108 protein-coding genes, 5 tRNA genes, 2 pseudogenes and 1 CRISPR repeat array are annotated in these 99,805 nt (G+C 44.4%); of the genes and pseudogenes, 71 read left to right on the forward strand and 44 right to left on the reverse strand.

What is annotated here, in order from left to right; all coding sequences use genetic code 11:
- Window positions 1–27 precede the first annotated feature (27 nt).
- The 10 genes from THEPK_RS10295 (at window position 28) to rpsG (ending at window position 10,385) form a co-directional block, all read left to right on the forward strand.
- Window positions 28–450, forward strand: a complete 423-nt coding sequence (locus THEPK_RS10295; RefSeq protein ID WP_042697770.1) for a hypothetical protein — start codon at window positions 28–30, stop codon at window positions 448–450.
- A 50-nt stretch (window positions 451–500) separates the two neighbouring features.
- Complete coding sequence (locus THEPK_RS10300) at window positions 501–878, forward strand: hypothetical protein (RefSeq protein ID WP_042697605.1); 378 nt, start codon at window positions 501–503, stop codon at window positions 876–878.
- A 104-nt stretch (window positions 879–982) separates the two neighbouring features.
- Window positions 983–1,231: a DNA-directed RNA polymerase subunit H gene (locus THEPK_RS10305; protein ID WP_042701589.1), complete on the forward strand. Its 249-nt coding sequence runs from the start codon at window positions 983–985 to the stop codon at window positions 1,229–1,231.
- 18 nt (window positions 1,232–1,249) lie between these two features.
- On the forward strand, window positions 1,250–4,606 hold the full coding sequence (locus THEPK_RS10310; protein WP_042701592.1) for a DNA-directed RNA polymerase subunit B: 3,357 nt from the start codon (window positions 1,250–1,252) through the stop codon (window positions 4,604–4,606).
- A gap of 4 nt (window positions 4,607–4,610) precedes the next feature.
- Entirely contained in the window at window positions 4,611–7,328 is a 2,718-nt protein-coding gene (locus THEPK_RS10315; protein WP_042701594.1) for a DNA-directed RNA polymerase subunit A', read from the forward strand.
- A gap of 6 nt (window positions 7,329–7,334) precedes the next feature.
- The gene (gene rpoA2 / locus THEPK_RS10320) at window positions 7,335–8,522 is read left to right on the forward strand and encodes a DNA-directed RNA polymerase subunit A'' (RefSeq protein ID WP_042701597.1); all 1,188 of its coding nucleotides are present in this window, start codon (window positions 7,335–7,337) and stop codon (window positions 8,520–8,522) included.
- Window positions 8,523–8,535: 13 nt separating this feature from the next.
- On the forward strand, window positions 8,536–8,838 hold the full coding sequence (locus tag THEPK_RS10325) for a 50S ribosomal protein L30e (RefSeq protein ID WP_042701600.1): 303 nt from the start codon (window positions 8,536–8,538) through the stop codon (window positions 8,836–8,838).
- A 2-nt stretch (window positions 8,839–8,840) separates the two neighbouring features.
- The gene (locus THEPK_RS10330; protein WP_042701603.1) at window positions 8,841–9,278 is read left to right on the forward strand and encodes a NusA-like transcription termination signal-binding factor; all 438 of its coding nucleotides are present in this window, start codon (window positions 8,841–8,843) and stop codon (window positions 9,276–9,278) included.
- Window positions 9,279–9,288: 10 nt separating this feature from the next.
- Window positions 9,289–9,732: a 30S ribosomal protein S12 gene (locus THEPK_RS10335; RefSeq protein WP_042701606.1), complete on the forward strand. Its 444-nt coding sequence runs from the start codon at window positions 9,289–9,291 to the stop codon at window positions 9,730–9,732.
- Between the two features lie 5 nt (window positions 9,733–9,737).
- Complete coding sequence (rpsG, locus tag THEPK_RS10340; RefSeq protein ID WP_052315951.1) at window positions 9,738–10,385, forward strand: 30S ribosomal protein S7; 648 nt, start codon at window positions 9,738–9,740, stop codon at window positions 10,383–10,385.
- Between the two features lie 51 nt (window positions 10,386–10,436).
- Here the strand turns inward: rpsG and THEPK_RS10345 are convergent, their stop codons facing one another.
- Together THEPK_RS10345 and THEPK_RS10350 are read right to left on the reverse strand one after the other, a co-directional pair.
- Entirely contained in the window at window positions 10,437–11,558 is a 1,122-nt protein-coding gene (locus tag THEPK_RS10345) for an alkaline phosphatase family protein (protein ID WP_042701609.1), read from the reverse strand.
- 53 nt (window positions 11,559–11,611) lie between these two features.
- A complete protein-coding gene (locus THEPK_RS10350) occupies window positions 11,612–12,850 on the reverse strand; it encodes an Nre family DNA repair protein (RefSeq protein ID WP_042702284.1) in 1,239 nt (412 codons plus the stop codon).
- 104 nt (window positions 12,851–12,954) lie between these two features.
- Here THEPK_RS10350 and THEPK_RS10355 point away from each other — a divergent pair.
- A tRNA-Ser gene (locus THEPK_RS10355) sits at window positions 12,955–13,041 on the forward strand.
- Window positions 13,042–13,064: 23 nt separating this feature from the next.
- A tRNA-Cys gene (locus tag THEPK_RS10360) sits at window positions 13,065–13,139 on the forward strand.
- On the opposite strand, the gene THEPK_RS10365 is transcribed toward THEPK_RS10360, so the two are convergent.
- Window positions 13,140–14,186 (reverse strand): pyridoxal-phosphate dependent enzyme, encoded by a 1,047-nt coding sequence (locus tag THEPK_RS10365; RefSeq protein ID WP_042701611.1) that lies wholly within the window; start codon window positions 14,184–14,186, stop codon window positions 13,140–13,142.
- Between the two features lie 69 nt (window positions 14,187–14,255).
- On the opposite strand from THEPK_RS10365, the gene udp reads away from it, so the two are divergent.
- Complete coding sequence (gene udp, locus THEPK_RS10370) at window positions 14,256–15,089, forward strand: uridine phosphorylase (RefSeq protein WP_042701613.1); 834 nt, start codon at window positions 14,256–14,258, stop codon at window positions 15,087–15,089.
- Window positions 15,090–15,165: 76 nt separating this feature from the next.
- Here udp and THEPK_RS10375 read toward each other — a convergent pair.
- Window positions 15,166–15,253, reverse strand: a tRNA-Leu gene (locus tag THEPK_RS10375).
- Between the two features lie 111 nt (window positions 15,254–15,364).
- Here THEPK_RS10375 and THEPK_RS10380 point away from each other — a divergent pair.
- The gene (locus THEPK_RS10380; RefSeq protein WP_042701616.1) at window positions 15,365–15,523 is read left to right on the forward strand and encodes a 50S ribosomal protein L40e; all 159 of its coding nucleotides are present in this window, start codon (window positions 15,365–15,367) and stop codon (window positions 15,521–15,523) included.
- Window positions 15,524–15,525: 2 nt separating this feature from the next.
- Here the strand turns inward: THEPK_RS10380 and THEPK_RS10385 are convergent, their stop codons facing one another.
- Window positions 15,526–15,849, reverse strand: a complete 324-nt coding sequence (locus THEPK_RS10385) for a PadR family transcriptional regulator (RefSeq protein ID WP_042701619.1) — start codon at window positions 15,847–15,849, stop codon at window positions 15,526–15,528.
- A gap of 152 nt (window positions 15,850–16,001) precedes the next feature.
- Between THEPK_RS10385 and THEPK_RS10390 the strand changes: the two genes are divergently transcribed.
- Window positions 16,002–16,301 carry an FUN14 domain-containing protein gene (locus THEPK_RS10390; RefSeq protein ID WP_004068054.1) on the forward strand — a complete coding sequence of 100 codons (300 nt, stop codon included), beginning with the start codon at window positions 16,002–16,004 and terminating at the stop codon, window positions 16,299–16,301.
- A gap of 24 nt (window positions 16,302–16,325) precedes the next feature.
- Window positions 16,326–17,648 (forward strand): lipopolysaccharide biosynthesis protein, encoded by a 1,323-nt coding sequence (locus THEPK_RS10395; RefSeq protein WP_042701623.1) that lies wholly within the window; start codon window positions 16,326–16,328, stop codon window positions 17,646–17,648.
- On the opposite strand, the gene THEPK_RS10400 is transcribed toward THEPK_RS10395, so the two are convergent.
- Both THEPK_RS10400 and THEPK_RS10405 read right to left on the reverse strand, forming a co-directional pair.
- Window positions 17,620–18,375: a metallophosphoesterase gene (locus THEPK_RS10400; protein ID WP_042701626.1), complete on the reverse strand. Its 756-nt coding sequence runs from the start codon at window positions 18,373–18,375 to the stop codon at window positions 17,620–17,622. The two genes, THEPK_RS10395 and THEPK_RS10400, sit on opposite strands and share 29 nt — an antisense overlap.
- A 301-nt stretch (window positions 18,376–18,676) precedes the next feature.
- Window positions 18,677–18,754 (reverse strand) — tRNA-Arg (locus THEPK_RS10405).
- A 74-nt stretch (window positions 18,755–18,828) separates the two neighbouring features.
- Between THEPK_RS10405 and THEPK_RS10410 the strand changes: the two are divergent.
- Window positions 18,829–19,890 (forward strand): annotated as a pseudogene (locus tag THEPK_RS10410) (M24 family metallopeptidase).
- Here THEPK_RS10410 and THEPK_RS10415 read toward each other — a convergent pair.
- Window positions 19,876–21,402 carry an amidohydrolase gene (locus tag THEPK_RS10415; protein ID WP_042701628.1) on the reverse strand — a complete coding sequence of 509 codons (1,527 nt, stop codon included), beginning with the start codon at window positions 21,400–21,402 and terminating at the stop codon, window positions 19,876–19,878. The pseudogene THEPK_RS10410 and the gene THEPK_RS10415 overlap by 15 nt on opposite strands.
- Window positions 21,403–21,589: 187 nt before the next feature.
- On the opposite strand from THEPK_RS10415, the gene ftsY reads away from it, so the two are divergent.
- Genes ftsY through rnhB form a run of 5 tightly spaced genes read left to right on the forward strand, consistent with a single transcriptional unit; the run spans window position 21,590 to window position 25,456 of the window.
- Entirely contained in the window at window positions 21,590–22,492 is a 903-nt protein-coding gene (ftsY, locus tag THEPK_RS10420; RefSeq protein ID WP_042701632.1) for a signal recognition particle-docking protein FtsY, read from the forward strand.
- Window positions 22,493–22,494: 2 nt separating this feature from the next.
- Window positions 22,495–23,127, forward strand: a complete 633-nt coding sequence (gene snatA, locus THEPK_RS10425; protein ID WP_042701635.1) for a neutral amino acid NAAT transporter SnatA — start codon at window positions 22,495–22,497, stop codon at window positions 23,125–23,127.
- A gap of 48 nt (window positions 23,128–23,175) precedes the next feature.
- Window positions 23,176–23,958 (forward strand): metal ABC transporter ATP-binding protein, encoded by a 783-nt coding sequence (locus tag THEPK_RS10430; RefSeq protein ID WP_042701638.1) that lies wholly within the window; start codon window positions 23,176–23,178, stop codon window positions 23,956–23,958.
- Window positions 23,955–24,776: a metal ABC transporter permease gene (locus THEPK_RS10435; protein WP_042701642.1), complete on the forward strand. Its 822-nt coding sequence runs from the start codon at window positions 23,955–23,957 to the stop codon at window positions 24,774–24,776. Before THEPK_RS10430 ends, THEPK_RS10435 begins: the two co-directional genes overlap by 4 nt.
- A gap of 5 nt (window positions 24,777–24,781) precedes the next feature.
- A complete protein-coding gene (gene rnhB, locus THEPK_RS10440) occupies window positions 24,782–25,456 on the forward strand; it encodes a ribonuclease HII (RefSeq protein WP_042701645.1) in 675 nt (224 codons plus the stop codon).
- Here the strand turns inward: rnhB and THEPK_RS13750 are convergent.
- Both THEPK_RS13750 and THEPK_RS13755 read right to left on the reverse strand, forming a co-directional pair.
- Window positions 25,428–26,168, reverse strand: a complete 741-nt coding sequence (locus THEPK_RS13750; protein ID WP_342764012.1) for a hypothetical protein — start codon at window positions 26,166–26,168, stop codon at window positions 25,428–25,430. The genes rnhB and THEPK_RS13750 overlap by 29 nt on opposite strands.
- On the reverse strand, window positions 26,117–26,974 hold the full coding sequence (locus THEPK_RS13755; protein WP_342764013.1) for a hypothetical protein: 858 nt from the start codon (window positions 26,972–26,974) through the stop codon (window positions 26,117–26,119). The genes THEPK_RS13750 and THEPK_RS13755 overlap by 52 nt, the downstream gene beginning before the upstream one ends.
- 98 nt (window positions 26,975–27,072) lie before the next feature.
- Here THEPK_RS13755 and THEPK_RS10450 point away from each other — a divergent pair, with 98 nt between their 5' ends.
- Window positions 27,073–28,209, forward strand: a complete 1,137-nt coding sequence (locus THEPK_RS10450; protein ID WP_042702287.1) for a methyltransferase domain-containing protein — start codon at window positions 27,073–27,075, stop codon at window positions 28,207–28,209.
- Here the strand turns inward: THEPK_RS10450 and THEPK_RS10455 are convergent.
- On the reverse strand, window positions 28,206–28,409 hold the full coding sequence (locus THEPK_RS10455) for a PCNA-inhibitor (protein WP_042701648.1): 204 nt from the start codon (window positions 28,407–28,409) through the stop codon (window positions 28,206–28,208). The genes THEPK_RS10450 and THEPK_RS10455 overlap by 4 nt on opposite strands.
- A gap of 255 nt (window positions 28,410–28,664) precedes the next feature.
- Between THEPK_RS10455 and glmS the strand changes: the two genes are divergently transcribed.
- Window positions 28,665–30,470 carry a glutamine--fructose-6-phosphate transaminase (isomerizing) gene (gene glmS / locus THEPK_RS10460; protein ID WP_042701651.1) on the forward strand — a complete coding sequence of 602 codons (1,806 nt, stop codon included), beginning with the start codon at window positions 28,665–28,667 and terminating at the stop codon, window positions 30,468–30,470.
- A gap of 10 nt (window positions 30,471–30,480) precedes the next feature.
- On the forward strand, window positions 30,481–33,333 hold the full coding sequence (locus THEPK_RS10465; RefSeq protein ID WP_042701653.1) for a glycosyltransferase family 39 protein: 2,853 nt from the start codon (window positions 30,481–30,483) through the stop codon (window positions 33,331–33,333).
- A gap of 51 nt (window positions 33,334–33,384) precedes the next feature.
- Here the strand turns inward: THEPK_RS10465 and THEPK_RS13220 are convergent, their stop codons facing one another.
- From THEPK_RS13220 to THEPK_RS10475, 3 genes are read right to left on the reverse strand one after another with little or no spacing between them, the layout of a single operon-like run.
- On the reverse strand, window positions 33,385–33,540 hold the full coding sequence (locus THEPK_RS13220) for a hypothetical protein (RefSeq protein WP_156882188.1): 156 nt from the start codon (window positions 33,538–33,540) through the stop codon (window positions 33,385–33,387).
- Entirely contained in the window at window positions 33,497–33,760 is a 264-nt protein-coding gene (locus THEPK_RS10470; protein WP_042701655.1) for a hypothetical protein, read from the reverse strand. Before THEPK_RS10470 ends, THEPK_RS13220 begins: the two co-directional genes overlap by 44 nt.
- Window positions 33,761–33,811: 51 nt before the next feature.
- The gene (locus THEPK_RS10475) at window positions 33,812–34,234 is read right to left on the reverse strand and encodes a hypothetical protein (RefSeq protein WP_042697966.1); all 423 of its coding nucleotides are present in this window, start codon (window positions 34,232–34,234) and stop codon (window positions 33,812–33,814) included.
- Window positions 34,235–34,572: 338 nt separating this feature from the next.
- On the opposite strand from THEPK_RS10475, the gene gdhA reads away from it, so the two are divergent.
- A complete protein-coding gene (gene gdhA, locus THEPK_RS10480; protein ID WP_042701657.1) occupies window positions 34,573–35,838 on the forward strand; it encodes a glutamate dehydrogenase in 1,266 nt (421 codons plus the stop codon).
- Window positions 35,839–35,925: 87 nt separating this feature from the next.
- Here gdhA and THEPK_RS10485 read toward each other — a convergent pair whose 3' ends face one another.
- A complete protein-coding gene (locus THEPK_RS10485) occupies window positions 35,926–37,092 on the reverse strand; it encodes a hypothetical protein (RefSeq protein ID WP_042701661.1) in 1,167 nt (388 codons plus the stop codon).
- Between the two features lie 171 nt (window positions 37,093–37,263).
- Between THEPK_RS10485 and eif1A the strand changes: the two genes are divergently transcribed.
- The 9 genes from eif1A to THEPK_RS10530 are packed head-to-tail and all read left to right on the forward strand — an operon-like array spanning window position 37,264 to window position 45,133.
- Entirely contained in the window at window positions 37,264–37,611 is a 348-nt protein-coding gene (eif1A, locus tag THEPK_RS10490; protein ID WP_042702289.1) for a translation initiation factor eIF-1A, read from the forward strand.
- Between the two features lie 6 nt (window positions 37,612–37,617).
- A complete protein-coding gene (locus THEPK_RS10495; protein WP_198011320.1) occupies window positions 37,618–38,394 on the forward strand; it encodes a serine protein kinase RIO in 777 nt (258 codons plus the stop codon).
- A gap of 1 nt (window position 38,395) precedes the next feature.
- Window positions 38,396–39,058, forward strand: a complete 663-nt coding sequence (locus THEPK_RS10500; protein ID WP_042701664.1) for a KH domain-containing protein — start codon at window positions 38,396–38,398, stop codon at window positions 39,056–39,058.
- Window positions 39,045–40,748, forward strand: coding sequence for a DNA topoisomerase VI subunit B (gene top6B / locus THEPK_RS10505; RefSeq protein WP_042701666.1), 1,704 nt, complete (start codon window positions 39,045–39,047; stop codon window positions 40,746–40,748). The genes THEPK_RS10500 and top6B overlap by 14 nt, the downstream gene beginning before the upstream one ends.
- The gene (locus THEPK_RS10510; protein ID WP_042702294.1) at window positions 40,741–41,886 is read left to right on the forward strand and encodes a DNA topoisomerase IV subunit A; all 1,146 of its coding nucleotides are present in this window, start codon (window positions 40,741–40,743) and stop codon (window positions 41,884–41,886) included. The genes top6B and THEPK_RS10510 overlap by 8 nt, the downstream gene beginning before the upstream one ends.
- Entirely contained in the window at window positions 41,883–43,130 is a 1,248-nt protein-coding gene (locus THEPK_RS10515) for a DUF530 family protein (protein ID WP_042701668.1), read from the forward strand. The genes THEPK_RS10510 and THEPK_RS10515 overlap by 4 nt, the downstream gene beginning before the upstream one ends.
- Before the next feature lie 6 nt (window positions 43,131–43,136).
- Window positions 43,137–43,526, forward strand: coding sequence for a DUF1699 family protein (locus THEPK_RS10520; protein ID WP_042701669.1), 390 nt, complete (start codon window positions 43,137–43,139; stop codon window positions 43,524–43,526).
- 2 nt (window positions 43,527–43,528) lie between these two features.
- Entirely contained in the window at window positions 43,529–44,293 is a 765-nt protein-coding gene (locus THEPK_RS10525; protein ID WP_042701672.1) for a DUF4129 domain-containing protein, read from the forward strand.
- A 42-nt stretch (window positions 44,294–44,335) separates the two neighbouring features.
- Window positions 44,336–45,133, forward strand: coding sequence for a GTP cyclohydrolase IV (locus tag THEPK_RS10530; protein ID WP_042701675.1), 798 nt, complete (start codon window positions 44,336–44,338; stop codon window positions 45,131–45,133).
- Window positions 45,134–45,173: 40 nt separating this feature from the next.
- On the opposite strand, the gene THEPK_RS10535 is transcribed toward THEPK_RS10530, so the two are convergent.
- Window positions 45,174–45,872, reverse strand: coding sequence for an acetate--CoA ligase family protein (locus THEPK_RS10535; protein ID WP_042701678.1), 699 nt, complete (start codon window positions 45,870–45,872; stop codon window positions 45,174–45,176).
- 133 nt (window positions 45,873–46,005) lie between these two features.
- Between THEPK_RS10535 and THEPK_RS10540 the strand changes: the two genes are divergently transcribed.
- Window positions 46,006–47,325, forward strand: a complete 1,320-nt coding sequence (locus tag THEPK_RS10540; protein WP_042701680.1) for a DUF4139 domain-containing protein — start codon at window positions 46,006–46,008, stop codon at window positions 47,323–47,325.
- Here the strand turns inward: THEPK_RS10540 and THEPK_RS10545 are convergent.
- From THEPK_RS10545 to THEPK_RS13230, 4 genes are all read right to left on the reverse strand, one after another.
- On the reverse strand, window positions 47,322–47,555 hold the full coding sequence (locus tag THEPK_RS10545) for a hypothetical protein (RefSeq protein WP_004070161.1): 234 nt from the start codon (window positions 47,553–47,555) through the stop codon (window positions 47,322–47,324). The two genes, THEPK_RS10540 and THEPK_RS10545, sit on opposite strands and share 4 nt — an antisense overlap.
- Window positions 47,556–47,628: 73 nt before the next feature.
- Window positions 47,629–47,706, reverse strand: a tRNA-Lys gene (locus THEPK_RS10550).
- Window positions 47,707–48,072: 366 nt separating this feature from the next.
- Window positions 48,073–48,468: a transposase gene (locus tag THEPK_RS13225; protein ID WP_042701683.1), complete on the reverse strand. Its 396-nt coding sequence runs from the start codon at window positions 48,466–48,468 to the stop codon at window positions 48,073–48,075.
- A gap of 20 nt (window positions 48,469–48,488) precedes the next feature.
- Window positions 48,489–48,935: a hypothetical protein gene (locus tag THEPK_RS13230; protein WP_042701181.1), complete on the reverse strand. Its 447-nt coding sequence runs from the start codon at window positions 48,933–48,935 to the stop codon at window positions 48,489–48,491.
- 65 nt (window positions 48,936–49,000) lie between these two features.
- Here THEPK_RS13230 and THEPK_RS10565 point away from each other — a divergent pair.
- A pseudogene (locus tag THEPK_RS10565) lies at window positions 49,001–50,299 on the forward strand (RNA-guided endonuclease InsQ/TnpB family protein); the annotation flags it as partial.
- Here the strand turns inward: THEPK_RS10565 and THEPK_RS10570 are convergent.
- Window positions 50,282–52,000 (reverse strand): endonuclease/exonuclease/phosphatase family protein, encoded by a 1,719-nt coding sequence (locus THEPK_RS10570; protein ID WP_052315952.1) that lies wholly within the window; start codon window positions 51,998–52,000, stop codon window positions 50,282–50,284. The pseudogene THEPK_RS10565 and the gene THEPK_RS10570 sit on opposite strands and share 18 nt — an antisense overlap.
- A gap of 139 nt (window positions 52,001–52,139) precedes the next feature.
- Here THEPK_RS10570 and THEPK_RS10575 point away from each other — a divergent pair, with 139 nt between their 5' ends.
- Genes THEPK_RS10575 through THEPK_RS10595 form a run of 5 tightly spaced genes read left to right on the forward strand, consistent with a single transcriptional unit; the run spans window position 52,140 to window position 56,900 of the window.
- Window positions 52,140–54,020: a phosphoadenosine phosphosulfate reductase domain-containing protein gene (locus THEPK_RS10575; RefSeq protein ID WP_042701689.1), complete on the forward strand. Its 1,881-nt coding sequence runs from the start codon at window positions 52,140–52,142 to the stop codon at window positions 54,018–54,020.
- Window positions 53,972–54,901 (forward strand): helix-turn-helix transcriptional regulator, encoded by a 930-nt coding sequence (locus tag THEPK_RS10580; RefSeq protein WP_042701692.1) that lies wholly within the window; start codon window positions 53,972–53,974, stop codon window positions 54,899–54,901. The genes THEPK_RS10575 and THEPK_RS10580 overlap by 49 nt, the downstream gene beginning before the upstream one ends.
- A 47-nt stretch (window positions 54,902–54,948) precedes the next feature.
- Window positions 54,949–55,563 (forward strand): HVO_0476 family zinc finger protein, encoded by a 615-nt coding sequence (locus THEPK_RS10585; protein WP_042701695.1) that lies wholly within the window; start codon window positions 54,949–54,951, stop codon window positions 55,561–55,563.
- A 40-nt stretch (window positions 55,564–55,603) separates the two neighbouring features.
- Entirely contained in the window at window positions 55,604–56,269 is a 666-nt protein-coding gene (locus THEPK_RS10590) for a protein-L-isoaspartate(D-aspartate) O-methyltransferase (protein WP_042701697.1), read from the forward strand.
- Between the two features lies 1 nt (window position 56,270).
- Entirely contained in the window at window positions 56,271–56,900 is a 630-nt protein-coding gene (locus THEPK_RS10595; RefSeq protein ID WP_042701699.1) for an HAD-IB family phosphatase, read from the forward strand.
- Window positions 56,901–56,989: 89 nt separating this feature from the next.
- Here THEPK_RS10595 and THEPK_RS10600 read toward each other — a convergent pair whose 3' ends face one another.
- Both THEPK_RS10600 and THEPK_RS12750 read right to left on the reverse strand, forming a co-directional pair.
- On the reverse strand, window positions 56,990–58,105 hold the full coding sequence (locus THEPK_RS10600) for an A24 family peptidase C-terminal domain-containing protein (RefSeq protein WP_042701701.1): 1,116 nt from the start codon (window positions 58,103–58,105) through the stop codon (window positions 56,990–56,992).
- Between the two features lie 9 nt (window positions 58,106–58,114).
- Window positions 58,115–58,279, reverse strand: coding sequence for a class III signal peptide-containing protein (locus THEPK_RS12750; RefSeq protein WP_083965081.1), 165 nt, complete (start codon window positions 58,277–58,279; stop codon window positions 58,115–58,117).
- A gap of 95 nt (window positions 58,280–58,374) precedes the next feature.
- Here THEPK_RS12750 and THEPK_RS10605 point away from each other — a divergent pair, with 95 nt between their 5' ends.
- The 3 genes from THEPK_RS10605 (at window position 58,375) to THEPK_RS10615 (ending at window position 60,079) form a co-directional block, all read left to right on the forward strand.
- Window positions 58,375–58,716: an ASCH domain-containing protein gene (locus THEPK_RS10605; RefSeq protein WP_042701702.1), complete on the forward strand. Its 342-nt coding sequence runs from the start codon at window positions 58,375–58,377 to the stop codon at window positions 58,714–58,716.
- A gap of 1 nt (window position 58,717) precedes the next feature.
- Complete coding sequence (locus tag THEPK_RS10610) at window positions 58,718–59,287, forward strand: ASCH domain-containing protein (protein ID WP_042701704.1); 570 nt, start codon at window positions 58,718–58,720, stop codon at window positions 59,285–59,287.
- A gap of 81 nt (window positions 59,288–59,368) precedes the next feature.
- Window positions 59,369–60,079 (forward strand): TIGR02253 family HAD-type hydrolase, encoded by a 711-nt coding sequence (locus tag THEPK_RS10615; RefSeq protein WP_042701706.1) that lies wholly within the window; start codon window positions 59,369–59,371, stop codon window positions 60,077–60,079.
- Window positions 60,080–60,140: 61 nt separating this feature from the next.
- Here the strand turns inward: THEPK_RS10615 and pgsA are convergent, their stop codons facing one another.
- The 3 genes from pgsA to THEPK_RS10630 are packed head-to-tail and all read right to left on the reverse strand — an operon-like array spanning window position 60,141 to window position 62,840.
- Window positions 60,141–60,701, reverse strand: a complete 561-nt coding sequence (gene pgsA, locus THEPK_RS10620) for an archaetidylinositol phosphate synthase (RefSeq protein WP_042701708.1) — start codon at window positions 60,699–60,701, stop codon at window positions 60,141–60,143.
- On the reverse strand, window positions 60,691–61,233 hold the full coding sequence (locus THEPK_RS10625; RefSeq protein ID WP_042701710.1) for a tRNA (cytidine(56)-2'-O)-methyltransferase: 543 nt from the start codon (window positions 61,231–61,233) through the stop codon (window positions 60,691–60,693). Before THEPK_RS10625 ends, pgsA begins: the two co-directional genes overlap by 11 nt.
- Entirely contained in the window at window positions 61,230–62,840 is a 1,611-nt protein-coding gene (locus THEPK_RS10630; protein ID WP_042701712.1) for a transglutaminase-like domain-containing protein, read from the reverse strand. Before THEPK_RS10630 ends, THEPK_RS10625 begins: the two co-directional genes overlap by 4 nt.
- A 56-nt stretch (window positions 62,841–62,896) precedes the next feature.
- Here THEPK_RS10630 and THEPK_RS10635 point away from each other — a divergent pair, with 56 nt between their 5' ends.
- Window positions 62,897–63,673, forward strand: a complete 777-nt coding sequence (locus tag THEPK_RS10635) for an SAM hydrolase/SAM-dependent halogenase family protein (protein ID WP_042701718.1) — start codon at window positions 62,897–62,899, stop codon at window positions 63,671–63,673.
- 3 nt (window positions 63,674–63,676) lie between these two features.
- A complete protein-coding gene (locus tag THEPK_RS10640) occupies window positions 63,677–64,237 on the forward strand; it encodes a nicotinamide-nucleotide adenylyltransferase (protein ID WP_042701721.1) in 561 nt (186 codons plus the stop codon).
- A 122-nt stretch (window positions 64,238–64,359) separates the two neighbouring features.
- Here THEPK_RS10640 and THEPK_RS10645 read toward each other — a convergent pair whose 3' ends face one another.
- From THEPK_RS10645 to THEPK_RS10665, 5 genes are all read right to left on the reverse strand, one after another.
- Complete coding sequence (locus tag THEPK_RS10645) at window positions 64,360–64,821, reverse strand: GNAT family N-acetyltransferase (protein ID WP_042702299.1); 462 nt, start codon at window positions 64,819–64,821, stop codon at window positions 64,360–64,362.
- A gap of 253 nt (window positions 64,822–65,074) precedes the next feature.
- Complete coding sequence (locus THEPK_RS10650) at window positions 65,075–65,452, reverse strand: hypothetical protein (RefSeq protein ID WP_042696758.1); 378 nt, start codon at window positions 65,450–65,452, stop codon at window positions 65,075–65,077.
- Window positions 65,433–65,924 (reverse strand): hypothetical protein, encoded by a 492-nt coding sequence (locus THEPK_RS10655; RefSeq protein ID WP_042701724.1) that lies wholly within the window; start codon window positions 65,922–65,924, stop codon window positions 65,433–65,435. Before THEPK_RS10655 ends, THEPK_RS10650 begins: the two co-directional genes overlap by 20 nt.
- A 35-nt stretch (window positions 65,925–65,959) precedes the next feature.
- Window positions 65,960–66,454: a hypothetical protein gene (locus THEPK_RS10660; protein ID WP_042701727.1), complete on the reverse strand. Its 495-nt coding sequence runs from the start codon at window positions 66,452–66,454 to the stop codon at window positions 65,960–65,962.
- Window positions 66,455–66,709: 255 nt separating this feature from the next.
- Window positions 66,710–67,519, reverse strand: coding sequence for a GNAT family N-acetyltransferase (locus THEPK_RS10665; protein ID WP_042701730.1), 810 nt, complete (start codon window positions 67,517–67,519; stop codon window positions 66,710–66,712).
- Between the two features lie 105 nt (window positions 67,520–67,624).
- Between THEPK_RS10665 and THEPK_RS10670 the strand changes: the two genes are divergently transcribed.
- Both THEPK_RS10670 and THEPK_RS10675 read left to right on the forward strand, forming a co-directional pair.
- Entirely contained in the window at window positions 67,625–69,364 is a 1,740-nt protein-coding gene (locus THEPK_RS10670) for an ABC transporter ATP-binding protein (RefSeq protein ID WP_042701735.1), read from the forward strand.
- Window positions 69,354–71,099, forward strand: coding sequence for an ABC transporter ATP-binding protein (locus tag THEPK_RS10675; protein WP_042701737.1), 1,746 nt, complete (start codon window positions 69,354–69,356; stop codon window positions 71,097–71,099). Before THEPK_RS10670 ends, THEPK_RS10675 begins: the two co-directional genes overlap by 11 nt.
- A gap of 21 nt (window positions 71,100–71,120) precedes the next feature.
- On the opposite strand, the gene THEPK_RS10680 is transcribed toward THEPK_RS10675, so the two are convergent.
- On the reverse strand, window positions 71,121–71,303 hold the full coding sequence (locus THEPK_RS10680; RefSeq protein WP_042701740.1) for a hypothetical protein: 183 nt from the start codon (window positions 71,301–71,303) through the stop codon (window positions 71,121–71,123).
- A gap of 171 nt (window positions 71,304–71,474) precedes the next feature.
- The gene (locus tag THEPK_RS10685; RefSeq protein ID WP_042701743.1) at window positions 71,475–72,293 is read right to left on the reverse strand and encodes a GNAT family N-acetyltransferase; all 819 of its coding nucleotides are present in this window, start codon (window positions 72,291–72,293) and stop codon (window positions 71,475–71,477) included.
- Between the two features lie 153 nt (window positions 72,294–72,446).
- Here THEPK_RS10685 and THEPK_RS10690 point away from each other — a divergent pair, with 153 nt between their 5' ends.
- Together THEPK_RS10690 and THEPK_RS10695 are read left to right on the forward strand one after the other, a co-directional pair.
- Window positions 72,447–72,929 carry a nucleotidyltransferase domain-containing protein gene (locus THEPK_RS10690; RefSeq protein ID WP_042701746.1) on the forward strand — a complete coding sequence of 161 codons (483 nt, stop codon included), beginning with the start codon at window positions 72,447–72,449 and terminating at the stop codon, window positions 72,927–72,929.
- Between the two features lie 35 nt (window positions 72,930–72,964).
- Window positions 72,965–73,633: a carbon-nitrogen hydrolase family protein gene (locus THEPK_RS10695; protein ID WP_042701750.1), complete on the forward strand. Its 669-nt coding sequence runs from the start codon at window positions 72,965–72,967 to the stop codon at window positions 73,631–73,633.
- A 178-nt stretch (window positions 73,634–73,811) separates the two neighbouring features.
- Here THEPK_RS10695 and THEPK_RS10700 read toward each other — a convergent pair whose 3' ends face one another.
- On the reverse strand, window positions 73,812–74,189 hold the full coding sequence (locus tag THEPK_RS10700) for a hypothetical protein (protein ID WP_042701753.1): 378 nt from the start codon (window positions 74,187–74,189) through the stop codon (window positions 73,812–73,814).
- Between the two features lie 123 nt (window positions 74,190–74,312).
- On the opposite strand from THEPK_RS10700, the gene THEPK_RS10705 reads away from it, so the two are divergent.
- From THEPK_RS10705 to THEPK_RS10725, 5 genes are all read left to right on the forward strand, one after another.
- Complete coding sequence (locus THEPK_RS10705; RefSeq protein ID WP_042701756.1) at window positions 74,313–75,500, forward strand: TIGR00529 family membrane protein; 1,188 nt, start codon at window positions 74,313–74,315, stop codon at window positions 75,498–75,500.
- Window positions 75,501–75,732: 232 nt separating this feature from the next.
- Window positions 75,733–76,011, forward strand: coding sequence for a hypothetical protein (locus THEPK_RS10710; RefSeq protein WP_042701758.1), 279 nt, complete (start codon window positions 75,733–75,735; stop codon window positions 76,009–76,011).
- Between the two features lie 54 nt (window positions 76,012–76,065).
- Window positions 76,066–76,767, forward strand: a complete 702-nt coding sequence (locus THEPK_RS10715) for an IS6-like element ISPfu5 family transposase (protein ID WP_011011653.1) — start codon at window positions 76,066–76,068, stop codon at window positions 76,765–76,767.
- Complete coding sequence (locus THEPK_RS10720) at window positions 76,734–77,579, forward strand: DUF835 domain-containing protein (RefSeq protein WP_052315953.1); 846 nt, start codon at window positions 76,734–76,736, stop codon at window positions 77,577–77,579. The genes THEPK_RS10715 and THEPK_RS10720 overlap by 34 nt, the downstream gene beginning before the upstream one ends.
- A gap of 48 nt (window positions 77,580–77,627) precedes the next feature.
- Window positions 77,628–78,242 (forward strand): DUF116 domain-containing protein, encoded by a 615-nt coding sequence (locus THEPK_RS10725; RefSeq protein ID WP_042701760.1) that lies wholly within the window; start codon window positions 77,628–77,630, stop codon window positions 78,240–78,242.
- Here THEPK_RS10725 and THEPK_RS10730 read toward each other — a convergent pair.
- Window positions 78,239–79,072, reverse strand: a complete 834-nt coding sequence (locus THEPK_RS10730; protein WP_042701763.1) for a DMT family transporter — start codon at window positions 79,070–79,072, stop codon at window positions 78,239–78,241. The two genes, THEPK_RS10725 and THEPK_RS10730, sit on opposite strands and share 4 nt — an antisense overlap.
- 116 nt (window positions 79,073–79,188) lie before the next feature.
- Here THEPK_RS10730 and THEPK_RS10735 point away from each other — a divergent pair, with 116 nt between their 5' ends.
- From THEPK_RS10735 to THEPK_RS10755, 5 genes are all read left to right on the forward strand, one after another.
- On the forward strand, window positions 79,189–79,740 hold the full coding sequence (locus tag THEPK_RS10735; protein ID WP_042701766.1) for a 4Fe-4S dicluster domain-containing protein: 552 nt from the start codon (window positions 79,189–79,191) through the stop codon (window positions 79,738–79,740).
- A 6-nt stretch (window positions 79,741–79,746) separates the two neighbouring features.
- Complete coding sequence (locus THEPK_RS10740; RefSeq protein ID WP_042701768.1) at window positions 79,747–81,621, forward strand: aldehyde ferredoxin oxidoreductase family protein; 1,875 nt, start codon at window positions 79,747–79,749, stop codon at window positions 81,619–81,621.
- 70 nt (window positions 81,622–81,691) lie between these two features.
- Window positions 81,692–82,123, forward strand: a complete 432-nt coding sequence (locus THEPK_RS10745; protein WP_042701771.1) for an OsmC family protein — start codon at window positions 81,692–81,694, stop codon at window positions 82,121–82,123.
- A 44-nt stretch (window positions 82,124–82,167) separates the two neighbouring features.
- On the forward strand, window positions 82,168–82,494 hold the full coding sequence (locus THEPK_RS10750) for a hypothetical protein (protein ID WP_042701774.1): 327 nt from the start codon (window positions 82,168–82,170) through the stop codon (window positions 82,492–82,494).
- Window positions 82,478–82,699, forward strand: coding sequence for a MoaD/ThiS family protein (locus tag THEPK_RS10755; RefSeq protein ID WP_042701777.1), 222 nt, complete (start codon window positions 82,478–82,480; stop codon window positions 82,697–82,699). Before THEPK_RS10750 ends, THEPK_RS10755 begins: the two co-directional genes overlap by 17 nt.
- Here the strand turns inward: THEPK_RS10755 and THEPK_RS10760 are convergent.
- Window positions 82,696–82,980, reverse strand: a complete 285-nt coding sequence (locus THEPK_RS10760; protein WP_042701779.1) for a hypothetical protein — start codon at window positions 82,978–82,980, stop codon at window positions 82,696–82,698. The genes THEPK_RS10755 and THEPK_RS10760 overlap by 4 nt on opposite strands.
- Window positions 82,981–83,035: 55 nt before the next feature.
- Here THEPK_RS10760 and THEPK_RS10765 point away from each other — a divergent pair, with 55 nt between their 5' ends.
- Complete coding sequence (locus tag THEPK_RS10765) at window positions 83,036–84,835, forward strand: polysaccharide deacetylase family protein (protein WP_042701781.1); 1,800 nt, start codon at window positions 83,036–83,038, stop codon at window positions 84,833–84,835.
- Here the strand turns inward: THEPK_RS10765 and cca are convergent.
- From cca to THEPK_RS10785, 4 genes are all read right to left on the reverse strand, one after another.
- Complete coding sequence (gene cca, locus THEPK_RS10770) at window positions 84,832–86,181, reverse strand: CCA tRNA nucleotidyltransferase (RefSeq protein ID WP_042701784.1); 1,350 nt, start codon at window positions 86,179–86,181, stop codon at window positions 84,832–84,834. The two genes, THEPK_RS10765 and cca, sit on opposite strands and share 4 nt — an antisense overlap.
- A gap of 11 nt (window positions 86,182–86,192) precedes the next feature.
- Window positions 86,193–86,750: an RNA 2',3'-cyclic phosphodiesterase gene (gene thpR / locus THEPK_RS10775; protein WP_042701788.1), complete on the reverse strand. Its 558-nt coding sequence runs from the start codon at window positions 86,748–86,750 to the stop codon at window positions 86,193–86,195.
- Window positions 86,747–87,208, reverse strand: coding sequence for a phosphoribosyltransferase (locus tag THEPK_RS10780; RefSeq protein WP_042701790.1), 462 nt, complete (start codon window positions 87,206–87,208; stop codon window positions 86,747–86,749). The genes thpR and THEPK_RS10780 overlap by 4 nt, the downstream gene beginning before the upstream one ends.
- Before the next feature lie 200 nt (window positions 87,209–87,408).
- Window positions 87,409–87,991: a CRISPR direct-repeat array (repeat unit 32 nt; unit sequence CTTTCAATTCTTCTAAAGTCTTATTGGAACTT).
- Between the two features lie 481 nt (window positions 87,992–88,472).
- Window positions 88,473–90,248: a ribosome biogenesis/translation initiation ATPase RLI gene (locus THEPK_RS10785; protein ID WP_042701793.1), complete on the reverse strand. Its 1,776-nt coding sequence runs from the start codon at window positions 90,246–90,248 to the stop codon at window positions 88,473–88,475.
- Between the two features lie 86 nt (window positions 90,249–90,334).
- Here THEPK_RS10785 and THEPK_RS10790 point away from each other — a divergent pair, with 86 nt between their 5' ends.
- A complete protein-coding gene (locus THEPK_RS10790; protein WP_042702304.1) occupies window positions 90,335–93,022 on the forward strand; it encodes a DEAD/DEAH box helicase in 2,688 nt (895 codons plus the stop codon).
- Here the strand turns inward: THEPK_RS10790 and THEPK_RS10795 are convergent.
- The 4 genes from THEPK_RS10795 to THEPK_RS10810 are packed head-to-tail and all read right to left on the reverse strand — an operon-like array spanning window position 93,000 to window position 94,794.
- Window positions 93,000–93,395, reverse strand: coding sequence for a hypothetical protein (locus tag THEPK_RS10795; RefSeq protein WP_042701796.1), 396 nt, complete (start codon window positions 93,393–93,395; stop codon window positions 93,000–93,002). The genes THEPK_RS10790 and THEPK_RS10795 overlap by 23 nt on opposite strands.
- Window positions 93,373–93,696 carry a hypothetical protein gene (locus tag THEPK_RS10800; protein ID WP_042701799.1) on the reverse strand — a complete coding sequence of 108 codons (324 nt, stop codon included), beginning with the start codon at window positions 93,694–93,696 and terminating at the stop codon, window positions 93,373–93,375. Before THEPK_RS10800 ends, THEPK_RS10795 begins: the two co-directional genes overlap by 23 nt.
- Window positions 93,659–94,519 (reverse strand): DNA-3-methyladenine glycosylase family protein, encoded by an 861-nt coding sequence (locus THEPK_RS10805; protein ID WP_152880380.1) that lies wholly within the window; start codon window positions 94,517–94,519, stop codon window positions 93,659–93,661. The genes THEPK_RS10800 and THEPK_RS10805 overlap by 38 nt, the downstream gene beginning before the upstream one ends.
- Window positions 94,507–94,794 (reverse strand): hypothetical protein, encoded by a 288-nt coding sequence (locus tag THEPK_RS10810; protein ID WP_042701801.1) that lies wholly within the window; start codon window positions 94,792–94,794, stop codon window positions 94,507–94,509. The genes THEPK_RS10805 and THEPK_RS10810 overlap by 13 nt, the downstream gene beginning before the upstream one ends.
- A 94-nt stretch (window positions 94,795–94,888) precedes the next feature.
- On the opposite strand from THEPK_RS10810, the gene THEPK_RS10815 reads away from it, so the two are divergent.
- From THEPK_RS10815 to THEPK_RS10850, 8 genes are all read left to right on the forward strand, one after another.
- On the forward strand, window positions 94,889–96,244 hold the full coding sequence (locus THEPK_RS10815) for an NfeD family protein (protein WP_042701803.1): 1,356 nt from the start codon (window positions 94,889–94,891) through the stop codon (window positions 96,242–96,244).
- A 1-nt stretch (window position 96,245) separates the two neighbouring features.
- The gene (locus THEPK_RS10820) at window positions 96,246–97,043 is read left to right on the forward strand and encodes a slipin family protein (protein ID WP_042701806.1); all 798 of its coding nucleotides are present in this window, start codon (window positions 96,246–96,248) and stop codon (window positions 97,041–97,043) included.
- 143 nt (window positions 97,044–97,186) lie between these two features.
- Window positions 97,187–97,969, forward strand: coding sequence for a cell division ATPase MinD (gene minD / locus THEPK_RS10825; RefSeq protein ID WP_042701810.1), 783 nt, complete (start codon window positions 97,187–97,189; stop codon window positions 97,967–97,969).
- Window positions 97,966–98,208 (forward strand): hypothetical protein, encoded by a 243-nt coding sequence (locus THEPK_RS10830; protein WP_042701813.1) that lies wholly within the window; start codon window positions 97,966–97,968, stop codon window positions 98,206–98,208. The genes minD and THEPK_RS10830 overlap by 4 nt, the downstream gene beginning before the upstream one ends.
- Window positions 98,209–98,303: 95 nt before the next feature.
- Window positions 98,304–98,555 (forward strand): hypothetical protein, encoded by a 252-nt coding sequence (locus THEPK_RS10835; protein ID WP_042701815.1) that lies wholly within the window; start codon window positions 98,304–98,306, stop codon window positions 98,553–98,555.
- A complete protein-coding gene (locus THEPK_RS10840; RefSeq protein ID WP_042701818.1) occupies window positions 98,533–99,024 on the forward strand; it encodes a hypothetical protein in 492 nt (163 codons plus the stop codon). The genes THEPK_RS10835 and THEPK_RS10840 overlap by 23 nt, the downstream gene beginning before the upstream one ends.
- A complete protein-coding gene (locus THEPK_RS10845; protein ID WP_042701822.1) occupies window positions 99,005–99,289 on the forward strand; it encodes a hypothetical protein in 285 nt (94 codons plus the stop codon). The genes THEPK_RS10840 and THEPK_RS10845 overlap by 20 nt, the downstream gene beginning before the upstream one ends.
- Window positions 99,290–99,617: 328 nt before the next feature.
- On the forward strand, window positions 99,618–99,805 hold a 188-nt coding region (locus THEPK_RS10850), incomplete at its 3' end, for a pyridoxal-phosphate dependent enzyme (protein ID WP_042701826.1).

Below are 99,805 nucleotides of genomic sequence, written 5' to 3' on the forward strand. Positions count from 1 at the left end.
TTTATAACTTTTTTGTTAAAATCGGGCGTGTTTATAGTAACCTTTATTAGGGTTTTTGCTGAATTCTTTCAGGTGGTTGTCGTGATCCCCAGATGGGATCACAGACTCAAAGACCCTGAAAGCGTGGCATTCGCAATTCTTGACGTTTTAGCAGACTTCGAATCAGAAGGAAAGCTGAAGAACCTGCCAAAATCCAAAAAATTTCCAGTAAAAACAATACTGGCAATACTCCTCTTTAAACAATACTACAACCTACCCCTCAGAGACGCCCAGCACTACGGCAGAAAATTCTTCGGAGCAAACATTCACTACTCAACCCTCCACAACTGGGAGAAAAAGCTGAACCTCGAAGAACTGACAAACCACCTCCTGAAAAAACTCCAGAAATTACCCTACGCCAGCACTCAAGCAGACTCAACCATTATTACAAATAAAAAAAGGGCAGGATAGAAGTTCAGGCAATAACGAGAATCCTGCCGGGTTTACTGTATCCGGTTGCTGTGAAGATCACAACTTCTGAGAACGAGCTGATTGAACTCCTGCCGGGGGGTTCTGGGAATTTTTATGCTGATGGGGCTTATGATTCAAAGAAAGTTCTGAACACTGTGGTGGAAAAGGGTTATCGGCCGATTGTTAAGAAAACTAAGAACGCTCCAGGTGGTTTTGGTAGTAAGAAGAGAGACAGAGTGTTTTCTGAAGAAGAGTACAGGCGTAGGAATCCTCATGAGGGGTTCTGGGGTGCGTTTACAACGTGGTTTGGCAGTAGGATCCCCTGTTTTCTGAAAAAGACTACTGTAACCCGAATCCTGCTTGGGGTAATGTGTTATGGTCTGAAAATCCTCCTCAGAGTCAAATACTGTTTAAATAACAGGGGGTGAAACTAAACACGCCCTAAACTCACGAAAAGCTTATATACTCCAATCGAAAGCTGGAGGTAGTGAGAGGGTGTACCTTCTAAAAATTTTAAAGGGGGCAATTCTCTGTGACGGCGAAAAAAACCTTTACAATATTTGATCATGTGTTAGTTCCCGAGCATAGAATACTCAGCGAAGAGGAAAAGGAAGAGCTACTTAAGAAGTACAAGATTAAGCTTTCTCAGCTACCCCAAATCAAAGCAAGCGATCCAGCGGTTCAGGCTCTTGGAGCTAAGCCTGGGGATGTTATAGAAATAAAGAGGAAAAGCCCTACTGCGGGGGTTTACTACTATTATAGGATTGTTGTGGAAGACTGAAGTTTTTGGGGTGAGAAAATGAGAGGTCCTACTGTTGTTGAGGTTACTTCAGATGATCTTTGGGAAGTTATGAAAAGCTACTGGGACGAAAAAGGACTTGTAAGGCAGCATCTCGATTCTTACAACGCTTTCATTGATTACGGAATGCAGGAAGTAGTTAACGAATTCGGTGGAGTCAAGCCAGACATTCCAGACTTCGAAATAAAATTCGGAAGGATAAGGCTAGGTGAGCCAGAGTTTCAAGAAGCCCACGGGCAGAGGAAGCCACTCTACCCGATGGACGCAAGAATTAGAAATCTCACTTACTCAGCACCAATATTCTTGGAGATGATACCTGTTGTCAAGGGCATTGAGCAGGAGCCTGTTGAGGTCAGAATTGGAGAACTGCCGGTAATGCTTAAGTCAAAAATATGCAGACTTTATGGATTAAGTGATGAAGAGTTAATTGCCCATGGAGAAGATCCCAAAGATCCGGGAGGATATTTCATTATCAATGGTTCTGAAAGAGTTATCGTATCTATCGAGGATTTGGCACCCAACAGAACACTTGTAGAGTCTGACGAGAGGCAGAACAGATATGTGGCAAAGTGCTTCTCCTACAGGCACGGTTATAGAGCTTTGATAACAGTTGAGAGAAGAAAAGATGGCATACTTTATGTATCTATTCCAAACGTGCCAGGTGTTATAAAGTTCGTTTACGTCATGAGGGCCCTTGGACTTGAGAGTGATAAGGACATTGTGGATGCCGTGAGCAACAACCCTGAGATTCAACAAGTTCTCTTTGACAACTTGGAAGATGCGAGTGACATACAGACCCAAGAAGAAGCCTTGGACTACATAGGAAAGAAAGCCCTGCCAGGACAGCCGAAGGAGTACAGGTTAAAGAGGGCTCAGTCCATAATTGACAACAACCTTCTCCCACACATGGGTGTTTCTCCAGAAGACAGAATAAGAAAAGCCTATTACCTTGGAATGATGGCCCTTAAGGTTATCGAACTCTCACTTGGGCTTAGAAGGGAAGATGACAAAGACCATTATGCAAACAAGAGGCTCAAACTTGCTGGTGATCTACTGAAGGATCTCTTTAGGGTTGCCTTTGGTCAGCTTGTGAAGGACATGCAGTATCAGCTTACCAAGACCTACCAGAGAAAGGGTGAGAAATACACCTTCCAGGACATCCAGAGGTTCGTGAGGAACTCTGTGAGACCCGACGTGCTAACAGAGAGAATTGAACACGCTTTGGCAACTGGAGCATGGCCGGGAGGAAGAACCGGTGTTAGCCAGCTTCTGGACAGAACTAACTACATGTCAACACTCTCCCACTTGAGAAGAGTTACATCTCCTCTGGACAGAGAGCAACCTCACTTTGAGGCGAGAGACCTTCACGGTACTCACTGGGGAAGAATCTGTCCAACAGAAACTCCCGAAGGTCCCAACTGTGGTCTGGTTAAGAACCTTGCACTTATGTCTCAGATAACAACCGCCATCCCAGAGGAGGAAGTTTTGGAGTATCTGGAAAACCTTGGTATAGTGCATATTGAAGAGAAAAGACCAGACCCAGATGACTGGAGAATCTACTTGAATGGTGTTCTTATCGGAACATACAAAGATGGCATTGCCTTGGTAAACAAGATCAGAGGGGACAGAAGGGCAGGAAGAATTAGCGATGTGATAAACGTTGCTTACTATGAAGACGTTAAGGAAGTTTACATTAACAGTGATGATGGTAGAGTTAGAAGACCCCTCATCATTGTTGAAAACGGTGTTCCTAAGCTTACAAGGGAGCATGTCGAGGCTATAAAGAAGGGAGCTCTCAAATGGAGCGACCTCGTAAGGATGGGAATAATTGAATATCTTGACGCTGAAGAAGAAGAGAACGCTTATGTTGCAATGTGGCCTTGGGAAGTTACAGAAGAACACACTCACCTTGAGATACTGCCTGCCGCTATACTTGGATTGCCAGCATCACTCGTTCCCTACCCAGAGCACAACGCTGCTCCAAGAAACACCTATGGGGCAGGTATGGCCAAGCAGAGCCTTGGTTTGGGCTGGGCGAACTTTAGAATAAGAGTAGACACGAGAGGTCACTTCATGCACTACCCGCAAGTTCCACTCGTTAATTCAAGGATTATGGAGGCAGTAGGTTTCGAGCAGAGACCAGCAGGTCAAAACTTTGTAGTTGCGGTTCTCAGTTACGGTGGATACAACATGGAAGATGCGGTTATTATGAACAAAGCCTCTATCGAGAGAGGACTTGCGAGGTCAACGTTCTTTAGAACTTACGAGGCTGAAGAGAAGAAATACATGGGTGGACAGACAGATAAGTTCGAAATTCCAGATCCAACCGTTAGAGGATTCCTTGGTGAAAAGTACTACAGACACCTTGATGAAGACGGTATAATTTTCCCAGAATCAAAAGTAGGAGGAAAGGATGTCTTGGTTGCGAGAACTTCACCACCGAGGTTCCTTGAAGAGCAAGCTGGCTTAGGTGCTGGCATACTTCAGGGAAGGAGAGAAACGAGCATAACTATGAGACCTGGAGAAGAGGGAGTAGTTGACAAGGTTATACTGACTGAAACAGGAGATGGAACAAAGCTCGTTAAGGTAACGGTTAGAGACCTCAGAATTCCAGAGCTTGGTGACAAATTTGCTTCAAGACACGGACAGAAGGGTGTTATCGGTCTTATAGTGCCTCAAGAGGACATGCCATGGACAGAGAGCGGAATAGTTCCAGATTTAATAGTCAACCCCCACGGTATCCCAAGCCGTATGACCATCGGACAGCTTATCGAAGCAATAGGCGGGAAAGTTGCTTCACTAAAAGGAAGAAGAATAGACGGAACAGCTTTCATCGGAGAGCCGGAAGAAAAGCTTAGAAAAGAACTTGAGGAGCTTGGCTTCAGACACAATGGAAGAGAAGTCATGTACGATGGAATAACCGGAAGAAGGCTTGAGGCGGATATATTTGTCGGTGTTATCTACTACCAGAGACTCCACCACATGGTAGCAGATAAGCTGCACGCACGTTCAAGAGGTCCGGTGCAGGTTCTCACCAAGCAGCCAACAGAGGGTAGAGCAAGAGAAGGTGGTCTCAGATTCGGTGAGATGGAGCGTGACGTTCTCATTGGACACGGTGCATCGATGCTCCTAGTGGAGAGATTACTGGAGGAGAGCGATAAAACAGAGGTCTGGGTATGTGAGAGCTGTGGACATTTGGCAGTCGAGGACAAGCGTAGGGATAAGGTTTACTGTCCAGTCTGTGGAGAAGAGGAGAAGATAAGCAAGGTAGAGATAAGCTATGCATTCAAGTTGTTGTTGGATGAGATAAAGGCCATGGTTATTAGACCATCATTAAAACTCAAGGAGAGGGTGTAGAGCTATGCACTCAATGAAAAAGGTTATCGGAAGCATTGAATTTGGTATATTGTCTCCTCAAGAGATTAGGAAGATGAGCGCTGCTGAGATAACTGTGCCAGATACATACTCAGAGGACGGTTATCCAATTGACGGTGGATTAATGGATAGAAGGCTTGGTGTTATAGATCCAAACCTTAGATGTGAGACCTGTGGAGCAAATTACAAAGAATGTCCTGGACATTTTGGACATATAGAACTCGCGAGGCCCGTCATTCACGTAGGGTTTGCAAAGACAATACACAGAATCCTTGAAAGCACCTGTAGAGAATGTGGAAGAATTAAGCTGACCGATGAAGAAATAGAGGAGTATATGGCAAAACTCAACATAAATGAAGCCAGAAAAAGCGAGATAGATGCTCTAATATCAGAGATACACAAGAAGGCAAAGGAAAGAATGGTCTGCCCGCACTGTGGTGCTCCCCAATATCCAATAAAGTTCGAAAGGCCTACGATATACTGGGAAATAAGAAAAGACGAGGAAGGAAATGAGTATAGGCATAGAATGATGCCAAGTGAAATTAGAGACAGACTGGAAAAGATTCCGGATAAGGATTTACCTCTTCTTGGTCTTGATCCCGAGAAATCAAGACCGGAATGGATGGTCTTGACAGTTTTGCCAGTTCCTCCAGTTAATGTGAGGCCGTCAATTACCCTTGAAAGCGGTATAAGAGCTGAAGATGACCTAACGCACAAGCTTGTTGACATAATAAGAATCAACGCTCGTTTGAAGCAAAACATCGAAGCTGGAGCTCCGCAGCTCATTATCGAAGACCTGTGGGATCTCCTTCAATATCACGTGACCACATACTTTGACAATGAAACTTCCGGAATTCCACCTGCAAAGCACAAGAGCGGAAGACCACTCAAGACGCTCGCTCAAAGACTTAAGGGTAAAGAGGGAAGATTCAGGAAGAACCTTAGCGGTAAGCGTGTTAACTTCTCTGCAAGAACTGTTATCAGCCCAGACCCAATGATAAGTATAAACGAAGTTGGCGTGCCAATGGTCGTTGCGATGGAGCTCACCGTCCCAGAAAAGGTAACCGAGTTCAACATTGAAAAGCTTAGAAAGATGATCCTCAATGGTCCGGAGAAGTATCCGGGAGCCAACTATGTAATAGACCCACAGGGAAGAAGAATCCGTCTCATGGAAAGCAACAGAGAAACAATAGCCAACATGCTTGACATTGGATGGACAGTTGAGAGGCACCTTCTCGATGGAGACATAGTTCTCTTCAACAGACAGCCATCCCTTCACAGAATGAGCATTATGGCCCACAGGGTTAGGGTTATGCCCTACAAGACATTTAGGCTTAACCTTGCAGTCTGTCCTCCCTATAACGCTGATTTCGATGGAGACGAGATGAACCTCCACGTCCCACAGACGGAAGAAGCACAGGCTGAGGCTAAGATCCTTATGGAAGTACAAAATCATATTCTCTCCCCAAGATACGGAGGACCAATAATAGGTGGAATTCAGGATCACATATCCGGTGGCTATCTGCTGACAAGAGAAGGGGCATACTTCACAAGATACGAAGTTGAGCAGATGCTGATGTTTGCGGGTGTTGATATCAAGGAGCTTCCAGAGCCAGATAAAGTTGAAAACGGCGTCGAATACTGGAGCGGGAAGACAGTATTCTCTCTTGTGCTGCCGAAGGACTTGACGATCTGGTACCGCAACAAGCTTTGTGACGATCCATCTCAATGTGAGCCGATTGAGAAACTCATTGAAGAAAAGCTTGTGCCGAGTGAAGAAGAAATCAGAAAAGTCGCTACAGATGGCTTTGTTTACATCCGCAATGGAAAACTGTTGAGTGGTGCAATAGACAAGAAAGCTTATGGTAGAGAGGACGGAAGAATCCTTGACATTATAGTCAGAGAGTACGGTGTCGAGAGGGCCAGACAGTTCTTGGACCAGGTTACAAAGCTTGCGATATGGGTCATTACTCACAAAGGATTCACAACCGGAATAGATGACGAAGACCTTCCCGATGAGGCGAAGGCAAGAATTAGAGAGATAATAATGGAGGCAGAGGACAAGGTTCAAAGGCTAATAGAGGCATACAAGAACGGTGAACTTGAACCATTGCCCGGTAAAACCCTCGAAGAGACCCTTGAGAGCAAGATAATGGCTGTGCTCTCTGAAGCGAGAGATAACGCAGGTAAGGTTGCCGAGAAATATCTGGGTATGACCAATCACACGGTTATAATGGCCAAGACAGGAGCAAGAGGTAAGATTCTCAACATCACTCAGATGGCCGCTATGCTTGGACAGCAGTCGATTAGAGGTAAGAGACTTTATAGAGGTTATAGAAACAGGGTGTTGAGTCACTTTAAACCTGGAGATCTTGGAGCGAGGGCAAAGGGCTTCATCGTGAACTCCTACAAGAGCGGATTGACTCCACAAGAGTACTTCTTCCACGCAATGGGTGGTAGGGAAGGTCTCGTTGATACAGCTGTTAGAACAGCCCAGAGCGGTTACATGCAACGTAGATTGATCAACGCACTCCAAGACCTCAAGGTAGACTACGATGGAACGGTAAGGGATCCAACTGGAATTATAGTGCAGTTCCGCTACGGTGAAGATGGAGTAGATCCAATGAAGAGCTGGGGCGGAAAAACAGTAGACGTTGATAGAGTGATAATGAGGACTTTAATAAAGCTCAGGGAGAAGGGGTGAGATGTTATGGTCTCAAGCTCAACTATTAAAAAGCTTGTAGAGAGCAAAGCCTCCCAGTTGCCAGAGAGAGTTAGAGAGGAGCTTTTGGAGAAGCTCCTCGCTTACAACGAAAAGTACAAGTTGCAGAAGGCAGAAGTGGAGGCAATAATTGATGAGGTCGTTAAGGAATACGAAAAAGCCCTAATAGAACCTGGAGAGGCCGTTGGAACAGTTACCGCACAGTCAATTGGAGAGCCATCTACACAGATGACCCTTAACACCTTCCACTATGCGGGTGTTGCTGAAATTAACGTTACCCTCGGTCTTCCAAGAATCATTGAGATTGTCGATGCAAGAAAGAACCCCTCAACTCCAATTATGACCGTTTACCTTGATGAAGAACACAGATATGACCCAGAGAAAGCTCGTGAAGTTGCGAGAAGAATTGAAGGAACCACCCTTGAGAATCTTGCCAGAAGTATGACGCTTGATGTACTTAATATGGAATTTGTAGTTGATATTGACCCAGAACGCCTTGAGAAAAGCGGTTTAACAATGGAGAAGATCCAAGCAAAGCTTGAACGCTCATTCAAGGCCGCAGAAATCGAAATTGATGGGTATACAGTGATAATCAGATTGAAAAAAGCTAAAAATGTTTCAACATTAAGAAGGCTCGCCGATAAAGTTAAAAAGCATCGCTTGAAAGGACTCTCAGGCGTAGGAAAAACAATTATCAGAAAAGAGGGCGATGAATACGTCATCTATACAGAGGGCTCAAACTTCAAACAGGTACTCAAAGTTCCTGGCGTTGACCCGACGAGGACAAGGACAAACAACATCCACGAAATAGCAGAAATACTTGGCATTGAAGCGGCAAGAAATGCCATTATCGAAGAAATAACAAGAACGATGCAAGAGCAGGGTCTTGAGGTTGATGTTAGACACATCATGCTCGTCGCCGATATGATGACCCTCGATGGTATTGTGAGACCCATTGGAAGACATGGTGTGGTTGGTACAAAGGCAAGTGTGCTCGCTAGAGCTGCATTCGAGATTACCGTTCAACACTTACTTCAAGCTGCCGAAAGGGGAGAAGTTGACCCCCTCAACGGTGTGGTTGAAAACGTGTTAATTGGCCAACCCGTTCCGGTTGGAACGGGAATCGTTAAACTGGCAATGAAGTTACCGATTAAAAAACCCATAGAAGAAGAGTAAGGAGGTGTAGGTAATGGATTTGGCATTTGAGCTTAGAAAAGCCTTTGAGACAGGAAAAGTTGTCATCGGTTCAAATGAAACAGTTAGGCTTGCCAAGACTGGTGGTGCAAAGCTCATCATTGTTGCTAAAAACGCACCAAAGGAAATCAAGGATGATATTAACTACTACGCAAAGCTCAGCAACATTCCAGTTTATGAGTTCGAGGGGACAAGCGTTGAGCTTGGTACAATGCTCGGTAAGCCCTTCGTGATTGCATCCTTGGCAATAGTAGAGCCTGGAGAGAGCAAAATACTTGCACTTGCTGGAGGTAAGTGAGCATGCCACTCAAGCTAAACACAGACCAGATAAAGTACATTGCACTCTTTGAGAGCTTTACAGGAGCAACAGTGCTCGACTGCTTAATTGACTCAGCAAGGAATCGCTTAATATTTGTCATCAAGAAGGGAGAAATGGGTTTGGCATTAGGCAAGAGGGGCAGCAACGTTAAGAGAATACAGGGAATGTTGGGGAAGGACATTGAGCTCATAGAACATTCAGAGGATCCGGAAGAATTCCTCAAGAACATTTATAAAACAATGGGCGTAAGGATTAAAAAAGTTCACATAACTGAAAAGAAAGATGGGAAAAAAGTTGCCCTCCTTGATGTGACTCAAAGAGATAAGCCCAAGGCGATAGGTAGAGGGGGGCAAAACATAAATCTCGTCAAAGAATTAATGGAGAGGCACCACGGGATTGAGGAAGTCATGGTAATTTGAGGTGATGATCATGGCTGGAAAGAAAGCTCCTTACGGAGAATTTGCTGGAAGAAAGCTCAAGCTTAAGAGAAAGAAGTTTAGGTGGAGCGACATAACTTACAAAAGAAGAGTACTCAGGCTCAAGGAAAAGAGCGACCCGCTTGAAGGTGCACCACAGGCGAGAGGAATTGTCCTTGAAAAGATTGCAGTTGAGGCTAAGCAGCCAAACTCAGGTATGAGAAAAGCTGTTAGAGTTCAGCTCATCAAGAACGGTAAGGTAGTTACAGCGTTCACACCAGGTGACGGTGCTATCAAGCACATTGACGAGCACGATGAAGTTATCATAGAGGGAATTGGTGGTCCAAAGGGTGGAGCTGTAGGTGACATTCCAGGAATTAGATACAAGGTTGTCATGGTTAACAGAACATCCCTCAAAGAAATAGTTAAGGGTAGAAAAGAAAAGCCAAGAAGGTGATGCTCATGGCTAAACCATTGGAAGAGAGATTTTTTGTCCCAAAAGACCTTAAGGTTTTCGGAAGATGGAGCGTTGAGGATGTAGTAGTTGAGGACCCATCACTCAGACCTTATATTAACCTTGAACCAAGAATTCTCCCACACAACCACGGAAGGCACGCTAAGAAGCAGTTCGGTAAGGCCAATGTCCATGTGGTTGAGAGACTTATAAACAAAGTCATGAGAAGCGGTGCTTCAAGCTACAAAGTAGGCGGCCACTTCATGAGGAGAGAACACCGCTCATTAATGAGCAAGAAAGTTAAAGCTTATGAGGTTGTAAAAGAGGCCTTTAAGATCATTGAGCAGAGGACAAAGCAGAACCCAATCCAGGTTCTTGTTAAGGCAATTGAGAACTCTGCCCCAAGGGAAGACACCACAAACATCATGTTCGGTGGAGTTAGGTACCACATCGCAGTTGATATCTCCCCACTGAGAAGACTTGACGTTGCTTTGAGAAACATTGCCCTTGGTGCATCAGCAAAGTGCTACCGCAACAAGACAAGCTATGCCGAAGCTTTGGCTGAAGAAATTATCGCAGCAGCAAACAAGGATACAAAGAGCTTCGCATACAGCAAGAAGGAAGAAATCGAGAGGATTGCACAGTCCTCAAGGTGAGCTCTTTTATTTCTTTTCCACTTTCGGTTTATCATTAATTCTAACAGCTGGTTATCGAATTAGGCTTTTTCCCACCATGTCTTCGGGTTTTTCTATCCCAAAGAACTTCAATATGGTGGGGGCTATATCGTAAAGGCTGGCGTTTTCAGTATTTACATTTTCAAACCCCCACAAAATCAGCGGAACTTTCATTACTGGCTCGTTCATCGAGCCGTGCATACCCCTTGTCCAGTAGCTCGTTCCCTTAATTCCATTGCAAAGCCTGTGAGAGCAGAACCAGTACCCTTCCTTGGCGGAGACTATGAGCTCCCCGCTGTTTGGAGTGTTCAGATGGGGCAGATCATCCCTGGAAAAGACGTATTTAACTCCCGGGGCTCGTTTTAACAGCGGATACGCCTCCTCTGCTTCTTTTGGGTCTTTTAGATAAACGTGCACTCCCCCTCCGGATGAGACCCTCAGCGTTTCAATGCCGTGTTTTTTAAGGTAATTCCTCAGGTTTACCCACGTGTGGACTTTTTCCTGTCCATGGTCTGCAAAGATTATAAATGCGTATTCATCCCTGAGCCTCTCCCACAAAACGTTTAATGCTGTATCCACGGTTTCAACAGCTTTCATGGCTTCATCGCTTAGGGGCCCGTAATCGTGTTGCATACCATCAATCGAGCAGAAGTGAACCAAGAGCAAATCCGGTTTGCACTCTTCATAGAGGTAAAGGGCAGAATTTAAAACCCATTTATCTTTTCTCCAGTCTCTTCCGTGTTCCCTATAGAGGTTATCGTCGCTGAAAAACGGGGGAAATATTCTAACGTGGGTACCGCTGAAGGGAGGCATTGTATAGCCGCTAACAGAGGCACTCCTTATTCCCTTCTCCCGAAGGATGTCGACTATCGTTTTTGCCTTTATGACTTTATGGGGGTTAAAAGCGACTTCATACTCGTAAAAATTCACCTTTCTGTCGGCTATTCTATCATAGTAGCCGTTTTCTACAACACCGTGAACCCTTGGCGGAACCCCCGTCATAACGCTTGTGTGGACTAAATCCGTGAGTGTGGGAAATATTGAGTCGACCGTTATGGAGAACCCTCCTTCCGCTAGCTCACTTAAGAAGGGCATGTGCTCTAAATTGTAAACTCCGCTACCGTCGAGGCTTATGAGGGCGAGTTTTTTTCTCATAAATTATCCTAAGAAAAGCTGGTTAAAAAGTTTAAGCTTCGGAAGTTTTGATATTAAAATGTCCTTTGATAGTTGAGGTAATAGTCGAGTGTTCTCTGCTTTCTCATCCTCAGAATCCAGCTTTTTTCTAGATATTTCTCAAGCTTTAGCTCAAGGAGTTTTCTGAGTTCATTGAAGGCTTCTTGGAGTGTGTTAAATTTTCCTACCTGATTCTCCATGGCTTTCTTTACCCCCACCCTTATCTGCCACACACCTACGGGAGCGTAGTACTTTGGAGTTACTTCTCTGAACACTATTATTCTTGCCTGCCTCCTTCTTCTCCTGAGGCTTTCAAGAACGCTCAAACGGGCGGCATAATACGCCCCCGTGGTCTCTTCAGCGTACCCCTTAATCCCGTGAAAGTCCTCATAGTCGTGGATTACTTCAGGCTCGTCACTTCCAAACAAAGAGCCTTTGAGCCAGACCTCCAAAAGTTCAAATGCGTAAGTTTCGGGCATCAAAAGCACGGCATATCTGTTGCCGAGGAATTCGTAAAAGTAGAGCTCAAATTCGTTTATAGGCTCATAATGCAGGATTTCTTTTCTCAGCTTTTTCCCTATTGTATCCTGCACAGCTGTGATGCTCCATCTTGTTGGAACGAGCTTTCTGTTAATGCCCAAAAGTCCTGCAGAGAGGAGTCTTATTATGTAGTACTCATCAAAGCCCCAGTTGTAGAGTCTCATTATTGCTTGCTCGGCTTTCAGCTCATCCCCCACAACGTAATCGGTTTTCCTCGGTATTTTTGGATTCTCTGTGAGCTCGAAGTCGAGAAGTTCTGCCTTTGGCCCTATGGGCGGGGCAAATTCACTTGGAAGGACTTTTAAAATCGGCTTTCTCTTGAGAAGGATTTCGCTGTCCACAGGCTTTATCGACATTGCCAGCTCCTGAACTTCTTCAAGAATTCTTCCGCTCTTTCTCACGTTAATATCAGCCTGCATTTCCCCCATAACCAGAAGGGAGCGGTAGTAAAGGATATCCCTTATTGTTTTGTTCTCCCACTTTAGGGGACTGTCGAGATGGGAGGTGTTCCCCTCTATCGGGGGAACGAGGGGCCCGATGCGGACTTTTGGATAGCCGTATTCACCAACGAATATGCTTGGAGGGGAGGAACCAAAAATCTCTCTGCGGTTTATCTTTTGCTCAACAGTCCTCACTACCCTAAAGCGTTCGAGAATCGGGCAAGTAGGCCTTCCACAGAGGAGTTTCCTTCCTTTGCACAGAGCACACAGCTTTGAGTTAAAGAGCTCCATCAGCTTTAAATGTACCGAGGGGGTATTTATACCTATCTTCAATGTTGCCGTTTGCGAAAACTTTAAATACCCTCCCAAACTCCTTAATGTTGGTTAATGTAGGACGTGCCGCGGTAGCCTAGCCTGGTATGGCGCCGGCCTGCTAAGCCGGTGGGCGCAGTCCCTCCGGGGTTCAAATCCCCGCCGCGGCGCCAAAATATATTCTTCGGGAAAAAATGCCGGGATAGCCTAGAGGTGAGGCGGCGGACTGCAGATCCGCTTTACGGGGGTTCAAATCCCCCTCCCGGCTCCATTAAATGTTTTTCAGTCCAGAACCGGTGAGGAGGATAAGCACTTTTGCGCCTTTTTCAAAATAGCCTTCTTCTAAGAGCAGCTTAAATGCAGCATATGCTGTTGCTGCTGTTGGCTCAACTAAGAAACCCATGGAGATGAGGTCTTCTATGGCATCTGTGATTTCTTTATCTCCTACGGAAATACAGATTCCATTGCTTTCTTCTAGGGCTTTACGCATCTGCTCTCTTCTGGGAGGTTCGGGAATTGCTATCCCCTCTGCAAGCCTGCTTTTTTCTTCACTCATCTTGCACAGGCTTTCATACCCTTTTCCCTGGACAGCGATCATTCTGGGAGTTTTTGTCCCTTCAAGTGTCTCCAATTCTTTAAACCCCTTGTAGAGGCCTAAAAACAGGGTTCCACTTCCGGTGGGCGCTAATGCATAATCTACACTCCCTATCTGCTCATAAACCTCGTAAGCTACCGTTTTTGTTCCCTCAAGGAAATACGGGTTGTACCAGTGAGATATGTAAATTCCCTCCAGAAAGCTTCTTGCCTTTTCATGCACTTCCATTCGTGACCCTTCAACTTCATGAACCTCTACTCCCAGCAGCCTGAGAAGTCTCTTTTTTCCTTCGCTTGTATGTTTTGGAATGAAGATGTGGGCTTTTATCCCCTCGCTTTTTGCAAAGAGGGCTAAACTTAACGCTGCGTTTCCTGAAGAGTCGAGCGTTACCTCGCTTATGCCTTCTTCCTTCAGCTTTGCGATGGTTACATAGGTGCCCCTGTCTTTGAAGGACCCGCTTGGCATTAAGTACTCGAGCTTGAAGAAAACGTTAACCCCTTCAATTTTTCTCTCCACTATCGGGGTTATTGGAGTCGTAAGCCTCGGCAAAAACTCCTCTTTTAGGGGCAAGAAACTGAGGTATCTCCTTATGTCTAAGAATTCTTTTCTCAACAAGCTTTCAAAATTCCCCCTCTTTTCTCCAATGTATTCAAGGGCTCCACCGCATTTGCACATAATTTTAAAGTCCTCGTAAGTTCTTCCGCATTTCAGACATCTCAGCATTGTCTCACCATTTGGGGTAGGGATTTCATTTATATATCCCTTTCCAAAATTCATGTGGAGGTGAGAGAAATGAAAAAATTCATGCCTGCGGATAGGCCTCAAACGGAAGAAGGATACCAGTACCATATAGCCTGCAAGCCCGGTGATGTTGCTAGATATGTTCTGCTCCCCGGCGATCCTGAGAGGGTTCCCAAGATAAGCTCTCTCTGGGATGAAGCGAGGGAAATAGCGTTCCATAGGGAGTACAGAACACACACTGGAAGGTACAAGGGTGCTCCTATAAGCGTTACCTCAACGGGAATAGGAGGACCTTCAACGGCAATAGCGATAGAAGAATTAGCGGCAATAGGTGCTGACACTTTCATTAGGGTCGGCTCAACAGGGGCAATTCAGCCCGGAATAGAGATTGGGGATTTGATAATAGCAAAAGCTGCCGTTAGACTTGAGGGAACATCAAAGCAGTATGTGAGAGTAGAATATCCGGCAAGTGCCGATGTTGAGGTCACTTTAGCTCTGATCGAAGCTGCGGAAACATTGGGGGTTAGGTACCACGTTGGAATTACCGCTTCTACTGACAGCTTTTATGTAGGTCAGGCAAGGCCTGGATTGAACGGCTACTTCCCGAGCTTTGCAAAGCACCTCATAGATGACCTGAGACAAGCCAAAGTCACGAACTTTGAGATGGAAGCGGCTACACTCTACACCCTTGCAAACATTTATGGTCTTAGGGCAGGCTGTGTTTGTGCGGTTTTTGCGAACAGAATAACCAATGAGTTTGGAAAAGCCGGTGAAAAAGAAGCAGCATTGGTTGCTAGTGAAGCTGTCAAAATCTTACACGAATGGGACGAAGAAAAAGAGAAGAAGGGTAAAAAATACTGGTTTCCAAGTTTGAGGAAGCTTTGATTTCTTATTTAATTTTTGTTGGAAGAATCTATTTTTCAAGACAAGTTTCTCAGAAAGGAGTATGATTTTACAAAAGTGGTGCGGGGGACGGGATTCGAACCCGCGCAGCCCTACGGCAACGGATCTTAAGTCCGTCCCCTTTGGCCAGGCTCGGGCACCCCCGCTCATAAGTGAGAGAGCAAAGTCTGAATAAAAATCTTTCGGTATTTCAAAAAGGTAAAGCTTAAAAAGAAATGCTTGTAAGTGAACACAGTCAAGATCATGGAGGGATTAAAATGGCGAGGTTTCCTGAAGCTGAGGCAAGGCTATTTAGGAAGTACATATGCATGAGGTGTGGTGCTACTAACCCCTGGAAAGCAGAGAAGTGCAGGAAGTGCGGATACAAGGGACTAAGAGCAAAGGCTAGAGAACCAAGAGGAGGAGCAGGACGTTAGAGTCATTTGAGCTTGTTCAGCATTTCTTCTATAAATTTTATTCCTTCTTCGAGAAGTTTCTCTCCCTTTTCCGTAAGCTTGTAGTATTTTCTGGAGGGCTTTCCAGTCTCGCTCTCCTGCCATTCTGAAGTGACGTAGCCTTCGTGTTCGAGCTTGTAAAGCACTACATAACTGCTCACGGTGGCAGGTTCAAATCCAAATCTCTCCCTTATCTCATTTTTGAGCTCATATGCGTACATAGGCCTTTCTTTTAGCAGTCTCAGTATGTAGATCCACATAACTTCTTTTGTCATCTTCTCTTTGAGTCTTTCCATAGGTGTTGCCATATGTATCACCCTCAATGACACATATTATTTGCTCTTAAAACATTTATGCTTATATAAGATAGTTTTTATACAATTTAAACATTTTGCCACTGTAAAATCCAAAAGCAAAAGGGTTTTAATTGCAGAAACCTAAAGACAAATGGTGAGTCACTATGAACTTCGACTTTGGCGGAATAATGGGTGATATGGGTATAGGGGCTGCTGTTGGGTTTATCACAGGTTATGCGCTTAAAAAGTTCATAAAAATAGTACTCACTTTGATAGGTGCATACATTTTAAGCCTTTTCTGGCTCCAGCAAAAAGGAGTTATAACAATAAACACCGATGCCCTCTTTAACTTTGCGGAAAGTGCAACTACATCAACCTTAAGCTTGGCTGATAAAGTAGTGGGGATTTTACCCGGAACAGGGGCATTTGTTGCGGGCTTTTATTTGGGCTTCCGCAAAGGTTAAATTCTGCTTTATTTATTTTCTCTTATGAGTTATGAGAGAAAAGTTATGCTTCGGCATTCAATAGCGAGTATAGTTGCCCTCGCTCTCTTTGGCCTCAGCAGGCTTATTTACAGCATAGTTATCTCAAGAAGATTCGGTGTCGAAGTTTTGGGAAAGGTAAATTCACTTATATCGCAGGCATTTTTACTGGCAGTTCCCCTAAGCTTTTTTGCAGTTGCTCTGGGGAAGTATGCCTCCGAGTTTCTAGGGAGGGGAGAAATGGAAAAAATAAAGTCCATATCAACTTTGGGATTTTCTTTCCCTTTAGCTGGCTTGGTTTTAGTTCCTTTTAACTTTTATCTGGCCATTCTGGCAGTCTTGAGGGCTCTCCAGCTGACGTTTCGCAGCTTTATCTATGGCCTTCACAAAGGTGAGGTTTACGCTTATACAATGATTGGAGCGTTTGTGCTATTTATTGGAGGATTTTTATCGGAAAATTACTACCTCCCCTACATTGGCCTTCTTTCTGGCGTGGCCATTTTTGGATTTTTGTACCTTTTTAGGGAGAGGCTGTTTGGAAAACCCTCCTTGGAGACCCTTAAACCTCTTTTGAGGTATTCCAGCTTTGCATTTCTTGGGACAGTTTCGGGGGTTTTTCTTATTCAAGCCCCATACTTCCTAACCGAGAAGCTTGCTTCTCCCGAAGCTGCAGGCATTGTTTCGGCTTCTCTTTCGGCGGCATTTTTGTTGACTTACCTGCCTCAGGTGCTTCAATCTGCGATAATGCCCTTATACTCTTACAAATATGGGAAAAATGAGATGGAATACGTGAAGAGACTTGCTGAAGACTCCACGAAGCTGCTGTCCTTTATAGTGGCTTTGGCGGTTTTTATCCTTATGCTTGTCGGAAGAGAAATTTTATCGCTACTCTTTGGGTTTAATCTGGGTAGAGAGTTCTACCTAACTCTCATGGCGGTAGAAACGTATATAGCGTACAACCCCAGCATAGTGGCGCTGAACTCGACAAAATATGTGAAAGAAGGGACCATAATTTCACTCCTGGGCGCTGTGGTTTCTCTCGCTGCTTGGATATTCTCGATAAGCTCTTTTGGAGAATATGGGGCTGTTTTCGGACTCTTTCTGGGATATCTAACGATACTAACTGGCACATTAGTTGTGGCAAACAAGAAGCTGGGAGTTTCGCTTACTTCTTATACTCAATTTGCTGTGGCTCTTCTACTGCAGTTCACTGTATTTCTCTCAAAAACTCTCCTGTTATTGGCTTTTGTAGTATACGTTGGAATATTCAGAAAAGAAGTAAAAAGGGTGTTCAAGCTGTTTAAACCTTTCCGTGATAGAGGATTTTAATGAGCTCCTCTGGCAATCCTTCTGCTTTGATTTTGTCCTCTATGATTTTCTTGTCATATTCAACTTCTACGAATTTTGTGTGCAGATTGTCAACATTTATGAGGGCAAAAGTTGCTTTGTGCTCTTTTCCCGGCGGGAATCCAATGCTGCCGGGGCATACCACCCTTCCGTACCTCGTCATGGCATTAACGGGGAGTTTTGGTGATGCTACTAATAGAAGTTCGTAGTCTTTTACCGGCCTCATGACGGCTTCATAGTATGAGGTAGGCTGTTCTGGAAGAACCTTGCCCTCGAAGGGGTTTAATGGGCTTCCGTAGACCCCGAAAATGTCGTTCTTGCCTATTTTATCAACTAGGTATATAGGCAAATCTCTTATGAACTCCCTTCCTTCATGGCCAAGCTTTTCCCAGGTGTATTTTAATGCCTTCTTTACATACGGCTCGATGGCAAGTTCATCGATATAATCCGGCCCTTCGGCATGGGGATCACTCATGGCTATTATCTGGTCAAATTCTCCCCTGATTATCTTTACATTGTTGGTCTTTATCAGGTCATCAAGAGCATCAAGAACTTCCTTTGGATAGGGGAACAATCCAATTATGTTTCCGAGGATGTAATATTTTTCAATCTCGTAGCCTTCTTCTTTGAGTTCCTCAATTTTTCCGAGGGCTTTCATGAGGGCTGGGAAGTTTCCGTTGATGTTCGCCAGTACTGCCACGTATGCCATTCCTACCACCCCCCAATTTTTCTAACTTTATTTTACTAAAAAGGAGTATTTAAGCTTTTCGAAATTCGGAAGGATCAAAGAACCAGGAGCTTTCTTTTCTTTTTCTTCTTTTGGTTGGTTCCTGCATTGCTGAGCAGATAGAGCATCAACGCGTCCTCTATCATCTCTACCACCTCCAGAATACTACTTTGTTTCGGAGTGGGGAAATGCGGCGTATGAGAAACGCTCTGTATTTTAATTACTAGGCGTTATTTAAAAATTTTTGGTCGTTTTTATTATTGTGGAATATGAGAATAAGATGTGGCGCCCCGGCGGGGATTTGAACCCCGGACCTCGAGGTCCGCAGCCTCGCGCCCTATCCAGACTAGGCCACCGGGGCAACCCAAGAAAACTTTGGGAGAGGCCTTATAAATTTTGCCCGCGAGTTTCTTCATGGTGGTATATGTGGACAGGATGAAGAAATTCTTGGAGTTTCTTCGGGAAGGTAATTATGATGGTGCGCTGATAACCCCCGGCAGCAACCTATATTACCTAACCGGTATGGCCCCTCAGGCGACCGAGGAGAGACTTTTTCTCCTTTTGGTCAACAGAGAGGGAGAAAGCGTTCTAATAGCGCCCAAGCTCTACGAAAACGAGGTTGAATGGGAAAATTCAGTATTCTGGAGCGATGAAGAGAACCCCTATGAAATCCTTGAAAGGGTGTTAGCTTCTCTGAATTTGAAGGGCGGTAAGATCCTGGTGGAAGATACAATGAGGGCGAGCTTTCTAATCCACATTGAGCGACTTTTGGAGGACTGCACTCTCTATCCGCTGAGCGTCATTACAAGAGAGATGAGAATGCGCAAAGATGAAAAGGAGCTAAGCCTGATGAAAAAGGCCGCTGAAATTGCAGACAAGGTTTTCTATGAAATAATAAGCAGGGATTTGGTGGGAAAGAGTGAAAAGCAAATTGCGCTGGAAATTGAGTTTCTCATCAGGGAGCTTGCGGACGGAGTGTCTTTCTCGCCTATAGTGGCTTCTGGGAAAAATGCTGCAAATCCTCACCATACACCGAGTGAAAGAAAAATAAGGCCCGGAGACTTCGTGATACTTGACTTTGGGGCAAAGTAAGGTTACTGCTCCGATATCACGAGAACCATAGCCATAGGGCACCCGAATGAAAAGCTCAAAGAAATCTATGAGGTTGTCAAAGAAGCCCAAGAGAGTGCTTTTCAGAGTGTCCGCGAAGGAATAAAGGCTAAGGATGTTGACAGGGCAGCAAGGGATTATATATCCGAGAGAGGTTATGGTAACTACTTCATCCACAGAACGGGGCATGGACTTGGGCTTGAAGTGCATGAAGAGCCCTATATAAGTCAAACGAATGAAAGGATTCTTGAAAGAGGTATGACGTTTACCATTGAGCCGGGCATTTACATTCCCAATCTTGGAGGAGTGAGAATAGAAGACGACGTAGCTGTGGAAAAAAAGGGAAAGAGGCTCACAAACGCCGAAAGGGAGCTAGTAATACTTTGAACCTCCTACGTAGACATCTAGAACTTTTATGTTTTTCAGTTCTTTCTCTTCAACTTCAAACGGATCCTTGTCCACCACAACGAAGTCTCCGAATTTACCCTCTTCGAGGGTTCCGAGGTCATCTTCGGCGTGCATTATATATGCAGAGCCGTATGTGTAACTGTAAAGGCTTTCTTCTAGGGATAGACATTCGTCTTTTGTGTGCAGGTAGGTCTCAACATTCTCAAATTTTCCTCTGGTAACTGCTGCGTAGATTGTTTCCCACGGATTTACGGGTTCTATGGGAGAGTCAGTTCCGAAGCCTATCACGATTTGCTTCAGCATGCTCTTGAAGGGGTAAATCCACTTTGCCCTCTCTTCCCCAACTCTCCGTACCGCCCACCAGTCGCTTATTACAAACCTCGGCTGAACCGAGGCAACAACTCCAAGCTCTTTCATCCTTTTTATTTGGTCTTCCCTCAAAATTGATGCGTGTTCTATACGGTTTCTCTCTCCCCTGAACTTTTCGTAGACGTCTAGGATCATATCGGTTGTTTTATCACCTATTGCATGGACAGCCATCTGGAGGTCCAGCTGGCGGGCTTCTCTCACTATCTCTTCGAGTTCCTCCTTGCTTATGTTGGGATGTCCGGTTGTTGGGGCGTCTGCATAGGGCTTAGAAAGCCACGCTGTTCTGGCTCCAAGGCTTCCATCCGCAAGGACTTTTATCCCCATGATCTTTACTCTACTACTTCCAACCTCTTTGGTGAGCCCCAGGCCTTTTAGTTCTTTAAGAAGGGAAGGGTTCAGATACACAAAAACTCTAATGGGGAGCCTTTCTTTGTTATCTAACTCCAAGAGGGCCCTAAGGCTTTTCTCATTTACACTCACAAAGCCAACCGCTGTGACGCCCTGAGAAAGAACGAACTTTGCCCCCTCTTCGATGAAGTGTTTGTAGTCTTCGAGCGTTAAAGTTTCATTGATAACATCTCTCACCTTTTCTAGGGCGTTTTCTTTTATTATTCCGGTTTCAGGGTCTGCGTCTTCATCTTCGTCCAAACCTACGATTTCTATAGCTTTCGTGTTCAGTACAGCCGCGTGGAAGCAGGTTCTATACAGAAGCACGGGCTTGTTATCGACGACCTCGTCCAAATCTTTTCTCGTGGGATACCTTCCAAGTTCCTCTTGGTCCCATCCAAAGCCAAGAATCCAGCTCGTGCTTGTTTTTTCTGCGTATTCTTCGAGCTTCCTCTTTAGTTCCTCTATGCTTTTTGTCCCCTTTAAATTGAGCATTTTCAAAGACTGTCCGAGGGAGTTTAGATGCATATGTGAATCAATAAAGCCCGGCAGAACAGTTTTTCCGCCCAGATCTACTACTTCTCCTCCGAGCTCTTCGGCAATTTTTTGGGCCTTTTCACTTTTTCCCTCGTAAATAACCTTTTCATTGGCTATTACAATAGCTTCTGCAGTTCTCAGTGGTTTAAAAGAGACGTATATTTTTCCGTTTACAAAAGCCCGTATCAAGTTATCCACCCTTTCTTAGTCTGTCGATACTCTTTTATATCCCCTTTGGTTGGCTATCAAAAAGTCCTTAAACTGGAAGGGCTAATTTCTCAATAGCCGATGAAGAGCGGTTTCGGAGCTGAGATGTGATGTAACCAGCTATCGCTGAGGCTCATATTTATAAGTTCATCTGGTGATCACAACCCGGTGAGGGCGAATGTTTGGAAAACTAAAGGAAAAATTAAGCTCATTCGTGGATAAGGTGGCTCAAACTGAAATAAGCGAAAAAGACGTTGAAAACGCACTCTGGGATCTTGAGCTGGAGCTTTTAGAGGCTGATGTGGCCTTGGAAGTTGTTGAGGAGCTTAAAGAAAAAATAAAACAGAAACTTGTTGGACAGAAGGTTAAGATAGGTACAAACAAAAAGGAGATTGTTGAGAAAGCGGTTAAAGAAGCAGTACTTGAAGTCTTAACGCCTGAAAGGCGCATAGATTTGTTAGAGATGATAAAATCAAAACAGGAAAAGCCGTTCGTGATAGTTTTTGTTGGCTTTAACGGAAGTGGAAAAACCACTACAATAGCTAAGCTTGCCAACTGGCTTAAGAAAAATGGCTTAAGCGTTGTTATAGCCGCTAGCGATACCTTTAGGGCAGGAGCAATAGAGCAGGTAGAGGAACATGCGAAGAGAGTGGGGGTTAAGCTCATTAAACACGGTTACAAATCTGATCCAGCTGCTGTGGCTTACGATGCCATAGAGCATGCAAAAGCGAGAGGAATCGACGTGGTTTTAGTTGATACAGCCGGAAGAAACGAGCTTAACAGAAATCTCATGGATGAAATGAAAAAAATAGTCAGGGTTACAAAGCCGGATCTGGTTATATTCGTAGGAGATGCACTTGCCGGAAATGCAATAATAGAGCAGGCGAGGCAGTTTAATGAGGCGGTTAGGATTGACGGAGTTATTCTAACAAAACTTGACGCAGACGCAAGGGGGGGTGCTGCATTAAGCATAGCCCATGCCATTGGCGCGCCAATACTTTTTGTTGGGGTTGGCCAGGGGTATGGGGATTTAATGCCCTTTGACGAAAAATGGATGCTGGAAAAAATTTTTGGTGAGTGAAAATGCTCTTGTTTTTTAAGACATTTCTTTATGTATTTGTAACCCTTTTTGCAGTGATGAACCCCATTGGAGCTGTCCCAGTGTTTCTTTCTATTGCCCAGCACTGCAGATCTTATGAAGGAATGAGAAGTCTGGCAAAGAGAACATCAGTGGCCGTTTTTATGACCTTGATAACCTTTGCACTCTTAGGAGAGTGGATATTCAAATTTTTTGGCTCCACAATAGATGCATTCGCAATCGCAGGAGGAATTTTGCTCTTCAGAATGGCCTTGGAAATGCTGAGTGGTAGTCTCTCTACTATAAAAATAACCCATGAAGAGGAGGAAGAGGCTGTAAGTTTAAGCGAGATTGCTATAATTCCCTTGGCAATTCCTTTGATTTCTGGTCCGGGTTCAATAACAACTGTGATGATACACATGGCAAAAAGCAGCGACTATTTGGGAAAAATAGTCGTGATTCTTGCGATTTTTGTGGCAAGTCTTTCAGTTTACTTGGTGCTCATGTCCGCAGAAAAAGTGCAGCGGAAACTTGGTAAAGTTGGAATAAGGCTTATTACAAGAATGATGGGGCTTATACTGGCTTCAATGGCTGTTCAACTTGTAATCAACGGAATTAAAGGGGCTTTTGGACTTTAATAGTAACATTTTTAAATTTTTTAGGTAACCCTAATTGTGGGTGAGAAATTGATACTAGCTGAAAACCTAACAATTTACTACGACAACTATAAAGCAGTTGAAGATATCACTTTTAAGCTGGATAGTGGAGAGACCCTTCTTCTGCTGGGTCCAAATGGTGCGGGAAAAACAAGTCTTCTTAGAACGATTGCAGGGCTTCATAAGTCATATACGGGCAAGCTTCTTGTTTTTGGGAAGCCTCCTGCTGAAGTAAAGGATTTAATTTCTTATGTTCCCCAGAGTCATTCTTTAAACGAACGTGTGCCTTTGAAGGCTATTGAAGTAGTTGCAATGGGTGCCCTTTACAAAAGAGGCTTCATCCATTTTAATATCCCGAAATCCGTCTTAAAAGAAGCGGAAGAGGCTTTAGAATTTGTGGGATTAGGTGATATTAAAAACAAAAGGTTTGCAGAACTTAGCGGTGGACAAAAGCAGAGGGTTCTATTGGCCAGAGCACTCGTTTCAAAACCCCAGCTCCTCCTTTTAGACGAGCCGTTGTCTGCCCTGGACCCCAGTGCCAGGGTAGAAGTCGTTTCAGTACTTGCAAAAATAAAGCGCGAGATGGGGTTAACGATGATAATAACAACTCATGATCCTAATCCATTAACGGAAATAGGGGACAAGATAATGCTTATCAATAAAAGACTTATAGCCTTTGGAGCTCCGGAAGAAGTTCTTAGGGATGAAATTATAACCAAAGTCTACGGACCTCTGTCCAAAGCGGTTAGAGTGGGGAAGAGAATGTACTGCTTTATAGGAGACGTTCACCTTCACGGGAGGGGAGAAGTTTGATCCCCGAGTACTTGCTCAGGGCTCTCTTAGGTGGTGTAATAGTCAGCGTTTTACTGGGTATACTGAGTCCCCTGATAAACATGAAGGGTTTAGCTTTTCTTACCCATGCTACTTTCCACTCCTTGCTCTTTGGAGCTGTTTTGGGAATGATACTCGGGCTAATATTTTCAAACTTTTCTCTGGTTCTGTGGGTGGCTCTAATAATCACGATTTTTGTTGTTATCTTAATAGCTCTTCTCGAAAATAGAGGATTCAGCAGTGACACTGCAATAGGAGTAATAGCAAGCTTTATAGCTGGCTCGACAGTATTGGCATTTGGAGTTCTGTACAAGGTTATGGCAAGCAGGCCCTATTTTGCCCTCTCCCAGAGTGTGGTTTCATATTTAACCGGGGAGCTTTTTCTGATAACCCTCAACGACTTGATGTTTTTGGTCTTGGGGGGTGCCGTAATATTCTTTGTCATGCTCGCATTTTACCGTGATTTCCTGTACGTCAGCTTTGATGCTGAGGGAGTTGAGGCTTATTCTGGCAATGCGAGGCTCTACCTTACTCTGCTCTATGTCCTCGTAGGGGCCACTGGTGCGTTGATAGTCAGAACTGTCGGGCTGATAACCCTGCAAGTTGTGGCAGTTCTGCCTGGGACAATAGCCGTGATGCTCAGCAGTGATTTGAGAAAGATTCTCGGGATAAGTTTGGGTTTAACCCTCTCAGTGCAAGTACTCTCTATAGTACTGGCTTACTTAACAGACATCCCTCCAAGTGGAATAGCCACAATAGTGCTGGGACTTGTCTACGGACTCTTGGTTTTAAGGAGGTAAGGGAAATGAAGATGGGAGGAATAGACGAAGCCGGCAGAGGACCTGTTATAGGGCCTCTTGTAATTGCAGCAGTAGTTGTTGATGAATCTCGTATAGGGGAGCTTGAATCTCTGGGAGTTAAGGATTCAAAAAAGCTAACACCCAAAAAAAGAGAGGAGCTTTTTGAAAAGATCGTTAGCATAGTGGATGACTATTTTATTCTCAAACTATCTCCAGAAGAGATAGATAGTAGGGAAGGCACAATGAACGAACTTGAAATCGAAAGCTTTGCCAGAGTGTTAAACTCCCTTAAAGTTAAGCCGGATATCCTCTACATAGATGCTGCAGATGTCAAAGAGGAGCGCTTTGGCGATATCATAGGGGAAAAGCTTTCCTTCTCTCCGAAAATAGTTGCAGAGCATAAAGCCGATGCCAAGTACATTCCAGTTGCGGCTGCGTCAATACTGGCTAAGGTCACCCGCGATAGGGCTATAGAGGGGCTTAAGGAAATCTATGGGGAAATAGGTTCGGGCTATCCAAGCGACCCCGTTACAAGGAAATTCTTGGAGGAATACTACAAGAAACATGGAGAGTTCCCTCCAATAGTCAGAAAAAGCTGGAAAACTCTCAAAAAGATAGAGGAAAAACTGAAAACCAAAAAAGCTCAGCCCACTATTTTGGACTTCTTAAAAAAGCCTTAATCCTTTCGAAGATTTTCTTTATTCTTATTAAAATGCTCTTCACCCACTTCCAGTACATTTCCAGTGATCTCTCGAAATACTCCCACTTTATTATGTCGTATGCCATTACTCCGAGTGTTACCGCTCCCGCGGGAACTAATGGGGTGGCATAAAAGCTGAACTGGGTTTTTCCACCCAAAATCCACTGGAGAGCATAAAAAGCTATTGTGCTCCAGAATATTCCAAAAGGCACCAAAAGCTTTCTTCTTTTTGTCGCAGCATAGGGAATTGCGAATATAAACACCACCATAGAAAGCATCAAAATTGGGTCTGTTGCCGCGAAGATATCGGGGTTGTAGTGGAAAGGAAATGGTTTAAGGCTTATGAACCACTCCCAGAAAGGTGAGGTTGCGGGGTGGTCTCCTTTGTAGCTAAGATGCCATCCAAAGCTTCCGATGAACTCGGAAAGCCATGGGAAGAAGCCTATTGCCTTTATTATCGTAATCTGCGGGAGCAAAAATCCGAAGGCAGGTAAAATGAGTGTCGAGAGGAGTATCTCTTTAACTTTGATTTTGCCCCTTGGGGTTTTTATGAGCAGTATTGGGTATGGAAAAGCACCGTTTAGTTTTGCGGCTGCGGCGAGACCTATGGAAAGACCGCTCGAATTGTATTTCTCAGAAATCAGGAAGTACATGAAAACTGCCGTGAAGAATGCCACGTGTATATCAAGCATCGCAGCAAGGGACGTTGCATACAGGAGGGGTCAAAAGCTGAAAACACAAGCGCTATAAAAGCAGCGAGATAGCTCTTTGAGATTTTGTATGTAGCGAGAAATACGAGAACGTTTATTATCGCATGCTCTATAAGGCCTGGCAAACGCCAGAAGATAGGCTTGTCCTCTATCAGCATTCCAAGCATTATTATATCCTTCGCTAAAAATGGGTGCTCCGTGTTCAGATAGTTTTGGATGTTCTCCTTATCAGGATAGCGGAATCCCTTTACAATTTCAACGCCTTCCAGGATTTTAACTTCTTCTACGAATTTTTCAAGGTTTTCGCGAGGGATTTCATAGTAAACGCCGTCAAAATTGTGATAGGGCTTGTAGTAGGTGTAGTTGTACTTTTTGGCTATTATCTCGATTTTATACTTAATTTCGTCAAAATCGGAGGGCTGGGTCTGGTTTATGGGTATAAATTCAACTCTTATCCCCAGTTTTGAGAGAATTGCGGGAGTTTGGAGGTTTACGTTTCTTGTATAAGGTCGTGTAAATTCGAGCCCGAGAGCAGAAACTTTTACATAGCCCTTAATCATCTCTCCGCTTGCGATTATATTTACCCCTTCCGAATTCGCTGTCTCGTTCACATAATGGAGTTCAACTCCAAGCTTATGGAGGACGTTTCTTGCCGCGGGGACGTACCAAACTTCGTCTCCAATGTAGTCGTACAGCTCAGCACTTGAGGCTTTCTCATATGAGTACCAGAAGGTTCCGATTATTATCGCAGCCACTGCTACAAAATAAAGCTTTTTTCTAAGGTTCATGCTTTCCCCCACCAAATTTCACCTGCCATCTTTAAATTATTTCCCATAAACCTTTAAAAATTGAATGAAAATGGAACAAGGGTGAGAAAATGGAAGAAATGGAAGCGCTTATTGAGCAAACTGTTGATATGATAAAGCGAGGCCTAGATGAGAAGAAAATACGGGCGAGACTTCCGAAAGAGAAGGCTGACGAGATAATCGAGATAGCAAGGGCTAGGATAAGGGCAAAGGATAAGTTCTCAAGGACTGACCTATGGATGGACTTAGAAGGCCTTAGGTATGCCACTCACGAGATTGTGGCTGAATATAGGGCAAAGAGAGTTAAACCAAAAAGCATAGCTGATGTGAGCTGTGGAGTTGGAATCCAGCTGATATTCTTCGCGAAGTATGCCGAAAAAGCCTATGCTATAGACATCGATGAGAAAAAGCTTTTCTACGCAATGAAAAATGCCGAGAAATATGGCGTTAAAGATAAGATAACCTTCATCCACGGGGACAGCTTAAGTAAAGAAGTTGTCGAGCAGGTAGATGCGGATATGATATTCTCTGACCCTGCGAGACCACCCGAGATGCCTGAAAGGAGGCTTGAAGATCTTCTTCCGAGTCCTCTTGAAGTTTATGAGGCCTATAAGCACAAGACCGATGCTTTTATCTTCGACCTTCCCCCCCAGATAAGGAGAGAAAAAGTCCCGTGGAGAGGCGAATTTGAGTACATTGATTTATACGGGGCACTCAACAGACTGACTTTCTACTTTGAGCCATTGGCTAAGGCAGAGCGCTCTGCGGTTATGCTCCCCAAGGGGGCTAGAATCGAAAGCAACCCCAACCTTGAAAACATTGTCGAGTGGAGCAAAGAAGTAAAAGAGTATTTGTACGAAATCCCACAGAGCATTGACTATGCTGACTTGATAAATGAACTTTTCCATGCGGTAAAAGGCAACTTACAGATGCTCATTCGGGAAAAACGCAGAGCAGTTGCGACGAGCGATGAAGAAATTGAGAGTGATTACTTCAAGAGACGCTACATCGTAAGAAAGGTTCTCGACTTCCATCCGGTAAGGATAAACGACTTTCTAAAGAAGGACGGGTATGGTAGGGTTACATTAAAAATCTCGATTCCCGATAAAGATTACTGGCGATTCAGGAGAAGAGTTGAGCAAGGTCTGAAAGGAGAAAAGAGGGCTTACCTATTTAAATTCAAAGACAAAGCAATAATAGCCGAGCCCCTCGATTAATCTTTCTGAATTTCGACTATTTTTGCTCTTTGTATCCTTTTTGAGCCAATTCGGAGGGCCTTAAAATAGTTTATGTGTTCATCGGGTAGAAACAAGTCCAGCTTGGTTGATTTGAGCCTCTTTTTCTTGTGTCTTGTGTTTTCATTTCCACTTCCCAGCTTAATTGAACCGTTTATGAATTCATCAAGTTTTTTCTCCATTGACCCACCCAAGATACTAAGGTTGCTTGGGATATATAGGTTTTTTGGAAGTTTCTCTTGTGCTATTTTGAGTCTTCTGGTATTGGGTTATCAGTGCATAGCTCAAAAATCAAAAGAAATCGTTTTGAACTATATTTTAAGGGAAACGCCGAAATGAAGTAAAGAACACAATGATTGCAGTAACAGTTTTATGGAAATCTTTTTTAATTTGTTTAGACCATTACGATTCACAGTACAAAGAGCGGAGGCAGCGCAATGTGCGGTATAATAGGCTACATCGGAGAGAGAGAAGCTGCTGAAATCTTGGTAGAGGGGCTTAAAAGATTGGAGTACCGAGGATACGACTCAGCTGGGATTGTAACAGAACATGGAGAGCTTTTTATAAAAAAAGGTGCCGGGAGAATAGATGAACTTAAAGAAAAACTCAAACTCTACGAAATGCCCGGCCACAGGGGAATTGGTCACACAAGATGGGCAACACACGGAATTCCCAATGACATTAATGCTCATCCTCATACGGATTGCACTGGAAAAATAGCGGTTGTTCACAACGGGATAATTGAAAACTATCTTGAGCTTAGAAGTGAGCTTGAGAAAAAAGGCCACAAGTTCAAGAGCGACACTGATACAGAAGTGATAGCTCACCTAATTGAGGAGGCCCTAAAGGATTCATCTACATTCGAAGATGCCCTCCGCAAGGCGTTGTTGAAGCTTAGGGGCTCATTTGCCCTCGGAATAATGTATGCAGAAGATAAGGAACACCTCTACTTCGTTAGAAATGAAAGCCCCCTTGTCCTCGGAATTGGAAACGGGGAGATGTTTGCGGCATCTGATATTCCAGCGTTTTTACCTTACACAAATAAAGTTGTGTTTCTGGATGATGGGGAGTATGCAGTGGTTAGCAAAGATGCATTTACAGTGAAAGACCTTAAGACAGGAAAAGAAAAGAAAAAGGAAATTCACGAGATTAACTGGACTCTTGAGATGGCTGAAAAGCAGGGCTATCCCCACTTCATGCTTAAGGAAATCCACGAACAGCCAAAGGCTGTAAAGGAAGCAATTTACGGCAACTTGGAGACAATAGAGCAGGTAGCTAGAGAAATCGCCAAATATGAGAAAATATTTGTTGTGGCTATGGGGACTTCTTATCATGCAGGAATTGTTGCGAAGTATCTCTTCCAGAGGCTGGCAAACAAACCCATCTTTGTGGAGGATGCGAGTGAGTTCAGGTATGAGTTCGAGAACATAGTTGACGAGGATTCCCTTGTAATCGCCATTACTCAAAGTGGAGAAACTGCCGACACTCTGGCGGCAATAAGATTGGCTAAAAAGAAGGGTGCGAAAGTTCTAAGCATCGTTAACGTCGTTGGTAGCATGGCCACCCGGCTGAGCGACCTTGTAATCTACACCCATGCAGGCCCGGAAATAGGGGTGGCAGCAACAAAGACGTACACAACACAGCTTACCGTTTTGACTATGCTTGCAATAGCCCTAGCCAAGATACTCAACACAGTTGATGAGGATTATCTTAAGAAGCTAGAAGCCGAACTTTTGGAACTCCCAAGGTACATTGAGGCTGTGCTTGGATATGAGAACAAGATAAAATCACTTGCTGAGGAGTTGGTAGATAGGAGAGATTTCTTCTACATAGGAAGGGGGATAAGCGTTGCAACAGCTCTTGAGGGTGCTCTAAAGCTTAAGGAAATCAGCTACATCCATGCGGAGGGTCTTTCTGCTGGAGAGCTGAAGCACGGCCCTCTAGCTCTGATTGAAGAAGGTGTTCCAGTTGTTGCAATTGCGCCCAGCGGAAAGACGTTTGACAAAATGGTTTCCAACATACAGGAAGTGAACGCAAGAAAGGGATTTGTAATTGCTCTTGGGGATAACGAGGAGCTGGAAAAAGTCAGCAACGTCTTTTTGAAGATGCCCAAGATAGATGAGCTTTTAAGTCCAATTGTGTATACAGTACCGCTTCAACTGCTCGCCTATTATTTGGCTGTGTTAAGGGGTAACGATCCCGACAAGCCAAGAAATCTGGCAAAATCTGTAACTGTAGAGTGAGGTGGTGGAAATGGTTGGAACAAAAGTTGGGGAAAAAACTAAGAGTGAAAAACCATCCTCTTTAGACTTTTCAAAAATCAGGCTTTACCTTTTTCCAATATTGGTAGTGATTATTGCTTTTATTGGCTACAAGATTAGAGCGGCAACTGGGCAAACGAAGTACTTTATCGATCCAGATACGTTCTATCATTTTGAAATATACAAGCTCGCGATAAAGGAGTGGATTCCCAAATACTACCCCTTGGCTGATGCTCCCTTCGGTTCCCTTATTGGAGAGCCTCTGGGACTTTACATCATTCCTGCGGTGCTTTACAAGATCTTATCTGCTTTCGGACTTGAAGCAATTAGAGTTTTCAAAATGTGGCCTCCGCTTGTTGGGTTTTTCAGTATAATAGGCATCTACCTCCTTGGACGAAAGCTTCACTCTGAATGGGCAGGGCTCTGGGCAGCATTAGCCATGATGTTCTCCATAGCCCACTGGACGAGAACTTTCTCCGGAAATGCCAGAGGTGATGGGCCGTTTTTGATGTTCTTTATCTATGCAGTCTTGTTCATGTTTTACTATCTCGAAGCCACTGAAATTAAGAGAAAAGTCATTTTCGGAGCTTTGTTTGTATTCTCTGGAGTTCTAATGCTCTCAGTGTGGAACGGTTCTCCATTTGGTATCATGGTTCTCTTAGGCTTTGCGAGCTTATATGTGATTGTGGCGTTTATTTTCGGGAAAGTTGAAGACGTCAAGAAGTTCGCCAGGGAATTTTACCCTGCTTACGTTGTAATGCTGCTCCTCGGCTATGCATTAACTCCAAGTGGAATCGTGAAAGTTGGAGGGCACATAAGGTTCGCCTTTGAAGCCTTCCTCGGACTGGCTCTGCTTACGGGAATAATGCTCTATGGAGGCAAATACCTGAACTACTCCGACAAGAAACACAGATTTGGGGTTGTTGCAGTTGTAGTGCTATTGGGCTTTACTGGGGCTTATCTTTACGTTGGTCCAAAGCTATTTTCCCTTATGAGCGGAGCTTACCAATCAACCCAAGTTTACGAAACCGTTCAGGAGCTTGCAAAGACAGAGTGGGAGGATGTGCAGAGATATTACTCAGTAAAGGGAACAGATGGACTATTATTTTTACTCTCGCTTATAGGGATTGCGATAGTTGCTTTTAGACTTTTGAGGTCTCTAACTCAGAACAACGTTGATGCTAAGGCCTTGTTCCTCATTGTGTTCTATGGACTTTCGCTATACCTCATGTGGACAGCGGTGAGGTTTTTATTCCTTGCCTCGGGGGCAGTTTTGCTAACTTTTGGAATTCTTGTGGGAGAGCTCTTTAGAATAGTGGAGAACCTGCAAGAAAAAACTTCAACAAAAGCTCTATACGCCCTCCTGTTAATCATTCTATTCATCCCAATTCCTATAGTCGGAGCAAACACCACATACAATTCGGCAAAAGCCGGAGGGGATGCTGTAACGCCGAGCTGGGAAGAGACTCTCCTATGGCTCAGAGAAAACACAAACGAATATGACACAGCAACTTCTTGGTGGGACTATGGCTACTGGATCGAGAGTTCTCTCCTTGGAAACAGGAGGGCAAGTGCGGATGGAGGTCATGCGAGGGATAGGGACTACATAATAGCAAGGTTCCTTGCTGGGGATGGAAATCAGAGTGAAGTTGACTTTGAGAGCTGGCAGCTTAATTACTTCATTGCGTGGGTTCAGGACTGGGCTAAGTTTAACGCTATAAGCTATCTGGGAGGGGCAATAACAAGATATGAAAGAGACAACAGGGGCATGATACTTCCATTTAATCAAAAAATAGATGATAACGCTTTTTACAGTCCATATGGCATTCAGCTTCAGATAGTGGAACAAGAAGGACAGAAAAAGGTGATAATCTTAGCTGGTAACCAGCAAGGAGAGCCAGTGCAGACAATAATCATGCAAACTGGGGAGGTCATAACAGGTAAAGGGGACTTTCCATACGTGGCGTATGTTTTCCCGAACTATGCGATAGCAGTTTATTACAAGGTGGCAACGAGCAACTTCCTAAAGCTTGCATTCCATGTTCCGGTAAGTATTGAGTCCGATTTTACCCAAAAGCTGCTCTCAAACTTCAGGCTTGTAAAGACCACTGGAGATCTCGCAACCTATGAGTTTGTTCCATTTGGAGTGTATAGAATTGAAGTTTACAAGAATGAGACATGGACACCAGTGTCAAAGCTTATTCCTGGGGAATACAAGGCTAAGCTCTACATATCTGCATTTGGAAGAGACGTTAAAGATGCTATCATAAAGTTTAGGGCTTATGATGGAGATAAACTCGTGAGCGAGCAGGTTATAGCGCAGAACGTTAACATAGACCACCTAAACGAAGCACCAATAGAAGTTGAGCTTAATGTTCCAAACGCTACAAGATACCAGCTTGTCCTTGTGCAGAAAGGCCCCGTTGGGGCTCTTATAGATGCTCCAAAACTAAATGGCAGGCTTGTCAGCCCAATAAGAGTTTTAAACGATGGCCAAAGTGGAGAACTTGAGCTAAAGGCTGGCTTCAGAAAGGATTACTCCAACTTAGAGCTTTACCTTAGGGCTACGGTCATATATCTGGTCAGAACAGAGGGAGAAAGCAGAGACGACCCAAAAGCTGCGTTTGAGCCTCACATGGACATAATCCATTACGAAAAGATTGCCGATGGTCTGAGCACTTCCAGCAGGGAACTTCACTTCGAGGGGCAGGCAAGCTTTCCAGAGGTCATCCAGCCCTATGTAGAGAAGCTTAAGAATGACTATGGGGACAGAGTGGAGATAAGGGGAATAAGAGTCGAGCCGGTCTTTATCACAGACAAAGAATACATTATATATGAGGGCTGATCCCGTTATTGTCTCCTTTTTTGTTTATTTTAAAAGGGGGCGTGTTTAGTTTCACCCCCTGTTATTTAAACAGTATTTGACTCTGAGGAGGATTTTCAGACCATAACACATTACCCCAAGCAGGATTCGGGTTACAGTAGTCTTTTTCAGAAAACAGGGGATCCTACTGCCAAACCACGTTGTAAACGCACCCCAGAACCCCCTCATGAGGATTCCTATGCCTGTACTCTTCTTCAGAAAACACTCTGTCTCTCTTCTTACTCCAAAACACCTGGAGCGTTCTAGTTTTCTTAACAATCGGCCGATAACCCTTTTCCACCACAGTGTTCAGAACTTTCTTTGAATCATAAGCCCCATCAGCATAAAAATTCCCAGAACCCCCCGGCAGGAGTTCAATCAGCTCGTTCTCAGAAGTTGTGATCTTCACAGCAACCGGATACAGTAAAACCCGGCAGGATTCTCGTTATTGCCTGAACTTCTATCCTACCCTTTTTTTATTTGTGATAATGGTTGAGTCTGCTTGAGTGCTGGCGTAGGGTAATTTCTGGAGTTTTTTCAGGAGGTGGTTTGTCAGTTCTTCGAGGTTCAGCTTTTTCTCCCAGTTGTGGAGGGTTGAGTAGTGAATGTTTGCTCCGAAGAATTTTCTGCCGTAGTGCTGGGCGTCTCTGAGGGGTAGGTTGTAGTATTGTTTAAAGAGGAGTATTGCCAGTATTGTTTTTACTGGAAATTTTTTGGATTTTGGCAGGTTCTTCAGCTTTCCTTCTGATTCGAAGTCTGCTAAAACGTCAAGAATTGCGAATGCCACGCTTTCAGGGTCTTTGAGTCTGTGATCCCATCTGGGGATCACGACAACCACCTGAAAGAATTCAGCAAAAACCCTAATAAAGGTTACTATAAACACGCCCTCAAGGTAATTAAGTGATGTCCCGATGATTGGAACAAGAGTGAGCTGAAGGATGATGACCGACTTCTCGCTGAGGGCATTTTACTTTTTAATTTGGTTATTGCTCAAAACTTTCAATACATCAATATACGTTTTTAGACATCAATGTATGGTAAAAATGCTTTTTGAGAGCTCTTCTTCCAGAAATCTTTTTTAGATGTTTTTTGTTTATTAGAAAATGTATGTACATAACCTTTTGTTTAAAAATATCGGTTCTCTAGGCACTTTCATCGAAAAGTTTATATAGGCTATTGCTCAAGTTTGTATCGCCAATCACCTAAATTGGAGGGATGAACATGGTTGAGCAAGACCCATTTGAAATTGCTGTTAAGCAGCTTGAGAGGGCTGCCCAATATATGGATATAAGTGAAGAAGCTCTTGAGTTTTTAAAGAGACCACAAAGAATTGTTGAGGTCAGCATCCCAGTCGAGATGGATGACGGTTCTGTAAAGGTTTTCACAGGATTTAGAGTTCAATACAACTGGGCTCGCGGTCCAACAAAGGGTGGTATCAGGTGGCACCCTGAGGAAACCCTTAGCACCGTCAAGGCTCTGGCTGCTTGGATGACCTGGAAGACAGCTGTTCTTGACCTCCCATACGGCGGAGGTAAGGGTGGAGTTATCTGTAATCCAAAGGAAATGAGCGAGAGAGAGAAGGAGAGGCTTGCAAGAGGATATATCAGGGCTATTTATGATGTTATAAGCCCATACACAGATGTCCCAGCCCCAGACGTTTACACTAACCCACAAATCATGGCTTGGATGATGGATGAATATGAAACCATCTCAAGAAGAAGAGACCCATCCTTCGGTATTATAACCGGTAAGCCACCAAGCGTTGGTGGTATCGTAGCAAGAATGGATGCCACAGCAAGAGGTGCTGCCTTTACAATTAGAGAGGCTGCAAAAGCCCTTGGATGGGACGGCCTCAAGGGCAAGACCATAGCCATCCAAGGTTACGGTAACGCTGGTTACTACCTCCACAAGATAATGAGCGAAGAGTTTGGAATGAAGGTTGTTGCAGTCAGCGACAGCAGGGGCGGCATCTACAACCCAGACGGACTCCCACCAGCTGATGAGGTTCTCAAGTGGAAGAAGGAACACGGCTCTGTCAAGGACATGCCAGGAACCCAAAACATCACAAACGAAGAGCTCCTTGAGCTCGAAGTTGACGTCCTTGCACCATCAGCTATCGAAGAGGTCATTACAAAGAAGAACGCTGACAACATAAAGGCCAAGATCGTTGCTGAAGTTGCAAACGGTCCAACCACACCAGAAGCTGATGAAATCCTCTACGAGAAGGGCATACTCATTATCCCAGACTTCCTCTGTAACGCTGGTGGTGTTACAGTCAGCTACTTCGAGTGGGTACAAAACATAACCGGCGACTACTGGGACACCGAGACCACAAGGGCCAAGCTTGACAAGAAGATGAGCAAGGCATTCTGGGACGTTTACAACACACACAAGGAGAAGAACATCAACATGAGAGACGCCGCTTACGTACTCGCAGTCAGCAGAGTCTACCAAGCAATGAAGGACCGCGGATGGGTCAAGAAGTGATTTTTTCTCCTCATTTTTCTCTTAATTCTTGTTTTAGAAAAAGAGATAAAAATTAGAAATTTCTTGGCTTTTCAATGACTCTTATGTTCATAATGCTTTTGTCCAGTATTCCCTCTCCTCCACCATGGCTTGGATCATTTCATCTTCGTCTTTGAACATGGTTCTCCTTGAGGGATTTTGCATGCCGTAGAACTCCATGAAAGGGCTTGGCCTCTTTTTAAATGGGTAATAGAGATAGATAGCTCCGAGAGTCCTATATGCTTCCGCCATCTCACTTATGACCCCTGCGGAAACGCCTTCAGCGTAGTGATAAACCGCTATAGCCTTGCTTACATCCACTAGATTGAAGTCCCTCTCAACAAGTTGCCTCCTCAAAATGTCTGTGGCTTGTTCTATGTCCTCTCTGTCTAGCTCTTCTATCTCTTCTCCGTCCCAGATGTTCCTAATTTTTATTCTCTGCACCTCTGGATTTTTCTCCACTTGAGCATCATACTCCGCAACAATCCACCAGTCATCAAGCGCTCCGGGGTCTAAAACCGTGAAGTACTTGCTGAGCTTTTCGTAAAACCCTCTAACCCTATGATAGTATTCCTCTTCGTGTCCCGTCATGGGGTAGCTCAGATATACCAGAGGTTTCTCTTTTTCATGGAAAATCAAATCTACAAACGTCTGAGGCGGGTGTCTAATTCCAAAGTGCAGGACGTATCTAACTTGAATTCCCTCTTTGTTAAGCTCATGAACGAGGGTCTTTACGTGGTTTATTGCATCCTCACGCCACATAACAAGGGTAGTAAGCTTGATGTTCTCTTTGTCTTCTCCGAAGCGTTCAAACCACTCCTTGTCGTGAATTATTCTTCTTCTGACGCTTAGAATGTCATCAAGCATTATGATGACCCTACTCGGTCTTAGAAGCTTCAGGTTGCTCAGGGTGAAGCCCAAAACGCTCCCACTTCCCCATCTAAAGAGGGCCGGGGTTGAGACTATATGGAATGCCTTTTCGCTCTTCTCGATTTCGTCTTTTATCCTTTTGAAAGCCTCATCTCGAATGCTGTTCATTAAGTCCGGATGGCTTATTGCAAAGTCTAAAACGTTTTTTCTTGTTATTTTGACGCCTTTTTCTCTTCCGACTTCCTTCAGGTAATCAAACACATGATAATACTGAAAGCTCTCGTTTTTTGCAAGTTTTAATGCGTCTTCCGCATATTCATCTCGCCCATTAAGGGGAGGACCCGTGAGGAGTATTATTTCTTTCATATTTCATCCCTCGCTTTTTGTAATTAGAATTTAGACTCCTCCCCTTTTCAATTTTGTGGATGTTTAAATGAGTTCATGCAAAAATTTTAAAAACATCCCACCTAATAGGACAGTAGAAAATATTTGCAAAAGCTTAGGCTTATAAAGTTATCAAACAAACCACTTGAGGTGATGCTCATGCCAAGGAACGATAAAAACAGAACTTTTGAAGGGGAGGAAGTTATTAGGGTTCCTCTTCCGAAGGACAACCAAGTGTTTGGAATAGTGGAGCAAGCACTGGGTTCAGGCTGGATGGATGTCAGATGCTCAGATGGAAAGGTTAGAAGATGCAGAATACCAGGAAAGCTTAGAAGGAGAATGTGGATTAAGGTGGGAGATGTGGTTATAGTCCAACCATGGGAAGTACAGAGCGACGAGAGGGGAGACATAGTTTATCGTTATACAAGGACCCAAGTTGACTGGCTTATCAGGAAGAACAAGATTACTCAGGACTTCCTTACCGGCGGCTTGACTCTGTGATGGAGTATGAAAATTCAAGACATAGATAGGGAAATAGCACGCATCCTAGGATTAGAAGAACACAGAGAAAAGGATAGTGAGCTCTATAAAGTGTTTAGTGAGGTATTCGATAGGACTACAGTTGATACTCTTTCCTACTTCCACCGAAGGGGAAACATAGAGAAACTGCTCGGTGTGATTTCAACGGGAAAAGAGGCAAATGTGTTCATGGGCATTGATGCCGAGGGCAATCCCATTGCTGTTAAAATCTATCGCACCTATACAACTGAATTTAGGCGAATATGGGAGTATCTGGCAGCGGATCCAAGAATTGGGTATCTGCCGAAAGACATCAGAAAGCTTGTCTTTGTATGGACCAGGAGGGAATTTAAAAATCTCCAGAGGGCCATGAAATACGCTGTTAGGGCCCCGGAGCCAATAACGTTCAGCAATAACGTGCTCATAATGGAGTTTATCGGAGATGAATACCCCGCTCCAAGATTAAAAGACGTGGAAAAAGAGCTCAGCAAAGAAGAATTTGAAGAGCTTTATAACTTTGTCATGGATTCAATTGAAAAGCTCTGGAAAAGGGGAGACATGGTTCATGGTGACCTTAGTGAGTATAACATCCTTATATGGGATAAGCCAGTGATAATTGACTGGTCTCAGGCAACGGTAAAAAGGAATAGGATGGCACTCTCACTGCTTTATCGTGATTTGAGAAACATCATCAATTACTTCGCCAAAAAAGGAGTGAGCGTTGACAACCTTGAGGAGAAGTTTAAGGAACTGACGGGTGATTGATATGGACGAATTTGAAAAGAAGCTGAAAGAGTATGAGTATGTGGACAAGGAGGGAGAACCGGAAAAGTCCTTTGAGATTGAAGAGTTTGAAGCTCTTGGCGAGCAGGAAGAATTCGTGAGGATTCCAAAAGAGAGAATTGGAGTGGTTATTGGGAAAAAGGGCGAGACAAAGAAAAAGATTGAAGAGGCTACAAAAACCAAGATAGAGATAGACAGCCAGACTGGAGAGGTATTCATTACTTCTACAGAAAAAACCGACGATCCTTTGGCAGTATGGAAGGCGAGAGACATTGTGTTGGCCATCGGAAGGGGATTTTCCCCGGAGAGGGCATTTAGGCTGCTTAATGAAGGTGAGATTCTCGAAGTGGTTGACCTGACCGACGTTGTTGTAGGGAACGAGAAGAATGCACTTCCGAGAGTTAGGGGGAGAATAATCGGTAGAAAAGGCAGGACGAGAGAGATAATCGAAGAAATGAGCGGAGCAGATATAAGCGTCTACGGGAAGACTGTTGCCATCATTGGAAATCCAATCCAAGTTCAAATAGCTAAAACTGCAGTTGAAAAACTTGCAAAAGGTTCTCCACACGGAACCGTTTACAAATACCTTGAAAGAAGGAAGAAGGATTTAGAACTTGAAGGAGGCATGTACTATGGCAAATTCTGAAGCAAACAAGCTTTTTAAAGAATTTAAAATCCAGAGCGTCAGTGAGTTCTTTAGAAGAAATGCTGCAATGCTTGGTTATACCGGAAAAGTGCGCTCCTTTACAACCATTATTCACGAGGCTGTAACAAACTCTCTGGACGCTTGTGAAGAAGCTGGCATCCTGCCTTACGTTAGAGTCGAGATAGAAGAACTTGGAAATGAGCACTATAAAATAATCGTCGAGGACAACGGCCCTGGAATTCCAGAAAAGTTCATAGCACACGTCTTTGGTAAAATGCTTGCCGGTACAAAGGCCCACAGAAACATTCAAAGCAGAGGGCAGCAGGGTATTGGTATTAGCGGTGCTGTAATGTTTGCTCAAATCACCAGTGGAAAAGCTACCAGAGTTATAACCTCCACTGGTGGTGATGAGATAATAGAAGCTTGGGTCGGCATAGATGTGGAAAAAAACGAAGGAAAAATTTTCAAAAAGATAAAGCACCCCAACCCTACAGGATGGAGAGGAACGAGAATAGAAATGGAAGTTAAGGAAGTTCGTTACATCCGCTCCAAGCAGGGCCCTTACTGGTATCTTAAGCTCACCGCTATAGCCAATCCTCATGCTCATATTGAACTTATAGAACCAGATGGAAAGCTGATAGTCTTCCCAAGGAGCAGTGAAGAAATTCCAGAGCCACCGGAGGAAATGAAGCCACATCCAAAGGGAGTAATGACGGATGACATTTACAGGATGGCCAGGAGGACATCAAGGACAACAGTGAGAACGTTCCTTATAGGCGAGTTTTCGAGAATAAGTGACAAAAAGGTAGAGGAGCTTGTGAAGTACATCGCGGCATTGAGGCTTATAAAGGAAGAGGAGGAGCAGAGAGTTAGAGAGCAACTCCTAAAGAGGCTCGCCGAAGGGGAGGTCGATAAAGTACTCGCAAGTTTTGGAAAGAAAGGCAAAAATGCCCTCAAGGAAGCCGAGAAACTCATGGAAAAGCCTCCTGAAAAGCTCACTTGGCACGAAGCTGAAGAGATTGTAGAGGCATTTAAGTACATGACTTTCTTGGCCCCACCCACCCATGGATTGAGGCCAATTGGAGAGGAAAACATAGAAAAAGGACTTTCGGGCATTTTAAAGCCAGAGTTCGTAACTGCCGTAACGAGACCTCCCAAAGTCTACCGCGGGGGGATTCCTTTCCAGGTAGAGGTGGGTCTAGCCTTTGGGGGAGAGCTAAGCAGTGGCTTTGACGTTCTTAGGTATGCTAACAGAGTTCCTCTGCTCTTTGATGCGGGTTCGTGTGTTATAACTTCAGCAGCAAGAAGCATTGACTGGAAGAGATACAGGGTGGATGATCTCGAAAGAACGCCGCTGGTGCTTTTGGTTAATGTGGTCAGCGTGCACGTCCCCTACACTTCTACAGGAAAGCAGAGTATTGCCAGTGAAGATGAAATATATGAAGAAATAAGACTCGCCATAATGGAAATCGCTAGAAGGCTTGCCAAATATCTCGGAGGAAAACACCGCAAGCTCTACCAGGTGAAAAGAAGGAAGATATTTGAGAAGTATGTCCCTGAGGTAAGTAGGGCCTTAAGCATCCTAACTGGAGAGCCTGAAGACACGATAAAGAACCTCCTAATAAAGATGATTGAGAAGAAATTTGAAACAGTAGAAGAAAACAAGGCGGAGGCTGATGGAAATGCTTAAACGTGAGAGGCCCAAGGAACGCTTCAGCTACGACCCAAGAAAGGTCCTTCAGAAACTCGAGGAATTTGGAAAAGAAATCCTTGAAGAACTAAAAGCTGGCAGGAACCCCTTCATAGATGTTCCCACCAGAGGTCTCAGCAACGTTTACTTCGACGAAAAAGACCGCGTGATTAAGATGGGTGACAAGACTTCAAGGAGATATCTCTTTAACGTTGCCCATGCGAGAAAATTCATGCAGACGCTCTTGATAGCGGCTTATATAAAGAGGTTAGTTGCCGAGGGCAAACACGCGAGCTTGAGAGAAGCCTATTATGCAAACAAACACACCATTCCCGGCACACATGAAAATACCTTCGAAGACCAGAGCGAAAGCGATCCTATAATAGAGGATCTGGAGAGAATGTTCGGAGTTTTGAGAGAGGAAATGCACATAACTGCAGACAGAAGAGGATACATTTACGGGGACATAGTCATTAAAGATGGCGAAGACGAGTTCAACGCTTCAAAGCTTGGTATGGGTGGATGGGCAGTTCCTGGAACAGTGGAGCACATAGAGTTCCCGGAAATCAATGTGGATTACGTCCTTGTAGTAGAAACCGCCGCTATGGCCGATAGGCTTATAGAAGAAAAGTATCCGAAGAAGGAGAAAGCCTTAATAGTGGCAACTCAAGGTCAGGCTTCAAGAGGTGTTAGAAGACTTATACACAGGCTCCACTACGAGGAAGGTTTGCCAATCATCGTCTTTACTGATGGTGACCCCTACGGATGGTATATATACTCTACAATCAAGCAGGGCTCAATAAATCTCGCTTACCTCAGCGAAAAGCTTGCAACGCCAGAGGCAAAATTCGTTGGTATGACGATGGACGATATTAAAAAATACGGTCTCGAAAACGTTACAGAAAAGCTCAAGGGAATCCCACCGAACAAGAAAGGCGGTCCAACGGGAGATTACAAGCGTATCATAGAGGAGATGAACTACCCATGGTTCCAGAACAAGGAGTGGCAGAGACAGCTTAAGTTGGCTCTCAAATGGGGAGTAAGGATTGAACAGCAGGCTCTGGCAAACAAGAGTTTGGAGTTCGTTGCGAAGAAATACCTCCCCGAAAAAATTGCCAACGAGGAGCTCCTGCCATGACGACAACTGAAGAGCTTATAGCTCAGATAAATAGGGTTTTGGACGACATAAAAACAAACATGAACAGGTTATTTGAGAATTTTGACCCTCTTTATTTAGCTTTTAATTTAAACCGCAATCTTGCCTTTCTTAGAGACCTGGAAGATGAACTTTCCCGCAGAGTTGGTGAAACGCTCTCTTATGCAACATCAAGTAAAAAGGAAGTAGACCCACATATTAGAAGAATTCTGTTAAGAAATCACTACCGCATGCTAACCCTCGAGCGGCTTAGAACAGCGATAACCGCCCATAAGATGGCTCTTGCCACAATTGAATCCAACTATACCTTCTACAAGGGGAAGAAAGTCATCGAGATTAAGGACATTACCAACAAAGAGGACCTTGATTCAATGAAAGTGTCTGAAAAGCCCATTAAACTTGGGAGGATAGAAATACTGCCATATCTGGCTTATTCGGGGGATGTCCTTAGGATTCTAAGTCAGAAAGACACCAAGACCAGAGATACATTTAAGGAAATAAAATCCAAGCTCAAAGAAAAAGGACAGGTGCAAAGAAAGGGAATGAGGATAGAGGTAGAGTACTGGCAGGGCGGGCGGTTAAAGAAGGAGAAAGTCGAGCTTCCGCTGGACGCAGATGTGGACAGAGAACTCAAGAAGCGCTTTGGCCAGAAGTTCAGATGGAGGCTCTTAACCTACGTGAAAACCAAGGGGGTTCTTATAAACAGCCACTACACCATAGATAATTTGGCGCTTGCCTATGCTTCTCTCTATCCAGAAGAGGGAGCTAAAATCCTTGCCCTCGATTTGTTCAGGTATTATTACCTAACCTCTGAAAAAGAAAGAGAGACAATCGGCTTATATCCTCAGCTAAGGCCGTGTATAGATTGTCACTACTCAATTTTTGATCTGCCGTTTATGGATGAGCCCGGGTTCCGTACCGGATTTGGCAGCATGCTTCTCATTAGAAAATGCGAGGCTGAAACCCTTTTAAGCGGGAGAAGGAGCGAGATTTCAAACATTCCAAACTACCTTTTGGGCGGAGTTATCCTTTATGGTGTTAGCCCGTTCGATGAGAAAAAAGTCAGCGAGCTACTTGGGATAAATGAAGAGGAGCTTAAGGAGGCTATCGAAAAATTCGTACTTTCTGGCCTGCATATGAGTCTGTTTGAGGATACAAGCAAATTTGAGAGGTTTATGCCGAAGAGTGATAAAGCAAAGCAATTTTTGGAGCTTCTCCAAGGGTGAGGGGATATGAAGATCGAGATAAAGGCGAGGAATAATGATGACCTTTTGAGGAAGCTAGAGGAGAAGCTCAATAAAGACGTCACCGAGGTTTACATAAATCTCCGGCCGACCAAGATAATCCTTGTGAAAATACTTGAAAGGGCCCCAAATGTGAAGGTCATTGGATGCCCTCCGAGTTTGTATCCAAAGGTTTCCAAAAAAATCATTAAAGCACTTAACCAAATGGGAATCAAGCTTGTCCCTATGAACCACGCCCGAGGAAGACCTAAAAAGTATGATCCGGCTACATTAAAGCTTATTGAAGAGCTCATTAAAAGCGGAAAAACGCCTAGGGAGATAAGTGAAGAACTTAACATCCCCCTGAGGACCGTCTACTACATAATAAACGGGCGGTAGATATGAGGCAAATACTGCCATTTTTGCTTATGTTGTTGCTCTTTGCCGTGCTCTTTAGGGCTACTGTGGAACATGGACAAAGCACCTTCAACATCGAAGTGATTTACATCCTGTGGGCGGCACTATTTTTTGGACTTCTTGCCTATTCAGTATGGTTTCTCTTCGAGAAGGGGATCCCCCTGCAGTCAGTTAAAAAAAGAAAGCGAACAAAAGGAGATTATCTCCGAGAGCTTGTAATTATTCTGGCGATTGTAATAGCTCTGAGGGCTCTTTTCAGCAGGAGGGTTGAGCCTTATAGGGGCGTTCAAGCGCCTATAATAAAATACCCGAAGTTCAGCTTCTTTAATGATACTTTCAAAATAACCTATGAACCCCTTCCAGGCTATGCTTATCTTGCCCCAATTTTCGTTTTTGCCCTTATCCTTGTTCTTCTTTTCATAACTAGAAGAAGGAAACCAGAAAAACTTGAGATTGCCAAATTTGATCCTGAGATAACTTTTGATTCAATTGAAGGAAGTCCCGAGGAAAGAATAATCAAAATGTACAAAAACGTCGTTGCGGGGTTAATAAGGAAAGGCTATCCCTATCAAAAAAGCTGGACCCACTGGGAGCATGAGGACAAGCTAAGGGATATTTTTGAGGATCTGGAGGATTTGGATAAACTTACCCGCGTGTTTGAGAAAGCAAAATACGGGTATCGACTCAACAGGGAGGATATTACTGTAGCAAAAGAAAGTTACGAGAAGCTTATGAGATTTTTGAGATAAGTTTAAAAGAACCGATTAGGTTCTCCTAATGGAGGTGAGAAAATGTTCGAGACTCAAGAAGAGATTCCAGAGATCAAAGAGAGACTTCACAGAGTTGGCATAACAAACTTGAGAACAATAGCGAGAATAAACTGGAAAGGTAAGCTTTACACCTTTATCCCGACATTTGAGATAACGATAGACGTTCCTGAGGAAAAGAAAGGCATTCATATGAGCAGACTTGTTGAAAGCATCACCGAAACAATGAGTGAGGCCGTTGAGGAGGAAGTGAAAGAAGCACACACTTCTCTTGAAGAACTTGGTCTCGCGGTGATAAAGAGGTTGGAAGGAAAGCATCCCCATAAGAGGGCTGAAGTGTGGATTAAAACACAGCTTATCATGGAGAGAGAAACACCTGCCAGCAAAAAAATCAGCCTTGAGACTTATGATGTTGAGGTTGGGGTAATAAAAGAGCCCGGGCAAGTTGAGAAAGTTTTAAGGGTGGGGGTAATTGGAAACACCGCTTGTCCACACGCGATGGCTAACAATCAAGGAAAGACTCACATCCAGAGAGCAGTTGCGACGCTCGAAATAAAAACAGACTACAATGAGGAGATAGCCCTGGAAGATATGATAGATGTGGTAGAGAGTTCTTTTAGCTCCCCGACATATACCTTATTGAAGACCATTGATGAGAACGCAGTTGTCCAAAATATGTACTCAAATCCAAAATTCGTGGAAGATGTTGCGAGAGAAATAATATTCAAAGCAAAGCAGAAATTTATGGGCAAAATCCACGTAAGGGTCATAAGTCACGAGAGCATCCATAAGCATGATGTTATAGCGGAAACCTGGTATTGAGCTTCTTCTCTAAATTTTTAATTTTTAAAAAGAAGAGAAATCAAAGGAGCATTCTAGCATCAACTGCAACTGCACTGTCTTCGTAAGCGAAGATGGGGTTTATGTCAAGCTCCTTGATCTCTGGAAGCTCCAAGGCTAATTCACCAACTTTGACGATTATATCTGCAAGGGCATCGATGTTAACTGGCTTTTCTCCTCTTGCTCCAGCAAGGATTGGGTAAGCCTTTATCCCTTTGATCATCTCAAGGGCTTCTTCTTTGCTTATTGGAGCAACTCTGAAGCTTACATCTTTGAGAATCTCGACGAATATTCCACCGAGACCAAACATCACTGCGGGGCCAAATTGTGGGTCTCTTATCATACCAACGATGACTTCCTTGCCAAGTGGGAGCATCCTATAAACTATAACACCCCAAAGGTCAGCATCGGGTTTATAGTTTCTTGCATTTTGCATAATAGTTCTGAAGGCTTCTCTAGCCTCTTCGTCGTTCTTTATGTTGATCTTAACACCACCAGCATCGCTCTTGTGGATAATTTGTGGGGAAACTATCTTCATAACAACTGGATAGCCTATTTCTCTTGCGAATTGAACAGCTTCTTCCTCATTTCTTGCAACCTTAAAATCTGGAACTGGAATGCCGTAAAGCTTAAGAATTTCCTTTGCCTCCGGTTCCACAAGTGGTCTGTTCTCAGCTTTTGCCTTTTCGATTATTTCCCTAGCTTTTGCAACTCTATCCATCTCTACCACCTCGATTATAGTGATGACAGTTTCAGTTATGTTGACAATGTTAAAAGTCTTTCCATTTCGAATGTGATTGAAGCCGTCGATTCCTATAAATAGAATGAGGGTGACATCCTCTTGGGTGATTGAAATGAAGCGAAAAATTGTTGGAGGAGTTTTAGTGGTTTTTGTTCTTCTAGCCATGATTGTATTCCATCAAACGAAAGCTGAAGAGAGCCACACTGCACTTGCACTCTATGATTCAGCCAAGATTGGAGTTGTCGAGAAGACGATTCAAGTTGAGCTGAAAACAGGGATAAATAAAGTCCCTCTAGATATGCTTGAGGGGCTCCGAATTGATGAAGTTACATTAAAGCCTCTTGACGAGAAAGTGAAGGTACTCGGTGTTGTAAGCAAGGGGACAGCGGGAAAGAACCTTATGGAAGCGAACATAGGAGAAGAGATTACGGTAAAACTGAAAAGCGGAGAAACCGTAAGCGGCGAGTTTTTGGGGTATGAAGACGGGAAAATAGCAATACAGGGAGATGGATATTATCTGGTAAGCTCTGAAGACATTGCTTACATGAAAATGGACTCAATCGGAGAAGAAAGCACTGCAGAGATCTATGCCATAGTAAACGCTGAGGAAGATGGAAAGTACTTCTTTAAGCTCATTTACAGGGTTGGAGGAATAAGCTGGAGCTCAAGGTACAAGCTCTACCTTAGAGACAGGGCCGAGTTTTATGGGTATGTGGTGATTGACAATCCTACGAACAAGAGCTTTGAAAACGCTGATGTTCTGCTTGTTTCGGGAGATGTTCAGTTTTACCAGCCTCCTCAGGTGATTATGGGAAGATACTATACAATGGAGTCAGCTACAAAAGAAGTGCCTCAGCAACCAATTCAGGGAACAAAATTAGAGGCCTTTTACCTGTACAAGCTCGGAACCCTTGACATAGCGGCATTTGAGAAAAAACTCATCCCGTACATCTACCAGGAGAGCGAGTTCACGAGGGAATACCTCTATGAAAGCTATCCCTATGGCGGAAGCCAGGATGTTTATGAAATAATATCCTTAAAGACGAGTGAGGTTCTCCCCGGAGGTGTTGTGGAAATCTACAAAGAAATGGAAGACAAGAACGTCTTAATTGGGGAGCAGGTTATAGATCACACTGCAAAGGGGGACAGTTTAAGGCTTAAGCTTGGCAGGGATGTAGACTTGAAAGGAAAAACGGAGGTGCTGGAAGAAAGGCGGGGAGACAGATATTCCTACTATAAAATTAAAGTCACTCTGGAAAACTTTGGCAACGAAGACAGGGAAGTAGTTGTCAGACACTACAAGTGGCGTGGAAAAATCTTAGAGAGCTCAGTTAGCCCAATAACAGAGACCGCAGACTATGTAGAATTTAAAGTAACAGTTGGCCCGGGAGAAAAAGAGGAAATAATCTTCGAGTACGAAGTGAACTATTAGAGCTTTCTCAAGAGGATTTCGTAGCTCTTGTTTTCTTTTACTATTTCCAGCACAAGGCTTTTCTCATAGTCCAAAAATCTTGTACCCTTTAAAGTGTATCCCTCTTCTTTTAAATGGTTCATTATGCTCAGTCCAAGGTCTCCAAAAAGCTCCGCCGCCATCGTGGCAAAACTCGGCTCTTTTATGCCCAGCTCAACATGATATTTTTTAGCCAGTTCAAAAACGTCCATGTTATCACCCGTAGGATAATTAGCATTAAGAACTTTAAGCTCTTTCGATTCCCAGAAGAGTTAAGATTTGTAGTGGCGGGCCGGACGGGATTCGAACCCGCGACCACCGGGTTAAAAGCCCGGTGCTCTAACCAGGCTGAGCTACCGGCCCTCGATAAGTTAGGGATTACAATGCGCTTATAAATTTTTTGGTCGGTGCTTTGCCATTGTGAAGATAATCACAGAACAACGGGGTTGAATCACTATTATTCCTCTGCCCGAAAAGGGAGTTTGGGGCGGGGTGGGATAGGTTTTTGGGCTGAGGAATACAAAATATTGAAAAGAAAAGCTAAAACCCTCATGGAAGCTCTATAATTGCCCATATTGGCCTGTGATCGGAAACCTCCACCTCGCAGAGGCATCCGTAATTCTTGACCAACCATAAACGAACCCATTAGCGAGAAAGCAAAAACATTTTTAAACTCAAAGATGTAAAATTAATAATGAGGAGTAATGAAAAGAACCGTAACAGTAAACCCTAGTTCCCACCACCTGTGAAGTTGTATAATCTGTCCAGATTCACGGCCAGAATCGCCCCTAAAATCCTGACAGCTAACCCCCTCAAACTAACACTCCTGCTCGGCCTCAGAAGAAACTCAGAAAACTTCGAAAACAAAGTCTCAATCCTCCTGCGAAAGTCAGACAAGTACTTGTAAAACTTCTTCTCCTCCAGATTACTAACCTGATTCCCCGCTTTACTGGCGTGTAAACAACGCCAAACCTCAGAAATTCCTCCTCGAGTTCCCCTGTTAACATACCCCTTATCCAAAAACAGAAAACAGCCAGAAAACTCCTCAACAATCACCCAGAACTTTTCCCGGACAACACTCACATCATGCTTATTCGCCGGATCAACAGACAGTAAAGCCAGCAAATTTCCATCAGAGTAACAGGTCAGCTTGTACCCATAGTAAAACTTTTTTTAGAGGGAACAAACCCAACTGCGGGCTTTTCAGAGATGATTTCTGAAGAACCCTTCTTCTCCTTCCTGTTTTTTCTGGCCAACTCCTTGGTCTGAATGGGCTTTGAGTCCAGTATTCTAACGTATTCTCTGGCGTGTTTTTTGAATAATTCTTCCTGCGCTAGGAGCAGGAGTTTTTCGTGCCTGTTCAAGCGTTCTGTTAGTTTGTTGTACCTGATTTTGGGGAACAGCTTCATTTCTTCGATTAGGACTCTGTAAGCGTGCTTGTAAACTCCGTTAAAGTGCAAGTGTGCTAGTATTGCGAAGGTTATTAGGTCGTAGAGGCTGATTATTTCCCTGTGAGTGTTTTTCGGGTAGTGTTTGCTGATTATCGGGTAGATTTCGGATTTTATGATCAGGATTTCCCTCTGAAAACTCAATACAACCACCAATCAATCAAAAGACTTAAGTGCTTATAACTCTAACGATCTAATGGGAACTAGGGTTAACAGTAAAACTCCAACCCTCAAAGGAACAAGAAAAAACTCTTCTTGAGCTAGCCCAAGCTACTGCAGTAATCTGGAATAAAATCAATTACGAGCGGTTAAAACAGTTTAAAGAATTCGGCAAGATAGACTTTGGAACAACGGAAAAGGAAGCCTATTACACGTTCAAGGGCTGGGTTGGTGGTTCAACAGTACAACAATTGGCAAGGAAAAATGCTGAAGCGTGGCGTAGCTTCTTCTCTCTACTTAAGAAGAAAAAGTCTGGAGAGCTACCAGAATGGTTCAAACCACAACCACCAAAATTTGTCAAGGAGGGGAATGAGAGAAAACTCTTTATCATTCCCCTCAGGAACGACCAGTATAAAATTGAGGGCAACACTATCGAGCTGAGAAGGCTCGGAAAGTTTGGAAGGCTAAAAATTCAATTCAAGGGGAGAATTCACTTGAAGGGCAAGCAGGGAAGGATGGAAATAATCTACGACTCTGTAAAGCGGAAATGGCATGCTCACGTTAGTTACACTGTTGAGGAAAAACTAACTAACGGAGAATGGGTTAAAGTTCCAAGAGAGCCACAGAGCAACCTGACGGCAGGAATAGACTTGGGGGTAAACAATTTAATTGCCATTTACATTGAGAATGGTGAAGCTTTTCTCGTGAACGGGAGACCTCTCAAAAGCATTGCCTTTTACTGGCAAAAAAGAATAGCGGAATACCAGTCAAAACTCAACAAGTCGGGATACAAGGCAAGCAGGAAACTCAAGAGAATGCATCAGAAAACCAAACTACAGGCGAGGCACTACATTAACACTGCAGTCAGGCAGACTGTTGAAAGGCTTTACGAGATAGGCGTTAGTAAAATTGTAATTGGCTATCCAAAGGATATAGCGAGGAACTCTGATAAAGGTAAAAAGCAAAACTTCATACTCTCCCACGTTTGGAGGTTTAATACAGTAATACAAAGGCTAAAGGAAGTTGCTGAAGAGTATAGTATTGAAGTTGTGCTTGTTGATGAGGCTTTCACTTCTCAAACCTGCCCTCTCTGCGGCCAGCGCCACTCTAATGGTAGAATTTTTAGGGGTTTATTCAAGTGCCGCAGGGAGGGCGTTGTAATGAACGCTGACTTGGTTGGAGCGTTTAACATTTTGAGAAAGGCTGTTGAAACGATAACCCCGAGCCTTTCCGCTCTAGCGGGGGGTAGGGGTAATGGGGGGAAGACCCTCCCCGAGGGGCTGAAAAGCCCTCCTCTAATGGGTTTTAGTGAAGCCCCTCAAACCTCCCTGTCAATGGCAAGGGGCTAAGATAAACCCTCGCCAATGATGGGAGGAGGTCAGCTCTGCCGTCCAGTCCTTCTTCAGAAAGATATAGTCGATGTTCTCGATGTCTATGTTGCCCCAGTTGAAGGTGTATGGTGGCCTCTTCTCAAAGGCGTCCCTATAGTAGCGTGTGAGTATCTCTATTGCTTTTTCGTCCGGTTCGGCGTTGGTGTCACCCGCTATTATCTGCGCAACCGGTTCACTCTGTGCAAATCTTAGAAGCTCCTCCGCCTGCATCGCTCTCTCCTCTTCGTTTAGCCCCATGTGGACGTTTACCAGCACTATTCCAAGCTCTCCAAAGCTCACTTTTTGAGCAGGTCTTGCCTGTCCAACACTCTTAAGGTTGAGCTCTCCTTCTCTCCTCATGTGCCAGTGTGAGAAGATGGCTATGCCATAGGTCCCTTCAACGGCCGGCTTGTACTCATAGGCGTAGCCTAAGTATGCAGAAATCATCAAGGGGACGTCCTGATAGCCGTTGCCAATCATTCCGCCGACGACTTCTTGAGCCGCCAGGATATCGGGTGTCTGCTCCTTCAGGAGGTTAATAAGCTCGTAGCCGTTGAAGGTTCCCTTATACGGCCCAAAGCCTTGGTGGGTGTTGTAGCTCCAGATGAGAGCCTCATTCTTGGCCTCGACGTAAGCTGGTGCCGTGTGGAAAAGAGCAAGAACCACAACCGAAACCACAACCAGACCCACCAGTGGGCCGACTGTTTCCTTTGTGTTCGGAAGCTTAACCTCTGCGTTTTTGCCATAGCCCGCGAAGGCATAAATTATGGAAGCCGCTAGAATAAGGGTTTCAAGCTTGTCCTCCATAAAAGGCAGACCAATGTCTCTGCCCACATAAGAGCCCAAAGCGAGTGTTGCCACGAGAAAGAAGTAAACAGCGCCGATTACTCCGCCTCTGCTACCTTTGGCGTTCTCTACTAGAGCTATGGCCGACGCGAGAGCAACAGGAAGGCCTATCAAACTGAATGGCTTAACAAAGAGTGTCGCTGTACCTAAAATGAGAAGGATATAAGCAATGTTCGGTTTTTTAGCTAAGTATGGCCCTACAACAATCGCCAGGCCGATAAGGAGGGAATACCCTATGAAGTGTGGGAGGTAATATTGGGTAATTCCCGAGTAGCGCATGATTGCATTCGGGTAGAGTAAGCCAAGCTCTATCAGAGCTGCGAGGGCATAGAGGCCGAAGCCGGGCTTCTTTAGGGTTCCTGGCTCTTTCCATAAAGCAAAGGCCCCAACTAATATTAGGACCGTGAGAATGGCCCTTGTGTGCGGAAAATCTATCGGTTCCCCTCCGACCGCAAGAACCCGAAGGCTTAAATCAGCTACAAAGCCTATCGTCAGGTATTTTACCTCGAGTTCCTTGACGAGTGCTAGGGCAACTGGAACTGCAAGAGCAGCTATCAGATGGCTATACTCAGTGGCATCCGCAGCAAAGGAAGCCACTGCGTAGGCTGCCATTAGGACCGCTCCGACTTTTCGGCTCATTCTGCCAACAAAGATTGCCGCAATTATAAAGAGGAGTATACCAAATCCCGAGGGGAACTTCACGCCGTAGAAGAACGTTTTTTCAATGCTTGAATAAGCACCAGCAACGAAGACCCTCAGGCTCGATGCCAGTAACACTCCTGTCCCGATTCCAAGAAGAATTTTATCTCTTTCGTTTACTTTCGTTGGTACCACCTAAAACTTAATTTTGACAGAGTTGGCCTTAAAGTTTGCTATCTTCCAAGTCATGTTAATCACAATGCTTACTAGGTGTTGTCGCTAGACCACAGGTATTATAAACCCTATGCCTTTCTTTTCTCCAAGAGGTGAGATAATGAGAAAGGGCCCGGTATTTTTGGGTAAGGCTCACATTCACTGGTGCGAGAAGTGCAATGTTCCCCTGATAAGCGAGAAGTGTGATATTCACGGTGAGGGTTTCAGGGTAGATTTAACTCCGCCTGCTGATGTGAGGTTTGCCTTCGAAAAGGATATTGAGTTCATTAAGAGAGAGTTTAAAGCCCACTATGGCGTTGATGTTGGAGAAATACTAGATGGCAAGATAGTTCTTTTGAACAAAACCCCCGGTGAAGATGATGTGTATGAGATAATTGTGGACGGCTACATCTTTGGATGGCTTCGCTTTGATCCGCTTGAGCTTAAGTGGAAGCCGGGACTGAAGATTGAAGGCGCTATGGCTCTATGGAAGCGCTTTGGGAAGGAAATGAAAAAATGGGTTATCGTGGATAAAGGTGCAAAGGAACCAATAAAAAACGGTGCAAGTGTTTTGCCTGTGGGAGTTCTCGAGGCAGAAGAAAGCATTAGAATTGGAGACGACGTTATAGTGGTCTGTGAGGATGAAGTGATTGCCACAGGAATAGCTAAAAAGAACTACGAGAAGCTGGTCGACAAAAACGAGCGCGGCACCGGAATAAAGACGAGGCACCAGAAAAAAGTTCAATATCGGGAAGGTAAAAAGGCCACGATGGAGGAAGTACTAAGAGCCAACAGATCAGCACTGGAAGAGAGAGTTAGAGAGGCCAGAGAGTTCATGAGAAAAACTGCTCAAAATACAAATAAGTCAATTGCCGTTGCCTTCAGCGGCGGAAAGGACAGTTTGGCTGTTTTGGGTCTGGCCCTTGAGGAGTTCGATGATTTTGCTGTGTTCTTTAACAACACTGGAATAGAGTTTCCGGAAACCCTTGAATATGTAAAAGAAATCAGGCAGGAGCTTGAGAAGAAGAACATAAAATTCATCGTTGCTGATGCGGGTAATGCTTTCTGGAGTTCTCTCAGTGTTTTTTCACCTCCCGGGAGAGATTACAGGTGGTGCTGCAAGGTTACAAAGCTCGGCCCAATAACCCTTGCAATAAAGGAACACTACCCAAATGGTGTCCTGATGTTCGTCGGCCAGAGAAAGTACGAGAGCCTGCAGAGATACAAACAGCCCAGAGTGTGGAAAAATCCATGGGTGCCCAATGAAATTGGAGCCTCTCCAATATTTCACTGGAACGCCCTTGAGGTGTGGCTCTACATATTCTCCCGCAAGCTAAAATACAACCCCCTTTATGAGAACCGTCTGGATAGAATTGGTTGCTTTATGTGCCCAAGCTCTTCTCTGGCTGAAATTCAAACGCTAAAGGAGGAAAAGCCGCAGCTGTGGGAAAAATGGGAGAGTGAGCTTAGGAAGTGGAAAGAACGCTTTGGAATGCCAGAGGAATGGATAACCTACGGCTTCTGGAGGTGGAGGCAGTTAACTAAAGGACAGAAGGCCATTGCAAAAGAACTTGGAGTAAAGATTCCGGAAAAACGGACATGGGAACCTATAAGATATTCGCTTGAAGAGAAAGATGGAGAGTTTATTCTCAGAATAAACACGAGAATAATCCTGAAAAGAATCAAAGAAGTAGCCCCAATATTAGGTGAAGTAAGCGAAGATAAAAACTCCATAAGAGTAGGTACTATAGTATTTACGGAGGATGGAGTCAGGACAAAGAGCAGAGAAGATGCTATAATGGCATACTACCTAATAAAGAGGGCATATGAGTGTGTTGGGTGCGGGGTTTGTGTTGGGAAATGCCCAGAAAATGCTTTAAAAATAAACCAGCGTACAAGAAAGATAGAGGTTGACCCAGCAAAATGTACTCACTGTGGGGAGTGTATGGAAGTATGTCCGCTGTTAAAAATAAAGAATCCTCAAGAAGGAAGTCAGCTTTAATAGCCATGTTATCTCTCCTACTCGTGCTGTCTAACTTTGTAATTTCCCAGGAGTACGAATATGATTTAGATAGCTACTCCCTTTACTTTGATATTCTGGAGGACTATAGGGTTAAAGAGACCATTGAGCTTGTTCTGTTTCCAAACGTTCCCCTTTCCCATTACACTTTCTACTCTGAGTACCCAATTGAAAACCCTGAAGCTATAATTGAAATCGACGGTAAAACTCAGATAGCTAACATAAGCGTTTCCAAAATTGTGGGAGACATAAATGCCGTCTATATAGCGTTCCCTGAAGTTTCTCCCGGAAGCAGGGTGAAGATAAGGATAAGCTTTTATTCAGAGGGGATGCTCCAAGAGGTTAGTGGGAAAAAGCAGTTTTCATACTATGTGAAATTTAGCCAGCCGGTGGGATATTTTTACGCGAGACTCTACGTTCCTAAGGGTTATGCAATTTTATCCCCTATAGTTCCTTCCCCGGATAAAGTCGAAAGCACGGGGAATGCTCTCATTTTGGAATGGAAAAAGACAGACGTTAGAGCTGAGGAGGAGTTTTATTTTATAGTGGGATTCTCAGGAGAAGTGGAGAATCAGTTCCCGCTGGTGACATTTCTCGCAACAGTGCTTATAGCGTTTGTAGGTGGCTTTTTTGCCGGGACCCTTTATAGGGGGAAAGAAAAGGGCGCAATCGACCTGCGTTCAGATGAAGAAAAGGTTCTTGAACTGCTTAGGGAAGGACCACTCTACCAAAGCGACCTTGTAAAGCGGCTTGGCTTTTCAAAAGCAAAAGTCAGCTTGCTGTTAAAGGACATGGAGAAAAAAGGCCTAATCGAAAGGGTTAAAGAGGGAAGAACGTATCTGGTCAGATTAAAAGAAAGCTGAGCTAATCTTTATAAAGGAAAATCATCCAAAGCTGGAAGGTGAGGAAAATGGAAGAATATTTTGTATGTCCTGAATGTGGAAGCGAGGAAGTTGAGGTTATATCGGAGAGAGGAAGAGAAGTAAAGCTGAGGTGCAGTGAGTGCGGTCATGTATGGCAGATCACACTGAGCAAGATCATTAAGGTGCCTATAATAGTCAGCAAACATGAGAGAAGCTTCAAAAGACTTGCAGAGCTTCCTGCTGATGAAGAGATAAAAGTCGGTGACATAGTGGAGATTGAAGACGACGAGGTCAGAATCACCGGAATTGAGCTAGAAGATAACAAAAGGGTCGAAACAGCTCCGATAAAGGACGTCAAGACGCTCTGGGGCGAAAGCTTGACCTATCCAAAGGTGATTGGAGTTTCAATTTACCTTCCTAAGGGTATTACACAGTCATTCAAGGTCAAAGTTGACAGGGATGAAGAGTTTGCTGTCGGAGAAGTCCTTGAAGTTGGAGGCTACACCTTCAAAATAGAGAAAATAAAAACGGAAGATAAAATGCTAAAGCATGGAAAAGCTAAAGCAGACAAAATAGTTAGAATCATGGGGAGGCCCCTAAGGGCAAGGGCAAGCAGAAGCCTTGAAATTTACAGAGGGTATACAAGGGAGAATAATCCATAAACTTAAAATCCCTCTTTTACAATTTTTGTACGTGAAGGTTATGGAAGAGGATGAGCTGTATAGAAAATGGATGAGACTTGTTGAGAACCTTGAAAGGGAAGGAATAATCAAGAGTGAAAAAGTAAAGAGGGCGTTTCTTCGAGTGCCGAGATATAAGTTTGTCCCCGAGCGTTATAAGGCGTATGCTCACGTTGATGAGCCCCTTCCAATTCCAGCAGGTCAAACAATAAGTGCTCCCCACATGGTCGCTATAATGCTGGAGCTTGCCGGGCTGGAGGAGGGAATGAACGTCCTTGAAGTGGGAACCGGAAGCGGGTGGAATGCCGCTTTGATCTATGAGCTCGTTAAAAGGGATGTCTATACAATCGAGAGAATTCCTGAGCTTGCAGAGTTTGCCAGAAGAAACCTTGAGAGGGCGGGCTACAAAGATAAGGTGCACGTAATCGTTGGCGATGGAACTAAGGGATTTCCACCAAAAGCACCCTATGACAGAATAATCGTTACAGCAGGGGCTCCCAAAGTTCCCGAGCCTCTGATAGAACAGCTCAAAGTTGGGGGCAAACTTTTAATCCCTGTAGGAAGTTACCACCTGTGGCAAGAGCTCCTTGAGGTTATAAAGATAAGCGAAGACAACAGGGTAAAGATAAAAAACCATGGCGGCGTGGCATTCGTGCCCCTAATCGGAGAATACGGATGGAGGGAATGAGATGTACCTCATAGCGTTTGATTTAGAAGGAACCTTGGTAAAATCCAAATCAAGCTGGGTTGAGCTTCACAAAAAGTTTGGTACGTGGGACAAAGGGAGAGAATACGCCGAGAGATTCTTCGCTGGGGAGTTTGACTATGCAACATGGGCAAGGTTGGACGCTTCTCTCTGGAAGGGGAGAACGAAAGAGGAGATTATGGAATGGGCAAATTCAGTTGAGTATTTTGAAGGTGTGGAAGAGCTTTTTCGATTCCTGAGAGAGAGGAACTTTAAAATTGCAATAATCAGCGGCGGCCTTAAATGCCTTGCCGAGAGAATAGGGAGAGAGCTTAAGGCCGATTTTGTGTATGCAAACGAGCTTGTCTTTGATGAGAAAGGTAGAGTAACGGGGGAAGTCCTTCCATGGGTGGACTTCAGAAACAAAGGAGATATATTGCTTGAGCTTAAAGAAAAGCTCAGGCCGAAGCTGACCATAGCTGTGGGTGATGGGCACAACGATATAGCCATGTTCAAAGTTGCGGATGTGAGCATAGCAATTAACCCCCACGAGGGCGTTGAAGGGGATTACCTCGCAAGAGACCTATATGAAGTGATGGAGATCATCGAGAAAATTCTGAAAGAAAAAGGGTAGGTCAGAGAAGGGCGTGTTCATCATAATCAGCAAAGCAAAAGTTCATCATCCCTTTTCTGTGTTTAGTTGTGCCAAGGTATTTTTAAAATTTAAAGCCCGATGCTTTTTAGCACAAGCCACCAGAATAAGTCGCCGTAAAACACTGATATCAAGAAGCCCAAAAATAAAGCCGGTGCAAAGGGCATTGCGTTTCTGACAAGAAACTCATTCTCCAGTGCTCCTTCATTCACAAGAGCTTTGAGGGTTTCTAGATCCTCTTTTTTGAGACCTTCAGCCGTTGGCGAGGCGATTAGTTTGTCGTATTCAACTCTCAGCGCATTTAGGTCGAGAGTCCTTAAAGCCCGAACAAGCTTGTCAAAGGAACTTTCCCTGTCTCTGTAGATTTTGCCGTCCTTTTCATATATCCACTCGCCGAGGATGTCCCATTCTTTGAGTTCGTCAACAGTAACTCTTTTTGTCAATACTTCCTCTCTTAAAACCTTCACAAGGGAGAAGAACACTTTAAAGGCATAAAATGTTGCGGCAAGTTTCAAATAGCTGTAAATGATTTCTGGAGTCTCAAAAGCACCGTAGGCAAAAAGCAGTATCCCAACAACATCTCCGACCTTTTGCAGTTTTGCTAAGATAGCTATCGTTATTGCCCATATCAAAACCCCAAAGTGGAGAGGAAGGGCTTCCCCAACAATTCCGAGAACAACAAAAGCCGCGGATACCCAGAGGGCGACTTCAAAGGGTTTGGGCCATTTATCGAGGAAAACCTCTTTCAACCGGGTGGTTCTTCTCCTTACCACTAACACTGCGAGGGAGTAGAAGAAGATAAATGGAAACACCGCAAGTATGCTGTTAAATAGGAGTGTTATGCTGTGCAAGGGATATCTAGCCGCATACGGGGGGACTATCTTCGCATAGCTTGATGCATATGGGAAGAGAGCCGAGTAACCCATTAAGATAACAACATCTCCACTTGCCCAGCCTCCCATGAGATAGAGCAAATAACCCAACAAAAATCCGATGGCGAGTCCTATTAATCCAGAAAACGCGTAGAAAAGGTCATGCTTTACGGCAAGTCCATAATAAAGGTAATACAAAACCCCAATTCCAGCAATTGGAAACACATGTTTGTCCTCTATAAAGCCGGTTTTGATATCGGTGTAAGAGGTTAGAATTCCCATTATAACCCCGAGAGCTATCAAAAGGAACTCCATCGGATCACCTCACAGGGTTTCGAGAATCTTGTCCTTTATGGTGTCAATATATCCGGTTACCGATGAATTTATTGCCTGAACACTCGTGAGAACAACCCTTATGGTTACCATAACCAGTATCAAAACAGCGGCCAGTATAAACAAATACTCAAGTGCACTTTGAGCTCTTCGCATTTTCTCACACCACATATGTTTGGTCTTCAGATGATTTAAACGTTTTCATTTTGTGCAACCTTTTTAAAGTATTCGTCCCACAAAGTAAGGGAGCCATGAAAGTGTACAGATTATATGTTAGGGATGAATATCTTGAGATGATAAAAAGCGGGAAAAAGACCATAGAGGTTAGAGCGGCATATCCACAGCTGAAAGACATCAAGCCCAAGGATAAAATTTTATTTAACAACGAAGTTCCTGCAGAGGTCATCTCGGTCAAAAAATATGAGACTTTTAGGCAGGTTTTGAGAGAGGAATCGATAGAGAGGATTTTTCCAGATAAGCCCAGCTTTGAACAGGCTGTAAAGAGGTTCCACAATATGTATCCAAAATGGAAGGAGAACCGCTATGGGGTAATTGCCATAAAATTCCGCCTCCTGAAACCAAGGAGGGAATAAAATGCGGAATCTAAAGTTCGATGGGAGATACAAGGACTTGCTCCTCAGCGGGAAGAAAAACGCCACGGTGAGGGTAGGCAAAGTTAACTTAAAGCCCGGGGATGAAGTTCTTATCCATGCGGGAGGTTATGTTCTTGGAAAGGCCAAAATAAAGAGAGTTGAACGAAAAAAGGTTTCCGAGCTTACTGATGAAGATGCCATTAAAGATGGGTTCAACAATAAAGAAGAGCTTTTGGAGGCTCTTAAAGAACATTACAGGAACTTAACCCCGGATACAGAGGTAACGGTTGTTGAATTCGAGTTCACAAAGCTGCTGGATAAGCCCATATTGTCAGCAGATTTTCCCTATGAGGGCAACAATCCAATCGAGATAGCGGAGCTTGCACTGAAACACCTGAAAGATTTAAGTTTTGAAGAGGTTGCACTTTTAAAGCTTTTTTTGCAGTCAGGCAGTCTTAGGAAAGCGGCATACAAGCTTGGAGGGCTCAACAAAAGATATAAAATCAGAGAAGTGTTGAGGAAAGCTTATGAAGAACTCAAAGAAATGGGCATTATGGAGCCGAAATTATAAGAGGGCTTTTGAGGCTATACTTAATTTTTCACAATAAAGGGTTTTTAAGACAAAAGATAATTTTTATAGTGGTGATAAACAATGATAAAGGCGGTGTTTTTTGATTTCGTTGGCACACTCCTAAGCAAAGAGTATGAAGATACCACCCACCAGAACATAATAAGGGAAGTTTTGAGAGACGCCAAGGCAGAAAACGTTGACCCGATGAAGGTATGGGAAGAATATGAAGCCATTACAAGCGAAAGATTCAGGCAATTTGCCGGGAAACCCTACAAGCCAATTAAATTGCTTGAAGAAGAAGTCATGCAGGAGCTTGCCGAAAAATATGGTTTTGAGCTCTCTCCAAGATTCTGGGAAATTCACCTCAAAATGCACCAACAGTATGGACGGCTCTACGATGAGGCCATTGAAACTCTAAAAACCTTAAGAGCCAATGGATATCATGTGGGACTCATCACGGATTCTGACAATGACTATCTCAAAGCCCAGCTAGAAGCCTTGGGTATTTTAGAACTCTTTGACAGCATAACAACAAGTGAGGAGGCAGGTTTCTACAAACCCCACCCACGGATATTTGAGTTAGCTCTGGAAAAGGCAAATGTTAAAGGGGAAGAGGCAATATACGTTGGAGATAATCCTCTCAAAGACTGTGTAGGCGCTAGGCAGGTTGACATGGTTAGTGTTCTGCTGGATAAGAATGGAAACAAAAAAGAGCTGTGGGGAGAATGCGAATTTGTTATAAGCGACCTTAGAGAGATAGTGGTAATAATTGAAGAGCTAAACGGTCAGTAACGGCAGGGCTCTTCACAGTTCCGCTAGCGAAATTTTCATCATCCCGTTTTAGCTTTTCCTCTCAATCCAATCTTTTCTTCGCTTCCCACAATCTTTGGAATGCCGTTATCCACGCTAAGACGGCAACCGCATAAACACCAATATCGACCCTGTTGAAAAGGGCCGTTACAATTATTATGAGGAGCCTCTCTGCCCTCTCAGCTATTCCAATCGCGAGAGTACCGCTTCCAGCAAGTTCCGCCCTGCATCTCTCGTAACTAACCAAATATGAACCTATGAGCGCAATAACTGCAATCTCCCATTTTACCAGTCCCCCATATGCAATTCCAAACAGCACTGCCCCATCGCTTATTCTATCGAAGGTCGAGTCCAAAAAGGCTCCAAACCTGCTTGTCTTTCCTGTAATCCTCGCCAAAGTTCCGTCGAGGGCATCTACAAGTGATCCAAAGAGCAGTATTAATGCGGCAATCCTCTGAGAGCCTTGAGCAAAGAAATATGCCCCTAACAGAGATATCAGCAGTCCAACAAATGTAAGCTGGTTTGGAGTAATGCCCATTCTGACCAAGGGCTTTACTATGGCTTCTAAGTACCCCTTAACGTGTGGACGGTATCTATTCAACATCTTTCTGTTCCTCCAAGGAGATTACTTTTTTCCCTTTTTCTTGCGGGATTATCTTAACCTTCGCGTTTTTGAATTCCTTTTTAAGTCCTTTTCCTTCGAGGAGTCTGTCTAGAAATACAGCTAGCGCTGCAACTTCACTGTGTGGCTGATTCCCTACGGCCACGTTGTAGTGAGCAATCTCATACACTTCCCTTGGAACTTTTTCCGCCCCAACGACGATCAAAATGTCTTCCTTGTCTAATGCTCTCCTTATTTCTGGGATAGCTTCATCTATGGGTATTCCATACATGGTCAAGTGGACTATTTTTCCTTTCCACTCTCTCAGAACCTGCCTCCAGTGAGGGTTGAACTCAATCTCAAACGGCCCTCCCCAGCGTTCTACAACATCCGAAACGCTCTCGTACACATGCTCATCCTTTTCAGCTGCTATTATGATTTTATCCGCTCCAAAAGCCCTCGCAGTTAGGGCTACATGGGTTGTTATTCTTTTGTCCCTTTCCGGCCTGTGTCCCAATCTGAGCACTACTATCATTTGTACACCTCCGCCAAAATGTTCCAGTACTTCCTAAAGTCTTCTGGCCATAGTTTGTCCTTATAAAATTTGTAGAGTGCATCAACGTTTGTTGCAAGACTCTTTGGATCGGCTTTCTGAAAGACCATGTTTAGCTCTGCTTCAGGAGCGGAAGCAAATAGGAACAGGGCAAAAATACGCTCATTCTGGTTCATATTGATTAGCACTATGGATAATTTTGGCCTTACTGGGGGATCAAGTCTTTCTGAAACGACTTTCTTTAGAGATTCTTCTATATTGGCGAGGTACTCGGGGCTTACATCCAAGTGCTCATGCCCCTTTTCCTCTTCCGGTGCGTGGGCAACAAGATTGTATGCCTCATTTGTCATCATCTGGTAAATCCTGGGAAAATGTGGGGTTGCTATGTATTCTTCCCTCGGACCAAAAAAGCCTCTTTTGAAGTCCACAACGTGCCATTTTCCTGCGGAATAAAACTCTGCGATTGCATTTTCCGTGCAGTCTTCTCCGTTGTAAAATGTTACAACTCTAGCCGGGATATTCAGGGATCTTAAGATTCCTGTGAAAAGAAGTGTGCCCTCTTCGTAGCTTATCCTGTTCTGGGGAAGTATGTTGGAGGGATTTGTGGTTGTTGTGACATCTCCAAGGGTGTATCTGCTTTTAATCATGTCGTAGACAGCTTTTGCAGCCTCAACTTCTGAAGTGGCGTTTTTAACAAGCGATATTGAGATATTCCTTAATAAACCCCGATCTATTCTGGATGTGGAATTAAATTTCTCTTTCCAAAATCCGTCAACAAGATAAGGCAACTGAATCCAATAGTATTCTTCTTCATATGCCAGTCTCAAGGTTTCATTATCGTAGCTCCACGGCTTCCAGATTATTTTAATGAACTTGTTTTTGAGCTCTCTCTTTTCTTCTCCGTTTTCAATATAGAGTATGGAAATCGCCATATATCCCTCCTCTGGTATGTAGGGGGCTTTAAGCACGTATCTCAATCCATGTTCTTCTCCGGGAAGGATATTTGTGGGAACATCTGGCTCCCTAACAATTTCCATGCCTTCTAACAGTTTTATTGAGATTTCTCTAAGTGTTATAGGGCCACTACCAGTATTTTTCAGCTGTATATCAACTCCAAACTCATTTCCCCCTTCGACTTTTTCTGGTGAAACAACGTTCACACTTAATGATCCAAATGAAGGTATCTCGCTTTCTTTTTCCACGACGTTTATTATCAATTCTTTATAGAATCCGCCCCATGTTCTCTGAAGCTCATCTACAATCTCTACAGAAGCTTTAAGCATATATCTGCCGGGGTTTGATGGAGCCTGAACTATCCATATAAGCTCTACAATCTCGCCGACTTTAAGGGGTTCTTGCAGAGAAGGTGTCTGAAGTATCTTGAATTCCGGATTGCTAAGATACAAGTTAACTCCCGTTATTGCTACTTTTCCCGTGTTGTTAACTTTGACTATTATATGAAAGATATCCCCTTCCTTAACAGCATTCTTGTCAATATTAATTTCAACCTTTGCGGGTTCCTTAACTAGACAGCCAGAAGAGAAAATCAGGAAAATGAGTATAAGTGGAATGAACTTTGAATACCTCATGCTTTCCCCCCAAAGTTCTTTTAAAGATAAACCTTAATAATTTTTAGGTGGTGCCAGTGATAACTCTAACTACAGATTTTGGCATCAAAGGACCCTATGTGGGAGAAATGAAAGGTGCTATTTTGACAATAAATCCGGAAGCAAAAATAATTGACATTACTCACTCGATAACACGTCACAGCATTGTTGAGGGCTCTTTTGTTATGGAGCAGGTAGTGAAGTATTTCCCTCCAAATACCATCCATGTGGGAGTTATTGACCCGGGTGTGGGTACCGAGAGGAGGGCAATCATAATAGAAGGTACACAGTTCTTAGTACTTCCCGACAACGGTTTAGCAACGCTTCCCCTCAAGTGGATACAGCCAAAAGCGGCATACGCAATAGACCTCAAAAAAATGGAAAATATCATAGGGAGAAAGATAAGTTCGACTTTTCATGGAAGAGATGTATTCGGGCCCGCAGGCGCGCTGCTTAGCTTGGGCTATGAGCCTTCAAGGCTTGGAGATGAGATTGATCTTGAGACAATCGCCAGACTTGATCTGGAACCGAAGAAAGAGGGAGATTCCTGGCTTTTGAAGGTTATCTACATCGATGACTTTGGGAACGTCATCTTAAACATCGAAAACTATGGGAAGCCGAAATATGTGGAGATTTTGGGCAGAAAGATTCCCTATTTGGATACTTACGGTAAGGTAAAGCCCGGAGAACTTCTCTCTCTCCCGGGAAGTCACGATTATCTTGAGATAGCGGTTAATCAGGGCTCAGCGGCAGAGTTTCTGGGATTGAAAGTTGGGGATGAAGTTAAGGTAAAGCTGATTTATGAGGAGGGGTAAACGATGAGGGGTCTCTTTGTTGGTAGATTTCAGCCGGTACATAACGGGCATTTAAAAGCTCTTGAATATGTTTTTGAGCAGGTTGATGAGGTTATAATCGGCATCGGGAGTGCTCAGGTTAGCCATACTTTAAAAAACCCATTCACAACAAGCGAAAGAATGGAGATGCTAATAAGAGCTCTGGATGAGAAGGGAATTCCAAGGGGAAAATACTTCCTCGTTGCCTTGCCGGATATAAACTTCAACTCCATCTGGGCTCCTTATGTTGAAGCAATGGTGCCAAAGTTTGACGTTGTCTTTACGGGTAATTCACTTGTTGCACAGCTTTTTAAGGAGAGGGGATACAAAGTGGTAGTTCAGCCGATGTTCAGAAAGGACATTCTTTCCGCTACGGAGATAAGGAGAAGAATGATTGAAGGCGAACCCTGGGAGGACCTCGTCCCAAAGAGTGTGGCGGAATACATTAAAGAGATCAAAGGAGTTGAGAGAATAAGAATGCTGGCGACAGACTTGGAGAAGAACGAGAAGGAGCTTCAGGCACCGATAAGGATTCCTGAGTTCTGATTCCTCATTTATTCACTTCTAGCCAGAAACTGAAGAGCTGATGGGAGAGTTTGGTCTTGTGAAGGGCTTTGGCATCTTGGGATTTCACTCCAGTGCATGGAAAAAGATGAAAAACCCTACATTTAAATTTTGTGGAGGCATTTCACGTATATCAGTGCTTCCTCGCCCCACTTGGGGTACGGATCTATCAGAGCAATCCTCACAAAACCTCTCTTTTCGTAAAACCTCCTCGTCTCGTCATAGGGTTTGTAAGAGAGGTCTCCAGAGGTCTTAACTACCAGAACCTCAAAGCCCCTCCGCGCTGCAAGCTCTTCGATGGAGTTCAGAAGCCGAGAGCCTATCCCTCTACCTCTCAGCTCTCTCTTCACGGCCATCCAGATGATTTCGATGGCCTTATCGTTGAGCGGTTTAACCGTTATAAAGCCTGCAACTTCTCCGTCTTCGACCGCTATGAAGGTCTCCTCCTTCTTCAAGTCCCTCTCAATTCCCCTTTTCCCGTTCTCGTTAAACCACTCGGGTAGGTTTTTTGCTATCTCAAGGCAGGCAAACCTCTCTTCTTCACTTTTGAGTTGCTTAATTATCATTCCAGCCATCTCTCCAGAGAAGTTTTTTCTGAACACTAGGACGTTTGGCTCCTCAGTCTCGTGAGGAAAACCCAAGCCTTTTAAGGTCTGGTAGGGGAGGTTTAACCCCTCTAGGAATTATTACTCTGAATTCGTTTTTCCTTCTCTTCAGCGATCAGGTCTGACCCCACGGATTATCGGTTCCATTTTCATCACATCAAGAAGGACTCATCCGGATATTTATACCTTTGCCCTCCTTGGGGCGTGTTTAGTTTCACCCCCTGTTATTTAAACAGTATTTGACTCTGAGGAGGATTTTCAGACCATAACACATTACCCCAAGCAGGATTCGGGTTACAGTAGTCTTTTTCAGAAAACAGGGGATCCTACTGCCAAACCACGTTGTAAACGCACCCCAGAACCCCTCATGAGGATTCCTATGCCTGTACTCTTCTTCAGAAAACACTCTGTCTCTCTTCTTACTACCAAAACCACCTGGAGCGTTCTTAGTTTTCTTAACAATCGGCCGATAACCCTTTTCCACCACAGTGTTCAGAACTTTCTTTGAATCATAAGCCCCATCAGCATAAAAATTCCCAGAACCCCCCGGCAGGAGTTCAATCAGCTCGTTCTCAGAAGTTGTGATCTTCACAGCAACCGGATACAGTAAACCCGGCAGGATTCTCGTTATTGCCTGAACTTCTATCCTGCCCTTTTTTATTTGTAATAATGGTTGAGTCTGCTTGAGTGCTGGCGTAGGGTAATTTCTGGAGTTTTTTCAGGAGGTGGTTTGTCAGTTCTTCGAGGTTCAGCTTTTTCTCCCAGTTGTGGAGGGTTGAGTAGTGAATGTTTGCTCCGAAGAATTTTCTGCCGTAGTGCTGGGCGTCTCTGAGGGGTAGGTTGTAGTATTGTTTAAAGAGGAGTATTGCCAGTATTGTTTTTACTGGAAATTTTTTGGATTTTGGCAGGTTCTTCAGCTTTCCTTCTGATTCGAAGTCTGCTAAAACGTCAAGAATTGCGAATGCCACGCTTTCAGGGTCTTTGAGTCTGTGATCCCATCTGGGGATCACGACAACCACCTGAAAGAATTCAGCAAAAACCCTAATAAAGGTTACTATAAACACGCCCGCCCTCCTTGAAGTCCAACACAACCGCACAATCATCCCCACGGTATCGTAACGCTGCTGTTGATGCCCCCGCGCAGATAGACAACTATCCCGCTTGCTTCTGCCTTGGGCACTATCCGCAGGACGGGAGCCCGCCCCAACACTGGAAGGTAAGCAGTTGTTTCTTCCCCCCAGGGGAGAGACGTTGAGGTTGCTCTCTTCTCTTTGGAGCACGTAAACTTCAGGTACAGTTTACCGTCCAGAAGGGAGCACCCGGAGAGTTCCAGGCTGGAGACCTCGGGGATCTTTAGAAAGACGCTCCCGTTTTCCACCCTCATGAGGACACCATCTCTCTCGCTCCAGCCTTCTACCGGAAGCGAACTCTCATTGAGAACCCGGTATTCGACGAGACCGCTACATTGGTCGCCCCAGAGGATATCATCCGGTTCTTTTTGGGGCTTATTGCGTTCATAGTGGGCATAATAGGTGGTTCCGACTAATATCAATGCAAAAACAAGGAGATACAGAGGTAAGGCTTTCTTGGTCATACGGCCTCACCTCCAGAAGGGCCCAAAACCAACACACTAAGCAACAGGACACTTAATAATTCCCGTCGCACTGGCATCGCCTGGGAGCTTTTTCGTAATATTGTGTGCGTTCAGATTATTTAAAGGCTTCTACCTTGTAGGCGTAAAAATGTCTAGAAAAGCCTTCCCCGAAAGTCCCTCCCAGAGGAAGTCGTGGTGGTCCTCACTCTTTATTGAACTTGGTCTGGAAAGGACTTATTTTGAAAAAGAAAGAGCTTAAACCATCTTTTTCCTGAACACGAGGACGTTGGGTTCATTGGTCTCGTCCCAGAGGAAAAGGCTAAGCTTCTTCAGGTCAGGAACGACGGGTTTCACGTCACTTGGGAGCATTATCTCAAACACCTCATTACCCTTTTCTTTGGCAACCCATGTCATGGCCGGTAGCATCGTCCTCATGTTCTCTAGCCCAGTTGAAAGGGGCGTGAAGGTCACTCCATCCTTTGTGGCGAGAAACTTTAAACCGGCGGTTTCGTAGGCCTCACCCTTTCTCCTGAGCCACTTCAAGGCTTCTTCTCCACTGTGCACGAACTTCCACCCCAGAGGGATTATCTCAAGGGCTAGGTCTCCAATCTCAAGCTCTGCTGGTGAGGGTTCCTTAGGCTGGAAGGTATCAACTTTCGCACCGAGGTCAAAGAACTTTGCTATCACCGAGAATCCGTCCTTTTTCGCCATCGCTATGCTCTCGCGGTTGAGGAAGTAAGTCGCAAACTCTAGAGCTTCAATTTTTCCCTCTTCGGCGAGCCTCTTCCCGAGGTTGACCATGAAATTGTGAATTAACCTTCCGTAGCCCTTTCCCCTGTAATCGGGGTGAACCCTGAGTCCCTCCATCCACCCGACCTTTTCCGGGAGAAGGGTTAGCTTTGCGGTTCCGATTACCTTTCCTCCAACCTCAAGGACGTAGAAGTTGTCGCCAAGCCACTCGTCGAAGACGTCGGCGAGATAATCCTCTCCACCCCATGTGAGCCTTGCTATCTCCTCGATGAAGGGTTTATCCTCAGGTTTGGCTTTGCGGATTATCGGTTCCATCGTTTTCGCCTCTAAAAACTTTCTCACTAAGGTTTTTATACCCTTCCATCAGATGTCCATCGTAACCGTTAAATATTTATAGTATTGGATTTAAGATTTTTTGCCATGGGAAGCTCACTAAAACAACTCCTCCGGTTATTGAGTTATCTGCGAGAACATAAATTACACTTTGGTATTGGCTTAGTCCTGGTTCTGTTCATGTCTTACACCAACGGTGTAATCCCGGTTCTAATAAGAGAGGCTATAGACAAAGGCGTAACCACCGGCGAGTATAGGGTTGCCGTTCGCTACGCCCTCCTTGTTCTTCTAGTTGCTGTCCTCAACGGGGCCTTCAGCTTCAGCGGGAGATACCTTTTGGTTAAAGCCGCCCAGCACGCCGTCTACCACCTCCGAATGGACGCCTTCAGGGCAATTCAGCGGCACAGGATGGAGTTTTTCGACAAGACCTACTCCGGTCAGCTCATAAGCAGGATAACCAACGACACCGAGAGGATAACGCGCTTTTTATCGTTCCGCGTGAGGATGTTCGTCTATTCCGTCTTCCTCATCATTGTCTCGCTCTACTACATGACCCGCATGAACCGGACCCTCACCGGTGTTGCCCTCCTCACGATAGCCCTCGTTGTCGCTTTAAACACCACCTACGCGAAGAAAGTGAGACCTATATATGACGAAGTGAGGCACCAGACGGGAGTTATAGCCTCGGTCTCGACGGGTAGCATAGCGGGGGTCAAGACAATAAAGGCCCTATCTGCGGAGGAAGAAATCCAGGAGAAGTTCCAGAAGGAGAACGAGAAACTATACGAGCTCAACGTCAAGGCCACCAAGATAACTGCCCTCTACGGTAACGCACCATTTCTCGTGATGGGAATGGCCATGAGCGTCATGCTCTACTACGGAGGAAAGGCAATAATGAGCCAGAACCTGACCGTTGGTGAACTCACTGCCTTTCTAACGTACATGCTCACTATGACATGGCCCCTAAGAGCCCTAGGCTTCACCATAGGGGACATCCAGAGGAGTCTTGCCGCTGCCTCAAGGCTCTTTGAGGTTACCGACTCTGCTCCACCGGAGATTGATCCGCCCGACGCTGTAGAGCTTACCAGCCCGCGCGGGGAGATCGAGTTTAAGGACGTTTACTTCACGTACCACACCGGAAAGACCGTCCTAAAGGGGCTGAACCTGAAGATAAACCCCGAGGAGAAAGTTCTCATAACCGGTCCGCCCGGCTCCGGAAAGAGCACCCTGCTAAAGCTCATAGCCCGCTTCTACGAGCCGGAAAGGGGAGAAGTCCTGATTGACGGTGTGGACGTGAGGAAGATAAAGACGTCCTGCCTGAGGAAAATAGTCGCCTATGTCCCGCAGGAGCCCTTCATCTTCAACAGGAGCATAAGGGAGAACATAGCGCTGGCGAAGCCCGACGCGAGCCTTGAGGAGATCATCAGAGCTGCCAAAATAGCGAAAATCCACGACTTCATTTCATCGCTTCCAGATGGCTACGACACCGTTGTCGGCGAGAAGGGCGTAACCCTCTCCGGCGGCCAGAGGCAGAGGATAGCTCTGGCGAGGGCGCTGCTCCTTGAGCCTAAGATAATCCTCCTCGACGATCCAGTATCAAACCTCGATGCAAAGACCGAGGAGAGCCTGATCGAAGACCTTAAGGACATCCTTCAGGGCAAAACTGCCCTTATTGTCTCCCAGCGCCTTTCAATGACAAGGCTCGTAGATAGGGTAATCGTCATGGTCGATGGCAGGGTCGTTGAGGATGGAAAGCCGGAGGAGCTGGCAGAGAAAGGCGGGCTCTTCAGCGAGATGCTCGGCAGGGGTGGGTGGAATGGCCAGTGAAGTGCAAAAGTCATCACTTTCACTTCTGAAAAGGTTCATAGGCGAGGCCCTGTCCCATAAAAGGACTCTTGCGATAGTCGGTGTGAGCATAGTGGGTTCCGCCCTGGCCACCCTAGCGCCGCCATACATCCTGAGGATAGCGATAGACCGCTACATCCTTGCAGGCAATTATTCCGGCTTTCTGGTTGTGGCCCTTCTCTACCTTGCCTCTCTCGTGGCCCAGTGGTTCTTCGCGACGCTCCAGACTTTCTACATTGAAGTCTTCGGCCAGAAAGTCCTCCGAGACCTGAGGGCGAGGCTCCACGAAAAGGTTCTCCTCTCAAGCCTGGACTTCTTCAAGGACAAATCGACCGGAGACCTCGTTTCGAGGATAGTGAACGACACCGGAATAGTGAACGACGTCCTTGTATCGGGCCTCCTCGGCAGCCTCGGGAGTCTGCTCAGCCTCATAGGCATAATCATCGCCATGCTTCTCCTCGACGTAAAGCTGACCCTCGTAACCCTCACGAGCGTCCCGCTGATGGTCATCATAGCTTACTACTTCGGCGGGAAGATGAGGAGGGCCTACAGGGAGACAAGACAGAAGATAGCGAGAATTTCGAGCGTCGTGGAGGAGAGCGTGGCTGGAGTTGAGACCATAAGGGCCTTCGGAAGAGAAAGCGACGTCGAGAGGGAGTTCTCGAAGGTCTCAAGGGAAACTATAGGGGCCTACCTCAGGGTGGCTGTGTATATGGGCGTCTTCTGGCCGCTCATGAACATAACCAGCCTGCTCTCGGTCATAGTCGTGATCGCCTATGGAGGCTACCTGGCCTATCAGGGCGCGGTTAGCGTTGGCGTCGTCGTTGCCTTCATCCAGTACACCCAGCGCTTTCTCGGGCCGATAAACGAGGTCATTGGCCTCTACGACAGCCTGCAATCGGCTCTGGCCGCGCTGGAGAGGATATACGAAGTGTTGGATGACGGGAACGTCGAGGACTACTCCGGAAAAGAAGTGGAGAGGCTGAAGGGCGAGATCAAGTTCGAGGACGTCTGGTTTGAGTATGAGAACGGCGTCCCCGTCCTCAAGGGGATAAACCTCCACATACCTCCAGCCACAAAGGTGGCCGTTGTCGGGAAGACTGGAGCCGGAAAGACCACGATGGCGAACCTGATAATGCGCTTCTACGACCCGACGAGAGGCAGAGTGCTCTACGACGGGATTGACGGAAGGGAAATAAGTCGGAAGAGCCTTAGAAGGAGGATAGGCTACGTCCCGCAGGAGACCTACCTCTTCCCGGGGACGATAATGGAGAACATCCTCATGGCGAATCCCGAGGCGAGCGAGGAGGACGTTATAAGGGTCTGCAAGCAGCTTGGCGTCCACGAGTTCATAGAGAGGCTCCCGCAGGGCTACCACACCTCCGCGGGAGAGGCCGGAAAGCTCCTCTCCGTTGGTGAGAGGCAACTTATATCCCTCGCAAGGGCCCTCTTAAAGGATCCGGACATAGTAATCCTCGACGAGGCACTCTCAAGCGTTGACCCGAAGACAGAAAGGCTGGTGCGGGATGCCATGCTCAGGCTGATGGATGGGAGGACGAGCATCATAATCGCCCACCGCCTCGGTATAACTCGCTTCGCCGATAAGGTCGTGGTTGTTGATGATGGAAGAATAGTTGAAGAGGGCTCTCCGGAGGAGCTGCTCGCGAGGAGGGGCCACTTCTACAGGCTCTACACATCGCAGATGGGAAAGGTGTGAGTTTTTACTTTCTTCTGCGATTCACAGGAGGAATAATTCAGCCGTTATGAATCCAGCAAGGCTCGCGCTGTAAGGCAGCATCGGGTGGATACTCGCCAAAGCTCCAGCTGCAATTGGTGTTACGAGTCCAAGGGCTCTGTTGTAGCTGTAGTTGGAATATGGCTTTTTATCCTCTCTGCTGGCTTTCACAATATCGACAAACATCAAAAATGTTGTCCATGTTGATGCTCACCACCCATATACACACTTGCTTTCTCTGCATTGGTAACAAAAAACATGAAGTGGAGGGGATGAATTAAGCCATTATCTTTGTACTATCTGACCTCCTCTTCGCTCTGAAGGGCGAGGCTTTCGAAAAGGAAAAGTAACTTTTATTCAAAGGGCCCTCCTGAACACCAACACATTGGGCTCTTTGGGGTTATCCCAGACTTCAAAGCCAAGCTCTCTGAAGGGCTCAAGTAATTCCTTCCTTTCTTCAGGCACCATAATTTCAAGGTATTTTTGATTTGCTTTCAAGGCTTCTTGGGCCATGCAGGGGAGGAGTTGTTTTACATATGGCTTTGAAAGGTGAAACGGTACAAAGGCACTTTCGGAGTCTTTGGGCATCATGAACTTGGTTCCGCCGCATTCTTTGATAATAGCTTTTTCTTTAAGCCAGTCTAAAGCTTCCGGGACTTTATGAACGAACTTCCATCCTACTGGGATATACTCCTCGTATTCAAGCTCTTCTAAAGAGGCTATTGTGCTGTCGGATGGCTTTGAAGGTTTAATTTCTTCTACAGCTTTCCCCATAATGTAGTAGCGCTTGACGATCTTAAAACCATCTTTCTTTGCCATTGCTATGCTCTCCTTGTTGAGGTAATACGTTGAAAATTCCAGAGCCCTTATAATTCCTTCTTCCGCAAGTCTTTTCCCTTTTTGCAGCATGAAGTTTTGGATCATCCTTCCGAATCCTCTGCCGCGGTAATCTGGATGTACTCTAAGTCCTTCAAGCCATCCGACTTTATCCGGCAAAAGAGTTAGCTTCGCAGTTCCAATTACTTTTCCATCAAGCTCAAGAACGTAGAAGTGCCCATCTTTTACCCAGCTCTCAAAAACCCTTGCGAGGTAATCCTCACCATCCCACGTTAACCTTGCAATCTCTTCAATGAAAGGTCTATCCTCTGGTCTAGCCTCTCGAATTACGGCGGTCATGATGTTCTACCTCCAAGATGTATGGAAATTTTTTGCCCATCCCCTTTAAGCCCTTTTTGCTGAGCATACGGTACAGGGTATAGGCTTTCAAATATTGGGAGCTATCTCAAAATTTTTTAATAAATATTCAACTAATCCACTTAAGGTGCTGAGATGATTCCCCAAACACACCTCAAAGTTCTCCGTAAGCTGTACGAGAGGTTAAAGGACAGCAGTGTGAACTGGGTCGTTACAGGGAGTCTTGGGTTCGCGCTCCAAGGTGTTCCTGTTGAGCCCCATGACATTGACATTCAGACGGACAGAGAAGGGGCTTATGAAATTGAGAGCCTCTTTTCCGAGTTTGTAGTTGAGCCGGTAAGATTTAAGGAAAGTGAGAGAATCCGCTCGCACTTTGGGGCTCTGGTTATTGACGGGATTAGAGTTGAGATAATGGGGGACATTCAAAAGAAAGTCGAGGGTGAATGGGAGCAACCTGTGGATATAAGCAGATACAGGCGCTTTGTGCAAATCGAAGGTATGCAAATCCCTGTTTTGGATTTGGAATATGAGTATCAGGCATATCTCAAGCTGGGAAGGGTTAAAAAGGCAGAGATGTTGAAAAGGTTTTTGGAAGAGAGGGGAAAAGAGAAACTTTAAATGCATTGAGCCGTCTTATTTCCGGAGGGTTTGTTGTGAGAGTTGTCCTTGTCCCGATGTACGTTAAATACAACAATTTCAACGCCAACTGGGAGGAGTTTGAGCGGAGGTTTGATGAGGCGATTGGTTATAACCTGGACTTTGTGGTATTTCCCGAGTACTGCTTTACCGGATTTAAGGAATGGGACTTCTCAGGGGCCGAGCTTTATGATGAGATTGTCGAGCGGGTGAGCGAATTCGCAAGGGAGAACAACGTTTATGTCATCTTCGGCCTTCTTGAGCCCTACAAGAACTGCACCTACAACTCGGCTCTGCTGATTGGGAGAAACGGCGAAGTCCTCCTCAAGCACCGCAAGTTTCAGGAGCCGATGAAGTTCTGCACTGGCAACACCGTCAAAACGGTGAAAACCGAGTTCGGCAAAGTGGCCATTATCATCTGCGGTGACCTCTACAACAAGCGCATATTGAAGTGGATTAAACGCAAAAAGCCTGACTATCTCTTTGTGCCGATGGAGTACTCACCGGACTACGGAGAAATAAACGAGAGGGATATCAAAGCGATGTCGGAGCGTGTGAAACTCTTTAGAGCTAAAACTTTCATTGTGAATAGTTTTCCACCGGGTGGTGCATGGGTTTTCGATGAAGCCGGAAATCTTCTTGTTGAGGCTATTGGTAATGAGCTCTTAGTCTTCGCTGTTCTCTAGTGGCTTTTCCAGTAACAGCTCCAAAAGCCTATTGTTAAAATCAATCTTGACAGCCCCATTGCCAATACTAAAATCCAAATGGTAATGATGAAAAAGGTGTGCCCTCCCCGACCGACTCCCGGTCACCACTCCCGGAAGTGTGAGAGGGGAGGGCACTGAAAATTTGGGGGATGAAGATTTAAGTGTTTTCTCCGACCTGTCTCGCTTCCTCAGGTTCGCCCTTCCTTCTGCTCTCGTTCTTTATGACCTGAATAACGTAATCTATGAACTTTCTAACCTCTTCTAAATCCTCTTCTGGGATATCTTGAATCTTCTTGTTCTTTGTTTTGTACGTAAGCAGTTTTAGGAGTGCCAATCTTCCGAGTGCTGTTTTTGTGCTTATCTCGCCCTCTTTCCAGTCGTGCCATATAGCGTTGGCTATTCCATAGAATTCAGGTATGCTGTCCAGCCCCGGATCACCGATGTCCAGCACTTCTTTGCCAAGATACTTGTACCTCTCTTCCTTCTCCTCCTTTGTGAACTCTTTTGACTTTTCTTTAATATACTGGTGCACCATTCACACCACCTCCAAAAATACATTGATTCCAATGTTTATTAACTTTTTGTTTCTAAAATGCATGGATAAGCTTATAAGCCCCAATAAGATACATGTCTGCACCTTAATACGGCGGTGAAAACAATGAATGAACTTCTCTACCTTTTGCTCTCATTTGGGGTTATAATAGGGTTCATAAGGCTAAAGGTAAATGTAGGGATTTCTATCTTCTTGGGTTCCCTTCTGCTTGGAGTTCTCTTCGGATTAGCACCGGAAGACCTCATACGCTCCCTTTACATATCCTCCACCGAGTGGCCAACTTTGAGGCTTATTTTAATTATAATCTCGATAATGGCTTTGACTAGTGTCTTTTCTCAGATTGGCTACCTCAAGATGATGGAAAAAGCTACAAAGGAGCTGTTTCCAAATGAGAAGTACTCCCTAGCAGCACTGCCGGCTTTAATAGGCTTGTTGCCAATGCCCGCTGGGGCTCTTGTATCCGCTCCCATGATAGAGACTGTAGCCAACAAGCTCAACCTTTCTCCGGAGAAAAAAACTATCATCAACTACTGGTTTAGGCATATATGGGAGCACTCCTGGCCCATGTATCAGGCGATAATAATTGCCTCAGCAATTTTGGGAATTTCTGTAAGAGAATTCAGCAGTAAGATGTTTCCATTGACAATAATCATGGCCATGGTTGGGTATCTTTTCTTCCTCAAGCCCATAAAACCGCCGAAAAAGGAAAAGGGCAACATAAAAGAGGGCTTAAAACTCTTCCTCAAAAGCACGTATCCGATAATTGTAATTATCATTATCTCCATTGTTCTTGGATATGATATGGTTTATGGCGCATTTATAGGATTTTTATCTGCATTGATACCCCATTTTAGGAGAATAACTAAAACAGAAGTTGTAAAGCAGGCATTACAGCCAAAGATAATATTTCTCCTCTTTTCAGTTATGTACTTCAAAAAGCTTCTTGAAGTCACAGGAGCTGTTGAAGCCCTTCCGAGGGTTATCTTGGAGTTAGACCTCCCAATAATAGCAGTAATCGTTATAACCCCATTTTTGGTTGGATTGATGACCGGCATAAGCTTTGCCTACGTGGGCATGACCTTCCCATTACTTGCACCGTTTTTTGGAAGCTTTGATAAAATTGCACTTGCCTACCTGAGCGGCTACATGGGGATGCTCTTCAGTCCCGTTCACCTATGCCTGGTCTTCTCCGCAGAATACTACAAAGCCGACCTAGGAAAAGTCTATAGAGCGATGCTGATTCCGGGTTTGCTTCTTTTCATACTTGGGGTTCTTTACATATCTTTACTGTGAGCATCAGAACATCATTTAGTTCTTTGAGGCTTTATTCTTTTATGGTTTCCTGAAGCTGTCAGCAATATGGCTTTTTCGTTACGTACCTAAAAATAGTGGCGAGTCTCACAATTTCTTCTTTGTCATTTATCTTGATTTGGGGCAAAAACTCCTTTTAAAGGCTTAAAGAATTGTTGATAAAAGCAAAGAATTTATATAAGTGGAAGGTTTAAATAATAACAGAGGAGGGCATATGGATAATGCACTATTACTTTCGGGTCAGATATCCAGTCTTTCTGCGAAGATAGTTGGAGCTCTATTTTTAGCTTACGTTTACTGGAAGCACAAACGAAAACCTGCTCTTTGGTGGTCTCTCTCTTGGGTAGCCGCTGCTTTTTCAATACTTTCTGATATTACCGGAAACATATACATTCTCTCACTATCAGAGGCACTCTGGGCGTCGTTTTTGTTTTATGGCACGATTGTACTTATGGAGGAAGAAGGAATTGCAAATGAGACACTGTCAGGATAAGCAGTGGGACGTTAGGTTTAAGTTTCTGATACCTCTTCAGAAAAGGGGAGAGAAATGAGGACTGAAACCATTATTTACTTACTGGTTTCAGTCTTAAAAACCTTTCGCCGGAACAAAATCCCAGCAAAAAAGAAAACCAGGGCAATAAACCTGTACCTGCACGGACTAAGTTACAGACAGGTAGGAACAATCCTCGAAATCAGCCACACAACAGTCTGGGAAACAGTCCAAAAATTCGCGAAAGCAGTTTACCAGCCGAAAATCCTCGCAGTCAAAAAACAGAGAAACTTCATCGCAATTGACGAGACAGTGATAAAGATCAACGGCCAGAAGAGATTTCTCTGGGCTGCAATCGACGTTGAGAGCAAAGAAATCCTAGCAGTATGGATTACAAGCGTTAGGAACTGGTGGATTGCCAGGGACTTCATTCTAGTTGTTTTGAAATCCTGCGAGGGACAGCCAATTTTCCTGGTTGACAAAGGGCCGTGGTATAAATCAGCGTTTAAATCTCTCGGGCTGGATTATCTGCATGTGACTTTCGGGCCGAGGAACTGTGTTGAGCGCTGGTTTAGGACTGTTAAAGAGAGAACAAAGCGTTTCTGGAATAACTTCAGGGCTAGAGACTGGAGGAGGGTTCACAGGTTTGTTTTTCTGTTTTCATTCTGGTATAATTTTGTTAGAATTCATTCTCGGTTTGGTGGACCGCCTGGTGATGTGACTGAATGGCTTCAGGAGGTGATACCCCAGTTATCCTGACAGTATCTGCAAATGAAAAAGTAAAGCTTTTATCAGCAATCCCCGTTATAGTAAGCCTCTATGGTGCTTTAGTAGATGTTTTGGGACTTTCTTCTGATTGGTTTGCACTTGTTGGTCTGTCTTATGCAGTTTCAGCTTTTTTAATGGTTATCTCCGGGCTCTTAATAATATCTCTCAAAACGTTTTACAACAAGAAAGCATTGTATTTAGGCAGCGCTGTTACTCTCCACGGACTTCATGAGCTTGACTACCCCATCTTGAGACTGGTGGAATGGTTTGCTCCAATAGGGTTTACCTTAGGGGCCATACTTGCCCTCCTAGTTGCGTACTTTATGATACGATTTGTTTTTACGGAACAGTTCATAAAGGGAATCAAAAAGCCCCCAGTGGAAGTACATTTTAAGCCGGGAGTGATGATGCTCATGCCCGAAGAGTACACCACAATAAAAGAAAAGCTCGAAAAAATTCCTGTTTTGGGGTTTGTTCGAGACCTCAACATTCCTGAGAGCTGGAACGTTTTCTTCATAACGAGTATAGAGGGAAGAAACTCTATATCCCCAACCAACTTGGCAAGAATTACTGATATAACGGTCAGATACTTAAAAGAAGCAAAAGAAAAGGGATTCGGAGGAACCGTTGTTGTAGATTGTCCCGAGTATTTAAAAACATACAACGGCTTTGAAGCTATTGTTAAGTTTCTCTCTGCTCTAAAGGATTTCACGCTTTTCTACGGCGGAGTCCTGATACTGGTAATCGACGAAGGGGCTTGGGAAGAAAGGGAGCTTGTGACACTGAAAAGGGTTCTTACTTGATTCCAAAAATTTATAACTTTTCTTTTCTTCAATGCTGAAGGTGAAAATATGGGAATTGATAACATAATTGCAAAGCTGGCATCAGTTGGGGCTGACCTAAGTACAAGAAATGCCATAAGAATGGCACTTTCTTTAATAAGTGAGGATGAGGAACTTACCGATCAAATATACGTTGAGATAAAGAACAAAGCGTATAAAGAGGAGTTTGCAAAGGTTCCTGTTGAAAAGAGAGCCGTGTTTATTCCCCAATGTCTAAGGAACGTAAAGGAATGCCCGGCGGAGTTTGGCGAGTACGGGTGGAAATGTACAAAGTGCGGGAAATGCCCGATTGGAGATATAATTGATTACGGAGAAAAGCTCGGCTACAAACAGTTCTACATAGTACCGGGAGGAAGTTTGGTAAAAAAGGTATTAAAGGAGAAGGTGCCTAAAGGAGAGATAAAAGCTGCAGTAGGGATAGCATGGTGGCCCGAGCTTGCAGAGGCTAACGAGAAGCTTTCCATATTGAAAATCCCGCTTCAAGCCGTGCCTCTGTTGAGAGCAGGGTGTATAAACACCCTTGTTGATCTTGAAAGAGTTAAGAGAACACTTGAGATTGGGCTTAAGCATGAAGACAGGAGTTCAGTTCCTTCAGCGGAAATAAATCCTCAGCCAACTCTTTAGCTGTTTTCGTTTCTTATTTCATTCCAGATTGCAGTCAAAATTAACAAAGCACCTATGTAGCCTTTTAAGCTTAACACCTCCCCGATAGTTAAAAATGCCGAGATGTGTCCAAAAATAGGTTCAGCGGAATATATGAGGGCTGCTTTATGGGCTTTTGTTTCTTTTTGGTACTTTACCTGAAGGGTGAATGCTATTACCGTTGCAAAGATTCCCGTGTAAAGGATGCCAAGCCATGGAGTCATCTTTACAGGCACTACGAACCCTTCAAAAACAAGAGCATAGATTGTTGAGAACACAAAGTTCCAAAATATCTGCCAGAAGGCTAGGCTGAGGTAATCTTTTTCTCCAAATTTCTGGATAAGGACTATCTGGAAGGCAAAGGAAATTGCACAAAAAATCGTCAGCAGATCACCATAGTTAAACTTTAAGCTTGCTCCCGAGATTAAATACAAACCAATTATTGCAACAATAAGAGATAGAAAATCTCTCGCTTTTAGCTTATCCCCCAGGAGAAAGTATGCTATAAACGGCGTGAAGACCACGTAGAGAGAGGTTATGAATGCAGAGTTGGATGCAGAAGTGTATTTTAAACCGACGATTTGAAAGCCGTGCCCAAAAACGAGTGTTAATCCCAGAATAAGCCCTTCAAATAAGGTTTCTCTCTTCAGGACTCTCTTTCTAAAAATGAGGAGCATAAGGAGAGACGCTACTCCGAAACGGTAAGCCAGAAATAGTATTGGGGGCATATAACCGAGGCTAACCTTCATTGCCGGAAATGTAAATCCCCAGATGGCTGTGATTCCAAGGAGTATTAGTTCAGCTCTTTTCATGCCTCAATCTAAAGGTTTCTACTTTTTAAACATTTTTCTTTCAGATATTGGCTTAAACGCTCTAATTTTCGTAACCCTTATATAAAAAGAAAACATAATCATTTTTTGGTGATATCATGGGTGAGGAAGGAGTTCATGAGGCCCCGCAAGAGAAAATCGAGAGAATTTGGATCCTAATAACGCCAGACAAATGCAGCGGCTGCAGGCTTTGTGAGGTTGCATGCTCCCTTGAGCACGAGGGAATAATATGGCCCGAGGCATCAAGAATAAGAGTCTTTGAACTTTTGCCCGGAGTTAATGTCCCACATACGTGTGTCCAATGTCCTGATTATCCGTGTGTTAACTCCTGCCCCACAAAAGCCCTAAGCGTTGATGACAAAACCGGAGCAGTCATTGTTGACGAAGCAAAGTGCATAGAGTGTGGAGCGTGTGTGACAGCATGCCCGGGAAACGTTCCAAGGATTCCCGCTGGTAAGGGAAGTGTGGTCATATGTGACCTATGTGGAGGAAATCCGAAATGTGTTGAGGTTTGCCATGAAGCAGGGCACGATGCGTTAAAGATTGTTACAGGAGACTATAGACCTATCTTTAGGACATTCGCTAAAGACCCGGTGGAAAAGAGCCATGAAATAGCGAGAAAAGTCTTTGGGGAGGAATTCTTGGGGTGAGTAAAAATGTACGCATATGCCGGAAAACTCCTTGATGTGGACTTAACAAAAGAGGAAATTAAAGAGGTCGAGCTGGATGAAGAAATCTTAAGGAAGTTCTATGGCGGGAGAGGGCTTGGAACATACCTTCTCTGGAAAGAGCTCGGGGACAAGTGGGAAACTGTAGATCCCCTTGGCGAGGAGAACCTCCTTCTGATACTAACAGGACCGCTAACCGGCTATTACCCGGGTATGAAGACTGCTGTTGTTTCCAAATCTCCTGAGAGCAATGGTATCGTGGGGAGTGTTCTAAGCAGTGAAGTAGGTTTGGAACTCAAGGCATCAGGATATGATGGGATCATAATCAGAGGAAAAGCAAAGGCCCCAGTCTATCTCTTCGTTCACAACGATACGGTGGAGATAAGGGACGCAACAAAATACTGGGGCATGGGTGGCGTTGAGCTTCACAAAACCCTCTTGAAAGAAGTTCATGAGGAGATAAAGAAGAAAGAAAAGCTGAGAGGAATTCCCAAAGAGCCCGCGATGATGTACATTGGCAGAGGGGGAGAAAATAAAGTCCGCTTTGCTGCAATAATGACGAAGCTCATGCATGCCGCTGGCTATGGTGGCTATGGAGCGGTAATGGGAAGCAAGAACCTCAAGGCAATAATCGTAAAAGGAAGCAAATCTCTTCCAGAAGTTTACGACAAAGAAAAAATGAAATCCCTCCTCAGAGAGTTCTGGAAAGAGCTCTTTTCAATGACTACCTTTAGGGAATGGGGTACCGGAGCTGGAGGATATAGCGTAGGGCATGACCGCTCAAGTGAGCCAATAAGAAACTGGCAGGAGGAATACCACGACAACGAGGAGATAAGCGTAGTTAATTTCGAGAACAGAGCTTGGATAAAGAAATATTGGGCTGATTACGGGTGTCCGGTAAACTGTATGAAAATCTCATATCTCCGTTATGGTGAGTACAAGGGTGCAATTACAGATGCACCGGACTATGAGCTCATGGCATATATGGGAACTAACCTCGGAATATTTGAACCAGAAAAAATAGTTTACCTGTCATATCTGGTTGATGAACTTGGCTTGGACGGAATAAACGCTGGAAACACCTTAGGATTTGCAGCGGAGCTTTACCAGAGGGGAATTCTTACAAAGGATGACATAGGATTCGAGCTTAACTGGGGCGACGAAAAAGCCTTCGCAAAGCTTTTGCACTTAATAGCTGAGAAGGAGGGCATTGGAGAGATACTTGCGGAGGGCACTTACAGAGCAGCGTTGAAGATTTCACAGCTTAAAGGTGTAGATGTAACAAAATACGCGGTTCACGTGAAGGGAATCGGAGTCGGTGCTCACGGGGTGAGGAGCGAGCTCGACTATACAAAGGACATAAGCTATGCTGTCTCTGTCCAGGGAGGAGACCACACCTCCACAGCAGGTCTTCCAGCAAGGAGCTACGAAGGGGAGATGGTAAACGCATTCTACGACTCCGCGGTTGTGTGCAACTTCGTCACGAAGCCCGGATTTGAAAGAATCCTCGAGTTTGGAAACGCTTTGACAGGATTCAACATAACCCCCGAGCAGTGGCTTAACGAAGTGGGTCTGAGGATAATCCACCTTCAGAGAATACTTCTACTCCTTGGTGGACCGGATGTGCACTGGGACCCGAGAAAGGACGACGACAATCCACCAAGGTTCTATGAGCCACTGCCGAGCGGACCAGTTAAAGGAAAAGCCCCAAGCAGAGAAGACATTAGGGCAAAGGTAAAGCAGTACTACGAAGAAATCGGCTACGACGAAAATGGAATCCCGAGGGAAGAAGTTCTTGAGCAACTTGGCATAGGTGAAGCAAAGCGTGAGGTAAAGAGGATTAAAAAGCGCTTGAACCTCTAACTTTTTCTTTTAAACTTTTGGTTTTGATGAACTTTTTAAGGCTTTATTGTCAAAAATATATGGTGATTGTATGGTTGAATACAAAGATATGACAATAAAGGTTGTTGGAGAGAGGCTTTCTCCAACAAAAATGAAAGTTAAAGCAGGAAACTATGAAATTGTGCTTGACAAACTCGGTGGGGAAGCCCCGAGTCCAATAGACTACGTTCTCGCAGCCCTTGCAGGATGTTTCAATATTGTCGCAACTCTTGTAGCCAAGGATATGGGAATAAACATTGAAGACCTGAAAGTTGAGGTTGAAGGTGTCTTCAACCCCGGAAAGCTCTATGGACAGGGTAACGAGAGAGCGGGATATAAAGAGATCAAAGTCAAAGTTAAAGTAAAGACAGACGCTGATGAAGAAACCCTCAAGAAGTGGCTTGAGCAAGTTGAGGAACGCTGCCCGGTTTCCGATAACTTGGCCAATCCAACTCCAACAAAGGTCGAGTTTGAAAAGTGTTAAAAGTTTTTAAACTCTCTTTTCTCACCTTTTTCCCGGTGGAGTATATGTGGCGTGAGAAGCTTAGGCAGGGTTTTCTCGAAAACGACAAGCTCATGATTGAGCTCAGCATAGGGGGAGAATGTGGGGAATGGTTTCCAAGTTTAGCTTTATACGACAAGGAAAACGACACTTGGTATTATTTTGACAATGACATTCCTCCCGGGGCTACCGAAGAGGAGGCATTAAAAAACGCGATTGAGTTTTTTGAAAAACTGATTATTGGACTGGAAAAGCCCAAAATAAAGGCTTCACCCTTAAAAGAAGCCCCTGAAGAGATATATGAAAAGCTAAAGCAGTTTTTGGAGGAGCTCAAACGTGAAGATACGGGTTAGGCTCTATGGCGAGCTTGCCCTAAAACATGGTGCAGAGATTGAACTGGAAGTCAGAGACGGAGCTACTGTTGCTGATGTTCTCAATACTCTGAGAATAAGCGCTTCGGAGCATCATTTAATCCTCAACGAAAGAAAAGTCTCAAAAAACCATCCACTAAGCGATGGGGATACATTGAAAGTCCTTCCCGTGGTTTATGGGGGTTAGCTTTCCCCGAGTCCAACATCCTCTCCAAAAGTGAGCGTCAGGTAGAGCTCTATCATCCCTTTCTTGATGTTCTCCAGAATCTTCTCCTCCAGCGTCTCAGCTTCCTCCGGGGAAAGACATCTATCCTCTTCCAAAACCTTGATTTTAAAGCTTTGTCTATCAAATACGATCGTTCTTTTCTCCACTATAAGAGGAACATACCTTATTCTAATCCCATAAAGCTCTTCAGCATAACCCGCTTTTCGGTTTATGTCCTCTAGATACGGTTTCAGCTTTTCCATCAAACCACCGCAACTCTTAATACTCTCCTTGACTTTAAACTTTTAGGGTGACATAATGTACCAGAAGTTTGGATATCACTTTCATGCTTACCAGCCCGGGGATGTTATATACATACACGATGGCTCGGGGTGGGATCCGATAAAATACTCCGAACGATTGAGCCCCGTGTCTCTGAAGATAAGGGACGTAGAGGTAAAGTCCAGAAACTGGACAAGAACCGTTATCAAAGCCTATGAATACACGAGCGACGCTTTAGGCTCTCTAAAATCCGGGTCTGTGAGCGTTGATTTTGAGCCGTTCACTCTCTACATGATTCTAAGATACAAACCAAAGATATATGGGGAAATAGTCGATCTGCTCATGAACAAGGTAGAGCCAGTTGTGACAACACCATTTCACCCAATAGTGCCCCATCTCAGCACCTTTGAACAGGAAATCCTTGCGAGAATCTCCTTCGACTTCTACGAGCCCTTTATCAAAGATAGAGATGTCGTTGGTTACTGGCTTCCCGAGAACGTTATAACGAGAGAAGCAGCTAAAATCGTTGCCGAATCCACTCAGAAGGAAATACTATTCCTTTTGGACGAACGGCAGTTTGTGGGTCTTCACCTCCCCCAAGCGAAGTTCTCCTGCAACACCTACAAATGTGATGATAAAACAGCGTATGTCTTTGGACGGGATCACCAGCTAAGTGATGCTTTTGCCTTCAACACACTGGACGTTGACGGTCTTGTGAGGGCCGTTGTGGAAGGAAGGGTGGATGTCTTCAAAGAGAATGCAGGGATTCCATATTTGGTTTACCTTGCAAGCGACCTTGAGGCCTTGCTGAGCAACCCACAGCAGCTGGACAAGTTCCTCGGCTGGGTCGCAAGACTTGAGGAAAAAGGGGTTGAAGCGATAAATGCGGTGGAGTTCATTAGAAAGAAGAAGCGGGAAGAATTCAAAAAGCTTGAGGGAGAATGCACAGAGAACTTCAGAATCAATGTCAAGGACTATTCAAGCTGGAGCGACTATTATGACCTAAGCATAGATGGAAGGACGAGCGACATGAGATGGCTTGGTATGAGAAGAGAAGACGGTAAAGTCATTAACCGTCTTTATAAAGGAAATAAGGTTTCACAGCTCTGGAAATATGCCTTCACAAAGCTTTTCAGAGAGCTCAACAGGAGCATACGATTTGGTGTTGTTGACTTAATCCGCAAGTATCTTCCAGAGGCGGAGATCGATGCTATAAAAGAATTCCTGGTTAGATATGCGAGGATATTCTTCAGGGAGCACTATGAATACTTCGAGATGGACACAACGGTTGAGTACGTTATGGGACCCATTAAAGACCTCGACCCAACGCTGGCCTTAAGATTGGGAAGGATATACTATATAATGCTGCTCGCCAACCACTCCTGCCCGCGCTTCTGGGAGAACATCGACACGAGAGTAACTTTTGGAAACGTCTCCGCAATCAGCAAAGCTTTGATAGAGCTTATGAAAGTTTATATCGAAGAGAACATGCACGAGAGGGCAAACTACATTCTCCTCGAATATATGAAGCTCCTTGCATTCCCGCAGCTTTACTATGATTACGAGCTTTTCAAGATGCCCGGGCTTGAAGGGTGGGAGACGAGTGAACAAGCGTGGTTTGAGAGCTTAAAGAGTGAAGTTCCAAACTGTGATTACAACGTGGTAACGAGGGCTGCTCTCTTCGTTGGGAAGGAAGACCTCCCAGAAGATATCAAAAGTGCAATAGAAGTTCTCTACGATTTGAGAAAAGCTGTTGCAGATACTGGACACATCCCCGGAGAAATGCACGGAAACTGGGAAAACAGGGAATGGTGCGAGCATAGGGCTAAACTTTAGCCCTTTATGTTCCATTTTTCTTTGCTGAGGAAGAGGTAAGCTTCTTCCTCAAGCTCCGGAGGGACGAGATTTATTAAAATCTCCGCATTTTTTATTGGCTCCCTTAGATTTCTGCCAAGAGCGACTTGATTTTTGGCGAGAAGCTCTTCGATAACGTCCACTATGCTTTCCTTAACCCTTTTCTCCGAGTACAGCTGCTTTCCCCGTATCCAGACCTTCTGGTTCTTTGCATAAAAGTCGAGTGCCCTCTCGCTCAAGAGTTCCGGGCCGGGTTTTAAGATTACCCTAGGCCTTTCTACTCTATCGACTTCAAGCATAATGAACGCCTTCTCAGCGTATCCCCAGTTTGAGTCAAAAACCTCAAAGCCTTCTCTCCGCAGGCTCTTTTCAAGCCCCTTTGCGCTTCTCTCAAGCTGAGGAAGGAGAACATCGTCCACAAGCTCAGGCTTCGGGAAGAGAAGGGTAACAAGGTTTGTACCCTTTTCTCTGATCAGGGATTTGTAATCTTCAGCTTTTGCTCTTGATGGGAAGAAAAACTCAATTCTGGGGCTTTCTATGAACTCCATGGCTTTAAAATAAAACACTCCAAACTTTTCCCAGCTAAGAGCGGAGGCAACGTTTCTTCTCGGGTCAACGGGATCTATGACGACTAGCGGCCTTTCCTTTTCCCTTTCCACAGTTTTGTAAGCTATCTCCGGTTCTTTCTTTAGCCAGCCTTCAAGGTCTATTATCTTGCTCTTTCCCAGGAATTCGACGTTTTCAAGAAGGTTCATGAAGGAGTCGTACTTTATTATCAAAAGCTCCGTTAAATAGCCGGAGAAGCCTCTAACGTAAACTTCACTGCCGTAGGCGTTTATCCCCTTCAAGAACTTTTTGAGAAGTCTCACCTCATCGTTTTTCCCGTTTAAGTGACTTATCACCCACTCTGTGTGGAGCAGTGACCTGTCAACTGCCGTCTTTACTTCTCTCCAGCTTTTCACATTGTAGCAGGGAACGATGTCAACTTCAAAGCCCCTGTAGAGGGCTCTCACGTATGGATGTTCGGCGTAGGCTATTTCATAGCTCCCAAGCCTCTTGCCAATGGCTTTTCCAAGTTCCAAACCTGCTTTCCTTAACTCCTCAAGAGGGACTTCGAGAGGAAACGCCAAGAAAAGATCAACATCGTGGTCTCCAGAGAGATAGGTGTCCTTCGCTATTGAGCCCACCAAACGAGGAGTAACGTCAAGCTTTCTTTTCTCTATCTCTTCCCCTGCAATATCAACTATTTCCTTCGTTACTGCATTTACTACAGCCCTTTCCTCTTCTGAGGGCTTTATCTTCTCTAGAACTTCTTTCAGGAGTTCCATCAATGCTTCACCTAATCCTGCAGCTCAAATCTTGCGATTGTCTCATAAATCGGGCCCTTTGGCGTTAGGGTGCTCTTCTTGAGCTCTATTGCGTTGACCTCAAACTCTCCAAAATCCTCGTTAGCGAGTTCTTTCAACGCCAGCATGAGCTCAACCTTGTCCTTCACAAACTTTACTCTTCCGATTGTTATGTGGGAAACAAAATCCTTTTCTCTCTTAAAACCAAGTTTGAAAAGTGCATCGTCTATCTCTTTTGCCATCCTCTTTATCTCTTCATCGTTTTCTAGTCCAGCCCAGATAACCCTGACATAATTGTAACTCGGGAACACCCCTATGCCCTTAACTCTTACGATGTGCTTTCTGTGCTTTTTGGTTATCTGCTCCAGGAGTTTTTTAATATCCTCTGCTTGTTCCTCCGTTATTTCACCCAAAAATTTTAGAGTAAGGTGAAGGTTTTCCGGCTCAACGTATTTGATTTTTGCGGATTTTGTTTTTTCTATTTTTTCCTGAGCTCCTACGAGCTTTTGTCTTACTTTATCGTTAACATCAATCGCTATGAAGGCCCTCATTCCCTAACCACCACTGGGAATTCTTCCCAGGGGAAAACTATCCACTTGTCTGTTCTGAAAACGTAGAAGTCTGGAACAACTGAAGTCCAGGGTTTCATAGCCAAACAGGCCACCTTAATGTCCTTGGCGCCCCTGTTTTTTACTTCCTCAATAACGACTTGGAGAGTCTTTCCGGTATCGCTGACGTCGTCTACTATTACAACCTTCTTTCCTTCGAGGTCTCCATGGAGGGGGATTGTTATCACAGGCTTTTCTCCTCTCTCTCCTATGTCCTTGTAGAACTTTACGTCGATTACCTTGAACTCCACATCTCCGAGGATGTGGCTAAGCCTTACTGCTGGAATAAGGCCTCCCCTTGAGATTCCAACGATGAAGTCGGGTTTGTATTCTCTTAAGCTGTCAGCAAGTGAGAAGATTGCCCTATCAACCTGCCACCATGTGAGATAAACTTTGTCCATTCTCTCACCCTCCCCTTTGATATATGGTAAAGTAGAAGGGTGAGAGTTTAAAAACCCAGCGTTTTCGAGATGTCGGGGGTTCAGGTAAGGGGAGAATATCACTTCGTCATTCATATTTCATAACTGGTGAGAAGGTAGAGGATGTCAGGAGTCTTTTTGGAACAGGCCGTGGTTTGGGTTAAGGTGCCTTACATTTCAGCATTTCAACTCTTTTAAAGTCTTATTGGAACAAGAAGACATCGACAACCAAATCCAAAACATCAAGGAACTTTCAATTCTTCTAAAGTCTTATTGGAACTTGAAAGAGAAAGAACCCCAGAACGTTACAATTCAAGACCTTATAGAGCTTTCAATTCTTCTAAAGTCTTATTGGAACTTTCGAACCTTTGATTTTTCCATGAAATTTTATCGAAACTTTCAATTCTTCTAAAGTCTTATTGGAACTACAATTTCTTTCATCTCATCCAGTGTCATAACTGTCTTTCAATTCTTCTAAAGTCTTATTGGAACAAAGGATTTTCTGTCATCCCTATGTTCTCTGGAAAGAACTTTCAATTCTTCTAAAGTCTTATTGGAACTTCTTCGCTATTTCATCTAGTTTTCTGTGCTTATAATCTTTCAATTCTTCTAAAGTCTTATTGGAACTTTCTTCACCTGGTCATTAAACGCCCTTTTGCTTAGTGCTTTCAATTCTTCTAAAGTCTTATTGGAACTTGGGAAGCATATACATACACTTTTCAGGTTCAACCTGCTTTCAATTCTTCTAAAGTCTTATTGGAACAGGGGGCAAATTTTCTTTAAATCCCCTATAGAGTAATTAGAGGGCTTGAAATTTATAAACTTTTCCCCGAAGGGTCAATAAAACAGTATTTTGGAGCCTTTAATTCCAGTGATTAACTAAGAGTTTAGGCTTGTTTTGTAAACGAAAACCTTCAAATTTCTCCATGTCCAATCTTGTTCACGAGACTTCCAGAGAGAAGACAGAAACCTAAAACAAAAATAAAACCACAAAAAAGCATTAAATCCAAAAAGGTTAAATTTCCACGAGGAGAGAATATCAAAGAAGTCCTGAGAAACCTCCGCTCAAAATTTCGAAAAAATTTCGTTACAAAACCTCCAAAATACCATAACTCTTTGTCTGATAGTAACTTTTAGTTACTAAAGACTTCCAGAGCAACCTTAGAGCCTTAAAATCAAAACTGGCCCACCAGAAGAAAGAAAATCCAAAAAAGGAAAAGCTAAACGTGATACAAAGAATCTTCGGCTATTCACTCACGTAGTAGTATTCCCCTATCTCTTTCTGTTCTCTGTCCTTGACGCTCCCTTCTTTATTTGCCCTTGGCCTTCCGGTGTCCGGGTCTCTCCTAAAGGTTATGCCCACGTTTGCTAAAAACCTGTTCATCCCTTCCCTCATACCCATTGGGGGCAAAGCCCTACCGTGTTTGCCTGGCTCGCCTTCAAATACCATTATGCGGTCGCTTATGTAATCTATCATCAGCACATCGTGCTCAACTACAAGTGCGGTTTTCTCGTTCTTTTCCATTAAATGCCTTATAGCCCTTGAAACCGCCAACCTCTGTTCGACGTCGAGATAAGCGGAGGGCTCGTCAAGGAGGTATAAATCGGCATCTCTTAGCAAACAGGCTGCTATTGCTACTCTCTGCAGCTCACCACCGCTTAGGTCATTTACAGCTCTATCGTAGAGGTCTGGGATTCCCAGAGGATTGAGAAGCTCGGTTTTATAGAAGTTGCTCATGAGCTTTACAGCGTCTATCTTGCTCAAAAGTTCATAAACTGTTCCCTCATAGTCGACTTTTATGTACTGGGGCTTGTAGCTTACTTTAAGCTCCCATTCTACCTTACCTTCCGTTGGTTCTTCAACTCCGGCCAGCATTTTCACAAAGGTTGTTTTACCTATACCGTTGGGCCCTACTATGCTCACGACTTCTCCCCTATACAGCGTTCCTTCCTCTGCTTCTAGTCTAAAGCCTCCGTAGTCCTTGACGAGCTTCGGATACTCCACAAGGACCTCTCCCGCCTGGCTCTGCCTTTCGCTGAGCTTTGTGAATCTTATCTGGTAGGGCCTGAATCTTACGTTCTCTTCTGGGAGATACCCCTCCAGAAAAGCGTTTATGCCCACTCTGGTTCCTTTGGGCATTGAGAATATACCATATGCTCCCGGCTTACCGTAGACTATGTGTATGATGTCACTCAAATAGTCAAGAACAGCCAGATCGTGCTCAACGACCATAACGGATTTTCCTTCCTCTGCGAGTTTTCTAATTGCCCTTGCCACTTTGAGTCTCTGCTTTATGTCGAGGTATGATGAGGGTTCGTCGAAGAAGTAGAAGTCCGCATCTCTTGCGATAGCTGCCGCTATCGCAACCCTTTGCAATTCACCACCACTCAACTGCTGAATCTCTCTATCAAGGATATTTGAAAGCTCAAGCTCTTCAACGAGCTTGTCCAGTACCCCTTTTTCATCTGCCTTCTGAAGGAGGTCTCTCACTTTCCCTTTAACAACCTTGGGGATTAGGTCAACGTACTGGGGTTTGACTACCTTCTTTATGTTGCCCTCTTTGAGCTTTTCAAAGTAGTTCTGGAGCTCATTTCCTCTGAAAGCCCTTATGACGTTATCCCAGCTGTCGTTGGAACCGCAAAGGTTGGGAATCATTTCTCCCGCAAGGATTCTAACGGCAGTTGTCTTACCAGTACCGTTTGGACCCAAGATACCTACTACCATGCCCTCTTTTAGCACCGGCAACCTGTAGAGAGCAAAACCGTTAATCCCATATCTGTGCACACATCCTTCCTTCAGCTCTTCCGGGAGATTAACTATCGTTATAGCATTGAAGGGACATTTATGGACACATATTCCACATCCGGTACAGCTGGCTTCTTGTATCACCGGTTTGTAGTTGTCTTCGTCGATGATTATAGCTTCTCCACCCATTCTATTCACTGGACATACCCTCTCACATAGGAAATGACCGCACTTGTCAGGATTACACTTGTCGTAATCGATGACCGCGATCCTCATGAGCCTCACCGGTTACCATTTCTGGAATGCCTTTAAAAAGTTGTTGAAGAATGGAAAACGATTTAAATTTAAAAGAAGGAGTTGCTATGATGGAGATTTTTAAAGAGCTAGAGAGTGAGATTGTAGCCCTTAAAGAGTTTAAGCCTAAGCGGGGTAAATACGGCTCTTTTGAGTTTAAAAACCCTGAAGTAAACAAGTTAGTTGAAGAAATGGGGTTTAAGCTCTATAAGCATCAGATTGATGCCTTGAAAGCCCTCTACTTGGGGAAAAACATCGTGGTAACGACTCCAACTGCCTCCGGCAAAAGCGAAATTTTTAGACTGGCGATATTTGACAACTATCTTTCAAACCCTCAGGACACGTATCTGCTCGTTTATCCAACAAGGGCATTGATAAATAACCAGTATGAAAAGTTCAGCGTTGAGAACTTCCACTTTTTTCAGATTACGGGAAAGACTGTTAGCGCGAGGATTCTGACTGGAGATGTGGAGTGGAGTGAGAGGAGAAACCTCATCAGGGAAAAGCCGAGGGTCGTTTTCACAACCCCGGATATGCTGCATTACAACATCTTACGAAACAAAAAGGATTATGACTGGCTTTTGAAGAACGTGAGATACCTCGTGGTGGATGAGCTCCACATTTACAGAGGTGTTTTCGGAACTAACGCCGCTTACGTTTTTAAACGGCTTCTCAAGGCGCTGGAAAGGTATGGGAAAAAACCACAAATAATAGCTTTATCAGCAACACTGAGGAACCCAAAAGAGTTTGCGGAAACCTTTTTTGGAAAGCCCTTTGATGCTATCACAAAGTCTGCGAACCCCTTCCCAAAACGATACCTCGTGATGTTCGAACCAAGACGGCTTAATGAGATGCAGCTTTTAAGGGCAATCGTCGAAAAGCTGGCTGAGAAGGGCATTAAAACTCTTGTTTTCTTTGATTCAAGAAAAGGGACTGAAAAGCTCATGAGGTTTCTTTTGACGTCTCCAGCGGTTTACAAAACCACTACTTACAAGGGCACCCTTCCAAAGAATATCCGCTGGGAAATCGAGAAGGACTTTAAGGAAGGGAAACTTCTCGTGCTTTTGACGACAAACGCTCTGGAGCTCGGCATTGACATAGGGGATCTCGACGCTGTTGTAAACTATGGAATACCTCCCGACGGCCTGTTCTCCCTTATCCAGCGCTTCGGAAGGGCAGGAAGAAAACAGGAAAGGGAAGCCATAAATGCAATCGTTTTAAGAAAAAACGGCCTAGACTATTACTATAAGGAGCACGTTGAGGAGCTGGTGGAAAAGCTCGAAAAAGGAATAATTGAGTACATGCCCATAAACCTCAAAAACCGACTCGTTGTGAAAAAGCACCTCCACTACCTTCTGAGTGAGCTCAAGATTCTTGATTGGGATGAGCTGAACGAGTTTGAGAAGGAGCTTGCCATGGAGCTCGTGGATGAGAAAAAAGCAAAGCTCTACGATAATCCAATTACGGGTAAAAGGGAAATCCGCATCTTGCAGCCGGCATTTACTTACTCCTCTATAAGAGCGGCAAGTGATGAGAGCTATTTCCTCCTGCTCGATGAACCATGGATAAGGTACAAACTTCTGGAAAAGTCCAGTGTAAGAGACTTAATCCGATTTATAAACTGGCTCAAGCTTAAGGACTACGTAATAGAGGAGGTTGACAAACCCGAATACTACCGCTCCCTTTTACCGGGGATGGCGTATTTCTCCAGGGGAGAGTTGTATATTGCAAAGGACAAGCTCGGTCTTGGAAAGTTCCATTTTATCTTCGCCTCTCCGCTCAACAGGTTCTGGGAAGTTGACACATTCCCTTCAAAGAGAGAAGACGTAGAGATCCTCGATATCTACAGCAGGAAGGAGTACAAAGGGGTAGAAATTTATATCGGCCGGCTGAGGGTTAAGCACCACTACTGGGGGTTTGCCGTCAAAGGAAAAGATACTCCTCTCTACCTCCAAGAGCTGTTGAAGCTCAAGGAAGAGGGAATTCTGAAAGGAGAGATTTACTCTCCAATGCTGGAGCTCAAAGAGAATGCTGAGGTCGATGAGGAGTGGAGCATTCTTAACTGGGAAAAGTTTGCGAAGGTTGAGTTTGATGAGCCTTTCACGTGGGAGTTTGAAACTGACGGTATCTGGCTTGTGTTTCCCGAGAGCATTAGAGAGATTGCAAACGAGGAGTTTAGGGAGTTCTTCAAGATTGCTGTGGAAAAGGGTTATGAAGATATTGCCTTTAGTCTTTACGAGCGTTTGGACAGAAGGTCTCTTTTCCCCGAACTTTTGGGCGCAACGAGTCACTACCTAAGAAACTACATCAGAGAGAGCCTAAAGAATTCAAAGATTGAAGATGAGATGCTTGCCTTTGCAATAAAGAAACTTGTGGACAGCAAAGATGGAATCGGGAGCGGGCTTCATGCAATAGAGCACAACATGATTAAAATAGCCCCAATTTTCACATACGTGGACAGCAGGGAGCTCGGCGGCTACAGTTACGAAAGCTTTCCAAATCCCCCCTTTGTGGGCAAGCCCATAGTGTTCATCTACGATGGAAACGAAGGCGGCTTCGGACTGGCAGAGATTCTCTATGACAACGCCGAGAAGCTCATGGAGAAGAGCCTTGAACAGATGAAGAAGTGTAAGTGCGAAGACGGCTGTCCGTTGTGTGTTTATTCTCCAAAGTGCGGCACTTTCAACGAGTTCCTCGACAAATGGCAGGCAATAAAGATTTGGGAAAAACTCCTCAGCGGAGATAGTACTGAATAAGCTTTCTCAGTTCCAAATTTCGCTCAATCTTTTTTCCTAAAAAGCGCTTTAACTGGGAGTTTTCTGCGAGAAGGGCGTTGAGCTCGATTGCTAAGAGCTTGTTGTCTTCGCTGACCCCATAGGCTTTGTACCTCAGCGGCGCCCACTCCTTTTCCAGCTTTGCTACTTTTTTCTCAAGTTCCCTAACTTCGTTTTCAAGAACCTCTACATTGCCTTTTGGCTCTCTGAAGCTTTTGGAAATGATTATCTCAAGAACTCTTTTCTCATCCACAGCATAGCGCTCGCTGAGCCTGTTTATTTCTTCTACAAGCTTATCCGGGAGCTCAACTTCAATTTTTCCGAGGCCTTTTTTAGGCCTTATTATCAATTTCACGCCTTCTCTCCTCCAGCTCTTTTTTAAGCTCTTCGTTTTCCCTTCTCAGCTTTTCCCTAACGCTTGTCATCAGCTCTTTATCCCTCAAAGCCTTTTCATAGAAAGCCCTGAGGTCTTCCAACTCATCTTCGATTTCCCTCAGCTTTTCTTCAAGCCTCGCCTTTTTCTCGATGAGAAACGCCTCCCTCTCAGCCTGCAGAGTTTTCTCGACTTTGGAAAGGTTTTTTTCTATAAGCTCCAGGAGATCCAGTTTTTTCAGCTCTTTAAACCTTTTTCCTTCCACCTTTATTTCTACTGGCATTTTTCATCATCTCGGTCTTTCTGTCATAACAGAGAATATAAAACGCGAGCAGGGACTTCCATTTTCCATACGGCTCGATGATTTCCCTGACGTCTTTCTCCTTTACCTCTTTGGGATTCAGGTTAAATATCTTTGCTATTCCCCTTCTCAGTCCCAAATCTCCAGCGGGATACGTGTTTTTCCCGAGACCATAGGCCAAGAAAAGCTCGGCACTCCATTTCCCGATACCCCTGAATTTCGTGAGGTATTTTATGGCTTCTTCCTCACTTAGCTCCTCAAGGTCTAACCGCAAATTCCCCTTGACGTGTTCTTCCGTGAGAGATTTTATGTAAGCCCCTCTATAGCCGAGCTTGGTCTCTTTGAGCTCTTCGTCACTTAGGTTTAAGATGTCCTCGGGCTTTGGGAATACGTAGAGGTCTTCGATCTTCTTCCCCGCGAGCTTCACGAGGCTGTTAATTGTTCTCATGGCAAATTCAAAACTCACCTGCTGCTGGGCTATTACCTCTACGAGGGCTTGATATTTGCTCGGTGCCCTCGGGATAGTTAACCCATAAAACTCCTCAATTAAGAACGAAAATTTTGAGTCTCCTATCTCTGAGTAAAACTTCTCGAGGTCAGTGTCCAGGCCTAGAACGAATTCAAGCTTCTTTTTGGCACCTTTTCGTTCTTTTTCTGAGAAATGCTCCGGAAAATAGAAGTTCTCTCCGTCAAAACCCACTATACCATTATCTAATGCCTGTTTGAATATTCCGTTTTCGAACTTCCAGGTACCGTTTTTTATCATCTCGTGGGCTACCTTCTTGAGGTCGATCACTTTAACCATCTGTCCAGCTTAACAGGGTTTTCCTTTATATCTTTTAGCGTTGAGACATAGAGCCTCTTCCCATCTGAGGAGCGGTGGATTTCAAGTTCTCCTACCTCTTCCAGAAAACGCATGATTTCCTTAACGTCTTTCTCCCTTATTCCAAAGTTTTCTCTTAAGAAATCCCAGTAAGGCTCAGCATTGGAGTATTTGGCCACCTGTCTAATTAAACTCCACGCGGCCTTGATTTTTTCATTCCCCTTAGACAGCTTGAACTTCTTTATCTCTTCCTTCATGCTCTCCCATAGGATTTTTGGGTTCCATTCTTATTAACTTTTCTTGAGAAAACTTAATTAAGTTGGAGAACAATATCTACACAAGGTGGTGGTTATGAGAAAAATCATTTTTATCTCTCTGCTTCTGCTCATATTCTTGGGCCCAGCGCTAGCTGAAGCAAAAACCGTTTACGTTGCTCAAATAAAAGGTGAGATAACTCCCTACACATACGATCAGTTCGACAGGTACATAAGCGAGGCTGAGAAGGCAAATGCGAATGCCATAATAATTCTTCTTGACACTCCCGGTGGTAGAGCGGATGCGATGCAAAACATAATCGAGAGAATAAAATCTGCTGATGTTCCTGTTATAACCTACGTTTATCCACCTGGAGCTATGGCGGCCTCCGCTGGAACATATATTGCCCTGGGTTCACATTTAATAGCCATGGCACCCGGAACAAGCATCGGTGCGTGCAGACCTATTTTAGGCTATTCCCAAAATGGAAGCATTATAGAGGCTCCTCCAAAGGTCGTTAACTTTTACATCTCCTACATAAAGAGCCTTGCAAAGGCCAGTGGAAGAAATGAAACAATAGCAGAAAAGTTCATAACGGAGGATTTGGCCATAGATCCCGAAGAAGCCCTAAAGTATGGAGTTATTGAGGTTATTGCAAACGATGTAAATGAGCTCTTGGAAAAAGCAGATGGTATGAAAACCAAGGTCCCCGTAAGGGGCGAGTACGTTACTTTAGATCTTAAAGGGGCTGAAGTTAGATATCTAGAACCGAGTTTAAAGGATAGGGTGATAACATACATCACCGACCCAGCAGTTGCCTACGTTCTCTTAACACTCGGCATATGGGCTCTTGTTTTGGGATTCTTGAGTCCGGGGTGGCACGTTCCAGAAATGGCTGGAGCAATAATGATTGTCCTTGCCATAATAGGCCTCGGGTACTTCGGCTACAGGAGTGCGGGTTTGCTGCTGATAATCCTTGCGGTGATATTCTTTATAGCAGAAGCCCTAACGCCTACTTTCGGTCTCTTTACAGTTGCTGGCTTTATAACGTTTGTTTTGGGCAGCATAATGCTCTTCAGTGGGGGTGGGGGAGTGGACTATCTTGTTTCAAGGGAAGTTTATTCCCAGATTAGATTGATAATAATAACAATCGGTGCACTGCTTGCTTTGTTCTTTGCATTCGGAATGGCAGCTGTGATAAAGGCTCATAGAAGGAAGGCACAAACCGGAAAGGAAGAGATGATAGGTCTCTCGGGTGAAGTTGTGGAACCTTTAGCCCCGGAGGGGATGGTAAGAGTCAGAGGAGAGCTTTGGAGGGCAAGAAGCCGGGATGGTGAACTAATACATATCGGCGAGAAGGTTAAGGTTGTTGAAATGGATGGACTCAAACTTATCGTGGTTAGGGAAAAAGAGAAAAAGGATGAAAGGGAAAATACTGATGAGGTGAAGTAGAATGGCCTTTGAGTGGATTGTGTATGTTGTTATTTTAGTTTTTATTTTGGTGTTTTTGTCCTCAGCTATAAAGATAGTAAAGGAATACGAAAGAGCAGTAATCTTCAGGCTTGGTAGGGTTGTTGGAGCAAGGGGCCCCGGATTGTTCTTCATAATCCCAATATTCGAAAAAGCCGTGATAGTTGATTTAAGAACTCAAGTTTTGGATGTTCCAGTTCAAGAAACAATAACAAAGGACAACGTTCCGGTAAGGGTTAACGCAGTGGTTTACTTTAGAGTTGTTGACCCGGTAAAGGCTGTTACTCAGGTTAAGAACTTCATAATGGCAACGTCCCAAATTTCCCAGACGACCCTGAGAAGTGTAATTGGCCAGGCACATCTGGACGAGCTCCTCAGCGAGAGAGAAAAGCTCAACAGAGAACTGCAGAGGATAATCGACGAAGCAACAGACCCATGGGGAATAAAAGTTACAGCAGTGGAGATAAAAGATGTCGAGCTTCCAGCGGGAATGCAAAGAGCTATGGCAAGACAAGCAGAGGCAGAGAGAGAAAGGAGAGCAAGGATTACACTTGCTGAGGCAGAAAGACAGGCTGCCGAGAAGCTTAGAGAAGCTGCAGAGATTATCTCTGAGCATCCAATGGCGCTCCAGCTTAGAACCCTGCAAACAATAAGTGACGTAGCAAGCGATAAGAGCAACGTTATAGTACTAACACTCCCAATGGAGATGTTAAAGCTATTCAGGAGCCTTTCTGATACAGCTGAAGTCGCAAAGAAAAAGTTAGAGGAAGAAAAGGAGTAGCCTTTTCTTTACGTTTTTAACTGCCCTTTAATTCTTTTTAAGGACAAATTGAGTTAAATATAAAAAGTTAGACATCAGTATATAGGTTAGATACATTAATTACGAATTTCGTACATTTAATTAAAAGACACGGAGGGATTAAATTGGGAAGGTCTATTGTTTTTGCCTCTGGAAAAGGTGGTACGGGTAAAACCACCACAATAGCAAATGTCGGTGTTGCTTTGGCACAGTTTGGAAAGGAAGTCATAGTGATTGATGCAGATATTACTATGGCAAACCTGAGCTTAATTCTCGGTATGGAAGATATTCCGATAACGCTCCACGATGTTCTATCAGGAGAGGCGGATCTTAGAGATGCCGTCTACGAAGGGCCAGCAGGTGTTAAAGTCATTCCAGGTGGGCTAAGCCTTGAGAAAATAAAGAAGGTAAAGAACCCGGAAAAGCTGAAGGAGCTCATAAGAGAGATATCATCAATGGCAGATTTTGTTTTAATCGATGCCCCTGCTGGTCTGGAGATGACCTCAATTACCGCCCTGCTTATAGGAAAAGAACTTATTTTGGTAACAAACCCAGAGATTTCTGCGATTACCGACTCCCTTAAAACGAAACTTGTAGCAGAAAAACTTGGAACTCTCCCCTTGGGAACTGTTCTAAACAGGGTAACAAATGAAAGAACAGAACTAAGTAGAGAGGACATTGAAGCCATCTTAGAAGTCCCGGTACTTGCAGTAATACCCGAAGACCCAGAAGTAAAAAGGGCAAGTGCTTATGGAATACCCCTAGTTATCAAAAATCCAATGTCGCCGGCGGCAATAGCCTATAAGCAGCTCGCCGCAAAGCTTGCGGGAGTTAAATATAAGCCTCCGGAACCAGAAAGCCCGATAAAGAGGGTCTTCAAAGCCCTGTTTGGAGGGGGAAGAAGATGAGCCCACTTACTTTTCTGGTCATTATCCTCTTGGCTACAAATATAATACTAGCGATACTGTACATAGCGGAGAGAAGATCTCCATACTATGTTGGATATGACACGGAAACGAGGGATACCTTGAAGAGGAGGGTTACCCACCTAAAAGAAGAGCTGGAGTCAGAATTAGTCGATTTCGATGTTGAGGAATGGGAAAAAGCTCTTGAGGAATCTCTGGAAGAGGAAATACGAAACCTATGACCTTTTCTGCCCTTTAAATTCTTTTGGCCTTAAGGAAAAACTTAAGTATTCTCGGGTAATATTGTTAAATCCCCGCTCATTCGGGGGGTGAAAACATGAGGGCAAAAGTGAAAATTCTTGACGTAGAGACAGGCAGATTTATGGTAGTAATCAACGAGGAAGATGCCAAGAAAGCAAAACTCCACCCGGAGGATTTAATCAAGATAGAAACCGCAAAAAGGACGATATATGGGGATGTAGTTATAAGCAACATGGTTCAGTCAGGAGAAATAGGAGTTACAAAGGATATAATGCGCGCTTATACCTTTTCTGAAGGGGAAGGGCGTGTTTATAGTAACCTTTATTAGGGTTTTTGCTGAATTCTTTCAGGTGGTTGTCGTGATCCCCAGATGGGATCACAGACTCAAAGACCCTGAAAGCGTGGCATTCGCAATTCTTGACGTTTTAGCAGACTTCGAATCAGAAGGAAAGCTGAAGAACCTGCCAAAATCCAAAAAATTTCCAGTAAAAACAATACTGGCAATACTCCTCTTTAAACAATACTACAACCTACCCCTCAGAGACGCCCAGCACTACGGCAGAAAATTCTTCGGAGCAAACATTCACTACTCAACCCTCCACAACTGGGAGAAAAAGCTGAACCTCGAAGAACTGACAAACCACCTCCTGAAAAAACTCCAGAAATTACCCTACGCCAGCACTCAAGCAGACTCAACCATTATCCCAAATAAAAAAGGACAGGATAGAAGTTCAGGCAATAACGAGAATCCTGCCGGGTTTACTGTATCCGGTTGCTGTGAAGATCACAACTTCTGAGAACGAGCTGATTGAACTCCTGCTGGAGGGTTCTGGGAATTTTTATGCTGATGGGGCTTATGATTCAAAGAAAGTTCTGAACACTGTGGTGGAAAAGGGTTATCGGCCGATTGTTAAGAAAACTAAGAACGCTCCAGGTGGTTTTGGTAGTAAGAAGAGAGACAGAGTGTTTTCTGAAGAAGAGTACAGGCATAGGAATCCTCATGAGGGGTTCTGGGGTGCGTTTACAACGTGGTTTGGCAGTACGGATCCCCTGTTTTACTGAAAAAGACTACTGTAACCCCGAATCCTGCTTGGGGTAATGTGTTATGGTCTGAAAATCCTCCTCAGAGTCAAATACTGTTTAAATAACAGGGGGTGAAACTAAACACGCCCCGTCATGGTTTCTCGGTTCTCATTCAAGATCTAAAAATATTAGGGCTGTATAACAATGTTATTTTAGATATACCCGCCATACCTGGGAGAAAGGTTTATATACCCTTAACCAACTTTAGAATGGCTAATATCCATAATACAAGGGCTGAATAAGCGTAGAGTGTAAAAATCCAAATTTGAGCCCTCAAATTCAAAAATAGGCGGATTTGGTGTGGGAAATGGAGACAGAATTGAACTCTGATGAATCCCCCCTATTAAGGGCAACAAGCCTAGAAGAGAAATTAGGGATTTCGAAAATCTATCTAAAACTAGAAGCAGCAAATCCAACAAAAACACACAAAGACAGGATCGCAAAGGCACACGTTAAACAGGCAAAAGCCCTCGGCTTTTCTGGGATTACTGTGGG

The organism is Thermococcus sp. PK, assembly GCF_000430485.1.
Taxonomy (GTDB): domain Archaea; phylum Methanobacteriota_B; class Thermococci; order Thermococcales; family Thermococcaceae; genus Thermococcus_A; species Thermococcus_A bergensis.

What these genes read in the sequence shown, in the direction of transcription:
- THEPK_RS10310 (WP_042701592.1), top strand. Translation starts at nt 1,250, where the DNA reads ATGAGAGGTCCTACTGTTGTTGAGGTTACTTCAGATGATCTTTGGGAA.
- THEPK_RS10315 (WP_042701594.1), top strand. Translation starts at nt 4,611, where the DNA reads ATGCACTCAATGAAAAAGGTTATCGGAAGCATTGAATTTGGTATATTG.
- rpoA2 (WP_042701597.1), top strand. Translation starts at nt 7,335, where the DNA reads ATGGTCTCAAGCTCAACTATTAAAAAGCTTGTAGAGAGCAAAGCCTCC.
- THEPK_RS10325 (WP_042701600.1), top strand. Translation starts at nt 8,536, where the DNA reads ATGGATTTGGCATTTGAGCTTAGAAAAGCCTTTGAGACAGGAAAAGTT.
- THEPK_RS10330 (WP_042701603.1), top strand. Translation starts at nt 8,841, where the DNA reads ATGCCACTCAAGCTAAACACAGACCAGATAAAGTACATTGCACTCTTT.
- THEPK_RS10335 (WP_042701606.1), top strand. Translation starts at nt 9,289, where the DNA reads ATGGCTGGAAAGAAAGCTCCTTACGGAGAATTTGCTGGAAGAAAGCTC.
- rpsG (WP_052315951.1), top strand. Translation starts at nt 9,738, where the DNA reads ATGGCTAAACCATTGGAAGAGAGATTTTTTGTCCCAAAAGACCTTAAG.
- THEPK_RS10345 (WP_042701609.1), bottom strand. Translation starts at nt 11,558, where the DNA reads ATGAGAAAAAAACTCGCCCTCATAAGCCTCGACGGTAGCGGAGTTTAC.
- THEPK_RS10365 (WP_042701611.1), bottom strand. Translation starts at nt 14,186, where the DNA reads ATGCTGAGATGTCTGAAATGCGGAAGAACTTACGAGGACTTTAAAATT.
- udp (WP_042701613.1), top strand. Translation starts at nt 14,256, where the DNA reads ATGAAAAAATTCATGCCTGCGGATAGGCCTCAAACGGAAGAAGGATAC.
- THEPK_RS10380 (WP_042701616.1), top strand. Translation starts at nt 15,365, where the DNA reads ATGGCGAGGTTTCCTGAAGCTGAGGCAAGGCTATTTAGGAAGTACATA.
- THEPK_RS10385 (WP_042701619.1), bottom strand. Translation starts at nt 15,849, where the DNA reads ATGGCAACACCTATGGAAAGACTCAAAGAGAAGATGACAAAAGAAGTT.
- THEPK_RS10390 (WP_004068054.1), top strand. Translation starts at nt 16,002, where the DNA reads ATGAACTTCGACTTTGGCGGAATAATGGGTGATATGGGTATAGGGGCT.
- THEPK_RS10395 (WP_042701623.1), top strand. Translation starts at nt 16,326, where the DNA reads ATGAGTTATGAGAGAAAAGTTATGCTTCGGCATTCAATAGCGAGTATA.
- THEPK_RS10400 (WP_042701626.1), bottom strand. Translation starts at nt 18,375, where the DNA reads ATGGCATACGTGGCAGTACTGGCGAACATCAACGGAAACTTCCCAGCC.
- ftsY (WP_042701632.1), top strand. Translation starts at nt 21,590, where the DNA reads ATGTTTGGAAAACTAAAGGAAAAATTAAGCTCATTCGTGGATAAGGTG.
- snatA (WP_042701635.1), top strand. Translation starts at nt 22,495, where the DNA reads ATGCTCTTGTTTTTTAAGACATTTCTTTATGTATTTGTAACCCTTTTT.
- rnhB (WP_042701645.1), top strand. Translation starts at nt 24,782, where the DNA reads ATGAAGATGGGAGGAATAGACGAAGCCGGCAGAGGACCTGTTATAGGG.
- THEPK_RS13750 (WP_342764012.1), bottom strand. Translation starts at nt 26,168, where the DNA reads ATGCTTGATATACACGTGGCATTCTTCACGGCAGTTTTCATGTACTTC.
- THEPK_RS13755 (WP_342764013.1), bottom strand. Translation starts at nt 26,974, where the DNA reads ATGAACCTTAGAAAAAAGCTTTATTTTGTAGCAGTGGCTGCGATAATA.
- THEPK_RS10450 (WP_042702287.1), top strand. Translation starts at nt 27,073, where the DNA reads ATGGAAGCGCTTATTGAGCAAACTGTTGATATGATAAAGCGAGGCCTA.
- THEPK_RS10455 (WP_042701648.1), bottom strand. Translation starts at nt 28,409, where the DNA reads ATGGAGAAAAAACTTGATGAATTCATAAACGGTTCAATTAAGCTGGGA.
- glmS (WP_042701651.1), top strand. Translation starts at nt 28,665, where the DNA reads ATGTGCGGTATAATAGGCTACATCGGAGAGAGAGAAGCTGCTGAAATC.
- THEPK_RS10465 (WP_042701653.1), top strand. Translation starts at nt 30,481, where the DNA reads ATGGTTGGAACAAAAGTTGGGGAAAAAACTAAGAGTGAAAAACCATCC.
- THEPK_RS13220 (WP_156882188.1), bottom strand. Translation starts at nt 33,540, where the DNA reads ATGAGGGGGTTCTGGGGTGCGTTTACAACGTGGTTTGGCAGTAGGATC.
- gdhA (WP_042701657.1), top strand. Translation starts at nt 34,573, where the DNA reads ATGGTTGAGCAAGACCCATTTGAAATTGCTGTTAAGCAGCTTGAGAGG.
- THEPK_RS10485 (WP_042701661.1), bottom strand. Translation starts at nt 37,092, where the DNA reads ATGAAAGAAATAATACTCCTCACGGGTCCTCCCCTTAATGGGCGAGAT.
- eif1A (WP_042702289.1), top strand. Translation starts at nt 37,264, where the DNA reads ATGCTCATGCCAAGGAACGATAAAAACAGAACTTTTGAAGGGGAGGAA.
- THEPK_RS10495 (WP_198011320.1), top strand. Translation starts at nt 37,618, where the DNA reads ATGAAAATTCAAGACATAGATAGGGAAATAGCACGCATCCTAGGATTA.
- THEPK_RS10500 (WP_042701664.1), top strand. Translation starts at nt 38,396, where the DNA reads ATGGACGAATTTGAAAAGAAGCTGAAAGAGTATGAGTATGTGGACAAG.
- top6B (WP_042701666.1), top strand. Translation starts at nt 39,045, where the DNA reads ATGGCAAATTCTGAAGCAAACAAGCTTTTTAAAGAATTTAAAATCCAG.
- THEPK_RS10510 (WP_042702294.1), top strand. Translation starts at nt 40,741, where the DNA reads ATGCTTAAACGTGAGAGGCCCAAGGAACGCTTCAGCTACGACCCAAGA.
- THEPK_RS10515 (WP_042701668.1), top strand. Translation starts at nt 41,883, where the DNA reads ATGACGACAACTGAAGAGCTTATAGCTCAGATAAATAGGGTTTTGGAC.
- THEPK_RS10520 (WP_042701669.1), top strand. Translation starts at nt 43,137, where the DNA reads ATGAAGATCGAGATAAAGGCGAGGAATAATGATGACCTTTTGAGGAAG.
- THEPK_RS10525 (WP_042701672.1), top strand. Translation starts at nt 43,529, where the DNA reads ATGAGGCAAATACTGCCATTTTTGCTTATGTTGTTGCTCTTTGCCGTG.
- THEPK_RS10530 (WP_042701675.1), top strand. Translation starts at nt 44,336, where the DNA reads ATGTTCGAGACTCAAGAAGAGATTCCAGAGATCAAAGAGAGACTTCAC.
- THEPK_RS10535 (WP_042701678.1), bottom strand. Translation starts at nt 45,872, where the DNA reads ATGGATAGAGTTGCAAAAGCTAGGGAAATAATCGAAAAGGCAAAAGCT.
- THEPK_RS10540 (WP_042701680.1), top strand. Translation starts at nt 46,006, where the DNA reads ATGAAGCGAAAAATTGTTGGAGGAGTTTTAGTGGTTTTTGTTCTTCTA.
- THEPK_RS10545 (WP_004070161.1), bottom strand. Translation starts at nt 47,555, where the DNA reads ATGGACGTTTTTGAACTGGCTAAAAAATATCATGTTGAGCTGGGCATA.
- THEPK_RS10575 (WP_042701689.1), top strand. Translation starts at nt 52,140, where the DNA reads ATGAGAAAGGGCCCGGTATTTTTGGGTAAGGCTCACATTCACTGGTGC.
- THEPK_RS10580 (WP_042701692.1), top strand. Translation starts at nt 53,972, where the DNA reads ATGTCCGCTGTTAAAAATAAAGAATCCTCAAGAAGGAAGTCAGCTTTA.
- THEPK_RS10585 (WP_042701695.1), top strand. Translation starts at nt 54,949, where the DNA reads ATGGAAGAATATTTTGTATGTCCTGAATGTGGAAGCGAGGAAGTTGAG.
- THEPK_RS10590 (WP_042701697.1), top strand. Translation starts at nt 55,604, where the DNA reads ATGGAAGAGGATGAGCTGTATAGAAAATGGATGAGACTTGTTGAGAAC.
- THEPK_RS10595 (WP_042701699.1), top strand. Translation starts at nt 56,271, where the DNA reads ATGTACCTCATAGCGTTTGATTTAGAAGGAACCTTGGTAAAATCCAAA.
- THEPK_RS10600 (WP_042701701.1), bottom strand. Translation starts at nt 58,105, where the DNA reads ATGGAGTTCCTTTTGATAGCTCTCGGGGTTATAATGGGAATTCTAACC.
- THEPK_RS12750 (WP_083965081.1), bottom strand. Translation starts at nt 58,279, where the DNA reads ATGCGAAGAGCTCAAAGTGCACTTGAGTATTTGTTTATACTGGCCGCT.
- THEPK_RS10605 (WP_042701702.1), top strand. Translation starts at nt 58,375, where the DNA reads ATGAAAGTGTACAGATTATATGTTAGGGATGAATATCTTGAGATGATA.
- THEPK_RS10610 (WP_042701704.1), top strand. Translation starts at nt 58,718, where the DNA reads ATGCGGAATCTAAAGTTCGATGGGAGATACAAGGACTTGCTCCTCAGC.
- THEPK_RS10615 (WP_042701706.1), top strand. Translation starts at nt 59,369, where the DNA reads ATGATAAAGGCGGTGTTTTTTGATTTCGTTGGCACACTCCTAAGCAAA.
- pgsA (WP_042701708.1), bottom strand. Translation starts at nt 60,701, where the DNA reads ATGTTGAATAGATACCGTCCACACGTTAAGGGGTACTTAGAAGCCATA.
- THEPK_RS10625 (WP_042701710.1), bottom strand. Translation starts at nt 61,233, where the DNA reads ATGATAGTAGTGCTCAGATTGGGACACAGGCCGGAAAGGGACAAAAGA.
- THEPK_RS10630 (WP_042701712.1), bottom strand. Translation starts at nt 62,840, where the DNA reads ATGAGGTATTCAAAGTTCATTCCACTTATACTCATTTTCCTGATTTTC.
- THEPK_RS10640 (WP_042701721.1), top strand. Translation starts at nt 63,677, where the DNA reads ATGAGGGGTCTCTTTGTTGGTAGATTTCAGCCGGTACATAACGGGCAT.
- THEPK_RS10645 (WP_042702299.1), bottom strand. Translation starts at nt 64,821, where the DNA reads ATGATAATTAAGCAACTCAAAAGTGAAGAAGAGAGGTTTGCCTGCCTT.
- THEPK_RS10660 (WP_042701727.1), bottom strand. Translation starts at nt 66,454, where the DNA reads ATGACCAAGAAAGCCTTACCTCTGTATCTCCTTGTTTTTGCATTGATA.
- THEPK_RS10665 (WP_042701730.1), bottom strand. Translation starts at nt 67,519, where the DNA reads ATGGAACCGATAATCCGCAAAGCCAAACCTGAGGATAAACCCTTCATC.
- THEPK_RS10670 (WP_042701735.1), top strand. Translation starts at nt 67,625, where the DNA reads ATGGGAAGCTCACTAAAACAACTCCTCCGGTTATTGAGTTATCTGCGA.
- THEPK_RS10675 (WP_042701737.1), top strand. Translation starts at nt 69,354, where the DNA reads ATGGCCAGTGAAGTGCAAAAGTCATCACTTTCACTTCTGAAAAGGTTC.
- THEPK_RS10680 (WP_042701740.1), bottom strand. Translation starts at nt 71,303, where the DNA reads ATGTTTGTCGATATTGTGAAAGCCAGCAGAGAGGATAAAAAGCCATAT.
- THEPK_RS10685 (WP_042701743.1), bottom strand. Translation starts at nt 72,293, where the DNA reads ATGACCGCCGTAATTCGAGAGGCTAGACCAGAGGATAGACCTTTCATT.
- THEPK_RS10690 (WP_042701746.1), top strand. Translation starts at nt 72,447, where the DNA reads ATGATTCCCCAAACACACCTCAAAGTTCTCCGTAAGCTGTACGAGAGG.
- THEPK_RS10700 (WP_042701753.1), bottom strand. Translation starts at nt 74,189, where the DNA reads ATGGTGCACCAGTATATTAAAGAAAAGTCAAAAGAGTTCACAAAGGAG.
- THEPK_RS10705 (WP_042701756.1), top strand. Translation starts at nt 74,313, where the DNA reads ATGAATGAACTTCTCTACCTTTTGCTCTCATTTGGGGTTATAATAGGG.
- THEPK_RS10710 (WP_042701758.1), top strand. Translation starts at nt 75,733, where the DNA reads ATGGATAATGCACTATTACTTTCGGGTCAGATATCCAGTCTTTCTGCG.
- THEPK_RS10715 (WP_011011653.1), top strand. Translation starts at nt 76,066, where the DNA reads ATGAGGACTGAAACCATTATTTACTTACTGGTTTCAGTCTTAAAAACC.
- THEPK_RS10720 (WP_052315953.1), top strand. Translation starts at nt 76,734, where the DNA reads ATGGCTTCAGGAGGTGATACCCCAGTTATCCTGACAGTATCTGCAAAT.
- THEPK_RS10725 (WP_042701760.1), top strand. Translation starts at nt 77,628, where the DNA reads ATGGGAATTGATAACATAATTGCAAAGCTGGCATCAGTTGGGGCTGAC.
- THEPK_RS10730 (WP_042701763.1), bottom strand. Translation starts at nt 79,072, where the DNA reads ATGAAAAGAGCTGAACTAATACTCCTTGGAATCACAGCCATCTGGGGA.
- THEPK_RS10735 (WP_042701766.1), top strand. Translation starts at nt 79,189, where the DNA reads ATGGGTGAGGAAGGAGTTCATGAGGCCCCGCAAGAGAAAATCGAGAGA.
- THEPK_RS10740 (WP_042701768.1), top strand. Translation starts at nt 79,747, where the DNA reads ATGTACGCATATGCCGGAAAACTCCTTGATGTGGACTTAACAAAAGAG.
- THEPK_RS10745 (WP_042701771.1), top strand. Translation starts at nt 81,692, where the DNA reads ATGGTTGAATACAAAGATATGACAATAAAGGTTGTTGGAGAGAGGCTT.
- THEPK_RS10750 (WP_042701774.1), top strand. Translation starts at nt 82,168, where the DNA reads ATGTGGCGTGAGAAGCTTAGGCAGGGTTTTCTCGAAAACGACAAGCTC.
- THEPK_RS10760 (WP_042701779.1), bottom strand. Translation starts at nt 82,980, where the DNA reads ATGGAAAAGCTGAAACCGTATCTAGAGGACATAAACCGAAAAGCGGGT.
- THEPK_RS10765 (WP_042701781.1), top strand. Translation starts at nt 83,036, where the DNA reads ATGTACCAGAAGTTTGGATATCACTTTCATGCTTACCAGCCCGGGGAT.
- cca (WP_042701784.1), bottom strand. Translation starts at nt 86,181, where the DNA reads ATGGAACTCCTGAAAGAAGTTCTAGAGAAGATAAAGCCCTCAGAAGAG.
- thpR (WP_042701788.1), bottom strand. Translation starts at nt 86,750, where the DNA reads ATGAGGGCCTTCATAGCGATTGATGTTAACGATAAAGTAAGACAAAAG.
- THEPK_RS10780 (WP_042701790.1), bottom strand. Translation starts at nt 87,208, where the DNA reads ATGGACAAAGTTTATCTCACATGGTGGCAGGTTGATAGGGCAATCTTC.
- THEPK_RS10785 (WP_042701793.1), bottom strand. Translation starts at nt 90,248, where the DNA reads ATGAGGATCGCGGTCATCGATTACGACAAGTGTAATCCTGACAAGTGC.
- THEPK_RS10790 (WP_042702304.1), top strand. Translation starts at nt 90,335, where the DNA reads ATGATGGAGATTTTTAAAGAGCTAGAGAGTGAGATTGTAGCCCTTAAA.
- THEPK_RS10800 (WP_042701799.1), bottom strand. Translation starts at nt 93,696, where the DNA reads ATGCCAGTAGAAATAAAGGTGGAAGGAAAAAGGTTTAAAGAGCTGAAA.
- THEPK_RS10805 (WP_152880380.1), bottom strand. Translation starts at nt 94,519, where the DNA reads ATGGTTAAAGTGATCGACCTCAAGAAGGTAGCCCACGAGATGATAAAA.
- THEPK_RS10810 (WP_042701801.1), bottom strand. Translation starts at nt 94,794, where the DNA reads ATGAAGGAAGAGATAAAGAAGTTCAAGCTGTCTAAGGGGAATGAAAAA.
- THEPK_RS10815 (WP_042701803.1), top strand. Translation starts at nt 94,889, where the DNA reads ATGAGAAAAATCATTTTTATCTCTCTGCTTCTGCTCATATTCTTGGGC.
- THEPK_RS10820 (WP_042701806.1), top strand. Translation starts at nt 96,246, where the DNA reads ATGGCCTTTGAGTGGATTGTGTATGTTGTTATTTTAGTTTTTATTTTG.
- THEPK_RS10830 (WP_042701813.1), top strand. Translation starts at nt 97,966, where the DNA reads ATGAGCCCACTTACTTTTCTGGTCATTATCCTCTTGGCTACAAATATA.
- THEPK_RS10835 (WP_042701815.1), top strand. Translation starts at nt 98,304, where the DNA reads ATGAGGGCAAAAGTGAAAATTCTTGACGTAGAGACAGGCAGATTTATG.